The sequence below is a fragment of the Streptomyces sp. KMM 9044 genome (genome assembly GCF_024701375.2).
Classification (GTDB): Bacteria; Actinomycetota; Actinomycetes; order Streptomycetales; family Streptomycetaceae; genus Streptomyces.
Map to the genome: position 1 here is coordinate 5,856,782 of NZ_CP113910.1, position 114,097 is coordinate 5,970,878.

Annotated in this window: 103 protein-coding genes, 1 rRNA gene, 8 pseudogenes and 1 riboswitch (2 of these 113 cut by a window edge); of the genes and pseudogenes, 60 read left to right on the top strand and 52 right to left on the bottom strand. The window is 71.7% G+C overall.

Annotated features, from left to right (window positions below):
- From HUV60_RS26425 to HUV60_RS26455, 7 genes are all read left to right on the top strand, one after another.
- Positions 1–1,258, top strand: the 3' portion of a protein-coding gene (locus tag HUV60_RS26425; RefSeq protein WP_257849697.1) for a Gfo/Idh/MocA family protein. The gene continues 26 nt to the left of window position 1, outside the view; the window shows 1,258 of its 1,284 coding nt (coding positions 27–1,284); its start codon lies off the left edge, out of view; it ends in the stop codon at positions 1,256–1,258.
- On the top strand, positions 1,255–2,100 hold the full coding sequence (locus HUV60_RS26430) for a PmoA family protein (RefSeq protein WP_257849698.1): 846 nt from the start codon (positions 1,255–1,257) through the stop codon (positions 2,098–2,100). Before HUV60_RS26425 ends, HUV60_RS26430 begins: the two co-directional genes overlap by 4 nt.
- Entirely contained in the window at positions 2,097–3,668 is a 1,572-nt protein-coding gene (locus HUV60_RS26435; protein ID WP_257849699.1) for a glycoside hydrolase family 43 protein, read from the top strand. Before HUV60_RS26430 ends, HUV60_RS26435 begins: the two co-directional genes overlap by 4 nt.
- Positions 3,669–3,753: 85 nt before the next feature.
- Positions 3,754–5,118: an ABC transporter substrate-binding protein gene (locus HUV60_RS26440; RefSeq protein WP_257849700.1), complete on the top strand. Its 1,365-nt coding sequence runs from the start codon at positions 3,754–3,756 to the stop codon at positions 5,116–5,118.
- Positions 5,119–5,311: 193 nt separating this feature from the next.
- Positions 5,312–6,118, top strand: a complete 807-nt coding sequence (locus HUV60_RS26445; protein WP_257849701.1) for a rhamnogalacturonan acetylesterase — start codon at positions 5,312–5,314, stop codon at positions 6,116–6,118.
- Positions 6,119–6,150: 32 nt separating this feature from the next.
- On the top strand, positions 6,151–7,500 hold the full coding sequence (locus HUV60_RS26450; protein ID WP_257849702.1) for a pectate lyase family protein: 1,350 nt from the start codon (positions 6,151–6,153) through the stop codon (positions 7,498–7,500).
- A gap of 248 nt (positions 7,501–7,748) precedes the next feature.
- Positions 7,749–8,849, top strand: a complete 1,101-nt coding sequence (locus tag HUV60_RS26455; protein WP_257849704.1) for a dienelactone hydrolase family protein — start codon at positions 7,749–7,751, stop codon at positions 8,847–8,849.
- Positions 8,850–8,871: 22 nt separating this feature from the next.
- Here the strand turns inward: HUV60_RS26455 and HUV60_RS26460 are convergent.
- From HUV60_RS26460 to HUV60_RS26475, 4 genes and pseudogenes are all read right to left on the bottom strand, one after another.
- Positions 8,872–9,963, bottom strand: a pseudogene (locus HUV60_RS26460) (glycoside hydrolase family 43 protein); the annotation flags it as partial.
- A 208-nt stretch (positions 9,964–10,171) separates the two neighbouring features.
- The gene (locus tag HUV60_RS26465) at positions 10,172–11,002 is read right to left on the bottom strand and encodes a pectate lyase (RefSeq protein ID WP_257849705.1); all 831 of its coding nucleotides are present in this window, start codon (positions 11,000–11,002) and stop codon (positions 10,172–10,174) included.
- Between the two features lie 142 nt (positions 11,003–11,144).
- Positions 11,145–12,002: a hypothetical protein gene (locus tag HUV60_RS26470; RefSeq protein ID WP_257849706.1), complete on the bottom strand. Its 858-nt coding sequence runs from the start codon at positions 12,000–12,002 to the stop codon at positions 11,145–11,147.
- Positions 11,999–12,577: a SigE family RNA polymerase sigma factor gene (locus HUV60_RS26475; RefSeq protein WP_257849707.1), complete on the bottom strand. Its 579-nt coding sequence runs from the start codon at positions 12,575–12,577 to the stop codon at positions 11,999–12,001. The genes HUV60_RS26470 and HUV60_RS26475 overlap by 4 nt, the downstream gene beginning before the upstream one ends.
- Before the next feature lie 311 nt (positions 12,578–12,888).
- On the opposite strand from HUV60_RS26475, the gene HUV60_RS26480 reads away from it, so the two are divergent.
- Positions 12,889–14,340: an NCS2 family permease gene (locus HUV60_RS26480; RefSeq protein ID WP_257849708.1), complete on the top strand. Its 1,452-nt coding sequence runs from the start codon at positions 12,889–12,891 to the stop codon at positions 14,338–14,340.
- A 157-nt stretch (positions 14,341–14,497) separates the two neighbouring features.
- On the opposite strand, the pseudogene HUV60_RS26485 reads toward HUV60_RS26480, so the two are convergent.
- The 3 genes and pseudogenes from HUV60_RS26485 to HUV60_RS26495 all read right to left on the bottom strand — a co-directional run.
- Positions 14,498–14,770 (bottom strand): annotated as a pseudogene (locus HUV60_RS26485) (GNAT family N-acetyltransferase); the annotation flags it as partial.
- A gap of 293 nt (positions 14,771–15,063) precedes the next feature.
- Positions 15,064–15,283 (bottom strand): annotated as a pseudogene (locus HUV60_RS26490) (GNAT family N-acetyltransferase); the annotation flags it as partial.
- Between the two features lie 2 nt (positions 15,284–15,285).
- Positions 15,286–16,059 carry an IclR family transcriptional regulator gene (locus tag HUV60_RS26495; protein ID WP_257849709.1) on the bottom strand — a complete coding sequence of 258 codons (774 nt, stop codon included), beginning with the start codon at positions 16,057–16,059 and terminating at the stop codon, positions 15,286–15,288.
- 150 nt (positions 16,060–16,209) lie between these two features.
- On the opposite strand from HUV60_RS26495, the gene HUV60_RS26500 reads away from it, so the two are divergent.
- The 5 genes from HUV60_RS26500 to HUV60_RS26520 all read left to right on the top strand — a co-directional run bounded on the left by HUV60_RS26500 (position 16,210) and on the right by HUV60_RS26520 (position 21,196).
- Positions 16,210–17,739 carry an aldehyde dehydrogenase (NADP(+)) gene (locus HUV60_RS26500; RefSeq protein ID WP_257849710.1) on the top strand — a complete coding sequence of 510 codons (1,530 nt, stop codon included), beginning with the start codon at positions 16,210–16,212 and terminating at the stop codon, positions 17,737–17,739.
- 276 nt (positions 17,740–18,015) lie between these two features.
- Positions 18,016–18,624 (top strand): DUF1349 domain-containing protein, encoded by a 609-nt coding sequence (locus tag HUV60_RS26505; protein ID WP_257849711.1) that lies wholly within the window; start codon positions 18,016–18,018, stop codon positions 18,622–18,624.
- A gap of 63 nt (positions 18,625–18,687) precedes the next feature.
- Entirely contained in the window at positions 18,688–19,206 is a 519-nt protein-coding gene (locus tag HUV60_RS26510; protein WP_257849712.1) for a GNAT family N-acetyltransferase, read from the top strand.
- Between the two features lie 76 nt (positions 19,207–19,282).
- Entirely contained in the window at positions 19,283–19,993 is a 711-nt protein-coding gene (locus HUV60_RS26515) for a DsbA family oxidoreductase (RefSeq protein WP_257849713.1), read from the top strand.
- 150 nt (positions 19,994–20,143) lie between these two features.
- A complete protein-coding gene (locus HUV60_RS26520; protein ID WP_257850268.1) occupies positions 20,144–21,196 on the top strand; it encodes an aminotransferase class V-fold PLP-dependent enzyme in 1,053 nt (350 codons plus the stop codon).
- A 104-nt stretch (positions 21,197–21,300) separates the two neighbouring features.
- Here HUV60_RS26520 and thpD read toward each other — a convergent pair whose 3' ends face one another.
- The 5 genes from thpD to HUV60_RS26545 all read right to left on the bottom strand — a co-directional run bounded on the left by thpD (position 21,301) and on the right by HUV60_RS26545 (position 26,138).
- The gene (gene thpD, locus HUV60_RS26525; RefSeq protein WP_257849714.1) at positions 21,301–22,212 is read right to left on the bottom strand and encodes an ectoine hydroxylase; all 912 of its coding nucleotides are present in this window, start codon (positions 22,210–22,212) and stop codon (positions 21,301–21,303) included.
- Between the two features lie 6 nt (positions 22,213–22,218).
- Positions 22,219–22,617 (bottom strand): ectoine synthase, encoded by a 399-nt coding sequence (locus tag HUV60_RS26530; protein WP_257849715.1) that lies wholly within the window; start codon positions 22,615–22,617, stop codon positions 22,219–22,221.
- 156 nt (positions 22,618–22,773) lie between these two features.
- Entirely contained in the window at positions 22,774–24,045 is a 1,272-nt protein-coding gene (ectB, locus tag HUV60_RS26535) for a diaminobutyrate--2-oxoglutarate transaminase (protein WP_257849716.1), read from the bottom strand.
- A gap of 87 nt (positions 24,046–24,132) precedes the next feature.
- Positions 24,133–24,639, bottom strand: a complete 507-nt coding sequence (gene ectA / locus HUV60_RS26540; protein ID WP_257849717.1) for a diaminobutyrate acetyltransferase — start codon at positions 24,637–24,639, stop codon at positions 24,133–24,135.
- Between the two features lie 365 nt (positions 24,640–25,004).
- A complete protein-coding gene (locus tag HUV60_RS26545; RefSeq protein ID WP_257849718.1) occupies positions 25,005–26,138 on the bottom strand; it encodes a pyridoxal-phosphate-dependent aminotransferase family protein in 1,134 nt (377 codons plus the stop codon).
- A 237-nt stretch (positions 26,139–26,375) separates the two neighbouring features.
- On the opposite strand from HUV60_RS26545, the gene HUV60_RS26550 reads away from it, so the two are divergent.
- The 4 genes from HUV60_RS26550 to HUV60_RS26565 are packed head-to-tail and all read left to right on the top strand — an operon-like array spanning position 26,376 to position 30,032.
- Entirely contained in the window at positions 26,376–27,230 is an 855-nt protein-coding gene (locus tag HUV60_RS26550; RefSeq protein WP_257849719.1) for a transporter substrate-binding domain-containing protein, read from the top strand.
- A gap of 4 nt (positions 27,231–27,234) precedes the next feature.
- Positions 27,235–28,068 (top strand): amino acid ABC transporter permease, encoded by an 834-nt coding sequence (locus HUV60_RS26555; protein ID WP_257849720.1) that lies wholly within the window; start codon positions 27,235–27,237, stop codon positions 28,066–28,068.
- Positions 28,065–28,913 (top strand): amino acid ABC transporter ATP-binding protein, encoded by an 849-nt coding sequence (locus tag HUV60_RS26560; protein ID WP_257849721.1) that lies wholly within the window; start codon positions 28,065–28,067, stop codon positions 28,911–28,913. The genes HUV60_RS26555 and HUV60_RS26560 overlap by 4 nt, the downstream gene beginning before the upstream one ends.
- A 21-nt stretch (positions 28,914–28,934) precedes the next feature.
- Positions 28,935–30,032, top strand: a complete 1,098-nt coding sequence (locus HUV60_RS26565; RefSeq protein WP_257849722.1) for an amidohydrolase family protein — start codon at positions 28,935–28,937, stop codon at positions 30,030–30,032.
- 521 nt (positions 30,033–30,553) lie between these two features.
- Here HUV60_RS26565 and cobC read toward each other — a convergent pair.
- The 15 genes from cobC to HUV60_RS26640 form a co-directional block, all read right to left on the bottom strand.
- On the bottom strand, positions 30,554–31,654 hold the full coding sequence (gene cobC, locus HUV60_RS26570; protein WP_443047424.1) for an Rv2231c family pyridoxal phosphate-dependent protein CobC: 1,101 nt from the start codon (positions 31,652–31,654) through the stop codon (positions 30,554–30,556).
- Positions 31,620–32,531: a sirohydrochlorin chelatase gene (locus tag HUV60_RS26575; protein ID WP_257849723.1), complete on the bottom strand. Its 912-nt coding sequence runs from the start codon at positions 32,529–32,531 to the stop codon at positions 31,620–31,622. The genes cobC and HUV60_RS26575 overlap by 35 nt, the downstream gene beginning before the upstream one ends.
- A complete protein-coding gene (locus HUV60_RS26580; protein ID WP_257849724.1) occupies positions 32,528–33,118 on the bottom strand; it encodes a precorrin-8X methylmutase in 591 nt (196 codons plus the stop codon). The genes HUV60_RS26575 and HUV60_RS26580 overlap by 4 nt, the downstream gene beginning before the upstream one ends.
- The gene (gene cobJ / locus HUV60_RS26585; RefSeq protein ID WP_257849725.1) at positions 33,115–34,839 is read right to left on the bottom strand and encodes a precorrin-3B C(17)-methyltransferase; all 1,725 of its coding nucleotides are present in this window, start codon (positions 34,837–34,839) and stop codon (positions 33,115–33,117) included. The genes HUV60_RS26580 and cobJ overlap by 4 nt, the downstream gene beginning before the upstream one ends.
- The gene (gene cbiE, locus HUV60_RS26590; protein ID WP_257849726.1) at positions 34,836–36,107 is read right to left on the bottom strand and encodes a precorrin-6y C5,15-methyltransferase (decarboxylating) subunit CbiE; all 1,272 of its coding nucleotides are present in this window, start codon (positions 36,105–36,107) and stop codon (positions 34,836–34,838) included. Before cbiE ends, cobJ begins: the two co-directional genes overlap by 4 nt.
- Entirely contained in the window at positions 36,104–36,922 is an 819-nt protein-coding gene (gene cobM, locus HUV60_RS26595) for a precorrin-4 C(11)-methyltransferase (RefSeq protein ID WP_257849727.1), read from the bottom strand. The genes cbiE and cobM overlap by 4 nt, the downstream gene beginning before the upstream one ends.
- A 56-nt stretch (positions 36,923–36,978) precedes the next feature.
- On the bottom strand, positions 36,979–37,746 hold the full coding sequence (gene cobI, locus HUV60_RS26600) for a precorrin-2 C(20)-methyltransferase (protein ID WP_443047425.1): 768 nt from the start codon (positions 37,744–37,746) through the stop codon (positions 36,979–36,981).
- A complete protein-coding gene (locus HUV60_RS26605) occupies positions 37,731–39,185 on the bottom strand; it encodes a cobyrinate a,c-diamide synthase (protein WP_257849729.1) in 1,455 nt (484 codons plus the stop codon). The genes cobI and HUV60_RS26605 overlap by 16 nt, the downstream gene beginning before the upstream one ends.
- Complete coding sequence (gene cobO / locus HUV60_RS26610) at positions 39,185–39,784, bottom strand: cob(I)yrinic acid a,c-diamide adenosyltransferase (RefSeq protein WP_257849730.1); 600 nt, start codon at positions 39,782–39,784, stop codon at positions 39,185–39,187. Before cobO ends, HUV60_RS26605 begins: the two co-directional genes overlap by 1 nt.
- A complete protein-coding gene (locus tag HUV60_RS26615; protein ID WP_257849731.1) occupies positions 39,784–41,805 on the bottom strand; it encodes a putative cobaltochelatase in 2,022 nt (673 codons plus the stop codon). The genes cobO and HUV60_RS26615 overlap by 1 nt, the downstream gene beginning before the upstream one ends.
- Positions 41,802–45,458: a cobaltochelatase subunit CobN gene (cobN, locus tag HUV60_RS26620; RefSeq protein WP_257849732.1), complete on the bottom strand. Its 3,657-nt coding sequence runs from the start codon at positions 45,456–45,458 to the stop codon at positions 41,802–41,804. Before cobN ends, HUV60_RS26615 begins: the two co-directional genes overlap by 4 nt.
- Positions 45,455–46,990 carry a cobyric acid synthase gene (locus HUV60_RS26625; RefSeq protein WP_257849733.1) on the bottom strand — a complete coding sequence of 512 codons (1,536 nt, stop codon included), beginning with the start codon at positions 46,988–46,990 and terminating at the stop codon, positions 45,455–45,457. The genes cobN and HUV60_RS26625 overlap by 4 nt, the downstream gene beginning before the upstream one ends.
- Positions 46,987–47,967: a cobalamin biosynthesis protein gene (locus HUV60_RS26630; protein WP_257849734.1), complete on the bottom strand. Its 981-nt coding sequence runs from the start codon at positions 47,965–47,967 to the stop codon at positions 46,987–46,989. The genes HUV60_RS26625 and HUV60_RS26630 overlap by 4 nt, the downstream gene beginning before the upstream one ends.
- A gap of 122 nt (positions 47,968–48,089) precedes the next feature.
- Positions 48,090–48,232, bottom strand: a riboswitch (cobalamin riboswitch).
- A 142-nt stretch (positions 48,233–48,374) separates the two neighbouring features.
- Complete coding sequence (locus HUV60_RS26635; RefSeq protein WP_257849735.1) at positions 48,375–48,596, bottom strand: hypothetical protein; 222 nt, start codon at positions 48,594–48,596, stop codon at positions 48,375–48,377.
- A gap of 34 nt (positions 48,597–48,630) precedes the next feature.
- Positions 48,631–49,872: an inorganic phosphate transporter gene (locus HUV60_RS26640; RefSeq protein WP_257849736.1), complete on the bottom strand. Its 1,242-nt coding sequence runs from the start codon at positions 49,870–49,872 to the stop codon at positions 48,631–48,633.
- A 219-nt stretch (positions 49,873–50,091) separates the two neighbouring features.
- Between HUV60_RS26640 and HUV60_RS26645 the strand changes: the two genes are divergently transcribed.
- The 3 genes from HUV60_RS26645 (at position 50,092) to HUV60_RS26655 (ending at position 54,231) form a co-directional block, all read left to right on the top strand.
- Positions 50,092–50,793 (top strand): class II aldolase/adducin family protein, encoded by a 702-nt coding sequence (locus tag HUV60_RS26645; RefSeq protein WP_257849737.1) that lies wholly within the window; start codon positions 50,092–50,094, stop codon positions 50,791–50,793.
- A 587-nt stretch (positions 50,794–51,380) separates the two neighbouring features.
- Entirely contained in the window at positions 51,381–52,523 is a 1,143-nt protein-coding gene (locus HUV60_RS26650) for an alpha/beta hydrolase (protein WP_257849738.1), read from the top strand.
- Between the two features lie 298 nt (positions 52,524–52,821).
- Complete coding sequence (locus tag HUV60_RS26655; protein ID WP_257849739.1) at positions 52,822–54,231, top strand: hypothetical protein; 1,410 nt, start codon at positions 52,822–52,824, stop codon at positions 54,229–54,231.
- Positions 54,232–54,331: 100 nt separating this feature from the next.
- Here HUV60_RS26655 and HUV60_RS26660 read toward each other — a convergent pair whose 3' ends face one another.
- Positions 54,332–54,745 carry a VOC family protein gene (locus HUV60_RS26660; RefSeq protein ID WP_257849740.1) on the bottom strand — a complete coding sequence of 138 codons (414 nt, stop codon included), beginning with the start codon at positions 54,743–54,745 and terminating at the stop codon, positions 54,332–54,334.
- 250 nt (positions 54,746–54,995) lie between these two features.
- Between HUV60_RS26660 and HUV60_RS26665 the strand changes: the two genes are divergently transcribed.
- The 3 genes from HUV60_RS26665 (at position 54,996) to HUV60_RS26675 (ending at position 58,137) form a co-directional block, all read left to right on the top strand.
- On the top strand, positions 54,996–56,594 hold the full coding sequence (locus HUV60_RS26665) for an ABC-F family ATP-binding cassette domain-containing protein (protein ID WP_257849741.1): 1,599 nt from the start codon (positions 54,996–54,998) through the stop codon (positions 56,592–56,594).
- 371 nt (positions 56,595–56,965) lie between these two features.
- A complete protein-coding gene (locus HUV60_RS26670) occupies positions 56,966–57,187 on the top strand; it encodes a helix-turn-helix domain-containing protein (RefSeq protein WP_018567695.1) in 222 nt (73 codons plus the stop codon).
- Positions 57,188–57,333: 146 nt separating this feature from the next.
- A complete protein-coding gene (locus HUV60_RS26675; protein ID WP_257849742.1) occupies positions 57,334–58,137 on the top strand; it encodes an enoyl-CoA hydratase/isomerase family protein in 804 nt (267 codons plus the stop codon).
- Positions 58,138–58,162: 25 nt separating this feature from the next.
- On the opposite strand, the gene HUV60_RS26680 is transcribed toward HUV60_RS26675, so the two are convergent.
- A complete protein-coding gene (locus tag HUV60_RS26680; protein ID WP_257849743.1) occupies positions 58,163–58,966 on the bottom strand; it encodes a nucleopolyhedrovirus P10 family protein in 804 nt (267 codons plus the stop codon).
- Positions 58,967–59,055: 89 nt separating this feature from the next.
- Between HUV60_RS26680 and HUV60_RS26685 the strand changes: the two genes are divergently transcribed.
- From HUV60_RS26685 to HUV60_RS26740, 12 genes and pseudogenes are all read left to right on the top strand, one after another.
- Positions 59,056–59,550: an Asp23/Gls24 family envelope stress response protein gene (locus tag HUV60_RS26685; protein ID WP_257850270.1), complete on the top strand. Its 495-nt coding sequence runs from the start codon at positions 59,056–59,058 to the stop codon at positions 59,548–59,550.
- 79 nt (positions 59,551–59,629) lie between these two features.
- Positions 59,630–59,815 (top strand): hypothetical protein, encoded by a 186-nt coding sequence (locus HUV60_RS26690; protein WP_257849744.1) that lies wholly within the window; start codon positions 59,630–59,632, stop codon positions 59,813–59,815.
- The gene (locus tag HUV60_RS26695) at positions 59,812–60,207 is read left to right on the top strand and encodes a hypothetical protein (protein ID WP_257849745.1); all 396 of its coding nucleotides are present in this window, start codon (positions 59,812–59,814) and stop codon (positions 60,205–60,207) included. The genes HUV60_RS26690 and HUV60_RS26695 overlap by 4 nt, the downstream gene beginning before the upstream one ends.
- Entirely contained in the window at positions 60,204–60,842 is a 639-nt protein-coding gene (locus HUV60_RS26700; protein ID WP_257849746.1) for a DUF6286 domain-containing protein, read from the top strand. Before HUV60_RS26695 ends, HUV60_RS26700 begins: the two co-directional genes overlap by 4 nt.
- Positions 60,839–61,417, top strand: coding sequence for an alkaline shock response membrane anchor protein AmaP (amaP, locus tag HUV60_RS26705; protein ID WP_257849747.1), 579 nt, complete (start codon positions 60,839–60,841; stop codon positions 61,415–61,417). Before HUV60_RS26700 ends, amaP begins: the two co-directional genes overlap by 4 nt.
- A 262-nt stretch (positions 61,418–61,679) precedes the next feature.
- Complete coding sequence (locus HUV60_RS26710; RefSeq protein WP_062190722.1) at positions 61,680–62,600, top strand: ribokinase; 921 nt, start codon at positions 61,680–61,682, stop codon at positions 62,598–62,600.
- A complete protein-coding gene (locus HUV60_RS26715; protein WP_257849748.1) occupies positions 62,597–63,601 on the top strand; it encodes an ABC transporter permease in 1,005 nt (334 codons plus the stop codon). Before HUV60_RS26710 ends, HUV60_RS26715 begins: the two co-directional genes overlap by 4 nt.
- Before the next feature lie 129 nt (positions 63,602–63,730).
- A complete protein-coding gene (locus HUV60_RS26720; protein ID WP_257849749.1) occupies positions 63,731–64,750 on the top strand; it encodes a sugar ABC transporter substrate-binding protein in 1,020 nt (339 codons plus the stop codon).
- Complete coding sequence (locus HUV60_RS26725) at positions 64,747–66,267, top strand: sugar ABC transporter ATP-binding protein (RefSeq protein ID WP_257849751.1); 1,521 nt, start codon at positions 64,747–64,749, stop codon at positions 66,265–66,267. Before HUV60_RS26720 ends, HUV60_RS26725 begins: the two co-directional genes overlap by 4 nt.
- A gap of 30 nt (positions 66,268–66,297) precedes the next feature.
- A pseudogene (gene rbsD / locus HUV60_RS26730) lies at positions 66,298–66,756 on the top strand (D-ribose pyranase).
- Between the two features lie 80 nt (positions 66,757–66,836).
- Complete coding sequence (gene deoC / locus HUV60_RS26735) at positions 66,837–67,553, top strand: deoxyribose-phosphate aldolase (RefSeq protein WP_257849752.1); 717 nt, start codon at positions 66,837–66,839, stop codon at positions 67,551–67,553.
- 69 nt (positions 67,554–67,622) lie between these two features.
- Positions 67,623–68,384, top strand: coding sequence for a GntR family transcriptional regulator (locus tag HUV60_RS26740; protein WP_257849753.1), 762 nt, complete (start codon positions 67,623–67,625; stop codon positions 68,382–68,384).
- Between the two features lie 64 nt (positions 68,385–68,448).
- On the opposite strand, the gene HUV60_RS26745 is transcribed toward HUV60_RS26740, so the two are convergent.
- The 4 genes and pseudogenes from HUV60_RS26745 to HUV60_RS26760 form a co-directional block, all read right to left on the bottom strand.
- Positions 68,449–69,204 carry an SDR family oxidoreductase gene (locus HUV60_RS26745; protein WP_257849754.1) on the bottom strand — a complete coding sequence of 252 codons (756 nt, stop codon included), beginning with the start codon at positions 69,202–69,204 and terminating at the stop codon, positions 68,449–68,451.
- A gap of 5 nt (positions 69,205–69,209) precedes the next feature.
- Positions 69,210–70,991: a glycoside hydrolase family 15 protein gene (locus tag HUV60_RS26750; RefSeq protein WP_257849755.1), complete on the bottom strand. Its 1,782-nt coding sequence runs from the start codon at positions 70,989–70,991 to the stop codon at positions 69,210–69,212.
- Positions 70,992–71,052: 61 nt separating this feature from the next.
- Positions 71,053–71,862, bottom strand: a complete 810-nt coding sequence (locus HUV60_RS26755) for an SURF1 family cytochrome oxidase biogenesis protein (protein ID WP_257849756.1) — start codon at positions 71,860–71,862, stop codon at positions 71,053–71,055.
- Between the two features lie 65 nt (positions 71,863–71,927).
- Positions 71,928–72,296: pseudogene (locus tag HUV60_RS26760) on the bottom strand (dihydrofolate reductase family protein); the annotation flags it as partial.
- Positions 72,297–72,779: 483 nt separating this feature from the next.
- Between HUV60_RS26760 and HUV60_RS26765 the strand changes: the two are divergent.
- Complete coding sequence (locus tag HUV60_RS26765) at positions 72,780–73,028, top strand: hypothetical protein (protein WP_257849757.1); 249 nt, start codon at positions 72,780–72,782, stop codon at positions 73,026–73,028.
- Between the two features lie 41 nt (positions 73,029–73,069).
- On the opposite strand, the gene HUV60_RS26770 is transcribed toward HUV60_RS26765, so the two are convergent.
- Together HUV60_RS26770 and HUV60_RS26775 are read right to left on the bottom strand one after the other, a co-directional pair.
- On the bottom strand, positions 73,070–73,384 hold the full coding sequence (locus tag HUV60_RS26770; RefSeq protein ID WP_257849758.1) for a hypothetical protein: 315 nt from the start codon (positions 73,382–73,384) through the stop codon (positions 73,070–73,072).
- An 82-nt stretch (positions 73,385–73,466) separates the two neighbouring features.
- Positions 73,467–74,453 (bottom strand): DEDDh family exonuclease, encoded by a 987-nt coding sequence (locus tag HUV60_RS26775; RefSeq protein WP_257849759.1) that lies wholly within the window; start codon positions 74,451–74,453, stop codon positions 73,467–73,469.
- Positions 74,454–74,669: 216 nt separating this feature from the next.
- Between HUV60_RS26775 and HUV60_RS26780 the strand changes: the two genes are divergently transcribed.
- A complete protein-coding gene (locus HUV60_RS26780; RefSeq protein WP_257850271.1) occupies positions 74,670–75,341 on the top strand; it encodes a VIT1/CCC1 transporter family protein in 672 nt (223 codons plus the stop codon).
- A 223-nt stretch (positions 75,342–75,564) separates the two neighbouring features.
- Here HUV60_RS26780 and HUV60_RS26785 read toward each other — a convergent pair whose 3' ends face one another.
- The 3 genes from HUV60_RS26785 to HUV60_RS26795 form a co-directional block, all read right to left on the bottom strand.
- Positions 75,565–76,572 carry a CopD family protein gene (locus HUV60_RS26785; RefSeq protein WP_257849760.1) on the bottom strand — a complete coding sequence of 336 codons (1,008 nt, stop codon included), beginning with the start codon at positions 76,570–76,572 and terminating at the stop codon, positions 75,565–75,567.
- 102 nt (positions 76,573–76,674) lie between these two features.
- The gene (locus tag HUV60_RS26790) at positions 76,675–78,141 is read right to left on the bottom strand and encodes a CoA transferase (RefSeq protein WP_257849761.1); all 1,467 of its coding nucleotides are present in this window, start codon (positions 78,139–78,141) and stop codon (positions 76,675–76,677) included.
- Between the two features lie 145 nt (positions 78,142–78,286).
- The gene (locus tag HUV60_RS26795; protein WP_257849762.1) at positions 78,287–79,849 is read right to left on the bottom strand and encodes a S8 family peptidase; all 1,563 of its coding nucleotides are present in this window, start codon (positions 79,847–79,849) and stop codon (positions 78,287–78,289) included.
- Between the two features lie 266 nt (positions 79,850–80,115).
- Between HUV60_RS26795 and HUV60_RS26800 the strand changes: the two genes are divergently transcribed.
- The 3 genes from HUV60_RS26800 to moaA all read left to right on the top strand — a co-directional run bounded on the left by HUV60_RS26800 (position 80,116) and on the right by moaA (position 83,299).
- Positions 80,116–80,472, top strand: a complete 357-nt coding sequence (locus HUV60_RS26800) for a DUF485 domain-containing protein (protein WP_257849763.1) — start codon at positions 80,116–80,118, stop codon at positions 80,470–80,472.
- Positions 80,469–82,097 carry a solute symporter family protein gene (locus HUV60_RS26805; RefSeq protein ID WP_257849764.1) on the top strand — a complete coding sequence of 543 codons (1,629 nt, stop codon included), beginning with the start codon at positions 80,469–80,471 and terminating at the stop codon, positions 82,095–82,097. The genes HUV60_RS26800 and HUV60_RS26805 overlap by 4 nt, the downstream gene beginning before the upstream one ends.
- 212 nt (positions 82,098–82,309) lie before the next feature.
- Positions 82,310–83,299, top strand: coding sequence for a GTP 3',8-cyclase MoaA (moaA, locus tag HUV60_RS26810; protein WP_257849765.1), 990 nt, complete (start codon positions 82,310–82,312; stop codon positions 83,297–83,299).
- Between the two features lie 48 nt (positions 83,300–83,347).
- Here the strand turns inward: moaA and HUV60_RS26815 are convergent, their stop codons facing one another.
- Both HUV60_RS26815 and HUV60_RS26820 read right to left on the bottom strand, forming a co-directional pair.
- Positions 83,348–83,572 (bottom strand): hypothetical protein, encoded by a 225-nt coding sequence (locus tag HUV60_RS26815; protein WP_257850272.1) that lies wholly within the window; start codon positions 83,570–83,572, stop codon positions 83,348–83,350.
- Positions 83,573–83,842: 270 nt separating this feature from the next.
- Entirely contained in the window at positions 83,843–84,268 is a 426-nt protein-coding gene (locus HUV60_RS26820) for a DUF3099 domain-containing protein (RefSeq protein WP_257849766.1), read from the bottom strand.
- A gap of 278 nt (positions 84,269–84,546) precedes the next feature.
- Here HUV60_RS26820 and HUV60_RS26825 point away from each other — a divergent pair, with 278 nt between their 5' ends.
- Positions 84,547–84,825 carry a GlsB/YeaQ/YmgE family stress response membrane protein gene (locus HUV60_RS26825; RefSeq protein ID WP_257849767.1) on the top strand — a complete coding sequence of 93 codons (279 nt, stop codon included), beginning with the start codon at positions 84,547–84,549 and terminating at the stop codon, positions 84,823–84,825.
- Positions 84,826–84,917: 92 nt separating this feature from the next.
- Here HUV60_RS26825 and tyrS read toward each other — a convergent pair whose 3' ends face one another.
- The 4 genes from tyrS to HUV60_RS26845 form a co-directional block, all read right to left on the bottom strand.
- Positions 84,918–86,186 carry a tyrosine--tRNA ligase gene (gene tyrS / locus HUV60_RS26830; RefSeq protein ID WP_257849769.1) on the bottom strand — a complete coding sequence of 423 codons (1,269 nt, stop codon included), beginning with the start codon at positions 86,184–86,186 and terminating at the stop codon, positions 84,918–84,920.
- A gap of 49 nt (positions 86,187–86,235) precedes the next feature.
- Positions 86,236–87,639: a metallopeptidase TldD-related protein gene (locus HUV60_RS26835; protein WP_257849770.1), complete on the bottom strand. Its 1,404-nt coding sequence runs from the start codon at positions 87,637–87,639 to the stop codon at positions 86,236–86,238.
- An 82-nt stretch (positions 87,640–87,721) separates the two neighbouring features.
- A complete protein-coding gene (locus tag HUV60_RS26840) occupies positions 87,722–89,245 on the bottom strand; it encodes a TldD/PmbA family protein (protein ID WP_257849771.1) in 1,524 nt (507 codons plus the stop codon).
- A 161-nt stretch (positions 89,246–89,406) separates the two neighbouring features.
- The gene (locus HUV60_RS26845; protein ID WP_257849772.1) at positions 89,407–89,607 is read right to left on the bottom strand and encodes a DUF397 domain-containing protein; all 201 of its coding nucleotides are present in this window, start codon (positions 89,605–89,607) and stop codon (positions 89,407–89,409) included.
- Between the two features lie 391 nt (positions 89,608–89,998).
- On the opposite strand from HUV60_RS26845, the gene HUV60_RS26855 reads away from it, so the two are divergent.
- The 5 genes from HUV60_RS26855 (at position 89,999) to HUV60_RS26875 (ending at position 92,811) form a co-directional block, all read left to right on the top strand.
- A complete protein-coding gene (locus HUV60_RS26855) occupies positions 89,999–90,184 on the top strand; it encodes a hypothetical protein (RefSeq protein WP_257849773.1) in 186 nt (61 codons plus the stop codon).
- A gap of 5 nt (positions 90,185–90,189) precedes the next feature.
- On the top strand, positions 90,190–90,585 hold the full coding sequence (locus HUV60_RS26860) for a PIN domain-containing protein (protein ID WP_257850273.1): 396 nt from the start codon (positions 90,190–90,192) through the stop codon (positions 90,583–90,585).
- Between the two features lie 148 nt (positions 90,586–90,733).
- A complete protein-coding gene (gene fabG, locus HUV60_RS26865; RefSeq protein ID WP_257849774.1) occupies positions 90,734–91,438 on the top strand; it encodes a 3-oxoacyl-[acyl-carrier-protein] reductase in 705 nt (234 codons plus the stop codon).
- Between the two features lie 5 nt (positions 91,439–91,443).
- A complete protein-coding gene (gene fabI / locus HUV60_RS26870) occupies positions 91,444–92,211 on the top strand; it encodes an enoyl-ACP reductase FabI (protein WP_257849775.1) in 768 nt (255 codons plus the stop codon).
- Positions 92,212–92,391: 180 nt separating this feature from the next.
- Entirely contained in the window at positions 92,392–92,811 is a 420-nt protein-coding gene (locus HUV60_RS26875) for a hypothetical protein (protein WP_257849776.1), read from the top strand.
- On the opposite strand, the gene HUV60_RS26880 is transcribed toward HUV60_RS26875, so the two are convergent.
- Entirely contained in the window at positions 92,789–93,481 is a 693-nt protein-coding gene (locus tag HUV60_RS26880; RefSeq protein ID WP_257849777.1) for a FadR/GntR family transcriptional regulator, read from the bottom strand. The two genes, HUV60_RS26875 and HUV60_RS26880, sit on opposite strands and share 23 nt — an antisense overlap.
- Positions 93,482–93,551: 70 nt before the next feature.
- Here HUV60_RS26880 and HUV60_RS26885 point away from each other — a divergent pair.
- From HUV60_RS26885 to HUV60_RS26895, 3 genes and pseudogenes are all read left to right on the top strand, one after another.
- Positions 93,552–94,949: pseudogene (locus HUV60_RS26885) on the top strand (CynX/NimT family MFS transporter); the annotation flags it as partial.
- 103 nt (positions 94,950–95,052) lie between these two features.
- Positions 95,053–95,169, top strand: a complete 117-nt coding sequence (locus tag HUV60_RS26890; RefSeq protein ID WP_257850274.1) for an SGM_5486 family transporter-associated protein — start codon at positions 95,053–95,055, stop codon at positions 95,167–95,169.
- Positions 95,170–95,613: 444 nt separating this feature from the next.
- Entirely contained in the window at positions 95,614–96,132 is a 519-nt protein-coding gene (locus tag HUV60_RS26895; RefSeq protein WP_257849778.1) for a SixA phosphatase family protein, read from the top strand.
- 100 nt (positions 96,133–96,232) lie between these two features.
- Here HUV60_RS26895 and serB read toward each other — a convergent pair whose 3' ends face one another.
- Positions 96,233–97,441: a phosphoserine phosphatase SerB gene (gene serB / locus HUV60_RS26900; RefSeq protein WP_257849779.1), complete on the bottom strand. Its 1,209-nt coding sequence runs from the start codon at positions 97,439–97,441 to the stop codon at positions 96,233–96,235.
- A gap of 311 nt (positions 97,442–97,752) precedes the next feature.
- Positions 97,753–99,513, bottom strand: a complete 1,761-nt coding sequence (locus HUV60_RS26905) for a streptophobe family protein (RefSeq protein WP_257849780.1) — start codon at positions 99,511–99,513, stop codon at positions 97,753–97,755.
- Positions 99,514–99,819: 306 nt separating this feature from the next.
- Between HUV60_RS26905 and HUV60_RS26910 the strand changes: the two genes are divergently transcribed.
- Positions 99,820–102,330, top strand: a complete 2,511-nt coding sequence (locus HUV60_RS26910) for an ABC transporter ATP-binding protein/permease (RefSeq protein WP_257850275.1) — start codon at positions 99,820–99,822, stop codon at positions 102,328–102,330.
- Positions 102,331–102,436: 106 nt separating this feature from the next.
- Here the strand turns inward: HUV60_RS26910 and HUV60_RS26915 are convergent, their stop codons facing one another.
- Positions 102,437–103,180 carry a transglycosylase SLT domain-containing protein gene (locus HUV60_RS26915; RefSeq protein WP_257849781.1) on the bottom strand — a complete coding sequence of 248 codons (744 nt, stop codon included), beginning with the start codon at positions 103,178–103,180 and terminating at the stop codon, positions 102,437–102,439.
- A 461-nt stretch (positions 103,181–103,641) separates the two neighbouring features.
- Here HUV60_RS26915 and HUV60_RS26920 point away from each other — a divergent pair, with 461 nt between their 5' ends.
- The 3 genes from HUV60_RS26920 to HUV60_RS26930 all read left to right on the top strand — a co-directional run bounded on the left by HUV60_RS26920 (position 103,642) and on the right by HUV60_RS26930 (position 105,876).
- Entirely contained in the window at positions 103,642–104,829 is a 1,188-nt protein-coding gene (locus HUV60_RS26920) for a GAF domain-containing sensor histidine kinase (protein WP_257849782.1), read from the top strand.
- Complete coding sequence (locus HUV60_RS26925) at positions 104,822–105,463, top strand: response regulator (protein ID WP_257849783.1); 642 nt, start codon at positions 104,822–104,824, stop codon at positions 105,461–105,463. Before HUV60_RS26920 ends, HUV60_RS26925 begins: the two co-directional genes overlap by 8 nt.
- A 167-nt stretch (positions 105,464–105,630) precedes the next feature.
- Positions 105,631–105,876, top strand: a complete 246-nt coding sequence (locus tag HUV60_RS26930; protein WP_269441238.1) for a chaplin — start codon at positions 105,631–105,633, stop codon at positions 105,874–105,876.
- Positions 105,877–105,975: 99 nt separating this feature from the next.
- Here HUV60_RS26930 and HUV60_RS26935 read toward each other — a convergent pair whose 3' ends face one another.
- Positions 105,976–106,764 (bottom strand): hypothetical protein, encoded by a 789-nt coding sequence (locus HUV60_RS26935; RefSeq protein ID WP_257849784.1) that lies wholly within the window; start codon positions 106,762–106,764, stop codon positions 105,976–105,978.
- A 151-nt stretch (positions 106,765–106,915) separates the two neighbouring features.
- Between HUV60_RS26935 and HUV60_RS26940 the strand changes: the two genes are divergently transcribed.
- The 3 genes from HUV60_RS26940 to HUV60_RS26950 all read left to right on the top strand — a co-directional run bounded on the left by HUV60_RS26940 (position 106,916) and on the right by HUV60_RS26950 (position 109,452).
- Entirely contained in the window at positions 106,916–107,713 is a 798-nt protein-coding gene (locus HUV60_RS26940) for an ABC transporter ATP-binding protein (RefSeq protein ID WP_257849785.1), read from the top strand.
- Positions 107,714–107,900: 187 nt separating this feature from the next.
- On the top strand, positions 107,901–108,332 hold the full coding sequence (locus HUV60_RS26945) for an NfeD family protein (RefSeq protein WP_257849786.1): 432 nt from the start codon (positions 107,901–107,903) through the stop codon (positions 108,330–108,332).
- A 169-nt stretch (positions 108,333–108,501) separates the two neighbouring features.
- Positions 108,502–109,452 carry an SPFH domain-containing protein gene (locus HUV60_RS26950; RefSeq protein ID WP_257849787.1) on the top strand — a complete coding sequence of 317 codons (951 nt, stop codon included), beginning with the start codon at positions 108,502–108,504 and terminating at the stop codon, positions 109,450–109,452.
- Between the two features lie 118 nt (positions 109,453–109,570).
- On the opposite strand, the gene HUV60_RS26955 is transcribed toward HUV60_RS26950, so the two are convergent.
- The 3 genes from HUV60_RS26955 to HUV60_RS26965 form a co-directional block, all read right to left on the bottom strand.
- Entirely contained in the window at positions 109,571–110,077 is a 507-nt protein-coding gene (locus tag HUV60_RS26955; RefSeq protein WP_257849788.1) for an HNH endonuclease, read from the bottom strand.
- A gap of 196 nt (positions 110,078–110,273) precedes the next feature.
- Entirely contained in the window at positions 110,274–110,813 is a 540-nt protein-coding gene (locus HUV60_RS26960; RefSeq protein ID WP_257849789.1) for a YbhB/YbcL family Raf kinase inhibitor-like protein, read from the bottom strand.
- A 44-nt stretch (positions 110,814–110,857) separates the two neighbouring features.
- Positions 110,858–111,640: a sporulation protein gene (locus HUV60_RS26965; protein ID WP_257849790.1), complete on the bottom strand. Its 783-nt coding sequence runs from the start codon at positions 111,638–111,640 to the stop codon at positions 110,858–110,860.
- 159 nt (positions 111,641–111,799) lie between these two features.
- Between HUV60_RS26965 and HUV60_RS26970 the strand changes: the two are divergent.
- The 4 genes and pseudogenes from HUV60_RS26970 to HUV60_RS26985 all read left to right on the top strand — a co-directional run.
- Positions 111,800–112,056 (top strand): annotated as a pseudogene (locus HUV60_RS26970) (DNA-3-methyladenine glycosylase); the annotation flags it as partial.
- 13 nt (positions 112,057–112,069) lie between these two features.
- Positions 112,070–112,681, top strand: a complete 612-nt coding sequence (locus HUV60_RS26975; RefSeq protein WP_257849791.1) for a DNA-3-methyladenine glycosylase — start codon at positions 112,070–112,072, stop codon at positions 112,679–112,681.
- Between the two features lie 348 nt (positions 112,682–113,029).
- Positions 113,030–113,310, top strand: a pseudogene (locus HUV60_RS26980) (DNA-3-methyladenine glycosylase); the annotation flags it as partial.
- Between the two features lie 528 nt (positions 113,311–113,838).
- Positions 113,839–114,097 (top strand): 16S ribosomal RNA (locus tag HUV60_RS26985); it runs 1,269 nt beyond the window's last position.

The window sequence follows — 114,097 nt, forward strand, 5'->3', positions numbered from 1 at the left end:
CGCCACGCCCCGGACCGATCCGCTGCCCGTCGTGCTCGCCGGCGCCCGCGGCCACGGCCGCTGGCACCTGGCGAACATCCGCAGGCTCCAGGAGGACGGGCTCGTCCGGCTGGCCGGCGTCTGTGAACTCGCCCCGCTCACCGAGGACGAGCTCGAGGGAGGCGGGTACGGGGACGAACCACCCGAGCAGTCCGCCGACTTCGGCGCCCTGCTGGAGTCCACCGGGGCCCGGATCGCAGTCGTCTGCACCCCGATCCACACCCACACCGACCTCGCCCTCACCGCGGCCGAACGGGGCGTGCACCTCCTGCTGGAGAAGCCGCCGGCGCCGTCCTACGCCGAGTACCGGCGGATGGCCGACGGGGTCGCCGCCGCGGGGACCGCCTGCCAGATCGGCTTCCAGTCGCTGGGATCGCATGCCGTGCCCGCCATCCGGGCACTGGTCACCGACGGTGCCATCGGCCGGCCGACCGGGATCGGCGGCGCCGGGGCCTGGGTGCGCCCGGAGGACTACTTCCGGCGGGCACCCTGGGCGGGCCGGCGCCGGCTGCACGGCGTCGACGTGATCGACGGGGCACTGACCAACCCCCTCGCCCACGCCGTCGCCACCGCCCTGGCGCTGGCCGGCAGCACCCGCGCCGAGGACGTCACCGGCATCGAGACCGAACTGCTGCACGCCAACGACATCGAGTCCGACGACACCTCCTGCGTCCGTGTCACCACCGCACAGGGCCGGCCGGTCACCGTCGCCGCGACCCTGTGCGCCGAGCGGGCCGACGAGCCGTACGTCCTCGTGCACGGCACCAGCGGCCGGATCACCTTCTGGTACAAGCAGGACCGCGTCCTGGTCCAGCGTGCGGGCCACGGTCCCGAGGAACTCCACTTCGGCCGGACCGACCTGCTGGAGAACCTCGTCGACCACCTCGTCACCGGCGCCCCGCTGCTCGTCACACCGGACGGGACGGGCGCCTTCATGAAGGTCGTCGAGGCGATCCGGAGCGCCCCCGACCCCGCCCCGCTGCCCGACGGCGCCTGGCACCACGTCCCCGGCGAGAACCGCCGTGTCGTCCCCGGCATCAACGGCCTCGTCGCGGCCGCCGCCGACACCCTGTCCCTCTACTCCGAACTTGGCGCCTCCTGGGCCCTGCCCGCACAGCAGGACGCGCCCGAGCCCGTACGACAGCCCGAAGAACTGTCCGCACCGCAGTTCGGACACCAGTCCGCACCGCATCCGCCGAAAGAGGTGAGTACCCGATGACCAGCGACGACTTCGCAATCCTGCGCGTCGCGGGCCGGCCGGTCGGCCGGTACGCCACCCGGCCCGAGCTGCCCCTTGGGCTCTCCCCGCGCCCGTATCTGCACCCCGTCACCACCCTGGCCGGCACGACGGTCACCGAACTGTCGCCCGCGGACCACACCCACCACCTCGGCGTCGGTGTCGCCGTTCCCGATGTCGAGGGGCACAACTTCTGGGGCGGGCGCACCTACGTCCGTGACCGGGGCCCGACCGAGCTGGACAACCACGGTTCCCAGCGGCATTTTGGCTTCCAGCTCCGGGACCCCGACGGCTTCGTGGAGGAACTGCGCTGGATCGCCGCCCCCGGCGAACTGCTGCGGGAGCGCCGCACCGTCGCCGCCACCGAACTCACCGACACCGCCTGGGCGCTGGACTTCACCTTCTCCCTCACCAACGTCACCAAGGCCCCGCTCTCCGTCGGCAGCCCGGCCACCAACGGCCGCCCCGGCGCCGCCTACGGAGGCTTCTTCTGGCGGGCCCGCAAGGAGAAGGCGGAGCCCGACGTCTTCACCGCCCTTGCCGAGGGAGAGGAAACGGTGCATGGCCGCCCGGCCGACTGGCTGGCTCTGGCCGGCGCCGACTGGACGCTGGTGTTCGCCGGAGCCACCGGGACCACCCGCCGCGACCCCTGGTTCGTGCGCACCGCCGAGTACCCCGGCGTCGGCTCCTCGCTCGCCCACGACGCACGGCTGCCCATCCTGCCGGGGGAGACGGTGGTCCGCCGCGTCGTCACCGTGGTCGCCGACGGCCGCCTCGGCAGGGACGCCGCCGCCGCCCTGGTCCGCAAGGCGGTGAACCCGTGAGCGCCCCGCCGGCGGACCTCACCTATCGCAACCCGGTGCTCGACGCCGACTGGTCCGACCCGGACGTGATCCGCGTCGGCGACGACTTCTACCTGACCGCCTCCAGCTTCGGCCGAGCTCCCGGGCTGCCGCTGCTGCACTCCCGCGACCTGGTCAACTGGACACTCGTCGGCCACGCGCTGCAACATCTCGAACCCGAGGGCGAGTTCGCGGTGCCCCGGCACGACCGCGGGGTCTGGGCGCCCTCCCTGCGCCACCACGACGACCGCTTCTGGATCTTCTGGGGCGACCCCGACCAGGGCATCTTCCAGGTCAACGCCCCCGAGATCCGGGGCCCTTGGAGCCGTCCGCACCTGGTGAAGGCGGGCAAGGGCCTGATCGACCCGTGCCCGCTGTGGGACGAGGAGACCGGGGAGGCGTACCTCGTGCACGCCTGGGCGATGTCCCGTTCCGGCATCAAGAACCGTCTCACCGGCCACCGCATGCACCCCCAGGGCACCGAACTCCTCGACGAGGGCAAGGTGATCGTCGACGCCGACCGCATCCCCGGCTGGTTCACCCTGGAGGGGCCCAAGCTCTACCGGCACGACGGCTGGTTCTGGATCCTGGCTCCCGCCGGGGGAGTGGAGACCGGCTGGCAGGGTGCCTTCCGGTCCCGCGACTTCTTCGGCCCGTACGAGGAGAAGGTCGTCCTGGAACAGCGGGACACCGACGTCAACGGGCCCCACCAGGGCGGCTGGGTGCGCACTCCGTCGGGTGAGGACTGGTTCCTGCACTTCCAGCAGCGTGGGGCGTACGGCAGGGTCGTGCACCTCCAGCCGATGCGCTGGGAGCGGGCCGCGGAGCCCTCCGGTGCGGGCGAAGGCGGGAGTGGGAGCGGTGGCGGAGGGGGCTGGCCGGTGATCGGGGACGACGGCGCCCCCGTCGCCGGGCACTGCCGCCCGGACCTGCCCGCCCAGCCGGCCGCCGCGCCCGCCACCGACGACGATTTCCCCGGTGGCCGGCACGGCCGTCAGTGGCAGTGGACGGCCAACCCCCGGGACGGCTGGGCCACCCAGCACTCCGCCGACGGCCTGCGGCTCACCTGCGTCCGCACGGCCGACGCGCACGACCTGCGCAAACTGCCGAACGTCCTCACCCAACGACTGCCCGGCACCCCGTGCACCGTCGAGGTGGAACTGCGGCTCGACAGCGAGGAGCCCGGAGCACGGGCGGGCCTCGCCGTCCTCGGGGACGCCTATGCCTGGATCGGACTCCAGCGCGGCGCGGACGGCACGGCACACCTCGTGCACCGGTTCGCCGAGACGGTCGCCGAGCGCGAACGCGACGCAGGCCACCCCCGGCTCGCTCCCGGGGGCCGGGCCCGGCTGCGGATCGAGGCCGGTCCCCAAGCCCGCTGCCGCTTCTCGTACGACACCGGGGACGGCTTCCGTCCCTCCGGGCAGGTCTTCGCCGCCGCCCCGTGGCGCTGGGTCGGCGCCCTGCTCGGCCTGACCGCCCTCGCCCCGACGGGCCAGGGGCACGCCGGGACGGCAACCTTCACGCGGTTCAGGATCAGCCCCGCGTAACCACCGGCCTCCGTACCTCCCCCCACATGCGGTCCAGCAAGTCCAGAAAGTCCCGTTGGAACCAGAAGCAGAAGAGAGCCGACCAATGAAGATCAGCAATCGCAGAAGCAGCAGCACCGGCAGGCGCCGGACATCGGCCGCCGTCGCCCTGGGCGCCGTGCTCGCGCTGACCGTCACCGCCTGCGGCGACGACGGCAGCGGCACGGGCGGCGACCAGGGCGCCGAGGGCAGTGGCACGGGAAAGATCACCTTCTGGGACAACAACGGCGGTATCCGCACCGACATCTGGAAGGAGATCATCGCCGACTTCGAGAAGACCAACGCGGACATCGAGGTCGAGTACGTCGGGATCGCGTCCACCGAATACCAGTCCAAGGTCGACACCGCCATCCAGGGCGGCGGCCTGCCGGACGTCGGCGGTGTCGGCGCGGCGATGCTCGCGGGCTTCGCCGCCCAGCAGGCGCTCGCCCCGCTGGACGACCGGCTGGGGGAGTCGTCCCTCGACGGAAAGCTCAACAAGGACATGGTCGAGTCGCTGCGGGCCGCCGGCGGCGGTGACGACAAGCTGTACTCGATCCCGACCTCCGCGAACAACGGAGTCCTCTACTACCGCACCGACCTGTTCGAGGCGGCGGGTCTCGAGGAGCCGTCCACCTGGGACCGTTTCTTCGAGGCCGCGGACAAGCTCAGCAACAAGGGCGAGAACGAGTTCGGCTACACCATCCGCGGTGGCGCCGGCTCCATCGCCCAGGCCCTGGACGCGATGTACGGACAGTCCGGCATCACCACGTTCTGGGACTCCACCGGTGAGAGGACCACGGTCAACGACCCGAAGAACGTCGAGGCCCTGGAGAAGTACGTGGGTCTGTTCAAGGAGGTCACTCCCGCCGCCGACCTGAACAACGACTTCACCAAGATGGTCGCGCAGTGGGACTCGGGCACCATCGGAATGCTCAACCACAACCTCGGCTCCTACCAGGACCACGTGAAGGCGCTCGGCGCCGACAAGTTCCGGGGCATCCCGCAGCCGACCGGACCCGACGGGGCCCGCGTCCAGGTCTCCAACCCGGTCGACGGGCTCGGCGTGTTCCAGAGCTCCAAGAACAAGGACGCCGCCTGGAAGTTCATCGAGTACGTCACCTCGGCCGAGGCCAACTCGAAGTTCAACGAGTCCGCGGGACAGGTGCCGGCCCACCTCGACGCCGCCAAGGACGACTGGATCCAGAAGGCGGAGCCGACGAAGCTGGCCGCGGACGCGCTGAGCGACGGGTCGACGACGATCGTCCAGCTGCCGTACTACCTGCCCGACTGGAACACCATCTCCAAGGCCGACAACGAGCCCAGCTTCCAGAAGGTGCTGCTCGGGGACATGAGCGCCAAGGACTTCCTCGACAACCTGGCCGATCAGCTGAACGAGGCGCAGGCCGAGTGGCAGGAGCGGATGGCCTGAGCGGCGTTCGACAGCAGACAGCACCACCGGATCCGGTGCCCGGTACCCGGTAATACCGCGAGGGCGGCCCGTTCCTTCCGGGCCACGGGCCGCCCTCGCGACCAGCCGCGCCCGCCCGGTGCGGCCACGCACACAGGTACAGTCCCGCGCCCCCCCGGCGCGCTTCCGGACCCTTGCTGAAAGGCACAGGCTTGTGTCGCTCACTCGCAGACAGGTTTCCGCCGCCGGTCTCGGCCTTCCCCTCGCCCTCGTCGCGACCGGCACCGCCCGGGCCGCCCCCGGGCACCCCCGCCCCCGCACCCTGTACATCGCCGGGGACTCCACCGCGGCCCAGAAACACGCCGACGCCGCCCCCGAGGCCGGATGGGGCATGGCGCTCCCCTTCCTGCTCCGCCCCGGCCTCGACGTCGTCAACCACGCTGTGAACGGGCGGAGTTCGAAGAGCTTCGTCGACGAGGGACGGCTGGACGCGATTCTCGCCGCCGTCCGGCCCGGCGACTTCCTGCTGATCCAGTTCGCGCACAACGACGAGAAGGCCACCGACCCGGCCCGCCACACCGAGCCCTGGACGACGTACCAGGACTACCTGCGGCTGTACGTCGACGGGGCCAGGGTCCGCGGGGCGCGGCCCGTGCTGGCCACCGCCGTGGAACGCCGGAGGTTCGACGCGGACGGTGCCGCCGTGCCGAGCCACGGCGACTACCCGGCGGCGATGCGGGCGCTGGCCGGCGAGGAGCGGGTCGCGCTCCTCGACATCCAGGCCCTGTCGCTGGCGCTGTGGCAGGAGCTCGGTGTCGAGGAGACCAAGAAGTACTTCAACTGGACCGCGACCGAGCAGGACAACACGCACTTCAACCCGCCCGGCGCGATCGCCGTGGCGCGACTGGTCGCCCGGGAACTGCTGCGCACCCGGGTGCTCGGGCCGCGGGACGTGCGCCGGCTGAACGACGTGATCCCCGAATCGTGGATCACCTGGCCGGACGCCGGCGCCACCACCTGACCGATCGAACGAGAAAAAGGGAGAGCCACACCATGAACAGACCGATATGGCATGCCCATGCCAATATGAAGGCCGCCACGCTGGCCGGCTCTACTGCCCTCGTACTGGCCCTGACCGGTACCGGTGCCCAGGCCCACGGCACTCACCACGCCGACCACCCGGGCAAGCACCGCGATCCCGCCCGGCAGACCCTCGGCGCGAACGACGGCTGGGCGTCCCACGGCCCCGGCACCACCGGAGGCGCCGACGCCGGGCCCGAGCACGTCTACACCGTCAGTGACTGGGCCGGATTCAGGGCGGCCCTGGCAGACGGAGGCAGCGCACCGAAGATCATCAAGGTGCGGGGGACCATCGACGCGGTCTCCGAGGGCTGCGACTCGCTCGCCGCCCCCGGCTACGACTTCGACGCCTACCTGGAGAAGTACGCGCCCGAGACCTGGGGCCTGGAACAGGACCTGAGCGACGAGAGCGACGACAGCCCCGAGGGCCTGCGCAGGACCTCGGCCGCGAACCAGAGCATTGAGATCAAGGCGAACGTCCCCGCCAACACCACGATCATCGGCATCGGGAGAAACGCCGGGTTCAAGGGCGCCAGCCTGCAGATCAAGGACGTCGACAACGTCATCGTCCGCAACCTCACCCTCGAGAGCCCCCTCGACTGCTTCCCGCAGTGGGACCCGACCGACGGCGACCGGGGCAACTGGAACTCCGAGTACGACACCGCCGTCGTGTACAACTCCACCCACGTCTGGCTGGACCACAACACCTTCACCGACGGCGAGCACCCCGACAGCGCCGCGCCCACCCACTTCGGGATGCTGTACCAGCAGCACGACGGCGAGCTGGACATCGTCCGCGGCGCCAACTACGTCACCGCCTCCTGGAACGTCTTCACCGAGCACGACAAGACGATCCTGATCGGCAACAGCGACAGTGAGTCCACGGCCGTCGGCGACCGGGGCAAGCTGAAGGCGACCTTCCACCACAACCTGTTCTCGAAGCTGGTCGAGCGGGCGCCGCGCGTCCGCTTCGGGCAGGTCGACGTGTACAACAACCACTTCGTGGCGGAACGGGGCTTCTCCTACAGCTTCGGCATCGGCAAGGAGTCCCAGCTCGTCGCCGAGCACAACGCGTTCACCCTGGCGAAGGGTGTCACTCCGGGGAAGATCCTCAAGCGGTGGAACGACTCGCCGCTCACCGCCGAGAACAACCTCGTCAACGGCAGGCGGGTCGACCTGATCGCCGTGCACAACGCGGAGATCCCCGAGGAGACCCTCCGGTCCGGTGCCGGCTGGACACCCGCCCTGCGCGCCGACGTCGACCGGGCACGGGCTGTTCCGGCGCTGGTCAGGCACGGTGCGGGAGCGGGCCGTCTGCGCTGACCTCCCCTGCCTCGCGCACCCCTGAGCCGGGGCGGGCGCGTACTGCCCCCACTGTGGCGCGCGCCCGCCCCGGTCCGTCCCGCCCGCCCCGTCCGCCGCCCCGGTCCACTCGGTCCGCCCGTTCCGTACCGAAGGAGTGTCCGCATGTCCTTGCCCCACGGCAGCCCGCCGCCGTTCTCCCCGCGCACGTCCGTGCCCGTCCCCCGGCGGGGTCTCCTGGGCGACTGGCACCCCCGGCCGGCCGCGAGGTGACCTCCACCTTCGCCCTCGTCCCTGTTCCGGGCCCGCCCGGCCTCCACCAGGCGCTCAAGGACGACCTGACGTTCCCCCTCGCCTGGGGCGCCTCACCCGTCCGGGACTTCGACGCGTGGCGGCGGGCGGCCCGGGACAAGGTCGAGGACCTGCTCGTCGTCGACGACCAGGCGGACACCCCGTACGCACCCGAGTTCACCGCGGGCCCCGCCGGGGGTGAGCAGGAGGACGGTTGCACACGCGAGATGGTGACCCTCTCCCTCACCCGCTACGACAGGGTCCGCGGCGCGCTGCTCACCCCGAGCGGCACCGGGCCCTTCCCCGCCGTGCTGCTCCTGCACGACCACGGCTCCCGCTTCGACATCGGCAAGGAGAAGTGCGTCCGTCCCTGGTACGACGACACCGGCACCCGTCTCGCCTCCGCCGAGCAGTGGGCCGCGCGGCACTTCGGCGGACGCTTCGTCGGCGACGAACTCGCCCGGCGTGGCTACGTCGTGCTCTGTCTGGACGCCCTCGGCTGGGGCGAGCGGGGGCCGTTGACCTATGGGCGGCAGCAGGAACTGGCGAGCAACCTCTTCCACCTCGGCTCCTCGCTCGCCGGACTCCACGCTCGAGAGGACCAGCGCGCCGCCGCCTTCCTGGCCGGCCTCGAGAGGGTGGACACCCGCCGGGTGGCCGCTCTGGGTTTCTCCATGGGCGGCTACCGGGCCTGGCAGACGGCCGCGCTCAGCGACCACGTCGCGGCCGCGGCGAGCGTGTGCTGGATGACCGGGCTGAAGGACATGATGGTGCCCGGCAACAACACGCTGCGCGGGCAGTCGGCGTTCCACATGCTCCACCCCGGCCTCGCCCGGCACCTGGACATCCCCGACGTGGCGAGCATCGCCGCACCCCGGCCGATGCTGTTCTTCCACGGTGGGCTCGACCCGCTGTTCCCCGCCGACGGCGTGCGGACCGCATACGGCCGACTGCGTACCGTATGGCGCTCACAGGCCGCCGGCCACCGACTGCACCTGAAGACGTGGCCGGACCGCGGCCACGTCTTCGACGGCGCGATGCAGGACGAGGTCCACTCCTGGCTGGCCTCCGTCCTGTGACGGCGGCCGGCCCGGACCCCTACGGGTACGCGGCCAGCAGCCGGTCGTACTCCGCCCGTGTCACCGGAATCACCGTGCCGTGCCGGGGACTGGTGGGCAGCCGGTAGGCGGTGGACGGGATCCAGCGGCCCGAGGCGAGGTCGGTCGTCTCGAAGGGGAGGTAGCCCCGGCCGCCGTACTCGTCGATGAACAGGTACCACTTCTCCTCGGTGTTGGACTTGAACACTGTCGGCCCCTCGCCCCGGCTCATCGCCCCGCTGCCGATGCAGTCGGCGACGAAGACGTACGACGGCGAGGTCAGGTCCGCCGACTTCTCGCCGGTGATGAACTTCGAGCACGGGGAGCCGGAGGACGGATCGCGCTCGTCCTTGGTGTACCGGTAGTAGGTGCCCCGGTGCCCGACCACCGTGGAGTCGATCACCGAGTAGCCGGGGTCGTTCCAGATCTTCGGCTCGCTGAAGGTGCGGAAGTCCCGCGTGGTCGCATACAGCATCCTGTTGTACGTCGACCCCGTGTGGCCGGGGTCGTCGGCCGCGTACAGCTTCGACGCCCAGAAGACGACGTACGCGTTCCGTGAAGCGTCCCAGTAGGCCTCGGGCGCCCAGGTGTTGCCGGCGCTGCCGGGGGAGACCCGCACCAGACGCTGGTTGGTCCAGTTCACCAGGTCCGTCGACTCCCACACCATGATCGACTTACTGCCGTGCCGCTGGACCTCGTCCCAGCTGCCGCTGCTGCCTTGGTACATCCGCAGGTCGGTGGCGATCAGGTAGAACCTGCCGCCGTCGGGGGAGCGGATCACGAACGGATCGCGCAGCCCCTTCTCGCCGATCGTGGAAGTCAGCACCGGTCGTCCGCCGTTCAGCTCACGCCAGCTCAGCGCGTTGTTGCCGCGGCTGAGGGCGTAGCGGATCTGCTCGCCGTCGGCGGTTCCCTCACCGGTGAAGTAGGCGAAGAGGTATCCGGCGTAGGAGGCCTTGGGCACGGGTGGGGATCCGGATTCCGCGGCGCCGGGCCCGGCGGTGAGGAGGGAGACCAGCAGGGCGAGCAGGAGTGCCGGGAGGGCGGCGACGGACAGGGGGCGGGGCAGGAGCGTGCGGGCGAGCCGGGGACGCATGGCCCCTCCTGTGGGAGTGTGGGGGGTTCTGTTGGAGTCGGCCCTCGGAGTGTCACCGGCTGGTGGGACCCCGTCAACCGGCGTGGACGGGATGGCGGGGTCGAAAGGTTTCGCCGGTTTACGCCGGTTTACGCCGGCGTCCCGCGGGCAATGCGGGACGCCCCGGCGGGAGTCCACCCGCCGGGGCCCGGTCATGTGCTCGGCAGGGTCACTTGTAGGTGATGTCCGAGTCCGAGAACTTGCAGTACTTCCCGTCGGCGCCGGAGCCGAGGTCCTTCGGCTCCTTGCCCGTGTGGTTGCCCTGGTAGCGGGTGCAGGTCTTCATCTTCTTCTCGCTGTCCCCGTGGATGCGGATCTGCGACAGCGTGGCGGTGTCCCCGTAGTTGGTGTTGATGCCGACGACCGACTTGCCGGGGGCCGTCAGGTCGATGTCCTTCAGCACGATCGTGCGCTTGTACTGCGTCTTGCAGTTGCCGCAGGAGCGCACCAGCTTGCCGAAGTCCTCGACCTGGAAGCCGCTCACCGTCAGCGTCCCGGCGCCGTTGAACTGCAGCACCTTGTCGTCGGCCTTCCTCGCGCCGCCGCCGAGCACCTTGTACTGCGCCGAGGACGACTTGCCCTTGAAGCTGGCGGCGTCCTCACCGACGTCCAGCCACCACACGTTCTGCAGTGTGCAACTGCCCTTGCAGTGCACGCCGTCGGCGGCCGGGGTGCCGATGATGACGTTCTTGAGCGTGGCACCGTCGGCCAGCTCGAAGACCGGGTCCTGGCCCTCGTCCTGGCTGTCGCCGCCCAGGTCGCCGGTGCCGTAGTACTTCTTCATGCCGCCGTCGAGCACCCCGGAGACCGGGATGGTCTTCGACGCCGGCTCGCTGCCGGTGTCCGAGGGCCACGAGGAGGCGGCGCTCGCGGTGGACAGCATCGCCGAGGTGAAGATCGCCGCACCGGTGACGCCGAGCGCGGAGACTCCGGCGATCACCGCCCGCCTCCTGCCGGTCCGGCGGCGGTGGGAGACGGGCTGTTCGGCTCGTGCAGTCATGCTTGTTCCTTGCGTGAAGAGAATCGTTTCGCCTCTTGGTTGCCGCAAGGCGGGGAAGGGTTGCCGCGAGCGAGGACATTTTTCCCGGCTTCTCCTCGGCCGTCGTCGCCCCGCGGGCGGACGACGGGACCTTCACCGCACGTCAGTCGTCCCGGGCCGCGAAGCCGCCGCCCACCAGAAGCTGTTCGGAGCCGGCGGCAGCCGTCGCGGTGTACGTGTCCGCCTTGGCGTCCCGGCCGCCGCGTGCGTGGTCGTACTGCCCCGCGAAGACCCACTCGCCCGGCGCGACCGTACGGTCCTTCCTGAGGGTCCAGGTGTAGACGACGAAGCCGTCCCGTTCGTCGGTCGTCAGGCTGAAGTCCTTCTCGGGCAGGGAACGCCAGGCACCCGTGGAGGAGACCCCGCCGGTCTGTGCGATCCGCAGTTCCACGGTGAGCGCGGTCAGCCGCTCGGCGATCTTCAGGGTGATGTTGCTCTGGGCCCAGAACTCGTTGCTGTGCCGGTCCACCGAGCCGTCCGACCACAACGGCCCGTCCTCGACGTCCTCGGGCTGCCGGACGGCCCCCGGCGCCTTCGTCGTGGGCGTCCCCGCCCCCGGCGTTCGGGCCGGCGGCGAACCCGGTCCGCCGGTCTCCTTCGAGGTGTCCGTCGACGGCTCCGCCGGAGGCAGGGGCGCCCGGCTCGTCGCGTCCGGTGACGGTGCGGGCTCCGGTGTCGGCGAGACCGCCATCTGCCGCTGCGAAGGAGGTTCCTCGTCCGTCACCACGGAAGCGACCGCGAAGCCGCCCACCGCGAGCACTCCGGCCACCGAAGCCGTCGTGCCCGCCACCCGGACCCATCCGAGCACCGGCGGACGCGTGGCCCGGCGGCCGGGCCGGGCCGGGCGGGCCATGACGCGTTCGACCCGGGCCAGGACGCGTTCCCGGTCGGGCTCGTGCTCCCCGGCCGCCTCGTGCAGCCGGGCGCGCAGCTCGTCGTGCACGTCCCGCCGCATCGTCATCGGTCCCTTCCCGTGTCCTCGCCGGTGGGCTTCCCCGGGCGCCCCGCCGCGGCATGCACCCGCCGTGGCACCTCCGCCGTGCCCAGCAGCCGCTGCAGTTCGGCCATCCCCTTCGAGGTCTGGCTCTTCACCGTACCCACCGAGACGCCCAGGGCGAGCGCGGTGTCCTTCTCCGACAGGTCGAAGGCGTGCCGCAGCACCACACACGCACGCTTGCGGAACGGCAGCCGGCGCAACGCCTCCCGCACATCCACCACCCCCGCGACATCCGGGTTCTCGGCCCGCTCCTCGCGCTGCGACCAGAACAGGGCGACCCGGCGCCGCTCGCGCACCGCGCTGCGTATACGGGTGCGGGCCAGATTGGCGACCACGCCCCGCGCGTACGCCACCGGGTGGTCGGCGGCGCGCACCCGGTCCCAGCGGTGCCACAACGCCAGCAGGGCGTCCGCCGCCAGGTCGTCGGCGGTGTCCGCCTCGCCCGTCAGCAGGACGGCCAGCCGGGACAGTTCGGCGTAGTGACGTTCGAAGAAGGCGTGGAACTCCACGGAGGCGGCGTCGTCGACGAGTGTGCCCACGGGCGACCTCCCCCGCTGCGGTTTCGGGGGCCCGTGAGCCCCGGAAGGTGACGGCGTGTGTCATGGAGATGACATGCGGACATCCGGAGTGGACCGGGCGCGAGATCCGGAGCGTAGCAGTGATCATCGAGGGGTTCGTCCGGAAGGCCGGACGTCGAACAGCCGGTCGTCGCCCGAAGCTGTAACACGAAGCACACCCGAACGCGGTTCGGCACGGGCACAATCCAGCCAGCATCCGCACACGGATCACTCAGGCACCGGCCGTCACCAGTGAGGGCCGGCAACCACTCAGGCATTCAGGAGCGTTCGCCATGTCCAACTCGCAACAGATGGCCGACAAGCCGGACTCCCGGCCCCCCGCGGGGAACACCGCCGACCGGTTCTTCAGGATATCGGCGCGCGGCTCCACCGTCGGCCGGGAGATACGCGGCGGCTTCGCCACGTTCTTCACCATGGCCTACATCCTCGTCCTCAACCCGCTGATCCTCGGCAGCGCGAAGGACAAGTTCGGTGAACAGCTCGACCCCGTCCAGCTCACCACCGCCACCGCCCTGGTGGCCGCCGTCATGACGATCGTCATGGGCGTCGGCGGAAACCTTCCTCTCGCGCTCGCCGCCGGGCTCGGGCTCAACGCCGTCGTCGCCTTCCAGGTCGCCCCGCTGATGAGCTGGGACGACGCGATGGGCCTGATCGTCCTGGAGGGTCTGCTCATCTGCGTGCTGGTGGTGACGGGCCTGCGTGAGGCCGTCATGCACGCCGTCCCCCAGGCGCTGAAGCAGGCGATCGGCGTCGGCATCGGCCTGTTCGTGGCCTTCATCGGCTTCGTCGACGCCGGGTTCGTCACCCGTGTCCCGGACGCCGCGAACACCACCGTGCCCGTTCAACTCGGCGGCACCGGCACCCTCGCGGGCTGGCCGGTGCTCGTCTTCTGCGCGGGCGTGCTCCTGACCGTCGCGCTGCTGGCCCGCAAGGTGCGCGGCGCCATCCTGATCAGCATCGTGGTCATGACCCTGGTGGCCCTCGTCATCAACGCCCTCGCCGACGTCCGCACCTGGGGACTGACCACGCCCGAGTGGCCCGACTCGGTGGTCTCCGCCCCCGACTTCGGCCTCATCGGCGACTTCAGCCTGTTCGGCGCCTTCGGGCAGGCCGGCGTCATCACCATCGTCCTGCTGGTGTTCACCCTGGTGCTGTCCGACTTCTTCGACACCATGGGCACGGTCGTCGGCATCAGCACCGAGGCCGGGCTGCTGGACGAGCAGGGGAAGGTGCCCCACCTCGGCCGGGTGCTGCTCATCGACGGTGCCGCGGCCGTCGCCGGCGGCGCCGCCTCCGCCTCCTCGGCGACCTCCTACGTCGAGTCGGCCGCGGGTGTCGGCGAGGGCGCCCGCACCGGGTTCGCCAACCTGGTCACCGGCGGGCTGTTCGCCCTGGCGCTGTTCCTCGCCCCGGTGCTGACCATCGTCCCGCTCCAGGCGGCGGCCCCCGCCCTGGTCGCCGTCGGCTTCCTGATGATGACCCAGGTCAGACACATCCCGTGGGACCGGTACGACATCGCCGTCCCGGCCTTCCTCACCATCGCCGTCATGCCGTTCACCTACTCGATCACCAACGGCATCGGAGCCGGCTTCGTCGCCTACGTGCTGATCCAGTCGGTGCTGGGCAGGGCGAAGGAGATCCACTGGCTGCTGTGGGGGACCTCGGCACTGTTCCTGGTGTACTTCGCGATCGACCCGGTCGAGCAGATCCTGGGCGTGGGATAGGACGCCGGGCAGGACCGGTTTCCGCAGAAGGCGACGGGCCGCCCCCGGGGGGGGGAAGGGGGCGGCCCGTCACCGGTACAGACGGCTGCTCGGCCGGAAAGGTTCAGCGCCTTGACGAATTCGTCGCACGAAACGACCGGGCGCCGGGGAAAGCCGTTCAGCCGGCCGGCATGACGGCGAGGACGAGTTCGCCGGTCCCGGCGCCCCGGGCCGGCGCATACCCCGTCTCCCGTGCGACGCCCCGGAAACCGCGCTTCCCCAGGACCCGCAGCGACCCCGCGTTGCCGGCGGCCACGCGTGCGTGCAGCGGACGCCCGGTCACCTCGGCCAGCAGAGCGCGCAGGGCGGCGGTGGCGATGCCCCTGCCCCAGTACGCGCGGTCGACCCCGTACGTCACCCCGCGCCCGCCCGCCGTTTTGTACACCGCTGCGACTCTGCTGCGCAATTACCCGGCGTGATGACGCCGTGCCGATACGGCCTTCAGAGCGCGTCGCAGATGCAGGCAGGCCGGGCGCGGCCGAGCCCTGAAAGCACGGCACGTGATCGCTCGCCGAATGGAGCAGCAGAGTCCAGGTCGACTCTGTTGCTCCATTGTGGAGAGTGACGCCGGCCTGTCGACGGGGCGCAGGGAACGGGCCTCGCGGGGGAGGCGGTCCGGCGCCCCGGCCGGCCCCTCTCGGACGCGGTGCGTGACCATCCCTCGAATTGAGCAGCAGAGTCCGCTGCGCGGCCCACCACGTCACCGTCGTACAGCACCGTGCGCACGACGACGTCCGGCGCGGTGCGGATACGCGCCCAGTGGGCCTCGAAGGGCCTCCCGGTCGGCCGGGTCCTCGGCGGTGAAGGCCGCCATCCACAGCGCCTTCGGGTCGTTCGACTGCCGGAGGAAGACCGGCAGATCACTGTCGTGCACCGCGCGCAGCGCGACCTGCGGGCCGGCCACGGTCAGAGCCTCCGGGTGGCCAGCGCCAGCCGGTCGCGCGCGTCGAACAACGCGTCCCTGACCAGCTGCTCGTGCGCGGGCGTGAGCCGGGCGACCGGGACCGAACAGCTGATCGCGTCCCGCGCGGGGGTACGGTACGGGATCGCCGCACCGAAGCAGCGCAGTCCCAGTGTGTTCTCCTCGCGGTCCACCGCAATGCCCTGCTCCCGTACCTGGTGCAGCTCCTCGATGAGCTTCTCCCGGTCGGTGATCGTGTGCTCGGTGAGGGCGGGCAGTGTCTGAGGGAGCATCTTGCGCACCTGCTCGTCCGCGTACGTGCTCAGCAGCGCCTTGCCGAGCGACGTCGAGTGTGCGGGCAGCCGGCGGCCGACCCGGGTGAACGGGCGCAGATAGTGCTGCGACTGCCGGGTGGCCAGGTACACCACGTTGGTGCCGTCGAGCCGGGCGAGGTGGATCGTCTCCGTGGTGTCGTCCGACAGCCGGTCCAGCGTGGGCCGGGCCGCCGCCACGACCTCGTCCCCGTCGATGTACGACGTGCCCACGAGAAGCGCCCGCACGCCGATGCCGTACCGCGTGCCCGTCGAGTCCGTCTCCACCCAGCCGAGGTCGACAAGGGTGCGCAACAGCATGTAGAGACTCGACTTGGGATAACCGACGGCTTCCTGGACCACCGCCAGGGAATGCATGCCGGGGCGCCCGGCGAAGTACTCGAGCAGTTCAACGGTCCGCACCGCGGATTTGACCTGCGCGCCGCCGCCCGTCTCGCCAGCCGACATGCCCTTGACCCTTCGTTCGACGAGAAGCTGAAGTTATAGTCTCCAACAGCCCATTCATCATCAGAGATAGCGTTCAGTATATCGAACACTCCTGGTGGACGACGTACATACTGCGGCATTGCAAGCGGCAGTCAAGCGGAAGGACTCGCGGTGGCAGCAGCACCAGTCTGGAGTGTCGACCCCCGAACCGGGAAGCAGCGGGAACAGGTTGCGGTGGAGGCCACGGCGCAGGAGGTGGACGCCACCGTCCGGGCCGCGCACGAGGCGCGGGGCGCACTGGCCGACCGCACCGTCCGCTCGGCCTTCCTGCGCTCGGCCGCCGGCGAACTCGAGGCGGCCAAGGACACGCTCGTCGAGGTCGCCGACGCCGAGACGGCTCTCGGCCCGGTCCGCCTCACCGGCGAACTCGCCCGCACCTGCTACCAGCTGCGGGCCTTCGCCGACATCGTCGACGAGGGCGCCTTCCTCGACGTCGTCATCAACCACCCCGACGACACCGCGACCCCGCCCGTCCCGGACCTGCGCCGCTACAAGGTCCCGCTGGGCGTCGTCGGCGTCTACTCGGCCTCCAACTTCCCCTTCGCCTTCTCCGTCCCCGGCGGCGACACCGCGAGCGCCCTCGCGGCCGGCTGCCCCGTGGTCGTCAAGGCCCACCCCGACCACCCCGGTCTGTCCGAGCTGGTCGCCAAGGTGCTGCGCCGGGCGGCAGTCCTGCACGGCATCCCCGAGGGCGTGCTCGGCCTGGTGCACGGCTTCGAGGCCGGCGTCGAGCTGGTCCGGCACCCGCTGGTCTCGGCGGCCGGCTTCACCGGCTCGGTACGCGGCGGCCGGGCCCTCTTCGACGCGGCGGCTGCCCGCCCGGCCCCCATTCCGTTCCACGGCGAGCTGGGCTCCCTGAACCCGGTCCTCGTCACGGAGGCCGCTGCCGCCGAGCGCGCCGAGGCGATCGGCGCCGGGCTCGCCGGGTCGATGACGCTCGGCGTCGGCCAGTTCTGCGTGAAGCCGGGACTGGTCCTCGCCCCGGCGGGCGCGGCCGGCGACCGCCTGGTCAAGTCCCTGACCGACGCCGTCAGCGACACCGACGCCGGTGTCCTGCTCGACCACCGCATGCGCGACAACTTCGTCGCCGGGGTCGCCGAGCGGGCCCAGCTGGCCGACGTGGAGTCCCCGGTGACGCCGGGCGCGGGCGGCGAGCACACCGTCAGCGCCGGCTTCCTCACCGTCCCGGCGAGCAGGCTCGCCACGGAGGGCGAGCACGACCTGCTCCTGGAGGAGTGCTTCGGCCCGGTCACCGTCCTGGTCCGCTACGAGGACGACGCCGAGGTCCGCTCCGTCCTCTCCCGTCTCCCCGGCAACCTCACCGCCACCGTCCACCTCTCCGAGGAGGAGGGCGCGGGCCGAGGGCGGGGCGCGGAGATCCTCGGCGAGCTGACCCCGCTCGCCGGCCGGGTGCTCGTCAACGCCTGGCCGACCGGTGTCGCGGTCGCCCCGGCCCAGCACCACGGTGGCCCCTACCCGGCGACGACCTCCACCTCCACCTCGGTCGGCGGCACCGCCATCGAGCGCTGGCTGCGTCCCGTCGCCTACCAGAACAGCCCCGAGGCACTCCTGCCGCCGGAACTGCGTGACGACAACCCGCGGGGGCTGCCGCGCCGGTTCAACGGCCGCCTGGAGCGCTGACGCGCACGGCAGGCAGCTCAGGGGCCCGTCCGGCGGATCGCGCCGGGCGGGCCCCTCGTGGTCTGTCCGGCGGATCATGCCGTGGACGCGGAGTCCGGCCCGCACCTCCCCGGCCTCTTCGAGCAGGGGACCCCCGTCGAGGCGACCCTCTCCTCCGCCTCGCAGCCGCACGCGCCGGACCCCGCTCCCACCCCGGCCGGAAAGACGCGGCCGGTTGCCTCCGGCCTGATCCGACGGACAGACCCCGGCGCGCGGTGAACCTGCGAGACTCCCCCCATGGACGTAAAGCTTCCCCAACTGCCGTTCTCCCTGCGCACCTACGGTCCCGACGGGCACTGGTCCCACGAGGACGGCGTCCTCACCGGCTGGGCCGGACCACGCCAGGACCGCTTCGTACCGCCCACCGGGGAGGCCCTGGACCCCGCCGCCGACGCGCCCCGGCTGCTGGGCGCCCCCGAGGGCGACTTCCAGCTGATCGCCCGCGTCACCGTCGGCTTCGCCGCCGCGTTCGACGCCGGGGTCCTCTACGTCCACACCGGTGAGCGCAACTGGGCCAAACTGTGCCTGGAGTACTCCCCGGACGTGCCCACCATCTGCGCGGTCGTCACCCGCGGCCACTCCGACGACGCCAACTCCTTCACGGTGGAAGGAAGTTCCGCCTGGCTGCGGGTCAGCCGCACCGGCCGTGCCTTCGCCTTCCACGCCTCCCGCGACGGCAAGCGCTGGACCTTCGTCCGCCTCTTCACCCTCGACGCGGAGAAGGAGACGGGAGCCGCCCTGGTCGGCTTCATGACCCAGTCCCCGATGGGTGAGGGCTGCGTGGTCACCTACGACCACATCGAGTTCCGTCCGGCCTGGCCGCAGGACCTGCGCGACGGCAGCTGACGGCCGGGCACCCGCGGCGGGCGGGCGGGGAACCGTCACCCGCCCGCGCGCGTCCTGAGCCGCATGACCACACCTCACCGGACCGCGGACTTCCTGGTGATCAGGACCGCCCTGGCGGCCGAGGCCGTGGACGTCGCCGCGCTGCACCTGCGGGCCCGCTCCACGTACTACCCGGACGGCGTCCCCGACGACGGCACCGACTGGCCGGCCGTCTGGCGGGAGGCGATCGCGCGCTCCGACGGGCGGGTGCTGTGCGCGGTACGGGACGGGCACCTGGCCGGCCTCGCCTCCTTCCGTACCCCGCCGAACGCTCCCGCCGGCACGGTCAAGCTGTTCCAGTTCCACGTGGACCCCGGCCACTGGCGCACCGGGACCGGCACGGCCCTGCACGCCGCCTGCGCCCAGGAGTGGCGGGCGAGCGGCCTGCACACCGCCGTACTCGACGTGCACATCGACAACCGCCGGGCCCAGAGCTTCTACGACCGCCTGGGCTGGACCCCCGGCCCGGCGCATCCGGCCGCCCCCGACGACCACCACCTGTACCTGCGCTGCGCCGTGCCCGGGAACCACCCCGGGGAATGAACCGCAGTGGTTGAATGTTCACGCAGTCAGCGGAGGGAGTCCCCGCGCCCGTACGACGTAGGAGAGTGCCGAAACCATGCGTGTCGAGATCTGGTCGGACATCGCCTGCCCCTGGTGCTATGTGGGGAAGGCCCGCTTCGAGAAGGCGCTCGGTGCCTTCCCGCACCGCGACGACGTCGAGGTGGTGCACCGCTCCTTCGAGCTGGACCCGGGCCGGGCCAAGGGCGACATCCAGCCCGTGCTCTCGATGCTCACCGGGAAGTACGGCATGAGCCAGGCGCAGGCCGAGGCCGGCGAGGACAACCTGGGTGCCCAGGCCGCCGCTGAAGGGCTGCCGTACCGGACCCGGGGCCGTGACCACGGCGGCACCTTCGACATGCACCGCCTGCTCCACTTCGCCCGCGAGAAGGGCCGTCAGGCGGAGCTTCTCGACCTGCTCTACACGGCGAACTTCGCCGAGGAGCGGTCCGTGTTCGGCGACGACGACCGTCTCCTCGAACTCGCCACCGCCGCCGGCCTCGACACCGATGCCGCCCGCGCGGTCCTCGCCGACCCGAAGGCGTACGCCGCCGAGGTGCGCGAGGACCAGCGGGAGGCCACGGAACTCGGCGCGCGGGGCGTGCCCTTCTTCGTCCTCGACCGCACGTACGGCGTCTCCGGAGCCCAGCCCGCCGAGGTGTTCGCCCGGGCGCTGTCCCAGGCCTGGAGCGAGCGGGCACCGCTGAAGACCGTCGAGGGCGACGCGGAGGCCTGCGGTCCCGACGGCTGCGCGGTGCCGCGGACCTGAACCGGCCGCGCCCGCACCGTCGACCCGCGCCCACCGCTCCCCTGTCTTCGTTCGTCCTCGCAGGTCAGGGCGTGTCTATAAGGGTTCCTTGGCGGTTTCGCGCAGAACAAGCCGATGGACGGGGGGAGCATGGCACCGCAGAGTGGTTCCATGGAGACCTTCGAGCAGCTCGTCCGTGCCGAGTTCACCCCGAACAACACCTTCCTGAACACCGCCGCCAACGCTCTCCTGCCCGCCCGCACCGTGACCGCTCTCGAGGACGCAGTGCGGCTGAGGGCCGCGGGCGGCCCGCTGGATCCGCTGTACGACGACGTCGAGGCGAGCCGGGCCGCGTACGCCCGGCTGGCCGGTGTCCCTGTCGAGCGGGTGGCGGCCGGGGCCACGGTCGCCCTGTACACCGGGCTGATCGCGGCCTCACTGCCGCCGGGTGCCGAGGTGACCACCGTCGAGAACGACTTCGCGTCGGTGCTCAACCCGTTCCACGCCCGCGGCGACCTCAAGGTGCGGGCCGTGCCGCTGGAGCGGATCGCCGGTTCCGTCGGCCCGGAGACCGCCCTCGTCGCCACCAGCGCTGTGCAGTCCGCTGACGGCAGGATCGCCGATCTGCCCGCGCTGCGCGAGGCGGCCCGGGAGCACGGGGCGCGCACCTACGTCGACTTCTCCCAGGCGGTCGGCTGGCTGCCGGTCGACGCCGGTGCCTTCGACTACTCCGTCGCCATCGTCTACAAGTGGCTGCTGGGCCCGCACGGCGGAGCCTTCCTGACCGTACCGGAGGACTTCGGCGACCTGGTCCCCGTACAGGCGGCCTGGGCCGCGGCGGAGAAGCCCTGGGACAGTGCCTACGGGCCCGTCGCGGAACTCGCCCACTCCGCCCGCCGGTTCGACACGAGCCCCGCCCTCTTCACCTACGCGGGACTGCGTGCCTCCCTCGAACTCGTCGAGGAGATCGGGGTGGACGCCGTCCACGCCCACGACGTCGCCCTCGCCGACCGCTTCCGTGCGGGGCTCGTCGCGCGGGGCCACGAGCCCGTGCCCTCACCCGGTTCGGCCATCGTGTCCGTGCCGGGACTGGGCCGTCTCCAGCCGGAGTTGAGCAGGGCGGGTCTGGCCCTGTCCAACCGGGCCGGCCATCTGCGGGCGTCCTTCCACCTCTACAACACCCCGGCGGACGTGGACCGGCTGCTGGAGGCGCTGCCCGGCTGAGCCGTCCGCGTCCACGGACACGGCAGCGGGCCGGTGCCTCCCGTCCCACACGAGGAGGCCCGGCCCGCGGTCATGGTCTCGCCGGCGCGTTCACGCCGATGTGCTCACCTCACCGGAGTGAAGTCCCGGGCCCCGATGTAGTCGGGCCGCCGGACCGGCGCCGCGAACGGCTCCACGGCCGTGTTGTCGACGCTGTTGAACACGATGAACACGTTGCTGCGCGGAAACGGCGTGATGTTGTCCCCGGAACCGTGCATGCAGTTGCAGTCGAACCAGGTCGCCGAGCCGGCCTTGCCGGTGAACAGCTTGATGCCGTGCTCGGACGCCAGCGAGGTCAGCCCCTCGTCGGAGGGCGTGCCCGCGTCCTGCATCTGCAGCGACTTCTTGTAGTTGTCCTTCGGCGTGGCCCCCGCACACCCGAGGAACGTCTTGTGCGACCCTGGCATGATCATGAGACCGCCGTTGGTGTCGAAGTTCTCGGTGAGCGCGATCGACACGGACACCGTCCGCATCCGCGGCAGACCGTCCTCGGCGTGCCAGGTCTCGAAGTCCGAGTGCCAGTAGAAGCCACTGGCCCCGAAGCCCGGCTTGACGTTGATCCGCGACTGGTGGACGTAGACATCGGAGCCGAGGATCTGCCGGGCCCGGCCGACGACGCGTTCGTCGCGCACGAGCCGCGCGAACACCTCGCTGAGCCGGTGGACCTCGAAGACCGACCGGATCTCCTTGGACTGCGGTTCGACGATCGACCGGTCGTCGGCCCGGATCGCCGGGTCGGAGACCAGCCGGTTCAGTTCGTCCCGGTAGACGGTGACCTCGTCGTCGGTGATCAGCTGATCGACGGTGAGGAAGCCGTCACGCTCGAACGATCCGAGGCCGGCCGGAGCGATCGGGCCGGGGGCGTCGGGAGCGCCCCAGACGACCGGGTCCTGCCGGGGGGTGAGCACCTCGGCGTTGCCTCGGGTGGGATAGAGGTCGGGCACGTGCGTCTGGGTGCTGGTGGTCGCGGTGGTCATGGAACCTCACACCTCCTCGGTGAGCAGCGGGTATACGCCGTTCTCGTCGTGGTCCTCCCGTCCGGTGACGGGCGGGTTGAAGACGCAGAGGCAGCGGAAGTCCTTCTTCACCCGCAGCGTGTGCTTCTCGTGCCCGTCGAGGAGGTACATCGTCCCGGGCGTGATCGTGTGCGTCAGCCCGGAGTCGTGGTCGGTGAGTTCTGCCTCACCTTCCACACAGACGACGGCCTCGATGTGGTTCGCGTACCACATCGACGTCTCCGTACCGGTGTACAGGATGGTCTCGTGCAGGGAGAAGCCCACGTTCTCCTTGGCGAGGACGATGCGCTTGCTCTCCCAGGTACCGGACGCGGACTTCACGTGCCGGTCGGTACCTTCGATCTCCTTGAAGGAACGGACAATCACGGTGTTGCGATGCCTCCTCGGTGGTGGTGGTGCTGGTACTGCCTGCGGGCCGTCCGGGTCCCGGGCCGATGCCCGGGACCCGGACGGTTCAGCAGACGGATCGGGTGGTCACTTTGGTTCGGGTGGCCCGGATCGGCCGGATCATTCCGGACGGGGTCAGGCGGTCTCGCGGACGGCGCGGGCCAACGTGGTCAGCCCCTCGTCCAGCTCCTCCGGAGTGATGGTCAGGGCCGGAAGCAGCTTGACGACCTCACTCTCCGGGCCGGACGTCTCGATCAGCAGCCCGAGTTCGAAGGCGCGCGCGGCGATGCGCCCGGCCCGTGCCTTGTCGTGGAACTCCATGCCCCACACGAGCCCGCGACCGCGGTACTCCTTCACGTCGGCGGGGTTCTCCTCGGCGATGGCGGCCATCGCCTGCTCGACCTGCTCGCCGCGGGCACGGGTCTGCTTCTCCATCGCCGACCCGTCGGCCCAGTAGGCCTCCAGGGTGGCGGTCGCCGTGACGAAGGCCGGGTTGTTGCCGCGGAAGGTGCCGTTGTGCTCGCCCGGCTCCCAGACGTCCAGCTCGGGCTTGAACAGGCACAGCGACATCGGCAGTCCGTAACCGCTGATCGACTTGGACACCGTGACGATGTCGGGCGTGATGCCGGCCTCCTCGAAGGAGAAGAAGGCACCGGTACGGCCGCAGCCCATCTGGATGTCGTCGACGATCAGCAGCATGTCCTGGCGCTCGCACAGCTCGGCCAGGGCGCGCAGCCACTCGGGCCGGGCGACGTTGATGCCGCCCTCGCCCTGCACCGTCTCGACGATCACGGCGGCGGGCTTGTTGAGACCGGACCCCTGGTCCTCCAGGAGCCGCTCGAACCACAGGAAGTCGGGGATCTGGCCGTCGAAGTAGTTGTCGAACGGCATCGGTGTGCCGTGCACCAGCGGAATGCCCGCACCGGCGCGCTTGAAGGCGTTGCCGGTCACGGCGAGCGAGCCCAGCGACATGCCGTGGAAGGCGTTGGTGAACGAGACGATCGCCTCGCGGCCCTTCACCTTCCGGGCCAGCTTCAGCGCCGACTCCACGGCGTTGGTGCCGGTCGGGCCCGGGAACATGACCTTGTACGGCAGGTCGCGCGGGCGCAGGATCCAGTTCTGGAAGGACTCCAGGAACACGCGTTTGGCGGTGGTCGACATGTCGAGCCCGTGCGTGATGCCGTCCCGCTCCAGGTAGTCGATCAGTGCCCGTTTCAGTACGGGGTTGTTGTGGCCGTAGTTGAGTGATCCGGCTCCGGCGAAGAAGTCGAGGTACTCGTGGCCGTCCTCGTCGTACATGCGGCTGCCGTGCGCGCGGTCGAACACGGTGGGCCAGCCGCGGCAGTAGCTGCGCACCTCGGACTCAAGGGTCTCGAAGACGCTCAGATCGGGCTGGGTGATGGTCACGACGAATCGCTCCTCGGTGGCGTGGGAGGTCAGAGGGAGTCGGGGGCGGCGGAGTGGCGCACGGGCCCGTGCGCGTGGGGCCGGTGGTCAGGGAGAGAGGGGACCGATGCGGTACAGGACCTCGGGGTCGTGCGGTCCGTCGGGGAACCGCTCCGCCTCGAAGAGCACCTCGCGCTCCAGCCGGGCCCCGTGGCGCTCGGCGAACGCGGTGAACAGGCGCTCGGAAGCGGTGTTCCCCGGTGTGATGGTGGTCTCCACAGTGGTCACTCCGTGTTCCGCGGTGGTCCGTGCGACCAGGCCGTCGAGCAGAGCGGCGGCCAGGCCACGGCCGCGGTGCGTCTCGTCCACCGCGACCTGCCAGACAAGCAGGGTGCGCGGGCTGTCCGGCCGTACGTAGCCGGTGACGAAGCCGATCGGCTCCCCGCCGGCGTCACGCGCGACGGCGGATGTGGCGGCGAAGTCGCGGCACCACAGGAGATAGCTGTACGACGAGTTCAGGTCGAGGGTTTTCGAGTCCCTTGCTATCCGCCACAGCGCGGCTCCGTCCGCCAGGGCGGGGCGGTCGATTTGCGGGTCTGCTTGTGCGGCAGTCATGTGAATTGAACTTACCCAGGTAAATGTGAAATTGCATCGGCTGCCGGGGTTACCTGAGCGACTCGTCTATGTTATCGCGCGAGAGTGAAGCCGCAAGCGGGAGCCTGGCCGTATGTACCATTATGGATGGGATTAAAGCCGCAAAACGGGCGCCTTGTGGGATCGATCACAAGTGTGTAACTCCCGTGGGGGCGGCCGGGGTGAGTCACTCCCGCCCTCACGGACCGATGTGTTTAGGTTTCAAAAAAGCGGGCAGAAGAAGATGGGAAGCTGCCCTGGAAGGTAATATTGAAATAAGCGGAGAAATGAAGGGAGAAGAATACCCCTGAAGGCTTTCCGGTAATCCCATGGAATTCATGCTCCGGTTACTCGCTCGCCGGCCGCCCGGGCTCCGGTCGGTGCCAGCCGTTGTCGGCGGCCCGCAGGGCCCCGGCCACGTCCACCGTCAGGCCCCGCTTCGCCAGCGCCGTGCCCAGCGCCGTCAGGCTCGCCCGGACCGCGCCCCGGGTCGCGTCGGGGCCGTAGTGGTTGACGCGGATCATCTCCTTGGCCAGCACTCCGCCCCCCGCCGCCAGTGGCAGCGCCGGATCCACGGCCAGGGCGCGGGCCACCAGTTCGGCGGCCACCGGACCCGACGGGACCCGCAGGGTCGTGGCGACCGGGGCCGCCTGGGCCGCGTCGTGGACGTACGGCTCCAGGCCGCCGCCCAGTGCGAGCGCCCCTGCCCGGGTAGCCGCCGCGGCCGCCGCGTGCCGAGCCGTCACCGCATCCAGGCCCACGGCCTCGATGCGCTCCACGCACGCCTCCAACGCCAGCATCTCCAGCTGCGCCGGCGCGTGCGGCAACGCCCTGCGGCCCCCGTCGACCCAGCGCTGCTTCCAGTCCAGCAGGGACAGGTACGAGTGGCGCGGCGCCCGCGGGTTCGCCGCCATCCGGGCCCACGCCCGCCCGCTCACCGACACCGCCGACACGCCGGCCGGGCCGCCCATCGCCTTCTGCGCCCCGATCACGCACAGGTCCACGCCCCACGCGTCCGGGAGCACCGGCTCCGCCCCGATCGACGCCACCGCGTCCAGGTAGAACAGCGCCCCGTGTGCCCGCACGGCCTCGCCGATCTCCGCGACCGGGTTGGTGTTGCCGGTCGCCGCCTCCGCGTGCACCAGGGAGACGAAGTCGATCTCCGGGTGCGCGGCGAAGGCCTCACGGATCCGCCCGGCCGTCACCGCCGTGTGGAACGGCACCGCCAGATCGATCACCGTGGCGCCGCAGTCCCGCAGCCAGTCGCCGAAGGTCTGCCCGTACGGGCCCGTGACGACGTTCAGCGCGGTCGTGCCGGGTCCGGCGGCCGCTCGGATCGCGCCCTCCAGTGGCAGCAGTGCCTCGCCCTGCATGATCACGACGTCCCGCGTGGTCTTCAGCAGTCGTGCCACGCCGTCCTCGATCGAGGCGAAGTGCGCGGCGCTCAGCGGGGCCAGGCCGAGGAAGGGGTGGGTGCTCACGGTGTTGCTCTCCAGATCACGGCTCTACGGGGCCGACGGGGCCGACGGGGCCGACGGGGTGGGCGGGCTCGACGGAACCGAGCGTATCCGGCTCTCGGGGCGCCCGGTCCGGTATCCGGGGCTCGGTCCGACGCCCGGTTCTTAGGTCGGACGACACCGAAGCCATCGGTTTGGTTTGAGGAACCCAAACTTCTCCTTATAATCGGAACCTCATCTGTTCCCTACCAGGAGGCCTCAGTGAAGACGCTCCTCGGCCGCAGGACCCGCGTTCTGGCCGCCACCACCGCGACGGCCGGGCTGGTGCTCCTGACCGCCTGCACCTCCACCGACGACGGGGATGGCGGCGCCTCCAGGACCGTGGCCGGCGGCGTCGAACTCGCCAGGGCGGGGCAGCTCACCACCTGCACCCACCTCCCGTACCCGCCCTTCCAGTCGGAGATCGACGGCAAGGTGCAGGGCTTCGACGTGGCGCTGGTCGACCTGGTCGCCGAGGACCTGGAAGTGAAACAGGAGATCCTCGACACTCCGTTCGAGAACTTCAAGACCGGCGCCTTCCTCAACTCCGGTGAGTGCGACCTGGCCGCGGCCGGTATGACCATCACCGAGGAGCGCAAGAAGAACGTCGACTTCTCGGACCCGTACTTCAACGCCACCCAGGCCGTCCTCGTCGACAAGTCGGCCGGCGTCACCTCGCTCGCCGACGTGAAGTCGAAGAACGTCGAGCTCGGCGCCCAGGCGCAGACCACCGGCGAGGACTACGTCAAGGGGGAAGGCTTCGACCCGGTCTCCTTCGAGTCCTCCGACGCCGTCCTCAACGGCCTGCGCGCCGGCCAGGTCAAGGCCGTCGTCATCGACTTCCCGGTGGTCCAGGGCTGGCTCAAGGACAAGGCCACCGCCGACGCCTACGAGGTCGTCGACAACCTCGACACCGGCGAGCAGTACGGCTTCACGGTGAAGAAGGGCAACGCCGCCCTGCAGGAGGCCATCAACAAGGCGCTCTCGGACGCCAAGGAGGACGGCACGTACAAGAAGTTGTACGAGCAGTGGATCGGTCCGTACGACGAGTCCGCCGCCTCGCCGGCCGCCTCCTGATCCGGTGGCCGACACGAAGGTGCCTTCGGAGCTGAGGAAGAAGGGCCTCACCCGGAGCCAGAAGCGCCGGCTGTCGCGCGGAGCCCAGTACGTCCTCTTCGTCGCCGCCGTGATCCTCTTCGCGGCCTCGGCGGACTGGGGCAGGCTGCAGAACCAGTTCGCCCAGGCCGACATCGCCGAGCGGATGTTCCCGGAGATCATCACCCTGGCGCTGAAGAACACCGTGCTCTACACGGTGACCGGCTTTGCCGTCGGGCTGGCACTCGGCATGGTCATCGCGCTGATGCGGCTGTCGTCGGTCGGCCCGTACCGCTGGCTGGCGGGCGTCTACATCGAGATCTTCCGCGGCCTGCCCGCCCTGCTGATCTTCATCTTCATCGGCGTGGCCGTGCCGCTCGCCTTCCCCGGCACCGAGATCATCGGCGGCACCTACGGCAAGGTCGCCCTCGCGCTCGGTCTGGTGGCCGCCGCCTACATGGCCGAGACGATCCGCGCGGGCATCCAGGCGGTGCCCAAGGGGCAGATGGAGGCGGCCCGTTCACTGGGCTTCTCGCCCGCGCGGGCCATGGTCTCGATCATCATCCCGCAGGCGTTCCGGATCATCCTGCCGCCGCTCACCAACGAACTCGTCCTGCTCTTCAAGGACTCCTCGCTGGTGCTGTTCCTCGGCGTCACCCTGGAGGAGCGCGAACTGTCCAAGTACGGCCGCGACCTGGCCAGCCAGACCGCCAACTCCACCCCGATCCTGGTCGCCGGCCTGTGCTACCTGCTGATCACCATCCCGCTCGGCTTCGTCGTACGCCGTATGGAGGCCAAGGCCCAGGAGGCCGTCAAATGAGCCGACCGGACAAGCAGCCGGACAAGCGGCCCGGCGAACAGCCGGAGAGTCGGCCCGGGGATCCGGAGATCCTGGTCAGCGGGCTGCACAAGTCGTTCGGCAGCAACGAGGTGCTGCGCGGCATCGACCTGGAGATCCGCCGGGGCGAGGTCGTCTGCGTGATCGGGCCGTCCGGCTCGGGCAAGTCGACCCTGCTCCGGTGCGTGAACCTGCTCGAGGAGCCCACCAGGGGCCAGGTGTACGTCGGCGGTACGGAACTCACCGACCCGGACGTCGACATCGACGCCGCCCGCCGCCGGATCGGCATGGTCTTCCAGCAGTTCAACCTGTTCCCGCACCTCACCGTCACCGAGAACCTCACCCTGCCGCAGCGCCGGGTGCTGAGGCGGGGCAAGGCGGAGGCCGCCCGGACCGCCGCTGCGAACCTGGAACGGGTCGGCCTCGACGAGAAGGCGGACGCCTACCCGTCCTCCCTCTCCGGCGGCCAGCAGCAGCGCGTCGCCATCGCCCGCGCGCTGGCGATGGGGCCCGAGGTGATGCTGTTCGACGAGCCGACCTCGGCGCTCGACCCCGAGCTGGTCGGCGACGTCCTGGCGGTGATGCGGATGCTCGCCGACGAGGGCATGACGATGATGGTCGTCACCCACGAGATGACCTTCGCCCGCGAGGTCGCCGACCGGGTCGTCTTCATGGACGGCGGGGTGATCCTCGAGGACGGCGCCCCCGAGCACGTCATCGGCGCCCCACGGCACGAACGCACCCGCCACTTCCTCTCCCGGCTCCTCGACCCGGCCATGGCGGACGTGGAGGAGGAGGCCTCCGACCGGACCGGCAAGTCCCCGTAGCGGATCACTACAGTGCTGGGCATGAGCGAACGCGCGCTGCTGCACGTGAAGGGGCGGGTCCTCGTCGGACCGGACGAGGACCAGGTCCGCGACGAGCTGTGGGTGGTCGACGGCCGGATCTCGTACGACCGCCCCGCCGGTGCCCGCGACGTGACGGCCGTCGAGGGCTGGGTGCTGCCCGGGCTGGTCGACGCCCACTGCCATGTGGGCCTCGACCGGCACGGCGCGGTGCCCGAGGACGTCGCCGAGAAGCAGGCACTCACCGACCGCGACGCCGGGGCCCTGCTGTTGCGGGACGCGGGATCACCCTCCGAAACCCGCTGGATCGACGACCGGGACGACCTTCCGGAGATCGTCCGGGCCGGCCGGCACATCGCCCGCACCCGCCGCTACATCCGGGGCTACGCCTGGGAGGTCGAACCCGAGGACCTCGTCGCGTACGTCGCCCGGGAGGCCCGGCGCGGCGACGGCTGGGTGAAGCTCGTCGGCGACTGGATCGACCGCGACCTCGGCGACCTGTCGGCCTGCTGGCCGCGCGGCGCCGTCGAGGCGGCGATCGCCGAGGCGCACCGGCTGGGTGCCCGGGTCACCGCGCACTGCTTCGCCGAGGACTCCCTGCGGGACCTGGTCGAGGCCGGCATCGACTGCGTCGAGCACGCGACGGGCCTGACCGACGCCACCATTCCGCTGTTCGCGGAGCGGGGCGTGGCGATCGTCCCGACCCTCGTCAACATCGCCACCTTCCCGGGCCTCGCCGACGGCGGCGAGGCCCGGTTCCCGCGCTGGTCGGCCCATATGCGCCGGCTCCACGAGCGCCGCTACGACACCGTGCGCTCGGCCTACGACGCCGGCATTCCCGTCTTCGTCGGTACGGACGCGGGCGGCGCCCTCCCGCACGGCCTCGCGGCGGCCGAGGTCGCCGAACTCGTCGCTGCGGGTATCCCGCCCGTCGACGCCCTCGCGGCCGGCACCTGGGCGGCGCGCGCCTGGCTCGGACGCCCCGCACTGGACGAGGGGGCCCCGGCCGACCTCGTCGTCTACGCCTCCGACCCACGCGCGGACGTACGGGTGCTGGCGGACCCGCGCAGGGTGGTGCTGAACGGGCGTGTGGTCGCGTAGGGCGGCGCAGCTCGGCGGACAGGGCCCGGAGGTCACGGCCCGGCGGCCGAAAACCCGCCCCGTACGGGCGGCTGCCCGTCATCCCCGCGCGGCACGGGCGACGGGAACAACGGGGACCAACGGGGACCACGGGGACCAACGGGGACCAACGGGGACCACGGGGACCACGGGGACCACGGGGACCACGGGGACCACGGGGACCACGGGGACCACGGGGACCACGGGACCAACGGGGACCACGGGGACCACGGGGACCACGGGGACCACGGGAACAACGGGACCAACGGGGACCACGGGGACCACGGGGACCAACGGGGACCACGGGGACCACGGGAACAACGGGCCTCCTGCCGTCCCGCGGGGGCGCCGGGTCTGAAGAGTCCCCGCCGCCACGCCCCCGGTGCCTCCGGCACCGGGCACTCGGCCGTCGGCACGGGACCGGCGGGGCGTGGTGTCGCCCGCCGGCGATGACCGGAACGAGCGGGGGACCAGGTCTTTGCCGGTACGCGGCCCGGCTCGGGTCAGATCGTGTCCAGGGCCCGGTCCAGAGCCTTGAGGAACGCGTCCGTCGTCGCGCGGTCGCGTGCCGCGACGCGCAGCCAGCGGTCGTCGAGGCCCGGGAACGTGTCCCCGCGTCGTACCGCGAAGCCGAGGGCGCGCAGGCGCTCCCGTACGGCCGCCGCGTGCGGGAGCCGGAGGAGGACGAAGGGGCCTTCGGCGCCTTCCACGACCCGCACCCCGCGGCCGGTGAACTCCCCGAGCCCGGTGAGGAGACGGGAGCGGTCCACGGCGATGCGGCGGGCCGTCTCGGCCGCCTCCGCCAAGGCCCTGGGCCCGACGCACGCCTGCGCCGCGGCCAGCGCGGGCGTGGACACCGGCCACAGGGGCTGCGCCCGCGTCAGCCGCTCGACCGTCTCCGGCCCGGCCAGCACGTACCCGACGCGCAGGCCCGCCAGGCCCCACGTCTTGGTGAGGCTGCGCAGCACCACCAGCCCCGGCACGTCCGTCCGGCCGGCCAGCGCCTCCCGCTCACCCGGCACCGCGTCCAGGAACGCCTCGTCCACGACCAGGGTCCGCCCGGGCCGGGCGAGCCGGGCGACGGCGGCGGCCGGGTGCAGGACGGACGTCGGGTTCGTCGGGTTGCCGATCACCACCAGGTCCGCGGCCTCGGGAACCGCGTCGGGGTCCAGCCGGAAACCGTCCTCCTCCCGCAGCAGTACCCGGTCGACCGTGTGCCCCGCATCCCGCAGTGCCGCCTCCGGCTCCGTGAACTGCGGATGCACCACCACCGGCCGGCGCACCTCCAGCGCCCGCGCCAGCAGCACGAAGGCCTCCGCCGCCCCCGCCGTCAGCAGCACCCGCTCCGCCGGCAACCCGTGCCGCGCCGCCACCGCGGCCCGCGCCGCCCGCCCGTCCGGGTAGGCGGCGAGGCCGGCCAGTGAGCCGGCGATGTGTTCGCGCAGCCACGCCGGGGGAGTGCCCGAGCGGACGTTCACGGCGAGGTCGACCAACGAGGCGCCGTCGTCGCGGACCTCGGCGTCCCCGTGATGCCGCAGGTCGTGCGCCCCGGCCTTGGGGGCGGCGGAGTCAGTGCGCATGGGAGTGCGTGTGGCCGTGGTCATGGCCGTGATGGTGGCGGCCGTCGTCGTCCGGGTGGAAGTGGGGCTGCTGCGGCATTCCCACCCTGTCCTCGAAGCCCGGCAGCGCGATCCGGTACACGCAGCTGTCGCAGTTCATCCGCAGATCGCCCTTCACCGCCTCCGCGTACCGCTCCATCACCAGGTCCAGCAGTTCCGGCTCGGGACCGATGACGTCCGCCGACCGCACCCTCGTCCCCGGGTGCGCCGCCGCCCAGTCCTCCGTCTGCCGCCGTACCCGGTCCGGCAGGACACCGGTGAACAGGAAGTACGGCAGGACCACGATCCGCCGGGCGCCGAGCCGCACGCACCGGTCCAGCCCGGCCGGCACGTCCGGCGCGGCCAGCGACACGAACGCCGTCTCCACGGCCCCGTACCCGCGCCCCTCCCACAGCAGCCGCGCCGCCTTGAACACCTCGGCGTTGGCGTCCGGGTCCGTCGACCCGCGCCCCACCAGCAGGACGGTCACCTCGGCGGGGTCCCAGGAGGGATCCACGGCCTGGGCCAGCCGCCGCTCCAGCACGCTCAGCAGGGCCGGGTGCGGGCCCAGCGGACGGCCGTACGTGTAGGAGAGGCCGGGGTGGCGTTCCTTCTCGCGGGCGAGTGCTGCCGGAATGTCGCCCTTGGCGTGTCCGGCGGACACCAGCATCAGCGGGACCGCCGTGAACCGTCGTACACCCCGCTCCACCAGCTCGGCGACGGCCTCGCCCAGCGGCGGCGGGGACAGCTCGATGAAGCCGCCGGCGACGGGCAGTCCAGGATTTCGGCGCCCCAGCTCCCGTACGAAGTCCCGGAACGCCTGCGCTCCGGCATCGTCCCGGGTGCCGTGGCCGGCGATGAGCAGCGCGGGCGGGGTGGTCACAGGTCGTTCTCCTCAGGCGAAGTGGGGTGGTACAAAAGGGCGTTGAGCGCGGCGGCGGCGACTGCCGAACCGCCCTTCTCGGACACGTTGCTCACGGCGGGCAGCCCGCTTTCGCGCAATGCGGCCTTGGACTCGGCCGCTCCGACGAAACCGACGGGCAGCCCGATGACGAGTGCGGGCGAGGCGTCCAGGGTCAGCAGTTCCTCGAGGGCGGTCGGCGCACAGCCGATCACCCACAGGGCACCGGGCCCCACCTCGTCGTACGCCAGACGCACCGCGTGCGCGGAACGCGTCAGACCGGGCCCGGACCCGGCGTCCCCGAGCCGGCACACGGCTTCGCGGCGGGTGATCCCCGCCGCGACCATCTCCACGTCCGCGACGACCGGTGCCCCGGCGTGCAGCGCGGCATGGGCCGTCGCCAACTCGGCCTCGTCCATGACGAGATCGGACGCGTAGTCCAGGTCGGCCGCCGAGTGGATGACCCGCTCGACGACCGCCCGGGTCAGCGGCGGGAAGTGCGAGGTGTCCAGGCGCGACCGCAGCCGTCGGAAGGACTCCCGCTCGATGGGGTGGACGACACGGCTCACCGGGACTCCTCCTGGCCCACGGCGGAGCCGCTCGTCGATGCCGTCTGCCAGCGGTAGCCGCGCGGGGTGACCATCCGGCCCGCGATCTCGCGGGTCGCCGTGTTGCCCACGGTCACCACCGTCATCATGTCGACGGTCGCCGGGTCCAGCGCGGCCAGCGTCGTCAGCCGGCTCGACTCGTCCGGCCGCGAGGCGTTCCGCACGACACCGACCGGGGTGGCCGGCCGCCGGTGCTCCGCGAGGACCGCGAGGGCCTTGGGCAGCTGCCAGTCACGGCCCCGGCTGCGCGGGTTGTAGAACGTCACGACGAGGTCCGCCTCGGCCGAGGCCCGCACCCGCCGTTCGATGACCTCCCACGGCGTGTGCAGATCGGACAGGCTGATCGACACATGGTCGTGGCCCAGCGGCGCGCCGAGGATCGCCCCGGCCGCCAGCGCCGCCGTCACACCGGGCACGCCGACCACGTCGATGTCGTCGGACGCCTCGGCGAGCGCCGGTGAGGCCATGGCGTACACGCCCGCGTCCCCGCTGCCGATCAGCGCGACCGCCTGCCCCCGGCGGGCCTGTTCGACGGCCGTGCGCGCCCGCTCCTCCTCCGCGCCGAGCCCCGACTCCAGGATCCGGGTACCGGGCCGCAGCAGATCGCGGATCTGGTCGACGTACTGGTCGAGGCCCACCAGCACGGACGCGCCCCGCAGTTCCGCCTTCGCGCGCGGGGTGAGCAGGTCCCGGGCGCCCGGCCCGAGTCCGACCACCGCGAGCCGTCCGCGCCCCGGCCGCCGCACGACGGCACAGGTCGCCCTCGCGGGCCGCCCGTCCTCGCGCCCCGACTTGCGCTTGGGTACCAGGAGTTCACCCCCGCCCGCCAGCGCGGCGGCCTCCGCCACCGACGGGGTGCCGACGGCGGCGAGTGGCGCGTCGGAGGGGTTCGGCACGTCGACGCGCGCCAACTCCTCGGCGGCGTACGTCACCAGCGGCACCCCGAGCAGCCGGGCCGTCTCCACGATGCCGGGCTCCCCGGCCTTCGCGTCCACGGTGGCCAGGCGGGCGAGCGACGCGGCCGACAGCCCGGCGTCGCGCAGCGCGCCCCCGACCAGTGCGAGCACCTCGTCGGCCGGCACGCCCTTGGAGGCACCGACCCCGACGACGAGGGTCGGCGGCCGGAGGACGGCCTCCTTGGCGCGGGGCTCGACCAGGCGGTCCGTGAGCCGGACCGTGTACGCTCCCTCACCGGCGAGGGGCAGCGGCGGCAGGGGCCAGGTCACGTCGGCGTGCAGCGCCACCGCCTCGCCGTCCAGCAGGGCGCGCGATACGGCGGCCACGTCGCCCTCCACCGGCAGACCCAGGGTGTCCAGGCCGGCCAGGCCCACGGCATCGGTCGCCGTGGTCACCACCGGCTCGGCACCCAGCACCTCGGCGACCTCGCGCGCGAGGTCGTTCGCCCCGCCGCCGTGCCCGCCCACCAGCGACACCGCGAACCGGCCCGCCTCGTCGACGCACACCACACCCGGATCGCCGGCCTTGTCCTCCAGCAGCGGTGCCACCAGCCGCACCACGGCGCCCGTGGCCAGGAAGCACACGATCCGCTCGCACTGCGCGAACGCCGTCCGCACGGCGTCCCCGACGGGACCCCCGTACACGCGCGTACGGTCCGGCCACGCGGCGGCCAGCCGGTCCCGCGCGGCGGCTCCCGCCGCGGTGGCGGAAATGAGGCCGATCACTGTGCGACTCCTTCTCTGTCGATGCCGTCGAAACCGTCGCCGGTCGCCGCCGGAGGCCGGACGCCCCACAGCAGGAAGACGGGATTGGCCGCCGCCAGCCGGGTCACGTCCCCGGGCAGCGGAGCGAGACGCGACGACTGCAGCAGCACCCCGTCGCAGGTGAACCCGGAGCCGGTCAGCGCCTCCCGCACGGCCGGCACCCGGTCCAGCGCGGCCAGGGCGACGACGACCGTGCGCCGTGCCCGCCGCGCGCACGCGGTGACGACGACGGGCAGGTCCCGCCCGCCCCCGCCGACGAACACCGCGTCGGGGTCGTCGAGATCGGACAGCACGGTCGGCGCCGCCCCGTGCACCACGCGTACGTCCACCCCGTGCGCGAGGGCGTTGGCACGGATCCGCCCCGCCCCGTCCGCGGTCTTCTCCACCGCGGTGACGGCGGCGCCCAGCCGGGCGCACTCCACGGCAACGGACCCCGAGCCCGCGCCGATGTCCCACACCGACTCGCCGGGGCGCGGCCCGAGCCGGGCCAGCGCCAGCGCCCGCACCTCGAACTTGGTGATCATCGAGTCGCGGTGGGCGAACGCGGTCTCCTCCAGCGCCCAGCCGCCGGACCGGCCGGCGACCCCGCCCGCGACGGTCCGCGCCGGGCCGAGGGCCCGCGGCTCGTCCAGGCACAGCACGACACTCACCGCGTTCCCCCAGGCCCGCGCGGCCGCCCGGGCGGGTGTGACCCGCTCGATCCGCTCACGCTCCGGATCGCCCAGCGAGGAGGCGACGACCAGCACGCGGCCCGGCGAGTGCCGGGCCAGCGCGGCCCCCAGCTCCGCCGGTCCGGCGCCCGGCCCGGTCAGCACGGCGACCTTCGGATGCGCGCGGCACAGATTGACGGCCGTACGCGGTTCCCTGCCGTGCGCGCTGACCACGACCGCGTCGTCCCAGGGCAGCCCGATCCGCGCGAAGGCGGCGGCCACGGAGGAGACACCCGGCCGCACGTCCAGCAGTGCCGGCCCGAACCGCTCGGCCAGCGCCCGCACGATCCCCAGGAACCCGGGGTCCCCGGACGCCAGCACGACGACCCGACGCTCCTCGGCGACGTACTTCTCCACGGTCTCCAGCGCCGGCGCCAACGGCCCGAGGACGACCCGCTCGGCCCCCTCGGGCAGCCGTACGGCGTCCAGATGCCGCCGCCCGCCCACGACCAGCTCCGCTCCGGCGAGGACGGCCCCCTCCACCGGCACCCCGGTCCCGGCGCCCACGACGGTGATCACGTGTGTACGCCCTTGCTGCGCAACGCCCTGCGGGCCTCAGGGTCGGCCTTGCGGTAACCGTGGAAGTGCCCCGGGTGATACAGGTGCGAGCGGGTGCCGCTCGCGTCGAGCGCCGGCCCGACCAGGAACAGGGTGTGCTTCCAGAGCTTGTGCTCCTTGACCGTCTCCTCCAGCGTGCCGATCGTGCACGTCACGACCAGTTCCTCCGGCCAGGTCGCCTGATACGCGACGACGACCGGCGTAGCGGTCGGATAGCCGCCCTCCAGCAGCTCCCGCACCAGCTGACCGCTGCGTGCCGCCGAGAGGAAGACCGCCATGGTGGTGCCGTGCCGCGCGAACTCACGGACCTCCTCACCGGGCGGCATCGGCGTCTTGCCGCCGCCCAGCCGGGTCAGTACCACGGACTGCGCCACCTCGGGAATGGTCAGCTCCCGCTGCGCGAGCGCCGCGACGGCGGAGAAGGACGACACACCGGGCACGATCTCGGTGGCGATGCCCAGCTCGGCACACCGGTCGAGCTGCTCCTGCGTGCCGCCCCAGAGCGCGGGGTCACCGGAGTGGATCCTGGCCACCCTCAGCCCCCGGGCGAGGGCCCGCTCGTACACGGCCACGACGTCCTCCAGGGACATCGTCGCCGAGTCCAGGATCTCGGCACCCTCCCGCGCGTGGTCGAGGACCTCCGCCTGGACCAGGCTGGCGGCCCAGATCACGACATCGGCCTCGGCGATCACGCGCGCCGCACGCAACGTCAGCAGATCGGCGGCACCGGGGCCGGCACCGACGAAGGTCACCTTGCCGGTGGGGGCATCGGTCATGGGGAAACGATCCTCTCCTGCGGTTTCTGCGGGTCTTGCGGGTCCTGGGGCCGCGCTCACAACTTGCCGCCCCGCCCGCCGTCCCGCCGGGGCGGCGCGATGAGCGTCGACAGATAGGGCAGGGGCGAGCCGTCCAGCTCGGCGGCCGGCCGGACGAACTCCTCCGGCAGCCCGAGCGCCGCCCCCCACACGGCGTCCCCGATCCGCCCGCTCTCCCGCAGCGCCTCGGCCACCTCGCCCGCCCGCCGCCCGAACTTGTAGGCGACGACCGTGCCGGGCCCGGCCAGCGCGTCCTTGAGCACGGCGGACCCGGCGGTCACCGGCACCAGCGTCAGCGGCTCGGTCCCCTCGGTGAGCACCGCACCGGAACGCGCCGCCAGGTCCTGCATCGCGGTGATCCCCGGCACGGTCTCGACGACCGTCCCCGGCACCGACTCCGCGACGGTCTGGGCGAGATACGTGAACGTCGAGTACACGTTGGGATCACCGATGGTCGCGAACGCGACGTGACCGCTCTCCCGCAGCAGCCCGGCCACCCGCTCACCGGCCGCGTCCCATGCGGCCTCGCGCCGCGCCCGGTCGGTTCGCTCGTTCAGCGCGAACACCACCCGGACGACCTTCTCCCGGGGTACGTAGTGCAGCACGGTGGCCTCGGCCCGCCCCCGCTCCCCGCCGTCCTTTCCACCGGGCGCCGCCATCACGGGCACGACGACGACGTCGGCCGCGCGCAGGGCGTTCACCCCCTTCACGGTCACCAGTTCCGGATCGCCGGGGCCGACCCCGACCCCGATCAGCCTGTTCCTGCCGCTCATGACGTCCGGCACCTCTCGACGAACCGACGGGCCACACCGGGCTCGGACGCCCAGTGCGTGTGCAGATAGCTCGCGTGCACACCGCGCTGTACGAAGCCTTCGACGCGCGGTGCCGGTGCCCGCACACCCCACGCGGGATTGCCTCCCGCACCGGGCTCGACGGCGGTGCGGTGGAACTCGTGCCCCCGCACCCGCGCCCCGGCCCCGGCCAGCACGCTGTCGGACACCGCCACGGCGTCCCGGTAGCCCAGGGTGAGCCGCCCGGTCATCCGCGCGGAGGCGCCCAGCGTCCCGCACATGGGCAGCCCGTCCAACTCCCGGCACAGGTACAGCAGTCCCGCACACTCGGCGGCGACCGGCGCACCACTCTCCGCGAAAGCGCCGACGGCCTTCCTGAGCTGTTCGTTGGCGGACAGCTCGGAGGCGTACACCTCGGGAAACCCGCCGCCGATCACCAGCCCGCGGGTCCCGTCGGGCAGTCCCTCGTCCCGCAACGGATCGAAGACGACGACGTCGGCCCCGGCGGCGGCGAGCAACTCGGCCTGCTCGGCATAGGAAAACGTGAACGCGGCCCCACCGGCCACGGCGACCACCGGCAGCCCGCCCGGGGGCACCTCCCTGCTCGGAGAGCTCGGGGGAGCTTGAGGACGAGGCCGTTCAGGCCGGAAGCGGAGGTCCGGGGCCGGGGAGGGAAGGGGCGGCGGGAGCGGGGAAACCAGAGCCGTACCCGCATCCCACCCCGCACACGACAACGCCCCGGCCCCCCGGGCCAGCGAGACCAAGGCCTCCAGATCACACCCCCCAGCCACCTGCGCAGCCATCGCGCCGACCGCGTCGACCGCCCCCGCCCGCCGCTCGGCGACCGGCACCAGCCCCAGATGCCGGGACGGCGTCTCGGCCCGGGCGGCCCGCCGCAGAACACCCAGCACGGGCACGCCGACGGAGTCGAGCGCCTCCCGCAGCAACGCCTCGTGCCGGTCCGAGGCGACCTTGTTGAGGATCACGCCCCCGATCCGTACCTCCGGATCCCAGGAGACGAACCCGTGCACCAGCGCCGCCACCGACCGCGACTGCGCCGACGCGTCCACCACCAGCACCACCGGCGCCCGCAGCAGCTTCGCCACCTGGGCCGTGGAGGCCAGCTCCCCTTCGCCCGCGGCCCCGTCGTACAGCCCCATCACACCCTCGACGACCGCGATGTCACACCCGCGCGCCCCGTGCAGGAACAACGGCCCGATCAGCTCGGACCCGCACAGATACGCGTCCAGGTTGCGCCCCACGCGCCCGGTGGCGAGCGCGTGATACCCGGGGTCGATGTAGTCCGGCCCGACCTTGTGCGGGGACACGGCAAGCCCCCGCGCGGTGAGCGCGGCCATCAGCCCCGTGGCGACGGTGGTCTTGCCACTGCCCGAGGAGGGTGCGGCGACGACCAGCCGAGGCACCGACGACATCACCACTCGATGCCCCTCTGCCCCTTCTGCCCCGCGTCCATCGGATGCTTGACCTTGGACATGTCGGTGACCAGGTCGGCGAGTTCCACGAGCTGCTCCGGCGCGTTCCGCCCGGTGATCACGACATGCTGGGTCCCGGGCCGACCACGCAGCACCTCGACGACCTCGTCGGTGTCGACCCACCCCCAGTGCATCGGGTACGCGAACTCATCGAGAACGTACAGTTTGTACGTCTCGGCGGCCAGGTCCCGCTTGACCTGCTCCCAGCCCTCCCGGGCCTTCTCCTCGTTGTCCATCTGGGCGTCCCGCTGCACCCAGGACCAGCCCTCGCCCATCTTGTGCCACCCGACGCTGCCGCCCTCGCCGGAGGCACCGAGCACCCGCAGCGCGTTCTCCTCACCGACCTTCCACTTCGCCGACTTGACGAACTGGAACACCCCGATCGGCCAGCCCTGGTTCCAGGCCCGCAGCGCCAGCCCGAAGGCGGCCGTCGACTTGCCCTTCCCGATGCCCGTGTGTACGACGACCAGCGGACGATTGCGCCGCTGCCGGGTCGTCAGCCCGTCGTCCGGTACGACACTCGGCTGTCCCTTCGGCACTACGCGGCCCTCCTCGCGCCGGTGGCCCCCTGCACGTCCCTGACCAGCCCGGCGATCGAGTCCGCCCGCAGCTCGTCCAGCGTCACCGCCGCTCCCCCCAGCTCACCCGCGAGCTGCCCGGCGAGTCCCAGCCGCACCGGCCCCGACTCGCAGTCCACGACCACGCAGGCCGTCCCCTCGGCGGCGAACAGCCGTGCCGCCCGCCCGGCGAGGGCGACCGGCTCGGGGCCGCCGGTGGCCCGTCCGTCCGTCACCACGACCACCAGCGCCCGCCGCGCGGGGTCGCGCAACCGCTCCACACGCAGCACGTCGTGCGCCTTGAGCAGCCCGGCCGCCAGCGGCGTACGCCCGCCGGTCGGCAGCGACTCCAGCCGGACCGCCGCCGCGTCCACGGAGGAGGTCGGCGGCAGTACGACCTCGGCCGCCGACCCGCGGAAGGTCACCAGCCCCACCTTGTCCCGCCGCTGGTAGGCGTCGAGCAGCAGCGACAGCACGGCACCCTTGACGGCACTCATCCGCTGCCGCGCAGCCATCGATCCGGAGGCGTCCACGACGAACAGCACGAGATTGGACTCGTGGCCCTCCCGCACCGCCTGCCTGAGATCGTCCCGCCGGACCACCAGCCCCGGGCCGCTGCGCCCCCGCGCCCGCTGATGCGGCGCGGCGGCCTGCACGGTGGCCGCCAGGTGCAGCCCGGTCAGCGCACCCCGGGGCCGCCGGGCCCCTGTGGTCCGCCCGTGCTCGGCCCGCGCCCGCGAGCGCCGCCCGGCGACACCCTCGCCGAGCCCGGGCACGCTCAGCACCTTCGTACGGAAGGGCTCGGCGGCACGCGCCGGAGTCCGCTCGCCCGCTCCGCCACCGGAACCCGGCTGCGGCTCGCTGCCCTCCCCGGCCTCGGGCCGGGCGACGGTGTCACCGTCGCTCTGCGGGCCGTCGTCGGGCTGGGGCTGCCCGCCGGGGCCACCGCCGGGCCCCGGGCCGGGATCGTCGTCGCCCTCGTCCCCACCGGGGCCGCCGAACTCCTCCAGCGTCTCGTCGAGCTTGTCCTCGTCGAGACCGGGCGCGTCGAAGGGCGAACGGCGCCTGCGGTGCGGCAGTGCCAGCAACGCGGCCTGCCGTACGTCCTCGGCGAGCACGTCGGTCCGCCCGGCCCAGGCCGCCAGCGCGGTCGCCGTGCGCGCCATCACGATGTCGGCCCGCATGCCGTCCACCTCGAACGCGGCACAGGTCGCCGCGATCTGCCGCAGCGCCCCGTCGCCGAGCCGCACCGACGGCAGCAGTTCCCGCGCCGCCACGATCCGCGCCCGTACGGCGGCCTCCTCGCCGGCCCAGCGGGCGGCGAAGCCGGCCGGGTCGTCGTCGTACGCCAGCCGCCGCCTGACGACCTCCACCCGCTGGTCGGGCTCGCGCGAGGCCGTGACCTCGACGGTCAGCCCGAACCGGTCGAGGAGCTGGGGCCGCAGCTCGCCCTCCTCGGGATTCATGGTCCCGACGAGCAGGAAACGGGCCGCGTGGCGCACGGAGACGCCTTCGCGCTCGACGTACGAGGCGCCCATCGCGGCGGCGTCGAGCAGGAGGTCGACGAGGTGATCGTGCAGGAGATTGACCTCGTCGACGTAGAGGATCCCGCGATGCGCGTCGGCGAGCAGGCCCGGTTCGAAGGCTTTGACGCCCTCGGAGAGCGCCCGCTCGATGTCGAGTGCGCCCACCAGCCGGTCCTCGGAGGCGCCGACGGGCAGTTCGACCATCCGAGCCGGCCTCTCGGCCCCGGGCCCCGGCTCGTGCGGCCCGTCCGGGCACGCGGGGTCGGGGGAGCGGGGGGCACAGGAGAAACGGCACCCGGAGACGACGTCCACCGCCGGCAGGAGCGCCGAAAGGGCACGCACGGCCGTGGACTTGGCGGTGCCTTTCTCACCACGGACCAGTACGCCACCGACCTGCGACGACACCGCGTTGAGCAGCAGTGCGAGCCGTAGGTCGTCCTGGCCGACAACGGCCGTGAACGGGAACGGGGTGGTCACTTGTCGTCACCCTCCAAGTCGCCTTCGAGCTCCAGATAGGTGGCACGCAGCCGCTCGAGTGTGTCCGCGTCCGGCTCCGCCCACAGACCGCGGTCGGCGGCCTCCAGCAAGCGTTCGGTAATGCCCCTCAGGGCCCAGGGATTGGACTTGCGCATGAAGTCCTGGTTCTCGGTGTCGAAGACGTACTCCGCGCTGAGCTTCTCGTACATCCAGTCGTCCACGACCCCGGCCGTGGCGTCGTACCCGAAGAGGTAGTCCACGGTGGCCGCCATCTCGAAGGCGCCCTTGTAGCCGTGCCGGCGCATGGCCGCCATCCAGCGCGGGTTGACCACCCGGGCCCGGAAGACCCGGTGCGTCTCCTCGCCCAGCGTCCGGGTCCTCACCTGGTCCGGGGTCGCCGAGTCGCCGACGTACGCCTCCGGGCTCGTGCCCGTCAGGTGCCGCACCATGGCGACCATGCCGCCGTGGTACTGGAAGTAGTCGTCCGCGTCGACGAGATCGTGCTCGCGCGTGTCGACGTTCTTCGCCGCCACCGCGATCCGCCGGAACGCCGTCTCCATGTCGCCGCGCGCCGCCCGCCCGTCGAGCCCGCGCCCGTAGGCGTAACCGCCCCAGACCGCGTACACCTCGGCGAGGTCCGCGTCGGAGCGCCAGTTGCGGGCGTCGATCAGCGGCAGCAGGCCGGCACCGTACGCGCCCGGCTTGGAGCCGAAGATGCGGGCGGTGGCCCGCCGCCGGTCGCCGTGTTCGGCGGTGTCCGCGTCGGCGTGCGCCTTCACGAAGTTCGACTCCGCGGGCTCGTCCAGTCCGGCCACCGCCCGTACCGCGTCGTCGATCAGCCCCACCACGTGCGGGAAGGCGTCCCGGAAGAACCCGGAGATGCGGACCGTGACGTCGATGCGCGGCCGGCCCAGCTCCTCCGAAGGGACCACCTCGAAGCCGGTCACCCGGCGCGACGCGTCGTCCCACACCGGGCGGCAGCCCAGCAGCGCCAGGATCTCGGCGATGTCGTCGCCCTGGGTGCGCATCGCTGACGTGCCCCACACCGTCAGACCGACCGACTTCGGGTACTCGCCCGTGTCCTGCAGATACCGCTGGACCAGTGAGTCCGCCAGCGACTGCCCCACCTCCCAGCTCAGCCGGGACGGAATGGCCTTGGGGTCGACGGAGTAGAAGTTCCGGCCGGTCGGGAGCACGTTGACCAGCCCGCGCGTCGGTGAACCGGACGGGCCCGCCGGGACGTATCCGCCGTCCAGCGCGCGCAGGATGTGCCCGATCTCGTCCGTCGTCCGGGCGAGCCGGGGCACGACCTCGGTGCAGGCGAACTCCACCACGGCCACCGCGCCCGGGAGTTCGGCGCCCAGCACCTCACGCACCAGCGGCGCGCTCTCCTCGACCGCCCAGCAGCGCTCCTCCATGCCCTCCGCGATCCGCCGGCACAACTGCTCCAGCAGGTCGACCGCGTCGGCGGCCGAGCGGGCCGGGCCGTCCACCAGTTCCGTCAGTTCCACCGGTGCCTTCACCGGGGCGCCGGGCTCGGCCAGCAACTCCTTCTCCACCAGCCCGAAGTGCTCGGCGAGCGAGGCCCGCAGGCCCGGCAGCGCGTTCGCCCGACCGCCCCACACCTGCGAGGCACGCAGCACCGCGAGCACCAGGTTGACGCGCGGCTCGCCGACCGGGCCGCCGCCGAGGATGTGCAGACCGTCTCTGATCTGCACGTCCTTGATCTCGCACAGGTAACCGTCGATGTGCATGACGAACGAGTCGAAGTCGTCGTCGTCCGGCTGGTCGTCCACATGCAGGTCGTGATGCAGCTCGGCGGCTTTGACCAGGGTCCAGATCTGCGCCCGTACCGCCGGGGCCTTCTCCGGGTCCAGGTCGGAGACGAGCGCGTACTCGTCGAGGAGCTGCTCCAGTTTCGCCAGGTCGCCGTAGGTGTCGGCACGCGCCATCGGCGGGACGAGGTGATCGACCACCGTCGCGTGCCCGCGACGCTTGGCCTGGGTGCCCTCACCGGGGTCGTTGACGATGAACGGGTAGATCAGCGGGAGGTCGCCGAGAACCGCGTCCGGAGCGCAGCCCGCGCTCAGCCCGAGGCCCTTGCCGGGCAGCCACTCCATCGTGCCGTGCTTGCCCATGTGCACGATCGCGTCGGCGCCGAAACTGTTCTCCAGCCAGCGGTAGGCGGCCAGGTAGTGGTGCGACGGCGGTATGTCGGGGTCGTGGTAGATCGCGATGGGGTTCTCGCCGAAGCCGCGCGGCGGCTGGATCACCACCACGACGTTCCCGAACCGGAGGGAGGCCAGCACGATGTCGTCGCCGTCGACGTACAGCGAGCCGGGCGGCTCTCCCCACGTCTCGGTCATCGCGTCCCGCAGCGCCGGGTCCAGCGTCCGGAACCACGCCCGGTAGTCCGCCAGCGGCACCCGCGCGGGCGCGGCCGCCAGCTGGTCCTCCGTCAGCCACTCGACGTCGTGGCCGCCCGCCGCGATGAGCCGGTGGATCAGCTCGTCGCCGCCGGAGGGGTAGTCGGTGAGCGTGTACCCGGCGTCCCGCAGCGCGTCCAGCACCCGCACCGCCGAGGCGGGGGTGTCCAGGCCGACCGCGTTGCCGACGCGCGAGTGCTTGGTCGGATACGCGGTGAAGACCAGCGCGAGCTTCTTCTCGGCGTTCGCCTTGTGCTTCAGTGCCGCGTGCCGCACGGCGATCCCGGCGACCCGCGAGGCCCGCTCGGGGTCGGCGACGTAGACCGGGACGTCGTCAGGGCCCTGCTCCTTGAAGGAGAAGGGGACCGTGACCAGGCGGCCGTCGAACTCCGGGATGGCGACCTGCATCGCCGCATCCATGGGGGAGAGGGCGGCGTCCGAGGCCTCCCAGGCGGCCCGTGACGAGGTCAGGCACAGCCCTTGCAGCACCGGCACGTTCAGGTCGGCGAGGGCACCGATGTCCCAGGCCTCCTCGTCGCCGCCCGCCGACGCCTGCGAGGCGTGCGTGCCGCCGGACGCGAGCACCGTGGCGACCAGTGTGTCCGCGCGCCCGAGGATCCCGTACAGCCCGGGGTCGGCGCCGCGCAGCGAACCGCAGTACACCGGCAGGGCGTTGGCGCCGCGCGCCTCGATCGCGTCGCACAGGGTTTCCACGAAGGCGGTGTTGCCGCTCAGTTCATGGGCCCGGTAGAAGAGCACACCGACGGTCGGGCGGCCCTCCCGTACGGCGCGGGTGCCGTGGACGCCGTACTCCGGCATCCTCCGCGGCTGTTCGAACCCCTCGCCGGTGAGCAGCACGGTGTCCGACAGGAACCGGGCCAGCTCGGTCAGGTTGTCCGGGCCGCCCTCCACGAGGTACTCCAGCGCCTCCGCCACGACACCGGCGGGCACCGACGACTCGGCCATCAGCTCCGCGTCCGGCACGGCCTCCCCGCCGAGCAGCACTGTCGGGATCCCGGAGGCCCTGAGCGCCGCGAGCCCGTCCTCCCATGCGCGCTTGCCGCCCAGCAGCCGTACGACGACGAGGTCCGCGCCGTCCAGCAGCGCGGGCAGCCCGGCCGTCACGTCCACGCGGGTCGGGTTGCCGATCCGGTAGGACGCGCCGGTGACGGCGCGGGCCGCCAGCAGATCGGTATCGGCGGTAGACAACAACAACACTGTGCTCATGCGGGCGCTCCCGGTGGAATGAAAGGCAGTCCTTGCGGCGCGCCGGACTCGATGAGCCGCCACAGCGCGTCCGTGTCCGCGTGCTGTTCGATCAGGTCGCCGAGCCGGTCGAGCTGCTCCTCGCGCAGCGCGGCGAACGAGGTGCCGGGGGCGGGTACGAAACGGCGCCCCGCGGCGGCGGCCACCTCGTGCAGGAAGGCCCGGCGGAACCCGTCCGACTCCAGCGAGCCGTGCCAGTGCGTGCCCCAGGCCGCTTCGACCCGGCAGCCGTCCAGGCTGTGTCCCCGGTCGTCGGAGATGAACACCTCACCTCCCCGTACGTCGGCGACCCCGTGGTGGATCTCGTAGCCCTCGACGGGCTCCCCGAGGGCCTGTCCGACGGGCCGCGCGAGTGTCTTCTCCCGCGCGAACCGGACCCGTACGGGCAGGATGCCGAGCCCGTCGACCCGGCCGGCGCGGCTTTCCACGTCGTCCTCGATGCGCTCGCCGAGGATCTGGAAGCCGCCGCAGATCCCGAGTACGGGCCGCCCCTCGGCCGCCCGCCGCCCCAGCGCGTGGGCGAGCCCGCGCTCCCGCAGCCACTGAAGCGCCCGTACGGTGCCGCGTGTCCCCGGCACCACCACGAGGTCGGCGTCGGCCAGTTCCTCGGGCCGGTCCACGAAGCGGACCACGACGCCCGGTTCGGCGGCCAGCGCGTCCACGTCCGTGAAGTTGGACATCAGCGGCACCGCGCACACGGCGACCCGCAGCACGTCCTCGCCGACCGGCGCGGCGACCGCGGACTCCCGCACGGCGCCCCGCAGGGACACCGCCAGTCCGTCCTCCTCGTCGATACCGAGCCCGTGGCGGAAGGGCAGCACGCCGTACGTGTGCCGCCCGGTGAGACCGTGCAGCATGTCCAGGCCCGGCTCGAGGAGCGACACATCGCCCCGGAACTTGTTCACCAGGAACCCGGCGACCAGTTCCTGGTCCTCGGGGGACAGCAGCGCGACGGTGCCGAAGAAGGAGGCGAAGACGCCGCCGCGGTCGATGTCGCCGACGACGAGGACGGGGAGCCCGGCGTTCCTGGCGATCCCCATGTTGACGATGTCGGTGCGCCGCAGGTTGATCTCGGCCGGGCTGCCGGCCCCTTCGCAGATCACCGCGTCATACGTGCCCCGCAACTGTGCGAGACAGTCCAGCACCGTGCCCAGGAGTTGCTGTTGCCGCCCGCCGTGGTAGCCGCGCGCGCTCAGCTCTCCGACCGCCCGGCCCAGCAGGACGACCTGGCTGCTCCGTTCCCCGCCGGGCTTGAGCAGCACCGGGTTCATCAGCGCGTGCGGCTCCACCCGGCAGGCCTGGGCCTGCATGGCCTGCGCCCGGCCGATCTCGGCGCCCTCCCGCGTCACGAACGAGTTCAGCGACATGTTCTGCGCCTTGAACGGCGCGACCTTGACGCCCTGCCGCACCAGCCACCGGCAGATCCCGGCGGTCACCACACTCTTGCCGGCGTCCGACGTCGTACCGGCGACCAGCAGGCCCCCACCGCTCATGACGTACGTCCCTTCCCGCGGCGCGCCGACCGCATCGCCGCTCGCACCGCGGGCCGCGCGACGGCGCCGGCACCGAGCGCCAGCCAGCCGACGCGGCGCGAGAGCCGTACCGCGCGGTCGATGTCCTCAACGGCCACGGCACGGCCGCCGCCGTTGAGGACGGGCCGGTGCTCGACCCGCCCGGCGTAGGACAGCGTCCCTCCGAGCCGCACGCCGAGCGCGCCCGCGAAGGACGCCTCCACGGGCCCGGCGTTGGGACTCGGATGCGTGGCGGCATCCGCGCGCCAGGCCCGCACCGCGCCCCGCGGGTCCGGCCCGGCGGCCGAGGCGAGGACGGCGGTCAGCCGCGCCCCGGGCCACCCGGCGACGTCGTCGAGGCGCGCGGAGGCCCAGCCGTAGCGCAGGTGGCGGGGGGACTTGTGGCCGACCATGGCGTCCAGGGTGTTGACGGCCCGGAACCCGAGCAGCCCCGGCACACCGGCGAAGGCCCCCCACACCAGGGCGCCCACCACGGCGTCGGAGGTGTTCTCGGCGACGGACTCCACGACCGCGCGGGCGATCCCGTCGGCGTCCAGTGCCTGCGGGTCCCGCCCGCACAGGTGCGGCAGCCGCGCCCGTGCCGCGGCGATGCCCTCGGCGGTCCCGGACTCCAGGGCGCGCCCGATGGCTCGGGCCTCCCGGGCCAGCGACGTCCCTCCGACGACGGCCCAGGTGGCCGCGCCGGTCAGGGCGACGGAGGCGGCGGGGGAGGACCGCACACAGCGGGCGGCCAGGCTCCCCAGAGCGACGGCCCCGCCGACGCAGATGGCGGTGTGCAGCGCGCCCCGGCCCCGGTCGTCCCGCCACAGCATGTGTTCCACGGCAGCCGCGGCCCGCCCGAAAGCGGCGACCGGATGCCCTCGGCGGGGATCGCCGAGGAGCAGGTCGCCGAGGAGGCCGGCAGCGGCGCCGTACGCGAACGCGCGATCGGCACCCATGGGTTCAGCCGGTGAGGGATCCGGTGGGGGCGGTCGCCCCGGGCGGGGGCGGGGCGTCGTTGGTCGACCTCGACAGGCAGCCGGGCATGACGATATGTCCTCACTCAGGGTGTCCACGCCCTGGTTCGACGAGACCGGCGGCGAGAGTTCCTGGCTCCCGGGGTGGTTCACCCCGGTGACAGTGGCGGGACCGCGCCGGAATCGCACCGGCTTCCTCTCCTGCCGCCCGTAGTGGCTTCGGCAGTCCACCATGGTCCGGAAGAACCGTCAACTTGCCGTTGACCTGCGAGGCTGAAGTGTGCTGAGGCCCACAGAGGGGTTCGGGAGGGTGAACCCCGAAGGCGGCACGGGCACGGTGAACGGGCGGTACGGAGGCAACGCGCCCCGCACCGCCCGTCGCGCGGCCGTCAGGCCATGATCAGGTGGATCCCGTACGCCACCGCCGCCGCGCACGCCGCGAAGCAGGCGTAGGCACCGGTGACCGCGAGGGCCGCGGACCCGCCCTGGGCGGCGGCCCGTTCACGGCGGGACAGGCCGGTGATGCCCAAGGTGAACAGGGCCACCAGCGCCACGGTGACCACGAGGCTGACGCCGAAGACGGAACCGAGGGCGGCCCAGTCGATCTTCATGGTGCTCTTCTTCCTTCGCGTCCTGCTGTGGGGGTCAGACCGTGGTCTTGGCCGGAGGGGCCGTCGGGTCGGCGGGGGCCGGGACGGTGGCCGAGAGTTCGTCGCTCACGTGGCCCGCCGGCGGGATGGCCACCGCGGCCATGGCCGCGGTCACGACGCCGCTCTGTTCCTCGTCGGTCTCGTTCACGTTGGTGTGGTCGATGACCTCGCGCCGGGAGATCTTCCAGATCGCCGCGCTGGAGCCGACCAGGAAGACGGCGACGAGGGCGGTGCCCCAGCCGCCGAAGCCGCAGACCCACTCCGCGATCGCCGCGACCAGGGCCGCCGCAGGCAGCGTCAGGCCCCAGGCGACGAACATCCGGGTGGCCGTCGACCAGCGGACCACGCCGCCCTTGCGGCCCAGGCCCGCACCCATCACCGAACCCGAGACCGAGTGCGTGGTGGACAGGGAGAAACCGAGGTGGGAGGAGGCCAGGATGACCGTCGCGGCGCTGGTCTGGGCGGCGAAGCCCTGCTGCGGCTGGAGGTCGGTCAGGCCCTTGCCCATGGTGCGGATGATGCGCCAGCCGCCGAGGTAGGTGCCGAGCGCGATGGCGATGCCCGCGGAGAGGATGACCCACATCGGCGGGTCGGAGTCCGGGGCGAGGGTGCCGCCGGTGACCAGGGCCAGGGTGATGATGCCCATCGTCTTCTGGGCGTCGTTGGTGCCGTGGGCCAGGGAGACCAGGCCGGCGGAGGCGATCTGTCCGGCCCGGTACCCCTTCTCGGAGGCCTTGCTGTCGGCCGATTTGCGGCCCATGCGGTAGGTCAGCCGGGTCGCGAACATCGCGGCCAGGCCGGCGACCAGCGGCGCGGCGATCGCGGGGATCAGTACCTTGGTGACCAGGACGTCGCCGTGCACGGCGCCGAAGCCCGCCGAGGCGACGGTGGCGCCGATCAGGCCGCCCATCAGGGCGTGCGAGGAACTGGACGGCAGACCGACCAGCCAGGTCAGGAGGTTCCAGAGGATCGCGCCGACCAGTGCGGCGAAGATGACCTCGGGACGGATGCCGGCCTCGTCGACGAGGCCCTTGGAGATCGTGTTGGCGACCTCCACGGAGAGGAAGGCGCCCACCAGGTTGAGCACGGCGGACATGGCCACCGCAACCTTGGGCTTGAGAGCACCGGTCGAAATGGTCGTCGCCATCGCGTTCGCGGTGTCGTGGAAACCGTTCGTGAAATCAAACGCGAGTGCGGTTACTACCACAATCGCGAGGATCAGCGAGAAGCTTTCCATTTACCCAGGCAATCGTTCGAAGTCATTGGCGCGTTGAACGTAAGTAACCTGAATGAACGGAAGATGAACTGGGATGGGCGTCGGAGTGACCGTGGTGAAGCCGGATGCTCCACGGTCGGCCGGAAGCGGCTGCGGACGGTCGGCCGGAAGCGGGTGGGCACGGCCGGGAGCCGAAGGCACGCCGTTGAAGAGATTTCGGTCACCCGGCAGGATCACGGCATGGCTGAGCAACAGGTCGACCGGCGGGACACGAAGAAGCGGTGGGAGCGGCCGGCGAGCGACGAGGAGGCCCGCGCCTGGACCGCCCTCGTCGGGGCGGCCCGCCGAACCGCCGCGGACGGGCTCGTCGTCGGGACCTCCGGCAACGTCTCGCTGCGGGTGGGGGAGACCGTGCTGGTCACCCCCTCGGGCGTGCCCTACGACCGGCTGACGCCGGACGACGTGACCGGCGTCGACCTCACCGGCCGGCAAATCCTCGGCACCCTGGCCCCGACCAGCGAGCTGCCCATGCATCTCGCGGTGTACCGCACGACCGGCGCCCGCGCGGTGGTGCACACCCACGCCGTGCACGCGACGGCCGTCTCCACACTTGTCGACGAACTCCCGCTGATCCACTACATGGCCGCCGCGCTCGGCGGACCCGCACGGGTGGCCCCGTACGCGACCTACGGCACCGACGAGCTGGCCGAGAACATGCTGCGCGCCCTCGAGGACCGCGCCGGCTGCCTCCTCCAGAACCACGGCACCGTCACCTACGGCACGACCCTCGACCAGGCCTACGACCGCACCGCCCAGCTGGAGTGGATGTGCAGACTCTGGCTGACCGCCTCGTCCGTCCCCGGCCGCTCCCCGAACCTCCTGTCGGCCGAGCGGCTCGCAGAGGTCACGAACCGCCTGCAGAGCTACGGCCGGCCCGGCTGACCGGCTGTGGCGGGCGGCGGGGCGGAGCAGGGCCCGGAACGGCCGGCCGCACCGGCGGCGTCTCCCACGGTGGGCGTCCACTGGCCGGGGGCCGGCCGGGTGACCGATTCCCGGGCCGGCCGGCCGACGGAGGCCCTCCCGGGCCGTCCAGGCGCTCACGGGCAGCGCGGCCGAGCGGCCGGTGGGGGCGGCACACTCCGGGAGCGGTTGACCGCCGCCGCCGGTGGGGTCCCCCGGCGGGCGGTCCACAGCGTGGCCGGATGGCCGGCCGGCCCGGTCGGCTTCCGGGACTGACGGCGGGGACCACGTGCCGGCCGGATCGTCCACGGGCTCATGTGTTCACGGGCAGCGCGGCCGGACCGACCGATGCCGGAGGGCGCCGCCGGCGTCGCCCGGAGCGGCCGGCCGACGCCGGTGGCGGCCCGGGTAACGTCCATCGACCGTGTGACCGGGCCCTCGGCGGCTCGGCTGCCCGGCGCCCGGGCACCCCGGTTGCCGCCCGTCCCGGCGACTCGGCGTACCCGGGGGCCCGGTCCCGTGCACCCGCCGGGGTGGCCGGGCGGCAGGTCCGCCGGGACACTGGGTGGGTGCGTACTGTCAGAGCGACGGCCGCTGCCGTCACCGCCGTGATAGGGGCCTCCGTCGCCGCGGTGGCGGTCGGCAGGCTTGCCAGCGACGCCGCCCTCAAGGCGCCGCCGGGCAGACCCCTGCCCGCCGAACCCCGGCTCACCGTCCACGGCGTCGCCGCCGGACAGGTCATCCTCACCCGGCACCTCGCCGCGCTGCGGCCCGGTCGCTACGGCCTCGCCGGTGACGGCGCGCACACGGTCGTCGGTCCCGTCCTGGACGACGTTCCGTCCTCCGCCGACACCGTCGTACGCCGGGTCGAACGCGTCGTACGGGGCGGTCTTGAGCCCGGCGACCGGGTCTGGTTCACCCCGAACCTCTACGTCGGCGATCCGGGGACCGCCCTGGGCCTGGACCACACCGACGTCGACGTCCCCGGCGAACTCGGCCCTCTCCCCGCCTGGTTCGTGCCGGGCGTCCGGGACACCTGGGTGCTGGCGGTGCACGGACTCGGCACCACCCGGGAACACACCATGAACCTCATGGAGTTCCTGCACCGGTACCACTTCCCGGTGCTCGCCCTCGCCTACCGGGGCGACCGGGGCGCGCCGCGCTCGCCCGACGGCCTCAGCCACCTCGGCGAGACCGAGTGGCGAGACCTCGACGCGGCGATCAGCTACGCGGTGGACGCCGGCGCCCGGCAGGTCGTTCTGCTCGGCTGGTCCACCGGCGCGACCATGGCCCTGCGCGCCGCCGCCCGCTCCGGACTGCGCGACCATGTCGCCGGGCTGGTCCTGGACTCCCCGGTGCTCAGCTGGGAATCGACACTCCGGGCCCTCGCCACCGCCCGCCGTACGCCCGGCGCGCTGCTGCCGCTGGCGGTCCGCGCCGCCCAGGGCCGCACCGGCCGCCACGGCGACCACCACCACGGTGGCCACCGCCCCGGCACCCCAGGGCCGGAGCGCGTCGGCATCCCCACCCTGATCGTCCACGGACCCGGCGACACGGTGGCCCCCTGGCTGCCCTCCCGCCGCCTGGCCGCCGCCCAGCCCAACACGGTCACCCTGCACACGGTCGACGACGCTTCGCACGGCGCGATGTGGAACGCCGACCCGCACACCTACGAAGAGGTGCTGCGCCGCTTCCTCACCCCTTTCATGTGACCGCCGCGCACCGCACCGGCCATCCCGGAGGCGGCCCGCGGGACCGGCCGTCACGGCCTTCCCGCGGGCCGCCGCCCGGATTCCGCTCCGTGACGTGTCCCCGGCATGTCCCGGCCTGTTTCCTTCCTCGGACCGCCGGTGCTCCCCGGTGCGTTGGCCTTCCCCTTCGCCGCGTGTGACATTCCGTTTGGGTTTTCGGACCGTCAACCGCGAGACTGCACCCGTGACGTCCCGTATCCCGCGCGACTCCAGGCTTCGACTTGTCCGCCCGCGACCCCTGGCCGCTGCCCCCAGGGCAATGAACCAGCAGCGCTCGCGCCGCCCCGCGCCGCGCCCGCCGGAAGGCACACCGGCCCCTGCGGAGCTGGCCCGAATGGCGCGCTCCCGTCTGGCCGGTGCGGCCCGCGTCGCCCGCTGGGCCGACGCGGCCCTGGGCCCCGGCCGGGGCAGTGCCACCGCCGCCGGCCAGGCGATCCTCTCCGACACGACCGCCGAATGGGCGGCCGACGACCTGGGCCTGACTTCGGTTCAGGTCCGCGCCGACTGGGACACGGCCCGGCTCGCCGGCCTGGTCGAGGTACACGGCGACATCGCGCGCCCCGGCTGGCGGCTGCGCGCCTGGAACCGCGACGACAGCGCCGTGCTGCGCGGCTGGGTCGCTCTGTTCGACGCCTGGTCGCTCGCCCACCCGGAGCCCGAGGGCCATGAGCCCACCGCCGTGGGTGAGGTCGTCTCGGCCATGCCGCAGGTGCTCTCCTTCCTCCAGCTGTCGGCCGGCCCGGTTCCCGTCCCGCAGCTTCTCGACCTCCTGCAGCAGCGGGTCACCGAACTGCGCACGGAACGCTGCGAGGTCGACTACGGGCCCCGCTCCCCCGACCCCGCCCACCCCGAGCCCCAGCTCAGAGCGGCGGCGGCGCCCACCTCCGCCCCCACCGGGCCGGGTGCCGACGAGGCCCCGCTCGCCCCGCTCGCCCCGCTCGCCCCGCTCGCCCCGCTCGCCCCGCTCCTCGACTGGGCCCTGCGCGCCCTCGCCGCCGTGGGCGCTCTCACCTACGGAGAGGGACAGGCCACCCTCACCCCGCTCGGCAGCTGGGCGGTCTGGGTCAAGCTGGAGCAGATCTGTGTCGCCGCCCAGAGCCCCGCCGGGAACATCGAGCAGGGCGCCGAGGACATGCTCCGCGGCTGCGCCCAACTACGCCCCAACGCCGCCCGCGCCGAGTACCGCGCCTGGCTCGCCGCCCGCCCGGTGGGCAGCGCCGTCACCGAACTGCTCGACGCCGCCCGCGGTGAGGACGCCCTGCTGCGCGGCCTCGCCTTCGAGGCGCTGCGGGTCGTCGGCGCCCCCGCCGAACCCGAGGTCCGCACCGTCCACGACGAGCCGACCCTGCGGCCCTACGCCCTGCTGTGGCTCGCCGAGCACGAGGGCGCCGACCCCGAGGACGCCCACGGGGTCCTCACCCGGTCGGAGGCCACCTGGCTGTGGGTGGACACCGCCGCCGCGGTCGCCGACCACGGGGAGGCTCCGCTGCTGGTACGGCATCTGGAGTCCGCGGTCCAGCCCACGGTCCCCGCGCTGCTGAACGAGGTGCGTGCCGTCGGACACCCGCGCACCGTCCAGGTCCTGGTCGCCCTGGCCGCCGCACACCCCGATCCGGCCCTGGCCAAAGCCGTCCGCCGGGCCGCCTTCCAGGTGCACACCGGAAGCTGATCCGGCCCCCCCGCACGACCCGCAGGACCGCCCGCCCGCGCGGTCCTGCGGGCCGCCCCGACGCCTCCCACCCCTCAGCGCGGCCCTTCCCGCTCCTCGCTCACGCCCCCGTCTCGGGGGCGTACGTGCCGAAGCTCCAGATGTTGCCCTCGACATCGCGGGCCATGTAGTCCCGCGAGCCGTAGTCCTGGTCCGTCGGGGGCATCAGGATCTCCGCGCCCTGCTCCACCGCCCGCCGGTGATGCGCGTCCACGTCGTCCACGACGACGTGGACCCCGGCCGGGCCCGAGCCCTCCATCGCCTTGTCGAACGCGCTGCCGGTGCCCTTGGACCCCAGCATCACCGCGCCGTTGCCCTGCACCAGCTCGGCGTGGGCCACTCCGCCGCCCCCGTCCTCGTACACCGACAGTTCGGTGAACCCGAAGGCCTCGGTGAGCTGCCGGATCGCCGCCTTGGCGTCCGCGTACAGCAGGGTCGGAAAGACGCGCGGACGACCGCCGCCCGTGCCTGCCATGGTCATCACCCCTCGTGTTCCACAACCGGACAATCACCGGAAGATCGCCGGAAATTCGACCTGTCACCCAGTCTGGCACCCCCACCGACAACGCCCCCGGCCCGGAGGACCGCCCGCACCGCACATCCGCGGGCCGGAAAAGAGGTTGCGCGGCCCCGTTAGAATGGCTCCCATGGCCATTCTCCTCGCGCATTAGACGGCGGGAACGCCCTCAGCCGCCCACCGCCACCCAACGCCCTGGAGCCTGTCCGTGATCTCCGCCTCCGGCATCGAGCTGCGCGCCGGTGCCCGTGTCCTCATCGAGAGCGCCACCTTCCGTATCGCCAAGGGCGACCGCATCGGCCTGGTCGGCCGCAACGGCGCCGGCAAGACCACCCTCACCAAGGTCCTCGCCGGCCAGGGCGTCCCCGCCGCCGGCAACGTCACCCGCTCCGGTGAGGTCGGCTACCTCCCCCAGGACCCCCGCACCGGCGACCTCGACGTGCTCGCTCGCGACCGCGTCCTGTCCGCCCGCGGCCTGGACACCCTGATCCGCAAGATGCGCGAGAACGAGCAGCGGATCGCCAACGGCCAGGGCAGCACCCGCGACAAGGCACTGAGGCAGTACGAGCGCCAGGAGACCGAGTTCCTCACCAAGGGCGGGTACGCCGCCGAGGCCGAGGCCGCCACCATCGCCGCCGCGCTGAACCTGCCCGACCGGGTGCTCGGCCAGCCGCTGCACACGCTCTCCGGCGGTCAGCGCCGCCGTATCGAGCTGGCCCGCATCCTGTTCTCCGACGCGGACACACTGCTGCTCGACGAGCCGACCAACCACCTCGACGCCGACTCGATCGTCTGGCTGCGCGACTACCTCAAGACCTACCGTGGCGGCTTCGTCGTGATCTCCCACGACGTGGACCTGGTCGAGACGGTCGTCAACAAGGTGTTCTACCTGGACGCCAACCGCTCCACGATCGACATCTACAACATGGGCTGGAAGCTCTACCAGCAACAGCGCGAGGCCGACGAGAAGCGCCGCAGGCGCGAGCGGCAGAACGCCGAGAAGAAGGCCGCCGCCCTCAACGCCCAGGCCGACAAGATGCGAGCCAAGGCCACCAAGACCGTCGCCGCGCAGAACATGGCCCGCCGCGCGGAGCGCCTGCTGTCCGGCCTCGAAGGCGTCCGCCAGGCCGACAAGGTCGCCAAGCTGCGCTTCCCCGACCCGTCCCCCTGCGGCAGGACCCCGCTGACCGCCGAGGGCCTGTCGAAGTCGTACGGCTCGCTCGAGATCTTCACCGATGTCGACCTGGCCATCGACAAGGGCTCCCGCGTCGTCATCCTCGGTCTCAACGGCGCAGGCAAGACCACCCTGCTGCGCCTCCTGGGCGGAGTGGAACAGCCCGACACCGGCACGGTCGTACCCGGCCACGGGCTCAAGCTCGGCTACTACGCGCAGGAGCACGAGACCCTCGACCGGGACCGCACGGTGCTGGAGAACATGCGCTCCGCCGCGCCCGACATGGATCTCGTCGAGGTCCGCAAGGTGCTCGGCTCGTTCCTGTTCTCCGGTGACGACGTCGACAAGCCCGCCGGTGTCCTCTCCGGCGGCGAGAAGACCCGCCTGGCGCTCGCGACCCTCGTGGTCTCCTCGGCGAACGTGCTCCTCCTCGACGAGCCCACCAACAACCTCGACCCGGCCAGCCGTGAGGAGATCCTCGGCGCGCTGCGCACCTACAAGGGCGCCGTCGTCCTGGTCACACACGACGAGGGCGCCGTCGAGGCGCTCCAGCCGGAGCGGATCATCCTGCTGCCGGACGGCATCGAGGACCTGTGGGGTGCCGACTACGCGGACCTCGTCGCCCTCGCCTGAGCGGCCCCGTGCCGCGGGGCCTCCGGCGCGGACCGGTCGCCGGCGTGATCCACCGCGTATGGATCATTCGGCCCATCGGTGATCCATCATTCGTGTGAGATCTCCTCGTACCCAGGTGTGTCCTGCACCGGCGTCGCGGCCGAGCTCCTGATCGTCCGGGGCTCGGCCGCGTCACCGCTCTGACCTGGCACTTCACGGCGGAACCCGTCCGGTGGTGTGGGCGACACATCGTGGAATGTGTCATTCCGTATGTGGGGATGCGCTCCTGTCGTCACAACCTTGTCGCACGGACCTTGCCGAATGGGTGGCCATCGGGCCCCGGAGGGGTGATCATGAGGGGACCAGAGCGCACTTCCCATGAGGAGGCACGGGTGGCCGAGACTCTGAAGAAGGGCAGCCGGGTGACCGGCGCCGCGCGCGACAAGCTCGCGGCAGACCTGAAGAAGAAGTACGACGCCGGTGCGAGCATCCGGGCGTTGGCCGAGGAGACTGGCCGCTCGTATGGCTTTGTGCACCGCATGCTCAGTGAGTCGGGCGTCACGCTCCGAGGGCGTGGCGGGGCGACCCGGGGCAAGAAGGCCGCTTCGGCCTGACTCCCGGGCGCCCCGATCCGAGGTGGCCACCCGGTCGGCCGACCGGCCGGGCGGGTGGTTACTGTGCAGTCACTCAGTTGTGCCGCAGGGCGGGCCCGGTCCCGCCGTGCGGTACGGAGGACGACCGCACCCATCGGAGGCGCTCCATGGCTTCGCCCGCCCAGGATCTTGGTCCCGTGCTCGACAAGGACGGCGTACGGCTCACCGTCGACGATGCGATCGCCACGGTGACGCTGACCAACCCGGCCAAGCGCAACGCGCAGAGCCCCGCTCTGTGGCGCGCGCTGACCGAGGCGGGCCGGCTGTTGCCGGGATCCGTGCGTGTCGTGGTGCTCCGTGGCGAGGGCAAGTCCTTCTCCGCCGGGCTCGACCGGCAGATGCTCACCCTCGAGGGCATAGAGGGTGATCCGTCGTTCGTCGAGATGGCGCGCGGCAGCGAGGCCGACCTCGACGCGACCATCGCCGCGTACCAGGAGGCGTTCACCTGGTGGCGGCGCAGCGACATCGTGTCCGTCGCGGCCGTGCAGGGACATGCCATCGGGGCCGGTTTCCAGCTGGCCCTCGCCTGCGATCTGCGGATCGTCGCCGACGACGTCCAGTTCGCCATGCGCGAGACCAGCCTGGGACTCGTCCCGGACCTGACCGGCACGCATCCACTGGTCGGGCTCGTCGGGTACGCCCGCGCGCTGGAGATCTGCGTGACCGGGCGGTTCGTCACGGCCGAGGAGGCCGTGCACACCGGACTCGCCAACATCGCCGTGCCCGGCGGCGAACTGGACGCAGCGGTACGGGACCTCACGGCGGCGCTGCTCGCCGCGCCCCGGGACGCCGTGATCGAGACGAAGGCGCTGCTGAGCGGGGCCGTGGCGCGTACGTACGAGGAGCAGCGAGTCGCCGAGCGCGCGGCCCAGGGCCGCCGGCTGAGGGACCTGACCGGTCTCGGCGAATGAGCAGCCCGTGACGCTCCGGCCGGCGTCAGTCGACCGCCGTGACCAGGACCGCCACTGTCGGGCGATCCGGCAGGGCGGCCGACACCGCCGAGCGGACCGCGTGGGCCACGTCCAGTGCCCGGTGGTCCGCCCCGACGGCGAGGTCCACGCGCGCGTGCCGGCCGGCCAGGGAGACGGTGGCGGGCGCCTGCGGTGACGATGTCAGGTGCACCGCGCGGCCGAGCACACCCGTCAGCCGGGAGACCCCCGGTGAGGCGAGTGCGGCAGCGGCGACCCGGCCCTCGTCGGACCCACCGGACGCCGGGAGACCGGAAGGGGCACCGGCTCCGCCCCCGGACGGAGCACCGGTCGGTCCGGTGGCCGGTTCGTCGGCTTCCGCCCCGCCCTCCGCCGCGGGGCCCGCCTCCGGGCCCGTCGCCGTCCCGGCCTCCGCGTCCAGCAGTTCGGTCACCCGCAGGTCGACCTCCGTCACCACCAGCCCGATCCGCTCCGCCGCGGCCCGCGACAACGCGGCCCGCAGCCGGTCCGCGGTCGCCGGCAGCGGCTCCACCGCCGTGGCCGCGAACCGGGCCGTCACACGCAGCGGGCCCGGCGGCAGGGCACTGGGCGGAGGCGGCACCACCGGCTCACCGGCATCCTTCGGGGCGGCGAGCGCGATCCGCAGACCGTCCAGGCGCACGTCCGGCTCGGCCCGCGCCACCGCGCGCCGCAGAACCTCCCCGGCGGCCCTCTCGGAGATCCACGCGCCGTCCCGCGGTCCGCCCAGCGGCAGAAGCCTGCCCAGCCCCAATTGCTGCCGCACTGCCCGAGTCCATCCGTCCGCCGTCATTCCCCCAGCCTGCCGTATCCATGGCGCGCCGCGCCGCATTGGCGCATACGGTGGTTCCCGTGGACGACGATCGGAAGGGACGTACGGCGATGAGCGACACCACGGACGGCGGCTCCACACGGGCCGCCGACCTCGAGAAGACCGGACCGGACACCTCCGCGGGCAGAGGGCCGGGAGCCCGGCGCGGCGGAGGCGACGCGGCCGGCCGCGGCCGCACCACGATCGCCGACGGTGTCGTGGAGAAGATCGCGGGCCTCGCCGCGCGGGACGTGTTCGGCGTGCACGCCATGGGCAGCGGTCTGTCCCGGACCTTCGGAGCCGTGCGCGACCGGGTGCCGGGCGGATCGAAATCGGTGACCCGCGGAGTGAAGGTCGAGGTCGGCGAGGTGCAGACCGCGCTCGACCTGGAGATCATCGTCGACTATGGCGTCTCCATCGTCGATGTCGCCAAAGCCGTACGGGAGAACGTCATCGCGGCGGTCGAGCGGATGACGGGCCTCGAGGTGGTCGAGGTCAACATCGCGGTGAGCGACGTGAAGCTGCCGGACGAGGAGGACGAGGAGTCGGAAAGCCGCCTCCAGTGAGGAACCGCGCGGTGAACGGGTGTCCCCGGCCGCGAGGACGGCGGACCGCTGGGGAGTTCGAGGAGCTGAGGAGCGCACCATGAGCATGGCCGTGGCCGGCATGATCGCCGGCATGGCACTGGGCTTCGCCGGATACTTCGGCGGATTCGGTGCCTTCCTGCTGGTGGCGGCCCTGGGCGCCATCGGTTTCGTCGTCGGGCGGTTCCTCGAGGGGGACCTGGAGTTCGGCGACTTCTTCCGTACCCGTGACAATCGGCGGCGATGACACCCGTGGGAGCGGTACGCACGGGGGAGGCCGAAGCCGGGGGTGCCCCGGCCGTCGTGGAGCCGCGTGAGCGCGGTGCGACCAGGATCGCCGACCGGGTGGTCGCGAAGATCGCCTCCCAGGCGGCCCGCGAGGCGGTCGGACCGCTGCCCCCGGACGCCGAGCCGCCGTACTCCACGGTCGTCGTTCACCACGACGACACCGCGCGGGTCCGCGTCCATGTCGAACTCGGCTACCCCGGTGACATCGGCGGCCGGTGCGGAGAGGTGCGCCGGCAGGTGGTCGCGCGGGTGTCCACACTGGCGGGCATGCAGGTGCCGGAGGTCGTCGTCCAGGTGGAGCGGCTGCACATGGCGGCGGCCCTCGACACGGCCCAGGGGAGGACCCGATGAGCGGACCCGGTCCTGCCGAGGAGGCCACGGGCACCGTCCTGGAGAAGCCACCGCCGCCCGAGCCGGACGACTCCGCGGGCACCGGTCCCCGGCGCTTCTGGTCGGCCCGCAGAATTCCCGCCGGCCTGCTCGCGCTGCTGCTCCTGGTGATCGTCGCCGCGTTCCTGTACGACATCGCCGCGGTGCGCGCCGACCGGCCCGTGACGAGCTGGCGCCGGGAACTCGCCGGCCAGCTGGCCGGGCGGCCCCTGGACGACTTCTGGGTACTGCTGGGCGCCGGAATCGCCGCCCTCCTGGGGCTCTGGCTGCTCCTGCTGGCCCTCACCCCCGGGCTGAGGTTCCTGCTCCCGATGCGCCGCACCCACCCCGACGTCCGCGCCGGCCTCGACCGGGACGCGGCGGTGACGGTACTGCGGGACCGGGCCGTCGATGTCGCCGGGGTGCGGTCGGTACGAGTGCGGGTGACCCGTAAGCGGGCCGACGTCCGCGCAGTGTCGCATTTCCGTGAACTGGACGAGGTGCGGGCCGACCTGCGTGCGGTGCTCGCCGACGCGGTCAGGGGCATGGCGCTGTCCCGGCCGCCGGTGCTGGCGGTACGGGTACGGCGTCCCGGCCGGAAGGAGGGAGGGCGGTGACCAGAGTCGTCAACCGTGTCCTGCTCGGGATCGTGGGACTGCTCCTCGTGGCCCTCGGCGGGTCCGTACTGGCCGTCGGACTGGGAGCACCGGCGCCGTCCTGGTGGCTGCACGACGGACGGCACGACGTGCTGCTGGACGAGGCCGAGCGGACCCGGTGGCGGGACGCGGGCTGGTGGTGGCCGGTCGTGATCGCCGCCCTCGTGGTCCTCCTCCTGCTCCTGCTGTGGTGGCTGGTCGCGGTGGTGCGCCGACGACGGCTCGCCGAGGTGTTCGTCGCCACCGGCGACGGCGACGAAGCGGTGCTGCGCGGCCGGGCGCTGGAGACCGTACTGGCCCATGAGGCGGGCCGGCTGGACGGGGTCGGACAGGCCCACGTACGGCTGACCCGCCGCCGCGGTCTCCCGCGGACCCGTGTCCGCCTGCTCCTGGAACCCCATGCCGACCCCGGCACCGTGCTGGACGGGTTCACCACCGGAGCCCTGACCCACGCCCGCGAGTCGACGGGCCTTGGCACCCTCCCGGCCGAGGTCCGCCTCCGGTCCGTCAAACACCGCCCGGAACGGGTCAGCTGAGCGCTCCGGCGGATTCCGTGGTGCCTCGTGCGGGTGAGGGATGCCCGGGTACGCCGCGTGCACCCGGTCGGAGTGCCGCAGGCGGGGTGGGCCGGTCGATGGCGTTCGCCGGACCTCACTGACGTCCGCCGCAGCCCACGGACGGCTTCACCCTCCCCCGATGTTGGCTCAAAAGTCACTTTTCCTTAGTCGTTGACTATGGACATCACTATGCATACGCTCCTTCATGTTCAGGGTTGTCCCTATGCAATGAGGTGGGTGCATGGTCAAGGTTGCGGTTGTCGGAAGCTATGGGGCCGGGCTGACCATGCGGTTGCCCAGGTCGCCCGCCGCAGGCGAGACCGTCTCGGGTGGGGTGTTTTCCCCCGGCCCCGGGGGAAAAGGAAGCAACCAGGCCATCGGTGCCGCCCGACTCGGCGCAGAGGTCTCCCTGGTGACCGCCGTCGGCGATGACGACTTCGGGCGGGCCGCTCGCGCACTGTGGCGGGAGGAAGGTGTCGCGGCGGACCGTGTCCTGACGGCCGAAGCCCCGACGATGGTCGGATTCATCCTGGTCGAGCCATCCGGGGAGAACCGCATCAGCATCGCCCCCGGTGCCCTGGACGAACTGGACGCGGCCGCCGTGGAGTCCTTCCGCGCCGAGATCGCCGCCGCCGACATCCTCGTGGTCTCCATGGAGATCCCCGAGGCGGCCGTGGCCGCGGCACTGCGCGCGGGCCGCGACGCGGGAACCCCGACTCTGCTCAACCCGGCACCCGCCCGCCGGCTGCCCGACGACCTCTGGCCGCTGATCGACGTGATCACCCCCAACCAGACCGAGGCTCCCGTGCTCCTCGGACTCCAGGAGGGGCACGGGCAGGACGACGAGGAACTGGCGCGCCGTCTGTGCGCGCTCACCGGCGGTGCCGCGGTCCTGACCCGGGGAGACCAGGGAGCACTCGTCGTACAGGCGGGCGTCACGACACGGATTCCGCCGCACCCGGCCAGGACCGTCGTCGACACCACCGGCGCGGGCGACTCCTTCACCGCCGCACTCGCCGTCACCCTCGCCGAGGGGCGCTCCCTCACCGAGGCGGCGCGCCTCGCCGGGGTCGCCGGCGCCCATGCCGTGACCATCGCCGGGGTCGTTCCCGCACTGCCGACCCGAGACCAGCTGAATGCCCTGATTGGAACCGACCGATGACCACGACCACCGCGTCCGCGCAGCGGGAGTTCGCACTTCCCCTGCGCAGAATGCTGCACGCCCGTGAAGCCGGTGTCTTCGCCGCCCTCGTCCTGCTCTTCGTGCTGGGCAGCGTCCTCTCGCCGAGCTTCGCCCAGTCCGACAACCTGCTCTCGGTGGGTCAACAGGTCTCCCAGATGGGCATCATGGCCATCGGCGTGACCTTCGTGATCCTCAACGGAGAGATCGACCTGTCCGTCGGTTCCACCTACGCCCTGTCGGCGATCTCGACCGGCATCCTGATCTCGGACGGGTGGAGCTGGGTCTGGGCGGCACTCGTCGGTCTCGCTGTCGGCGCGGTGGCGGGACTGCTCAACGGCCTGGCGGTGGTCGTGCTCGGCGTGCCGTCGTTCATCGTCACCCTCGGCACGCTCAGCGTGTTCCGCGGTGTCGCGCTGCTCATCTCCGACGGCGCCCCGATCTCCCTCAGCTCCTCGCAGACGGGTGTCGCGGACTTCAACCTGCTGGGCCAGGGACTCCTGTTCGGCGTCATCCCGATGCAGTTCGTGTTCTTCGCCGTCATCGCCGTGGCCGGCGCGGTGCTGCTGTCCCGTTCCCGCTTCGGCTTCAACACCTACGCCGTCGGCGGAAACCAGGAGGCCGCCCGGCTCGTCGGCGTCAACGTCAAGCGGGTGAAGCTGACCGCGTTCGTCCTCTCCGGATTCACCGCCGCACTCGCGGGAGTCCTCGGCCTGTCCTTCCTGTCCTACGTCCAGGGCGTCACCGGGCAGGGCATGGAACTCACCGTGATCTCCGCGGTCATCATCGGCGGCGCGGCGTTGTTCGGCGGCTCCGGCACCATCTGGGGCACCGTCATCGGTGTCGCCTTCATCGGCCTGCTGCAGAACATCCTCAACGTCAAGGGGATCTCCTCCTTCTGGCAGACCGTCGTGACCGGACTGGTCATCGTCGCCGCAGTCGCCGCCGACACCTGGCAACGCCGGCGCAAGTCCCGCGCCTGACCGCCGCCTTCCTGTTCCGTCCAGACGCTCCCGACCGCACACACCCGACCGGCCGCACGGCCGTGGCCGCCACGGAGCGCCCCGGCGGATCGCCGTCCCCACCGACACCCTGCGACAAAGGAGTCTCCCGTGTCCTCTCGTCCCACCCTCAGAAGCCTCGTCGCCGTTGCCACCGCCACCACCGTTCTCGGCCTCACCGCCTGCGGCGCCGTCACCTCCACCGGCAGCGCGGCTTCCGACGGTGAGTTCAAGCTCGCCGCCCACGTTCAGCAGCGGATCGACGACGGCAAGCCGCTGCGGATCAAGCTCAGTTACCACGACCCGTCCCTGGCCTTCGCCACGCCCATCGGCGCGGGCATGAAGAAGGCGGGCGGGGAATTCGGTGTCGAGGCGAGCCTGATCGGGCCCACCGGCGGCGACGCGGCCAAGCAGGTCTCCGAGATCCAGACACTGCTGCAGCAGAAGGCCGTCGACGGCCTCGCCGTCTCCTCCGCGTCCAGCGATGCGCTCAAGCCCGTCATAGCCCAGGCCCACAAGGCCGGTGTCCCCGTCGTCTCCTTCAACACCGACAACCCGGACTCGGAACAGATGGGCTTCGTCGGCCAGGACCTCAAGGGTTCGGGCAAGGCACAGGCCGAGCGGCTCCGTGAGGACCTCGGCGCGGACGCCAAGGGCAAGGTCGTCGTCTTCTCGGTGGACACCGGGGCCGGCTGGTCCCACGACCGGTTCAGCGGATTCAAGCAGGGTCTGTCCGGGAGCGGCCTGGACGTCGTCGGCCCGGTCAACGTCGGAAACGAGCCCAGTGCCGCGTACAACACCGTCGAGTCCACGATGTCCGGACAGTCCGGCGTCGTCGCCATCGCGGGCCTCGACTGCTGTTCCACGACCGCCGCCGCCAAGTGGGTGGCGGGTGCGAAGAAGAAGGACACCATCACGGTCGGCGGTTTCGACCTGCTGCCGCAGACCGCTGAGTACCTCCGAAGCGGCGTGGTCGACTTCACGATCAGCCAGAACCCGGTCGAGCAGGGCTACCAGGCCGTCAAGGTGCTCCACGACTTCCTGGACGAGGGTACGGAGATCACCGGTGTGAACACCGGGGCCCAGTTCATCACCCGGGACAACCTCGGCGAAGCGACGGTGGAGAAGTGACCGCCGTGCCCGAGGCCCCCACGGCCGTCGAGGTACGCGGACTGTCCCGCAGCTTCGGCCCGGTGCGCGCCCTGTCCGACGTCTCCTTCGACGTCCCCGCCGGCGAGGTGACGGCGCTGCTCGGCGAGAACGGCGCGGGGAAGTCCACCCTGCTCAAGATCCTTGCCGGTCTCCAGCCGCCCAGCGGGGGCACCGTCACTGTCTTCGGAGAGCGGGTGACCTCCTTCGACCCCAGCACCATGCTCGACCGGCACGGCGTCGCGATCGTCCCCCAGGAGCTCTCGCTGCTTCCCGACCGCAGCGTCGCGGAGAACGTTCTGAGTGGTATGGAACCGGGACACCGGTGGTTCCCCTCCCGCAGCCGGATGACGGACCGCACCGCCGAGGTTCTGGCCCGCTTGGACCTGGCCGTGGACCCCGCCACACCCGTCGGGTCGCTGGACCTGGCAACCCAGCAGCTCGTCGTCGTGGCCCGGTCCGTCGCCCGGGGCTGCCGGGTCCTGATCCTGGACGAGCCGACCGCGATGCTCACTCCGGCCGAGGCCGAGCGACTGTTCACCCTGATGGCCGGCCTCAAGGAGGACGGCACCACCCTGTTGTACGTCTCCCACCGGATGCCGGAGGTCTTCCGGCTGGCCGATCGCATCGAAGTGCTGCGCGACGGTTCCCACGTCGCCTCCTGGCGGAACTCCGAGACAACTCCCGAACAGGCGGTCGCCGCCATGGTCGGCCGCCGCCTCGGCCACTTCGAGCGGCGCCCCGACCACCACCCCGACCCCGCCGTCACGCCCGCCCTGCGCGTGGACGGGCTGACCGGCCGCCGACACCGGGACGTGTCCCTGGAGATACGGCCCGGGGAGATCCTCGGTGTGGCCGGCCTGCCGGACTCCGGGCGGGTGGAGCTGCTGCACAACATCTTCGGCGGCGACCGCGGCACCGGTGGCTCGGTGGAACTCCTGGGCGAGCCCTACCAGCGACGCAACCCGATCGCCAGCGTCGGCCGCCGTCTGGCGTTCGTCCCCGGGGAGCGCCGCGCCCAGGGCCTGCTGACGACCATGAGCGTCGGTGACAACGTCGGCGCGCTGACCACGGAGCGGCTGAGCAGGTTCGGACTGCTCCACCGTCGGGCCCTCAACCGGCAGGCCACCGAACAGGCGCAGCGCATGCGGGTCAAGACCGCCACCATGGATCAGTCCATCACCAGCCTGTCCGGCGGCAACCAGCAGAAGGTGGTCCTCGGCCGCTGGCTGGCGATCGACCCGGCCGTGCTGATCCTCGACGAACCCACCCGCGGGGTGGACGTCGGAGCGAAGGCGGAGATCTACGAGCAGCTCTTCGCGCTCGCGGAGAAGGGCCTCGCGATTCTCTGCTCCTCCTCGGACCTGCCCGAACTGCTCACCCTGACCGACCGGATCGTGGTGATGAGCGAGGGCCGCGTCGCCGGCATCGTGCCGTCGGCCGAGGCGACCGAGGAATCGGTCATGACCCTGGCGACCGGAGCGGCGCCGGCCGCCTGACTCCCGTCCTCCTCACCCTGGAAAGGAACCATGAAACGACACGGCATCCTCAACGCCGAACTGAGCGGGGCCCTGGCCACCCTCGGCCACACCGACCTGCTGCTGGTCGTCGACGCGGGCTTCCCCGTCCCCCGGGACGCCCACCGCATCGACCTGGCGGTCGCGGAGAACCTTCCGGACCTGCGGACCGTGCTCGGACTGATCGCCGACGAGCTGGTCGTCGAGGGGGGTGGTGCGGGCCGAGGACGTCCCCACCCGCCACCCCCGGCTCGACGCATGGCTGCGCGAGAGGTTCTCCGGCGCCGAGTTCACCACCCGTCCGCACACCGAGGTCCTCGGCGAACTGGCGCGTCGGGCCAAGGTCGTCGTCCGCACCGGCGCTTTCGAACCCTGGGGCAACATCGGCCTGTTCTGTGGCGTCGACGCCCCCCCCGCTGGTTCGACAAGGAGGACGTGGAGGCCCCTCCGGAGTACGCCTCCAGGCTCTGATCCCCGGGATCCGACGTCGTGGGCGCAGGACCGTTCCACAGCCCACCCCCACCCCCACCCCCACCCCCAGGAGAGAATCCGTGCCCGAGACAGTGACGACCCCCTCCGCCGAGCTGACGCTCAGTCCGGCCGAGCTGGCCCCCTACATCCAGCACACCCGTATCGAGTCCGATGCCACCCGCGACGACATGGTGGCCCACGCGCAGGAGACCGTCACCTACGGCTTCAACGCCGCGATGGTCCCTGCCTCCTGGCTCCCCGTCGTGGTCGCCGAACTGCGCGGCACCGGCATCGGCGTCGCCTCCGCCCTGGACTTCCCCACGGTGGGCGTCATGACCAGCGCGGGCAAGGCGGCCGAAGCGGCCGAGATAGCCCGGCTCGGCGCCACCCAGCTCGACATCGGCGTGCAGGTCGGCTGGCTCAGGAGCGGCAAGTACGATGAGTTCCGGGAGGACATCGAGGGCGTGGTCCGTGCTTTCGGCGGCCCCGTCAAGGTCATGCTGGAACTGCCGTTGCTCAGCGCGGAGGAGAAGGAGGCCGCCGTCGAACTGGCCATGGAGGCCGGCGCGGCCTACCTCAAGAACGCCAGCAGCGGGCAGATCGAGACGGCAGGCCCGGAAAGCGTCCGCTACCTTGTCGACCGGGCCCGTGACGGCGTCCGGGTGAAGGCGTCGGGTTCCATCAAGTCCTACCGTCAGTCCCTGGAACTTCTGCGTGCCGGAGCCTCGTTGCTCGGTACGAGTGCCGGGAAGGCGATCGTCACCGGCACCGGCGACGGTTCCACCGTCAGCTACTGACCAGCCGCCGTGCCCCGGCCTCCCCGGCCGGGGCACGGCGTATCCACCGTGTAGAGGAGACCTGTGACCGTGACGGCCGACGAAGGGGGTCTTCCGGGCATCCGGCGCAACGTCCCCACCGCGATCCATGTGCAGATCTCGGAACACATCCGACTGCGCATCGCGAGCGGTCGGTGGCCGGCGCACTACCGGCTCAAGAGCGAGCCAGAACTGGCCCAGGAGTTCGGGGTCAGCCGCGGCACGGTGCACCGTGCCCTGACGACCCTCATCGAGGAGGGGCTGCTGAGGCAGGTCCGCGGACGCGGCACGTTCGTGACGTCCACCGTCATCGAACCGTCGATCGCACAGAAGCTGAGCACCCTCTCGGAGGACTTCGCCAGCCAGGGTGTCGTCGCCACCACCGAAGTGCGGGAGTGCTCCCTCATCACGCCGCCGCGGCCCGTCGCCGCCCTGCTCGACCTGGCCTCCCCCGACGCCCAGGTGCTGCGTCTGGTGCGGGTGCGTGCCATCCCCGAGGGGCCGGTCGCGCTCCTGTTCAACTTCGTGCGGGCCGACCTCGCGCCCGGCATCGAGCGGGCGGACTTCACGTCCTCGAGCCTCTTCGGTGAACTGGAGGGCACGTTCGGTCTGCGGATCGCCACCGCCCGTCGCACGTTCAGCGCGGAGGCGGCCACCGAGGAGACCGCTCGTGCCCTGGCCGTGGAACAGGGCAGTCCGGTGCAGTACCTCCAGCAGGTCACCTATCTGGACGACGGGCGGCCCGTGGAGTATTCCGATGTGTGGATCCACAGCGGTCGGCTGCGCGTGACCTCGCTCCTGCTGCGCCGCTGAGCCGCGCGTTCCACGTGTCCTCACTTTCCTCGGAACGGTCCTGGCCGAAACCGCGCGGTCCTGGCTAGAACCCGTGCCGCACCCCGCCGTCCACCGGGACCATGACGCCCGTGACGTAGGAGGCTGCCGGGGAGAGGAGGAAGGCTGCGGTGCGGCCGAATTCCGCCGGGGTGCCGTAGCGGCGCAGCGGGATGCGGGACCGGGCCGCCTGGCGGGTGGCCTCCGGGTCGGCGGAGAGGGAGTCGAGCTCACGGACGCGGTCCGTGTCGATGCGCCCCGGAAGCACGCCCACGACACGGATGCCGCGCGGGCCCAGTTCGTCCGCGAGGGACTTGGCGAAGCCGGCCAGCCCCGGGCGCAGCCCGTTGGAGATGGTCAGGCCGGCCAGCGGCTCGTGCACCGAGCCGGACAGCACGAAGCCGATGACACCGCCCTCGCCCAGCTCCGCCGCGGCGGCCCGGGCCAGCCGCACCGCGCCCAGGAACACCGACTCGAACGCCGACCTCCACTGTTCGTCGGTGGTGTCGGCGACGAACCCGGGCGGAGGGCCGCCCACGCTGACGAGGATGCCGTCGAAACGGTGGAAGCGTTCACGCGCGGTGCCGATCAGCCGGGCCGCCGCCTCGGGGTCGGCGTTGTCGACCGCCACGCCGACCGCGTCCGGTCCCAGACCGGCGGCCGTCTCGGCGACGCTCTCCTCCTCCCGTCCCGTGACGACCACCTTCGCGCCGTCGGCGACCAGCTCGCGCGCGGTGGCGTTACCCAGCCCGCGGGTCGCTCCGGTGACGACGTACACCCGGTCCTTCAGCCCAAGATCCATGGCGTCTATTCTGCCTCCCGGCCACCGAACAGCGTGAGAGCGGTGTTCACCAGGCCGATGTGACTGAACGCCTGCGGGAAGTTGCCCAGCAGCCTCCCGCCCGCCGGGTCGTACTCCTCCGCCAGCAGCCCCACGTCGTTGGCCAGCCCCATCAGCCGTTCGAACAGCTCGCGCGCCTCCTCGGTCCGGTCCGTCATGTGCAGGGCGTCCGCGAGCCAGAACGAGCACACCAGGAAGGTGCCCTCCACGCCGGGCAGGCCGTCGACTCCGGTGTCGTCCGCGGTGTAGCGGCGGACGAACCCGTCCGGTCCCAGCTCCGCGCGGATCGCGTCGATGGTGCCGACCACCCGCGGGTCGTCGGGCGGCAGAAAGCCCGTACGCGGGATCAGCAGCAGAGAGGCGTCGAGTTCCCGCGAGCCGTAGTACTGCGTGAAGGTGTTCCGCGCCGGGTCGTACCCCTTCTCGCACACCTCACGGTGCACCTCGTCGCGCAGCTCGCGCCAGCCGTCGATGTCGCCCTCGAGTTCGGGATCCTCCTCCATGGCGCGCACGGAACGGTCGGCGGCCACCCACACCATCACCTTGGAGTGCACGAAGTGCCGCCGGCCGCCGCGTACCTCCCACAGCCCCTCGTCGGGCAGCCGCCACTGCGAGCGCAGGAAGTCCAGCAGTACCGCCTGCAGCGCCCACACGTCCGGCTTCGGGGACAGACCCGACCGCCGGGCCAGCGCCAGCGTGTCCACGACCTCCCCGTACACGTCCAGTTGGAGCTGGCCGACGGCGTCGTTGCCGATCCGGACCGGGGTGGAGCCGCCGAAGCCGGAGAGCCACGGCAGTTCGTACTCGGGCAGCCGCCGCTCGCCCGCCACCCCGTACATGATCTGGAGGTCTCCCGGATCGCCGGCCACCGCGCGCAGCAGCCAGTTGCGCCAGGCCTCCGCCTCCTCCTGGTACCCGGCCGCCAGCAGCGCGCTCAGGGTCATCGTGGAGTCGCGCAGCCAGCAGTAGCGGTAGTCCCAGTTGCGTACTCCGCCCAACTCCTCCGGCAGGGAGGTGGTGGGTGCGGCGACGATCCCGCCGGTGGGCGAGTAGGTGAGGGCCTTGAGCGTGATCAGGGACCGTACGACCTCGTCCCGGTGCGGGCCGTCGTACCGGCAGTGGGACGTCCACGCGCGCCAGTCCTCGATGCTGTGCCGCAGTGAGGCGTACGGGTCGACCAGCGGCGGGCGCGGTTCGTGGGAGGGGTGCCAGGTGAGGACGAACGCGACCTGCTCGCCCGGCGCGACCGTGAACTCGGCGTACGTGGTGCGGTCCTCGCCCCAGCTGCGTACCTCGGGCTCCATGCGCAGCCACACCGAGTCCGGCCCGGCGACCGCCACCCGGTGGCCGTCCGTCCTGCGTATCCAGGGCACCACCGAGCCGTAGTCGAAGCGCAGCCGGAGTGTGCTGCGGACGGTCACCTCACCACGTACACCCTCCACGATGCGCACCAGGTCGGGGGCGCGGTCGCGCTGCGGCATCAGGTCCGTGACGCGCACCATGCCCTCGTCGGTCTCCCACTCGGTGTCCAGGACGAGGGTGTCCTGGCGGTAGGTGCGGCGGGTGCAGCGCTCGGCGCCGACGGGAGCGATGCGCCAGTGACCGTTGTTCTCGTCACCGAGCAGCCGGGCGAAGCAGGCGCCGGAGTCGAAGCGGGGCAGGCAGAGCCAGTCGACGGAGCCGTCCGCGCCCACCAGGGCAGCGGTCTGTTCGTCGCCGATGAGCGCGTAGTCCTCGATAGCGTGCACGAGGTGCGGATGCCCGGCCGCCGGGTGCGGCAATCAGGGGTGGAGCCGGGTGAGTGACGGGCTACACCGCCGCGGGTTCCGTGTCCTCGGCGTCCGCCGCGGCGCCTGCCTCCTGGTCCGCCTTCTCCGCCCGCTCGCGCGCCTCGCGGCGGACCAGGACCACCCAGCCGACGGGGACGCCCGCGGCGAACAGCCACCACTGCCAGGCGTACGCCAGGTGCGGGCCGATCGCGTCGTGCTCGGGGGAGGGGACCGGCTCCGGGGTGTCACCGCTCGGCCCGGGATCGGTCAGGTCCACGTAGCCGCCGAGGACCTCCTCGCCGAGCCGGTCGGCCTCCAGTTCGCTGTTGATCAGCATGATCTGCCGGTCCGGCAGGCCCTCGAGGTTCTTGATGCCGCTGTCCTCGGTCGTCTGGTCCTGCATCAGCCGCCCGGTGATGGTGAGCTCGCCCCCGGGCGGTGCGGGAACCTTCGGGAACGCGGTCTGGCTCGGACCGTCCGCGGGGATCCAGCCCCGGTTGACCAGCAGGACCTTGCCGTCGTCGAGGACGAAGGGGGTCAGGACGTGGTAGCCGACCTCCTCGTCCGCGTTGGTGCGGCGACGCACGACGACCTCGTCGGCGGTGTCGAAGCTGCCCTTCGCCGTCACACTGCGGTACAGGTCGGCGTCGCCGACCTTCGCTCCGGGCGCCGTCAGGGACCCGGCGGGCACCGGCTTCGCGGCCAGGGAGCCGGCGATCACCTGGTTCAGGGCCACCCGGCGCTCGTGACGGTGCAACTGCCAGAAGCCCAGCTCGACCATCGTCGGGATCAGCACGAGTACCAGGAGAGTGAGGATCACCCACTGGCGGGACAACAGGAAGCGATACACCCCACGACCGTACAGCCAGGGCTGTGGGGTGCATTCAGGCGGGTACGTCCTCACATCCGGTCGACGATCCCCGCCCTGCCCTCCGCCGGCTCGGCTCGCAACCGCTCGATCTCCTCCGCCGGGCCGCCGGAGGCCAGGCGGGCATGGCCCCGCACCGCCGACAGCGTGGTCGAGAACACCACCTTCGGGAGCGGCTTCCAGAGCGCGGCCCACTCGAGCATGGAGGCGTCGGGCGATGGGTCCTGGTTGGCGGTCTCCCAGTACAGCATCGTCTCGTACAGCCGTCGTCCCAACAGGTGGACGCCGACCTGTCGAATCTCGTCGGTCCAGAAGCGAAAGGCCTCCTCGTCGGGCGCCGTCCAGTCGAAGCCGTCGTCCGGACCGAGGATGTAGCCGTCAAGTGAGACGCTCGTCGAATAGGTCACGCTGCGCATCAGAAGTCCTCCTCGGCGACGGGTTCGACAGCACGACCGCCGGAGACCGCAGGGCTCGTCGCGGCTCGCGGGATCACCTGGGCCGAGTCACCCCACGGGATCATTTCGTTGAGAAAACCTCACTCACCCGGTGACCCTCAGGCGGATGCCTCTGCTCCGGCCGAGGACGTCGGAATGACGCCGGCCGCGATGTACGACGAGGTGACGGGAAAAGCATGGCAACACGTCGAGTAGGTCGGTCGCAGTAATCGAGGTCCCGCCTCGCATGATTCATGGACCGTAGGCCGCTGTGGGGAGTGCGTGGCAAAAGAAGAGTGGCTTGAGAGACGGTTGTCCGAAGCTCCGGTCCGCACTGAGACCCGGACGGACGGGATCCTTGAACCGATGGACTTGAAATGACGGCTGCGTCGGCCAGGTGTCGTACCTGGCCGACGTGGCGCTGCCGGCTTGCGAGCGCCTTCCTGGCGGCTGACCATGCTGCTTATGACACGTTGCGAAGTGTGCGGGAACGACTACGCGCTGGCGTTCACCGTGGAGACCCAGGACGGTGCTCGTCACGTCTTCGATTCGTTCGCCTGCGCGATTCACCGCATGGCCCCGATCTGCGAGCACTGCCGGGTGCAGATCATCGGTCAGGGCGTTGACGCCGACGGACACTGGTACTGCGGCGCCCACTGCGCCCGCGCCGAGGGCAGGGCGGGCATTGTCGACAAGGTTGGATCACCGGCGTAGAAAACGGCTCCTTCCCCGCGGAAGAGGCCCCGCTTCTCGTTTCAGACGGTGTGGAACACCGGCTCGACCCGCGCGGGGTCGAACCTGCCTTCCCGGCTCTCGGCCGGGCGAATGAGAGCCGCTCGGAGCACCTTCCGAACGACGATCCGCTGACGTTCGGTCGGCAGGTTCTCCCAACCGTTCGCCGGCAGCTCTTCCGTGATGGAACGGGTGCCGGCCGGGACCGCATGGTCCGCCTTGTCCACCAGCAGCTCGTTCTTGCGGGCGTTGAGGTCGTGGAGAGCCGTGACGTACGTGCCGGTCTTCACTCTCTTGGCCTTCCAGAGGGCTTGGAGATCCGCAACCTCCTCTTCCACGCCCTTCGGCTCATCCTCATGCGCCCAGGCCCCGCGGGGCCGGTCCGCCCGCGGTCCCGCGGGCCGCTTCGCGCGTACGGGGTCAGCTCTCCGAAGCGGGTTCGACGTCGCCCAGCAGCTGCCCGAAAGCCGCCTCGTCCACGACCGGGGTGCCGTACTGCCGGGCCTTGACCACCTTGGACGTGCCCGAGTCCGGATCGTTGGTGACCAGGAGGCTGGTCAGCCGGGAGATGCTGGTGGCGACGTGCAGCCCGGCCTCGGTCGCCCGGTCCTCCAGCAGGTCCCGCTCCACGGAGGTGTCGCCCGAGAAGGCGACCCGCATGCCCTGCTTGAGCGGCCTGTCCGGTGCGTACCGGCCCGGGTTGGGGTACGGGCACACGGGCCTTTTACGGGACGGGCGCCAGCCGGCGGGCCGGTAACCGCCGCCGTGGCCCGTCTGCTGCCCGAGGCGGGGCCGGTCCGTCCACTCCGTCAGCGGCAGGCACTCGAGCAGGGGCAGCCGCACACCGCGCGCCGCCGCGGTCCGCAGGCTGGGCCGGAACACCTCCGCCAGTACCCGCGCGTCGTCCAGCGCGTGGTGCGCGCGCCGCTGCACCACACCGAAGTGCGCGGCGAGCGACTCCAGTTTGTGGTTGGGCAGTGGCAGTGCGAGCTCCTTGGAGAGGGCGATCGTGCACAGCCGCTGCTTCACCGGCGCCTGCACGCGGGCGCGCGCGTACTCGCGGGCGATCATCTGCCAGTCGAAGACGGCGTTGTGCGCGACGAGCACCCGGCCCTCCAGCCGGGTGGCGAACTCCCCGGCGATGTCGGCGAACAGGGGCGCCCCTTCGAGTGACTCGCTCGTCAGGCCGTGGATCCACACCGGGCCGGGGTCCCGCTCCGGATCGACCACCGTGTACCAGTGGTCCTCGACCTCACCGCGCGCGTCCAGCTGGTAGACACCCGCCGAGATGATGCGGTCGTCCCGGGCGAGCCCCGTGGTCTCCACGTCGACGACCGCGTACCCCTGCGGATACGCGGCCGGCCACGCGCCGGGGGAGGACGCTTCGGTCGTGAGGTCTTCGAGCATGGTTCACGAGGATACGGGCCGCCGCCGACAGCCCTGTCCGTCAGGTGCCTGGCGGACAGGGCGGCCCACGCGCCGGCGCGTACGGGAGTTCGGGTGGCGTCGTGGGCGCGCCCCGGATGCGATGCTTCCGATGTGACAGAACCGGCGGAACCGACGCACGGCGAAGGAGCCGAGGAGGCGCTCCACGAGGCGCAGGGGGAAGCACACGGCGTCTCCATGGCCGTACGGCGCAACTGGCTGCGAGCGGCGGTTCTCGGAGCCAACGACGGCATCGTCTCCACCGCGGGCCTCGTCGTCGGCGTGGCCGGGGCGACCGATGACCGTGCGGCTCTGCTGACCGCCGGACTGGCCGGCCTGATCTCCGGTTCCACGTCGATGGCGGCGGGTGAATACGTCGCCGTCTCCTCCCAGCGTGCTTCGGAGAAGGCCGCCCTCGCGAACGAACGACAGGAACTGAAGGAACGGCCCGAGGCCGAACTGGAGGAACTGACCCACCTGCTCCAGGAACGCGGCCTGTCACGGGAAGTGGCACAGGAGGCGGCCGTCCAGCTGACGGAACGAGACGCCCTGCGGGCGCACGCGGACATGGAGCACGGCATCGACCCCGACACGCTCGTCAACGCCAGGCACGCAGCCGGCGCGAGCTTCCTGGCGTTCACCCTGGGAGCGCTGCTGCCGCTGTTGGCCATGGTGCTGCCGCCGGCCGGCCTTCGGCTCCCGGTCACGGTCGTCTCCACGCTGGCCGCCCTCGTGCTCACGGGCTGGAGCAGCGCCCGCCTGGGCGGAGCGCCGCCGGGGCGCATGATCCTGCGCAATACGGCCGGCGGCGCCCTTGCCATGGGCCTGACCTACCTGGCAGGGAGCCTGCTGGGGGCCACAGGGGTGTAGGGCCTGCCCGGTGGATCATGCCGGAGACGCGGGGCCTGCGCGCCCTTTTCCCCAAGCTCTTCGAGCAGCGACGCCCCCAGCGGCGTTGCCGTCGGTCGCCTCCGACCCGATCCGCCGGACAGGCCCCGGCCGTGCCCCTCGGCGCGGCACGGGTGCCGGCGCCCGGACGGGCCTGCTCGGTGTCCGTGCCCGGAGCCGGTGGGGCGCCCCGGCGGTCCGCCCCTCACCAGCGGATCGGCACCGGCAGCGCCGTCAGGAGGCCGGACACCGCCACCACCAGGGCCAGGACGTACGCCTCCGCCCGCGCGGGAGTACGGGCGCTCGACGGATCGGCCGCGCGGGCCAGCCGGATCCGGGCCCACAGGGCCAGGGCCGCGACCCCGGCCATCAGGACCACCTTGGCGAGCAGTACACGCCCGTACGCCGTGTCCGTCAACTGCTCCAGGATCGTCTCCGGTGGCATCCGGCGCAGCGAACTGCACACCCCGGTCGCCGTGACGGCGACGAGCAGAACGGCCGCCACGCGTGCGTACAGCCCCAGCAGTACCCCGCCCGCCGGCGAGCCCCGCCACGCGTGCATCGTGCGCAGCGCGTACAGCAGGCCGCCCGCCCAGAGCGAGGCGCAGACCAGATGGATCAGTGTCAGCCCGGAGCCGATCAGCGGGGTGTACTCGGTCCCGGGGTGTGCGCGCAGGGCCTCGGCGACGACGACCGCGGCCAGCGGCCAGACCTGCGTGCCCGGGCGGCCGGAGGCGGCGCACAGGGCCGCGACGAGGAACGCGTTGACCTCCAGGAGGGCGAGCCTGCCCTCCCGCGAGCCGTACAGGCCGCCCACGTCGATGGCGGCGGGACTGTCGGGCACCAGGTTCCCGGTGGCCACGACGGAGGCGAGCCCGAGGGCGGCCACGAACCCGACGGAGTTCGCGACGGTGGACCAGCCGCGCGGCACGGCCGGGGGAGCACCGGGCACGGACCGCAGCAGCCGTTTCACGAACAGCTCGCCGACGGGTACGGCCAGCGCCGCGAACAGCGCCGTCCGCAGCAGGGCTAGGCCGCCGGTGCCGGGCGCGGCGGCCTCACCGGTGCCGTGCAGGGCCGGGGACGGGCCGAGGATCGGTATCAGCGCGGCCAGGGCCACCAGCACGATGACGGCGGCGGCCGGGCCGGTGCCGGAACGCCGCGCACCCCTGTGCGCACCGGTCGCCCCGGACCTGGGATTGGTCAGAGTCACCCCAGGATCTTCACAAGGGCTCACAGAACGGGCAAGCGCGGACGGAGGATGCGGGGGTGTATTTCACGTAAAGGCCTTATCCGGCGTCCAGTTGACTGTCCGTCATGCCCATCGAGCCGCGTCGGTACCCCACGGCCGGGGCGGACGGGTCCAGTCGCGGGGGCCGTCGGCGAACGACACCGGGGAGCGGGCGTACCGCAGCCTTCCCAGGGCACTGTCCGTCTCCGTGAGCCGGCCGTCGGCGGATCCGCCCGCAGCCGGGTCGGGGACGGAGACACCTTCCGCGGCCGGTTCGCCGTCCGGCGCACGGGTGGGCGCGGCCCCCTCCAGCAGCCAGACCGCCGTCCGCGCCAGTGCCAGTCGTACGAGCCGGCTGCCGCCCTCGTCCTCCTGCTCGGTCAGCGCCCGCAGCACCGCCGCCGCCAGCAGATACCCGGTGCCGTGGTCGAGGGCCTGCGCCGGGAGCGCCCCCGGCCGCCCGGCCGAACCCTCGCTCACCGCGATCCCCGTGGCCGCCTGCACCAGGCTGTCGAAGCCGCGCCGACCGCCCCACGGCCCGTACGCACCCCACGCCGACAGTTCGGCCACGACCACGCCGCGCCGGCGCTCGGCCAGCGCCTCGGGGCTCAGTCCCCGGCGCTCCAGGGACCCCGGCCGGTACCCGGTGACCACCACGTCCGCCGCCGCGAGCAGTTCCTCGAACGTGTCCCGGCAGGCCGCCAGATCCAGCAGGGCCGAGCGCTTCCCGAACCCCGTGTCGGTGTGCTGGTCGGGGATCTCGGGCAGCCCCGGCGGGTCCAGACGCAGCACGTCCGCGCCGAGCAGGGCGAGCGTGCGGGTGGCGACAGGGCCCGCGACGACCCGGGTCAGGTCCAGCACCCGCAGCCCCGCCGCGGGCAGCAGCGGATCGCGGTCCACGGGGGTGAGCACCCGCGCGGGCGCGGAATCCAGCCGCCCGCGCTCCACCAGAGGCCGCCGCCCCACGGCCGCCGCCTGCTCGTGCGCCGCCCACCCGGCGGGCGTGCGCAGGGCGACGGCGAGGCCCCCGGCGGCGTACACGGTCTCCTCGACCTCCGCGGCCGACCGCGCGGCGAGCGCCGCGGCCACCGCCTCCGGCTCGTCGGAGGTACCCAGCGCGGCGAGCAGCCGGATCCGGTGGTGCGGGTAGTTGGCGTGCGTGCGTACCCATCCGTCGGCCGTCCGCCAGAACCGCGACAGCGGAGCGAAGTTCACCGGAGCCCGCCCGTCGACCAGCAGGTGCCGCTCACTGACGAAGGCCGCCGCCACCGCTCCGTCGTCCACCCGCACAGCGGGCGTCCCGGGGAGTGCAAAACCACCGGGACGACGGGATCCCGCCCGCCGCGCACCCAGTTCGGCCGCGGCCAGCGCGCACGCGCCCACGCAGGCGCGCGCCAACTCCCGTACCGGCAGGCGCGCGGGAAGCACCTCGGGCCGCTCGACGGTCGTCACGCGTGTGAGCAGGCCCGGGTCTCCGCCCACCGAGGACCAGGCGGCCGCGAGGCCGGGGCCGGGGAGGGAACCGGGGGAGGGACGGTCGGTGTCGGTCATGGGTGCACTATGCGGTACCGACAGGGTGGGGGCCGGGCGTATGCAGGCCCGGCCCCCACCCGCACAGGTACGACAGGATGGCTAAAGCGTCACCGCGTCACCGCGTCACCGCGTCACCGCGTCACCGCGTCACCGCGTCACCGCGTCACCGCGTCACCGCGCGCAGCGCGTCGACGATGCCGGCGCCGTAGAAGCCGTTGACCCGGCTGCCGCCCTCGCACGTCGCGTCCTGCTCGCCGTCGCCGTCCTGGTCGTACGACTCCGGGCAGCCCGGATTGTTCGCCTGCGCCTTCAGCAGAGCCCGGAGCATGGCCGGGGTCGCCCACGGGTGCTTGGACTTCAGCAGCGCTGCGACACCGGCGGCGTGCGGCGCGGCCATCGACGTGCCCTGCAGGAAGGCGTACCCGCCGTTCGGCATGGTGGACAGGACGCGGCCGTTCTTCGACGGGGTGTCGGGCGTCTGGTAGCGCCCGTCGCCGCCCGGCGCGGCCACGTCGACGACACCCCTGCCGTACGTGGAGTAGTACGACTTGAGGTTCTGCACGCCCGTCGCGCTGACCGTGACCACGCCGGGGAGCTGGGTCGGCAGGTCGAGGCACTCGGACGGGTCGATGGTGCGCTCGACCGGGGTGGTGTCGTTGGGGCTGGAGGCGTCGTCGATCGCGTCCGAGGCCAGGTCGTGGTTGGAGTTGCCGGCCGACGCGACGTGCAGGGTGCCCTTGCGCTGGGCGTACTTCTGGGCCCGGTCGACCGCGTCGACGATCGCCCGCTGGTCCGGGTCGTCCACGCAGTTGTAGAGCCACGGGTCGACGTAGTAGCTGTTGTTCGTGATCTCCACGCCGTGGTCGGCGGCGAACACGAAGGCGCAGACGACGTTCTCCGGGTAGAACAGCCCGTTGTCCGGGTCGCTCACCTTGATGGACGCGACCTTGACGCCGGGCGCGACACCGGCGACGCCGACGCCGTTGCGAGCCGCGGCGATCTCACCGGCCACGTGGGTGCCGTGGTAGTCCTCGTCCGTGTACGGGCGCCAGGCGCCCTCGCTGGTGTCCGCCTTGCCGCCGACGCAGTTGGCCGACTGGGCGGCGGAGAAGTTCGGCTCGAGGTCGGGGTGGGAGTCGTCCACGCCGGTGTCGATCACGGCGACGGTCACCTTGCGGCTGCCCGGGTCGATCTGTGCGGCCTTGTCGGCGCCGATCGCGCGCAGGTCCCACTGGTCGGCCTCGAGCGGCTCGCTGCCGGGGGTCCGCGCGGAGACGGCCCGCGTCCTGGCGGCCTCCCCGGCCGTCACGTAGTCCGCCGCGTCCTCGTCCGTCGTTCCCGCGGGGACCAGCGGTGCGGTGCGGGTCGCACCGGCCGACTGCACCCCGCGCACGGTGCGCATCTCCTGGGCGAAGGCCGGGTTCGCCGAGTGGACGACGATCACACCGATCCGGTCGTACGTGACCACGACGGTCCCGCCCGCCGCGGCGACCGCCTTCTCCACCGACGCGATCGTGTGACGGTCCGTCCTGGTGTTGACGACGTACGCCAGACCGGGGGCGTCCGTCTCCCGCTCCGTCGCCTGCCCGTCCGCTCGTTCGGTCGCGGCCGATGCCGCCTGTGGAGCCGCCGAGGCCGCCGTCGGCAGGAAGCCGAGGGAGACGGTCAGGGACAGCGCGACGGGCCCGGCGAGGGCGAGCCGGCGTCTGGAACGCAGATGAGCCATGGGATCTCCACATCATCCGGAAACGAAACCGGCCCGAGGCACAGGTGGCGCTCGGGCAGGTACATGACGGGTGGTGCAGTGTGAAGCTATCCCGCGCCGTCGTCGACCAGCAACGTTTTGTCGGTCATGTCTTCGGAAAACGTCCACGCAAAAGAAGCACGGAGGGTTGAACCGGTCCTCGCGTGGCGCCGTGACGTTGTGCAGGGAGCGCGAGGACACTCGCCCCCGTCCGACCCGCACCCGCACCCGCACCGCGAGGAGACTCCGTGGCCGCCGAAGCACCGCCCCCCTCAGCAGAGCAACACAAACTCCCCACGCCCGAGGAGTTCACCGAGGTGCAGGAGAGCGCTGAGTTCGGTGAACTGCGCCGCTCCTACCGCTCCTTCGCCTTCCCCCTGACCGTCGGCTTCATCGTCTGGTACCTGCTGTACGTGCTGCTCTCGAACTACGCGGGCGGCTTCATGGGCACCAGGCTGTTCGGCAACGTCAACGTCGCCTTCGTCTTCGGCGTCCTGCAGTTCGTCACCACGTTCCTCATCGCGTGGTGGTACTCCCGGCACGCCGCCACCCATCTCGACCCCAAGGCCGAGGCCATCAAGACGCGTATGGAGGGCGGCGCATGAGCCCCTCGATCACCACCGTCCAGCTCGCCGCGAACGAGGCGAGCGAGCACCGCCCGCTCATCGTCACCCTGTTCGCACTGTTCGTCCTCGCGACCCTCGGCATCACCGTGTGGGCGGGCCGCCAGACCAAGAGCGCCGCCGACTTCTACGCGGGCGGACGCCAGTTCAGCGCCTTCCAGAACGGGCTCGCGGTCTCCGGCGACTACATGTCGGCCGCGTCCTTCCTCGGCATCGCGGGCGCCATCGCCCTCTTCGGCTACGACGGCTTCCTCTACTCCATCGGGTTCCTGGTCGCCTGGCTGGTCGCCCTGCTCCTGGTCGCCGAGCCCCTGCGGAACTCCGGCCGCTACACCATGGGCGACGTCCTCGCCTACCGTATGCGCCAGCGCCCGGTGCGCACCGCCGCGGGCACCTCCACCATCGTCGTCTCGATCTTCTACCTGCTGGCCCAGATGGCGGGCGCCGGCGTACTCGTCTCGCTGCTCCTCGGCATCACCTCCGACGCGGGCAAGATCCTCATCGTCGCCCTCGTCGGTCTCCTGATGATCGTGTACGTCTCCATCGGCGGCATGAAGGGCACCACCTGGGTGCAGATGGTCAAGGCCGTGCTGCTCATCGGCGGCACCCTCCTGATCACCTTCCTGGTGCTGCTGAAGTTCAACTTCAACATCTCCGACCTGCTGGGCAGCGCCGCCGAGAACAGCGGCAAGGGCGACGCCTTCCTCGAGCCCGGCCTCCAGTACGGCGCGGACGGCACCACCAAGCTGGACTTCCTCTCGCTCGGCATCGCCCTGGTCCTCGGCACCGCCGGCCTGCCGCACATCCTGATCCGCTTCTACACGGTGCCCACCGCCAAGGCCGCCCGTAAGTCCGTGAACTGGGCCATCGGCATCATCGGCGGCTTCTACCTGATGACCATCGCCCTCGGCTTCGGCGCCGCCGCGCTGATCTCCCAGGACGAGATCATCGCCTCCAACCCGTCCGGCAACACGGCCGCCCCGCTGCTCGCCCTGCACCTGGGCGGTGTCGACTCGGCCTGGGGCGCGATCCTGCTCGCCACCATCTCGGCGGTCGCCTTCGCCACGATCCTCGCCGTGGTCGCCGGCCTCACCCTCGCCTCGTCGTCCTCCTTCGCGCACGACATCTACGCCAACGTCATCCGCAGGGGTGAGGCCACCGGCGCGGAAGAGGTCCGTGCGGCTCGCTGGGCGACCGTCCTCATCGGCGTCGTCTCCATCGGTCTGGGTGCCCTCGCCCGCGACCTGAACGTGGCCGGCCTGGTCGCACTGGCCTTCGCGGTCGCCGCCTCCGCCAACCTGCCGACGATCCTCTACAGCCTGTTCTGGAAGCGGTTCACCACCCAGGGCGCCCTGTGGTCGATCTACGGCGGCCTCATCGTCGCCGTCGGCCTGGTGCTGTTCTCACCCGTCGTCTCGGGCGCCCCGACCGCGATGTTCCCCGACGTCGACTTCGCGTGGTTCCCGCTGAAGAACCCGGGCATCATCTCCATCCCGTTCGGCTTCCTGATGGGCTGGCTCGGCACCGTCCTGTCGAAGGAGGAGCCCGACGCCAAGAAGTTCGCGGAGCTGGAGGTCCGGTCACTGACCGGCACCGGCGCCCACTGACCGGCCCGATCGAGCCAACCGAGCCAACCGACCCGACCGGGCCGGCCGGCACCCCTCCGGCCGTGTCGCAGGGACCCTTGGAGGTCCCTGCGGCACGGCCGTCGCGCCTCTCGACGCGTTCTGTCGTACAGGGGGTACTGCGGCTTGTCGGTGGCGTCACGTAGGCTCGCGGGTACGGAGCATGAGTGATCCGAGTGGAGGGAGGGGCCCACGTGCTCATCGACACGTACGGCCGGGTGGCCACCGACCTGAGGGTGTCACTGACCGACCGGTGCAATCTGCGGTGCACCTACTGCATGCCCGAGGAGGGCCTGCAGTGGCTTGCCAAGCCCGACCTGCTGACGGACGACGAGATCGTCCGCCTCGTCGACATCGCCGTCGCCTCCCTCGGTGTCGAGGAGATCCGCTTCACCGGCGGTGAGCCCCTGCTCCGCCCCGGCCTGGTCGGCATCGTCGAGCGCGTCGCGGCCCTGGAGTCCCGTCCCCCGATGTCCCTCACCACCAACGGCATCGGTCTCGGCCGCACGGCTGCGGCCCTGAAGCAGGCCGGCCTGGACCGGGTCAACGTCTCGCTGGACACGCTCCGCCCGGACGTCTTCAAGACCCTCACCCGCCGCGGCCGTCACCAGGACGTCCTCGACGGTCTGTACGCGGCCCGCGAGGCCGGCCTGACCCCGGTGAAGGTCAACTCGGTCCTGATGCCGGGGCTCAACGACGACGAGGCCCCCGACCTGCTCGCCTGGGCCGTGGAACACGACTACGAGCTGCGCTTCATCGAGCAGATGCCCCTGGACGCCCAGCACGGATGGAAGCGCGACGGCATGGTCACCGCCGGCGACATCCTCACCTCCCTGCGGACCCGCTTCGAGCTGACCCCCGAGGGTGACGGGGCCCGGGGTTCGGCTCCGGCCGAGCGTTGGCTGGTCGACGGCGGCCCGCACCGCGTCGGCGTCATCGCCTCCGTCACCCGGCCGTTCTGCGCGGCCTGCGACCGCACCCGTCTCACCGCCGACGGACAGGTACGCACGTGCCTGTTCGCCTCGGAGGAGACGGACCTGCGTGCCGCCCTGCGCTCCGACGCCCCCGACGAGGAGATCGCCCGGATCTGGAAGCTGGCCATGTGGGGCAAGAAGGCAGGAGCCGGCCTCGACGACCCGGCCTTCGTCCAGCCGGACCGCCCGATGTCGGCGATCGGCGGCTGAGGGAACCGTCCGGGAGGCTTTGCGGAGCAGCCCTTTCCGAAGCGGCCGCTACACCCCTTCGGGCGTCTCCCACTCCTCGAAGCGCACGACGTCCTTCAGGAATCCGCGCACACCGAGGAACTGCGACAACTGTTCCCGGTGCTCCTCGCACGCGAGCCAGGTCTTGCGACGCTCCGGCGTGTGCAGCTTCGGGTTGTTCCAGGCGAGCACCCACACGGCGGCGGCACGGCAGCCCTTCGCGGAACAGATCGGCGTCTCGGGGTCAGGGTCCATCACACCACCGACCCTAACCTGATCAGCGCAGTGCGACGTCCCACGGGAAAAGCCGGATGGGGGAGAAGGAGCGCGAAAAAAAGGGGTGGAAAAGAGAAGGGAAAAGGCGACGCCGGGCAGCCACGGGGGGAGCTGCCCGGCGTCGGTCTGTCGCTCCGACGGGGGATGCGGAGCGCGTACGAAGTATGTCACGGGTCACCTCGCCCCCGGCACCGGAACAACATGATTGATCTGAGCTTTTCCTGAGATTGGCGGGTTAACGTCTTCCGCTTACGGCCGGTCATGGTCATGGCCCGAAGGCCAGGACGGCTCGGGCCGCTCCGTTCGTACGCCGGGGGCGGGCTCGGGCGCCACATCTTCCGTCCCGGATTCCGCCGCACCGCCATTCGTCCGTGATGATGTGATCATCGGCCGCGCCTGTGGCGTCAGGTGGGCAGACGGCAGCGACGGCGAGTTTTCGCGCCCGGCGTTGGCGATCACCACCGCGACGTACGGCAGCAGCGTACCGAGAACCAGCGCCACGACCGCGACGTGCCGTTCCACGTTCCAGAGCGTGGCGGCGAGAATGACCGAGATCGTACGAACGACCATCGAGATCACGTACCGGCGCTGCCGCCCGCGCACATCCTCCTGGAGCCCCGCCCTGGCGCCGGTGATCCGGAACACCTGGGCGCCGCCGCCATGCTGCTTCCGCATCGCATTCCACCATCCGCCCGAATCGGGCTCTCCCCGCCTCCGGCCGTCCCGCGACCGGCCGGAATCCCGGGCCCGTACGCCACTACGGTACGCCGCGTTCCCGCCGCCCACGAAACCGGGGCGCCCCCGGTTCCGTGGCCCTTGCGCGCCCCGGCCCGTACTCCGGTATGCCTGTTTGGCCTGTGCCGCCGCGCGTACGGCCCGGCCGACATGCGGCGTAGCGGATCCGGGTCGACACTGGCCGTAATGTCCGTGTCAAGGCCTATCAGGAGGAAGCCATGGGCTGGTTGTGGGCGATCATCGTGGGGTTCGTGCTCGGTCTGATCGCGAAGGCGATCATCCCGGGGAAACAGCACAGCCCGCTGTGGCTGACCACCATCTGCGGCATCCTCGGTGCCATCGCGGGCAACGCCATCGCGCGGGGCTTCGGTATCGAGGAAACGCCGGGCATCGACTGGGGCCGGCACATCTTCCAGTTGGTGGCGGCGGTCGTCATCGTGTTCGTCGTCGACATGCTGTACATGCAGATGCGGGGCAAGCGCGCGCAGCGGACCTGACCGGCGCACGTCGGTCACGCGGGCGCGCCGCGCACGTCTCCGGTACGGCACACCGGACGTTCACGCGACGCGCCCGTGCGGCGGGTGCGGGCTCAGGCGGTCGTGACCTCGACCGCCGCCAGGTTCCTCTTGCCCCGGCGCAGCACCAGCCAGCGGCCGTGCAGCAGGTCCTCCTCCGCGGGGACGGTGTCCTCGGCGGTGACCTTGACGTTGTTCACGTAGGCACCGCCCTCCTTCACCGTGCGCCGTGCGGCCGACTTGCTGGGCACCAGGCCGACCTCCGCGAACAGGTCGACGGCCGGGCCGAGCCCGGCGACCCGGACGTGCGGCACCTCCGAGAGGGCCGCCGCCAGCGTCCGCTCGTCCAGCTCCGCCAGCTCGCCCTGGCCGAACAGCGCCTTCGACGCGGCGATCACGGCGGCCGTCTGGCCGGCGCCGTGCACCAGTGTTGTCAGCTCCTCTGCCAGGGCGCGCTGTGCGGCGCGCGCCTGTGGACGCTCCGCCGTCTGGGCCTCCAGCGCCTCCAGCTCCTCGCGGGACCTGAAGGACAGAATGCGCAGGTACGTCGAGATGTCCCGGTCGTCGACGTTCAGCCAGAACTGGTAGAACGCGTACGGCGTGGTCATCTCCGGGTCGAGCCAGACGGCCCCGCCCTCGGTCTTGCCGAACTTGGTGCCGTCCGCCTTCGTCATCAGCGGCGTCGCCAGCGCGTGCGCCTCGGCGTGCGGCTCCAGGCGGTGGATCAGGTCGAGCCCGGCCGTGAGGTTGCCCCACTGGTCGCTGCCGCCCTGCTGGAGCGTGCAGCCGTAGCGCCGGTACAGCTGGAGGAAGTCCATGCCCTGCAGGAGCTGGTAGCTGAACTCCGTGTAACTGATGCCCTCGGAGGACTCCAGCCGCCGCGCGACGGAGTCCTTCGTCAGCATCCTGTTGACGCGGAAGTGCTTGCCGATGTCCCGCAGGAACTCGATCGCGGACAGGTTCTGCGTCCAGTCGAGGTTGTTGACCATGACCGCCGCGTTCTCGCCCTCGAAGGACAGGAACGGCTCGATCTGGCCACGCAGCCGGTCCACCCAGCCGGACACCGTCTCCGGGTCGTTCAGCGTGCGCTCCGCCGTCGGACGGGGGTCGCCGATCAGGCCCGTGGCGCCGCCGACCAGCGCCAACGGCCGGTGCCCGGCCTGCTGGAGCCGACGCACCGTGAGCACCTGCACCAGATGTCCGACGTGCAGTGACGGCGCGGTCGGGTCGAAGCCGCAATAGAACGTGACAGGACCGTCCGCGAGCGCCTTGCGCAAGGCGTCCTCGTCGGTGGACAGGGCGAACAGCCCGCGCCACTTCAGCTCGTCGACGATGTCCGTCACGGTTCTCGCGTCTCCTCGGTGCTGCTTCGGTTTCCGAACGCCTACGAGGCTATACGCCCTGGCTGACGGAACTCATATTGAATTCGGGGACCCGCAGCGCGGGCATCGCGGCCCTGGTGAACCAGTCGCCCCACTCCCTGGGCAGCGTCTTCTCCGTACGCCCCGCCTCCGTGACCCGGCCCAGCAGGTCCACCGGCGACTCGTTGAACCGGAAGTTGTTGACCTCGCCGACGACCTCGCCGTTCTCGACGAGGTAGACACCGTCCCGGGTCAGCCCGGTGAGCAGCAGGGTCGCCGGGTCCACCTCGCGGATGTACCACAGACAGGTCAGCAGCAGGCAGGGCCCACGGTGCTCCGTGGCCGCGACCATCTCCTCCAGGGAGCGCTCGCCGCCGCCGTCCAGGATCAGGTTGTCGATCGCCGGCGCCACCGGCAGCCCGCTGAGGCCCGCGCTGTGCCTGCTGGTGGTCAGCCGGTGCAGCACACCGTCGCGTACCCAGTCGGTGGCGCTCAGCGGCAGCCCGTTGTCGAACACGGACTGGTCGCCCCCGGAGGAGTGCGCGATCACGAACGGGGCCGACTCCAGCCCCGGCTCGGTGGGGTCGCTGCGCAGGCTCAGCGGCAGCCCGGTCAGCCGCTCGCCGACCCGGGTGCCGCCGCCCGGCTTGGAGAACACCGTGCGGCCCTCGGTCGCGTCCCGGCCGGAGGCCGACCACAGCTGGTAGATCAGCAGGTCCGCGACGGCGGTCGGCGGCAGCAGCGTCTCGTACCGGCCGGCGGGCAGCTCGAGCCGCCGCTCGGCCCAGCCCAGCCGCATGGCCAGCTCGGCGTCGAGCGCCGCCGGGTCGACGTCCTTGAAGTCCCGCGTGGAGCGGCCCGCCCACGCCGAGCGGGTACGGTCCGGCGACTTGGCGTTGAGCTCCAGCGTTCCGCCCGGCTGGTCGTGCCGCAGCCGCAGTCCCGTGGATGTGCCGAGATAGCTGGACACCAGCTCGTGGCTGGCGAAGCCGTACAACTCCCGCCCGCCCGCACGCGCGCGTGCGAACGCCTCCCCGAGCGCCGGCGCGAAGTCGGTGAACACGGCGGACGACGTCTCCGTGGGCGCCTCGGCGAACCCGGGGGACTCGGCCACGCCCGTGACCAGCGGCTGGGCGTCCTCGGCGGGGCCGGCACCCCGCGCGGCGGCCTCGGCGGCCCGCACCAGGGGCTCCAGTTCGTCGACCGTCACCGCGGACCGGGACACCACGCCGGACGCGGTGCCCTCCCGGCCGTCCACGGTGGCCATGACGGTGAGCGTGCGCCCGCGCGTGACACCGTTCGTGGTGAGCGAGTTGCCCGCCCAGCGCAGATGGGCGCTCGACTGCTCGTCGGCGATCACGACACAGCCGTCGGCCCGGGACAGCGCGAGAGCGCGCTCGACGATCTCGTACGGCTTGCTGGTGCGCGCGCTCATCGACCCGCCTCCTGCGTGGTGTTCAGGCTGTGCTGTCCCGGGGGGCGTCCCCCGGACCCCCGGCCGAGTGCGACACTGCCCCTCATCGACCCGCCTCCTGCGTGGTGTTCAGAATGTTCACGCCCTTGAAGAGGGCGGACGGGCAGCCGTGCGAGACCGCCGCGATCTGCCCCGGCTGGGCCTTGCCACAGTTGAAGGCGCCGCCGAGGACATAGGTCTGCGGGCCGCCGACCGCCGCCATGGAGCCCCAGAAGTCGGTGGTCGTGGCCTGGTAGGCGACGTCCCGCAGCTGTCCCGCCAGCCGACCGTTCTCGATCCGGTGGAAACGCTGCCCGGTGAACTGGAAGTTGTAGCGCTGCATGTCGATGCTCCACGACCGGTCACCGACGACGTAGACACCCCGCTCCACGCCCTCGACCAGATCCTCGGTCGACATTCCGGCCGGATCCGGCCGCAGTGACACGTTGGCCATGCGCTGCACCGGCACATGCCCGGAGGAGTCCGCGAACGCGCACCCGTTGGACCGTTCGAACCCGGTCAGCCTCGCGATCCGCCGGTCCAGCTGGTAGCCGACCAGCGTCCCGTCCCTCACCAGGTCCCAGGACTGCGCCTCGACGCCCTCGTCGTCGTACCCGACGGTCGCCAGTCCGTGCTCGGCGGTGCGGTCGCCCGTGACGTTCATCAGCTCGGAGCCGTAGCGCAGCGTGCCGAGCCGGTCGAAGGTGGCGAAGGAGGTGCCGGCGTAGGCGGCCTCGTAGCCGAGGGCCCGGTCCAGCTCGGTGGCGTGCCCGATGGACTCGTGGATGGTCAGCCACAGGTTGGACGGGTCCACGACCAGGTCGTACAGGCCCGGCTCGACGCTCGGCGCGCGCATCTTCTCGGCCAGCAGCCCGGGAATCCGCTCCAGCTCGTCGTCCCAGTCCCAGCCGGTGCCCGTCAGGTACTCCCAGCCACGCCCCACGGGCGGCGCGAGGGTGCGCATGGAGTCGAACTCACCGCTCGACTCGTCCACGGACACCGCCGTGAACACGGGGTGGAGCCGCACCCGCTGCTGCGTGGTGACAGTCCCCGCGGTGTCGGCGTAGAACTTGTTCTCGTGCACGGTGAGCAGTGAGGCGTCCACGTGGTCCACCCCGCGCGCCGCCAGCAGCCGCGCGCTCCACTCGGCCAGCAGCCCGGCCTTCTCCGCGTCGGGTACCTCGAAGGGGTCGAGGTCGTACGACGACACCCAGGTCCGTTCGGCGTGCACCGGCTCGTCCGCGAGCTCGACCCGCTCCTTCGACCCCGCCGCCCTGATCACCCGGGCGGACAGTTTCGCCATCGCCACGGCCTGCGAGGCGACCTTGGCGGCTGCGTCCGGGGTGAGATCCACGCCGGACGCGAAACCCCACGTCCCGCCGTGCACCACGCGCACCGCGTACCCCAGGTCGGTGGTGTCCGACGACCCGGCCGGCTTGGCGTCCCGCAGCCGCCAGGACGCGTCACGCACCCGCTCCAGCCGGAAATCCGCGTGTTCCGCACCGAGCGACCGCGCCCGCGCGAGCGCGGCGTCGGCGAGAGGGCGCAGGGGGAGCGTCAGAAAGGACTGATCGACTTCATGGGGCACAGCTGGGAGATCCCTTCGGGCGCTTGCCTGTGGTGACCGTCGGAGGCAGTGAACCATGTCCCGCTCCCCTGGCTCCTCCGGAAAGGCTGGTGGCGCAGATCAGCGGGCGGGTACGGGAACAACTCCCGTACCCGCCCGCTGATACCACGTACGACGCGAACTCAGCCGTCCGGAGACGCGTCGGCCGCGAGCGCCGCGAACGCCGCCCAGGCGGTCGGTGCGACGACGAGTGGACGGACGCGCTTGTCCTTGGAGCCACGGATGCGGACGGCCTCGGGGCACACGGCGACCTCGACGCAGTTGTCACCCTCGCCCCCGCTGTAGCTGCTCTTGAACCAGCGCAGCTGATCAGTGGTGCTCATCGTGCTCCTCGCATCTGTTCCAGCAGGCTCACGGCAGCCCGGCCTCCGCCACCGTCGCCCTTGTCGTGGCCGAACGCGCCGCCAACGCGGTCCTCCCCGGGCGCGACTTCGGGCTGCGGCTCACCTGCGACCGGACCGCGGGACTCGTCCGTGTCGAGATGGCCGACGCCCATCCGGCGCACCCGGAGCTCCCCGAACCGGCGGGCCGGCCCGCCGCGGACACCGAAGGCGGAATGCAGGTACCTTCACAGGTTATGCACCCATAACCCGGCTGCCGTGAGAGGAGTGCGGTGCGGGCACCATCTCCGTCCGGGAGTTCTCGTACAACCCCAGCGCGGTCTTCGCCCGGGTCGAGAAGGGCGAGGCGATCGAGGGCACCCGGCACGGCAACGTGACCGCGGTCCTGTCCCCGGCCGGCGGCCCCATGGAGCGGTACGCGCACCTGGTGGCGCAGGGGAGGGTCAAGCTGAAGCCGGTCACCACCGCCGACCGGCATGACATGCCGCACCCCGAGGTGGCGGAGGACGCCGGCCCTCGGGCGCTGCTGCTGGCCGAGTGCGAAGAGGACGACCGTTGACCTACGTGGACACCTCGGCGCTGGTCACACGGATGACCCGGCGCAACCACGGGGGAGCGTTGGACGCCTCCCCTCAGCAGCGGGTCACGGAGCCGCTCGCCACGAGCACGCCCTGCTTCACGGAGACCGTACGAACCCTGGACCTCATGGAGCACTTTCCCAAGGCCATGGAGGCCATGGAGGCCATGGACGCCCGGATCACCGAGGTCCTCCTCGCCCGCGAGGTGCGCGACGGAGCCGCCTTGCTGGTCGGACGCCTGAGGGTGCTGGACGCGGTCCACGCGGCCGGCGCGCTCTCGCCGCGGGACGGCCCGACCGCCCTGGTGACCTACGACCGCGGGATGCTCGAGACCGCTCGCGCCGAAGGACCGTCCGCTCACGCACCCGGTACGGCGGACTGAGAACCGGGCGTTTCTGTAGGGATCCGACAGTGGGGCCCATCGGCCACTGTCGGTGCCCCAATGTCCTTCGATGCGCTCCGACCGATAGGTTTTCGGGGAAGGCGCCTGTGCCGCAGGGGCTCCAGACCGCTATCGAAAGGGTGATCCGTTGAGCCGCTCGGTTCTCGTCACCGGAGGCAACCGGGGCATCGGCCTCGCCATCGCCCGCGCGTTCGCCGATGCCGGTGACAAGGTCGCGATCACGTACCGCTCGGGGGAGCCGCCCAAGGGCTTCCTCGCCGTCAAGTGCGACATCACCGACTCCGAGCAGGTGGAGCAGGCCTACAAGGAGATCGAGGCCCAGCACGGCCCGGTCGAGGTGCTCGTCGCCAATGCCGGCATCACCAAGGACCAGCTCCTGATGCGCATGTCCGAGGAGGACTTCACCTCGGTCGTCGACACCAACCTCACCGGCACCTTCCGAATCGTCAAGCGCGCCAACCGCGCCATGCTGCGTGCCCGTAAGGGCCGGGTCGTCCTGATCTCCTCGGTGGTGGGCCTGGCCGGCCAGGCGGGGCAGGCGAACTACGCCGCGTCCAAGGCCGGCCTGGTCGGCTTCGCGCGCTCCCTCGCCCGTGAGCTGGGCTCGCGCAACATCACGTTCAACGTCGTCGCGCCGGGCTTCGTCGACACCGACATGACCAAGGTGCTCACCGACGAGCAGCGGGCGGGCATCGTGTCGCAGGTGCCGCTCGGCCGGTACGCGCAGCCCGAGGAGATCGCCGCCGCGGTGCGGTTCCTCGCCTCGGACGAGGCCTCGTACATCACTGGAGCCGTCATTCCCGTTGACGGCGGACTGGGAATGGGTCACTGAACGACATGAGCGGAATTCTCGAGGGCAAGCGCGTCCTGATCACCGGCGTGCTGATGGAATCCTCCATCGCCTTCCACACGGCCCGGCTGGCCCAGGAACAGGGCGCCGAGATCATCCTGACCGCGTTCCCGCGGCCCACGCTGACCGAGCGCATCGCCAGGAAGCTCCCCAAGCCCACCAAGGTCATCGAGCTCGACGTGACCAACGAGGAGCACCTGGGCCGTCTCGCGGACGTCGTGGGCGAGGAGCTCGGCGGCCTCGACGGCGTCGTGCACTCCATCGGCTTCGCGCCGCAGGACGCGCTGGGCGGCAACTTCCTCAACACGCCGTTCGAGTCGGTCGCCACGGCCATGCACGTCTCGGCGTTCTCCCTGAAGTCGCTGACCATGGCCTGCCTCCCGTTGATGCAGAACGGCGGCTCGGTCGTCGGTCTCACCTTCGACGCGCAGTACGCCTGGCCGCAGTACGACTGGATGGGCCCGGCCAAGGCCGCCCTGGAGGCGACCAGCCGCTACATGGCGCGTGACCTGGGCAAGCAGAACATCCGCTGCAACCTGATCTCGGCGGGCCCGATCGGCTCCATGGCCGCCAAGTCCATCCCGGGCTTCGGCGAGCTGGCCTCGGTGTGGGACCACCGGGCCCCGCTGGAGTGGGACCTGAAGGACCCGGAGCCGGCCGGCCGCGGGGTCGTCGCCCTGCTGAGCGACTGGTTCCCGAAGACCACGGGCGAGATCGTCCACGTGGACGGCGGGCTGCACGCCGTCGGCGCGTAGCACCCGGGAGCGGCCCCCTCAGAGGTCGCCGAGGGCCCGTACCCGTGAGGGGTGAGGGCCCTCGGCCGTGTCACCCGGCCGGCTCAGCACAGCGGGCGGGATCCGGCGGAAACAGGGCATTGTGAAGTACGCGTCCGCCGCGTGATCCCCCCTCCCCAGCACGGCCGAGGAGGCCCCCTTGTGCGCTTCTACCGCCTGGCCTCGATGACCGTCGCCGTCGCCGCGGGCGTCGGACTCGTGCCGATCCTGTCGTGCGACGCGATGCCGTACGACGCGATGCCGTACGACGCGATGCCGCACGCGCACGTGCACCCTGCCGACGTGGGGTCGGGCGACGCCGGGTCGAAGGACGCGGCGGCCGACGATCCGTTCGGTGCCGCCTGCCGCATCGGGGTCGACGGGTCCTGGGTGACCGCGTACTGCCACAACCCCTATCCGGACACCGACCACGTACGCCTGCACATCGAGTGCCTCCGCTGGTGGGACCTCGACAGCGACAGCCCCCCGGTGGCCGCCGGACCCGCACAGACCGTACGGCTCGCCGGACGCTGCTGGGACGAGGTCGGGACGGCGTGGATCAGCCACCGGAAGGCGGGCTGACGCGCCCCGGACGGCACACGAACGGGTAGGCGGCGGCCTCCTCGGCCGCCGTCGCCGCGTCACCCGCGCGGATCGCCTCCAGCAGCCGCGCGTGGTCCATGTGCGTCTCGGGGGTCAGCTCCTGGCCCACGTCGTCGCGCAGCCGGTCCCGCAGCACCTCGCTCAGGTCCGCGTACAGGGCGATCAGCACATCGTTGTGGGACGCGGCCACGACGGCGAGGTGGAAGGTGGAGTCCGCCGCCACGAACGGTTCCGCCGCACCCGACGCCCAGGCCTCCTCGCGGCGCAGCAGCAGCGTGTCGAGCTGCCTGAGGTCCTTCCCGGTGCGCCGCCGGGCGGCCAGCCGCGCCGCGGACGCCTCCAGGGTGGAGCGCAGTTCCGCGATGTGCCCGGGGTCGGCGTCGGCGAAGCGGCGGTGCATCACACCGGCCAGCTCGCTCGTGGCGACGACATACGTGCCCGAGCCCTGGCGGATGGCCAGCAGCCCGTTGTGCGCCAGCGCGCGGACGGCCTCGCGGACCGTGTTACGGGCCACCCCCAGCTGCTCGACCAGCTCAGGCTCGGTCGGAATACGGGAGCCGACCGGCCACTCGCCCGAGGAGATCTGGGCGCGCAGAGCGGCGATGACCTGCTCGGACAGTGCGGAACGACGGAGATGGCTCAGGGGCATGACACACCTTCGCACGATGGAGACCTCGGGCGCCGTCTCGGACATGGACAACCAATCATCCCATGATTCTATGACAGGCCTCATGGTTGGTGAGGAACTCCGGACGGTCACGTCCACGACGGCGTGCACGGCGTCTCCGGCGCCCGACGGCACGGAGCCCGACGACAGGGAGGCGGGTGGGACCGGACGGTCCGGCACGCGCGTGTGGACGATGCGGCTGCTCGTCGCCGGCATCGTGGTGGCGGCGCTGAACCTCCGCCCCGCCATCACCAGCCTCGGGGCACTGCTCGAGGAGACCCGTACCGGGCTCGGCATGAGCGGCACCATGGCCGGGCTGCTCACTTCCGTGCCCCCGCTGTGCTTCGCCGTCCTCGGTGTCACCGCCCCGCGGCTGGCCCGACGCTTCGGGCCGGGTGCGGTGGTGTGCGCCGGTATGGCCGCCATCGGTACCGGTCTGCTGATCCGTCCGTTCACGGGGAGCACGGCGGGTTTCCTGGCGGCGAGCGCCCTCGCGCTCATGGGCATCGCCGTCAGCAACGTCCTGATGCCGGTCGTCGTCAAGCAGTGGTTCCCGGACCGGGTCGGCTCCATGACCGGCCTGTACTCCATGGCTCTCGCCCTCGGCACGGCCCTGGCCGCCGCGGTGACCGTGCCGGCGACCGAGGCGCTGGGCGGGAGCTGGGAGTCGGGACTCGCCCTGTGGGCCGTGCTCGCCACGGCCGCCGTACTGCCCTGGCTCCCGTTCGTGGGTGAGCGGGGCCGGGCGCCTGCGGAGCGGACGCCCGCGCGGGAGCGGCGTGGGACGGGACGGCACACGCGGGGAGGGGGTGGACCGGGGCGGCAGGTGTCCGGACAGCACCCGTCACGGGAGCAGGAGCCCGCACCCGAGCTGCGGATCACCCGCAGCCGGACCGCCCGGGCGCTCGCCGTCTTCTTCGGACTCCAGGCGACCGCCGCCTACATCACCATGGGCTGGATGGCGCAGATCTTCCGGGACGCGGGCGTCACCGCGAGCACCGCCGGGCTGCTCCTCGCGCTCACCATGGTGATGGGAGTGCCGCTCGCCTTCGTCATCCCGCGCGTTGCCACACGGCTGCCCCGGCAGGGCCCGATCGTGGTCGTGCTCGGCACGAGCGGCCTGATCGGATACGCCGGGCTGTACTTCGCGCCCGCCGCCGACGCCCTGGCCTGGGCGCTGCTGCTGGGCATTGCCCACTGCGCCTTCCCGCTCGCGCTCACCATGGTCGGGATGCGGGCCAGGTCCGGCGCGGGAGTGGCCAAGCTGTCGGCCTTCGCACAGAGCGCCGGCTATCTGATCTCCGTCCCGGGTCCTCTCCTGGTGGGCGTCCTCTACCAGTACAGCGGCGGCTGGGGACTCCCCCTCGCACGCATGTCCGCCCTGCTGATCCCGCAGATGATCTCCGGCGTGCTGGCAGGCCGCGCCCGCACGGTGGAGGACGAGGCGGCCCCCCGCCGAGCCCGCGGCCTTCCGCTTCTCCGCGCCCTCGCACCCGCCCACCCCGACTCACCCCGGCGCACATCGAACCGTCGGCGGGTGCGAGACTTGCCCCATGCCCGTCCTCGACCCGAACCCCCAGAACGGCCGGAAGAAGATGCTGCTAGTCTTCGGCGCGTTCTTCGCCATCTTCATCGTCATCGGCGTGATCGCGAGCATCCTGGCGCCGTGACACCCCGCCGTCCCGGCCGGGGGTTCGTGGGGGTGCCGGCACTCCCATCCCCTAGGGGGCCGGGCTCAGGGGCAAGTGGGTGGGTCGCCGGATGGGTCGACGGCCCGGAAGTACATACCTTCGAGATGTGGCCGCGAGACGCGGACACGGATCCCTCGGAGAGTGGAGGCCCCATGTCGACGCGCACGCACACCCGGCCCCACCCGGTCTCCCGGGGCGGCGTCGACACCCGGCTGCCGTGGTGGGCCCTCGCCCTGCCCACGCTCGCCTTCGTCGCGCTGCTCACCCTGATCCTGACCGCCGCCGACGCGCACGCGACGGCCGCCGAGCCCGGGATCACCCACCTCATCGAGCGGGCACAGCAGCCCGTATCCCGCTGAGCACCCCGGAAGCGGCCTTCAACTCCCTGCGCCCCATGGCCTGTTTCATGCGAAGCTGGGTCACATGAGCGTCGCAGAACCCCGCAGGATCGTCCTATTCCGGCATGCGAAGGCCGACTGGCCACCGGTGACCGACCACGAGCGCCCGCTCGCCGAGCGCGGCAGGATGGACGCCGCAGTCGCCGGGCGCAAGCTCGTCGACTCCGCCATCGCCTTCGATCTGGCCCTGTGCTCCACCGCGACCCGGACCCGGGAGACGTGGAAACTCGCGGTTCACGAGTTCCCGCAGCGACCGAAGACCGTGTACGAGGAGCGGATCTACGAGGCCTCACCCGGTGAGCTGATCGCCCTGCTGAACGAAACCCCGGACGACGCGCAGAACGTGCTCCTCGTCGGCCACAACCCCGGCATCCAGGGAGTGGCCGAGATCCTCGCCGGATCGGCCGAGGGGGACGCGGGCGAGCGGATGAGCCGTCGCGGCTATCCGGCCGCCGCGTTCGCCGTGCTCTCCTTCACCGGTTCCTGGAAGTCCCTGGAGCCGGGCACCACCACCCTGCTCGACTACTGGGCTCCCAGCGAGTGACCCCCGCGGCATGACGACGGGACCCGGCACCGAGGGCGTGGACCGGATGCCGGGCCCCCTTCCGCAAGGACACCGGACAGGCCCTGACCCTTCGCGCGGCTCAGTCCAGGTCGAGGACGTCCGCCGCCTCGACCTCTTCGCGCGTGATGCCCAGCAGGTACAGGACGGTGTCCAGGAAGGGGAAGTTCACCGCGGTGTGGGCGGCCTGACGTACCACCGGCTTGGCGTTGAAGGCGACCCCGAGCCCCGCCGCATTGAGCATGTCCAAATCGTTCGCGCCGTCGCCGATCGCCACGGTCTGCGACAGCGGAACCCCCGCTGCGGCGGCGAACCGGCGTAGCAGCCGCGCCTTGCCCGCCCGGTCCACGATCTCGCCCGTGACCCTGCCGGTCAGCTTCCCGTCGGCGATCTCCAGGGTGTTGGCATGGGCGAAGTCCAGCGCCAGCCGCTCCTTCAGATCGTCCGTGACCTGGGTGAACCCCCCGGAGACCACCCCCACCTGGTAGCCGAGTCGCTTCAGCGTGCGGACCAGGGTGCGGGCGCCCGGCGTCAGCCGTACCTCGCTGCGCACCTTGTCCACCACGGAGGCGTCCAGCCCCGCCAGCAACTGCACGCGTGCGTGCAGCGACTGTTCGAAGTCCAGTTCACCACGCATCGCCGCCTCGGTCACCTCGGCGACCCTGTCCTGGCACCCGGCGTGGGCGGCGAAGAGCTCGATCACCTCGTCCTGGATGAGCGTGGAGTCCACATCCATGACGACCAGACGCTGAGCCCGCCGGTGCAGTCCGGCCGCGACGACGGCGACATCCACCCCGAGCTTCGCCGCGTCGGTCACCAGGGCGGTGCGCAGCGGCTCCGTCTCCACCCCGGACACCGCGAACTCCACCGCGGTCACCGGGTACTTGGCGAGTCGGAAGACACGGTCGATATTGGCGCCGGACCGGGTGATCCGCGTGGCGATCGCCGCCGCCGTCTCGGCGGTGAGGGGGTGGCCCAGCACGGTGACCAGGGAACGGCCGAGCCCGCGCGGGCGGTTGTCCCCGATGCCGGAGATGATCTCCGCCTGGAGCTTCATGGACTCCGCCCAACTGTGGACGGTCGCCCGCAGACTGCCCTCCATGCCCTGCGTCGGCTCGGTCACGAGCGCGCACAGCACGATCCGGCCACGCGTGACGACCTGCTCGATGTCGACCACATCGACGGAGTAGGCGGCGAGAGTGTCGAAGAGACCGGCTGTGATGCCCGGCCTGTCCTTGCCGAAGATCTTGACAAGAAGCGTGGGAACGTCCGAGGTCTGCGATGCGCTCATGGTGTTCCCACCGTATCCGGCACGCAGTGCCCCGCGCGCCCGAGGTCCGTCTGGCGGACAGCGAACTCTCGGCGTCGCCCAGGTGTCCCGGACCTTGCGCGCCCGGGTGCCGCCTCCCTCGCGGTCCTTCCCGCCGGCCTCACCGCCCGCCACCGGGCCTGCGCGGTGCCGGGGGAGGAGGCGGCCCCTCGTCCGGCCACAACGGCGACCGCCTCCCGGCCGACGGCCCAGAGCCGTGCCCGGAACCCCGCCGGCCGCCTCGGGCCGGCCGCCTCGGGGCCGGCCACGTGGAGGCGGCTCGACGGGACGGATCAGGGGGGCGCGCCGGAGACGTCGTCGTCCGGCCCGCCCGGGAACCCGCCGTTCCGGGGAGGCTCGTCCGCCGTCCGGCCGGGCGGCCGTATGTCACCCGGTGCCGGTGCCGGTGCCGGTGCCGGTGGCGGGCCGGGCCGCTGCCGCCCTTCCCCGGCCGGACGCGCGTCCTGCGGCTCCCGCAACTCCTCCGGCACGGCCAGATACGGATTGGTGCCCGGATTCGGTGGCCGGTACGGCACCCCCGGCACATACGGCCCGGCTCCCGCCCCGGACCACGGCCCGCTCTCCGCACGGCCGACAGCCCCGGCGCCCCACACGGCCTCCGTCCTCCCCGCACCCACCGCGACTCCCGTGCTTCCCGCGCCCTTCCCGGTCCGAACCCCCTCCCGAGCCGAGGCCGCCGCCCGCGCCAGTGGCGCCGCCCGCCGTCCCACCGCTCCGCTCACCCATGCCAGCAGCGCCCCCGAGGCACCCGCGCCCGCACCCCAGGCGGCCCCCAGGAGCAGTGCCATGCCGAGGTTCCCGTGCAGTTCGACGCCCGCGCCGAACGCCTCGAAGCCGAGCACGGACAGCGAGGCGCCCGCCGACACCTCCGTCAGCCGGACGAGCAGCATCAGGGCCAACGCCGTCGCGCACCCCAGCCGCAGCGCACACCGCCCGGCGAACGCCGCCGGGCCCCCTTCCCGTACGGCGCCCGCACCGGCCGCCACCTCCGGCGGCGTCCGCACCGCGGCCAGCACGCCGGCCAGCAGCATCATCACCGCGGCCGCCACCCCCAGCAGCCACACCCGCCCGTCGAGCTCGGCCAGCCGGGCCAGCGTGACCGGCCGGTCAGAACCCGTGCGCAGCAGGTCGTCCACGGGATACGGCAGAACACCGGGCAGCGCACCCGTCCCGCGCCCGTCCCAAGGCACGAACAGTCCGATCGGGACGCCGAGCCACACCCCGTTCGGCGCGCCCAGCAGCGCGGCTCCCGCGATCCGCCGGGGATGGTCGTCGCCGATCGCCGCGTACCCCGACGCAGCGAGCCCCGCGGCCACCGCCACCAGCCCCACCACGACCAGGGCGGACGCGGGGGGCCGTACGACACGGTGCACGGCGTCCCAGCCGCGTGGCAGCGGAGTGCGCCGGGACGCCAGCAGCGCGACGGCCAGGACGCCGGCCGCCCAGCCCAGACCGCCGAGCAGTGTCGGCACCGTGTCGACGGTGAACCCGACCGCCGCCTGCGCCTCGACGAGGTCGCCGATCCGGTCCGGCAGCAGACCCTCGGCGTCCCCGAGGTCACCCAGCCCCGGAATCTCCAGCCCGCCACCGCCACCGCCACCGCCCGGCAGGTCGTCCAGACCCAGCGCGCCCCCGTCGAGCGTCACGACGTCGCGTCCCGCCCACACCAGTCCGCCCGACATCGCCACGAAGAACGCCACGACCGTGCCCGCGCGGGCGACGAGTTCGGCCGGTGGCACCACGGCGCCCGCCGCCCGCAGGGACCGTAGGAAGAAGTACGACAACAGCAGCGCACCGGCCAGACCCACTCCCAGCGGGGCGACCTCGACGGCCGTGCTCGCCTCCGCGCCCGACAACCCGAACGCCGACACGTGGCCGGACGGGGTGACCGAGCCGCCGGCCGCCAGCGCCACCACCGCCGCCGTCATCGGCCCCAGCGAACCCGCCGAGTCCGCGTCCAGCAGCCGCAGCCCCAGTGCCGCCGTCCCCGCCATCCCGATCAGCGCCCAGCTCACCGCGGCGATCGCGGACATCACGACGTCCACCCACGGCACACGCGTGTCACACTCTGCGGTACCGACGCCCGTGGCAGCGTTCACGGCAGCCCCCCGATCCGCTCCGCGGCGAGGTGGCCGCGCATGTCCCCCTCGCGTGGATTACCACTTTCCGGCCTGGTTTCAACCCCGTCAACGGCGGCGCCGAGAGCATCCGGGCGTCCGCTTCGCAAGGCCCGGCTTTCGGTCAGGGGGCCGAGCCTGAAATAGTTCCCCCCCGATGTTCGACATCCCTAGACTCCCTGCGATGGGGGAAATTCGGGGGACAACTCAGTGGGGCATGGAGTGCCGGAACTCGTACTGGAATCAAACGGACGGACCTGGACGCTCGATCCGTCCAGGTCGTACACCCTGGGACGTGATCCGCAGGGGGATGTCGTGGTGGACGAGGCCAGGGTGTCCTGGCGTCACGCCACGATCAGCTTCAACGGCCGCAACTGGGTCGTCGAGGACCGTGGCAGCACCAACGGCACGTTCGCGCAGGGCCAGCGGATCCACCATCTGGAGATCAGCTCCGACACGGAGCTGAACCTGGGCAACGCGACCGACGGGCCGCGCGTGACCCTGACCGGCGCCGCGGCCCCGGCCGCCTCGACGCAGGCACAGCCGCAGCAGCAGCCGTACGCCGCGCAGGGGGTACAGGGGGCGGACCCGGGCTGGGTACAGCAGGGACAGCAGCAGGCGCGGGCCCAGGGCGGCTGGCAGCAGCCGCCGGTGCCGCACGTCCCGCAGCAGCAGGGCCCCGGTGGCGCGGCGGGGGCGCCGCCGGTGTACGGCGACCGCAGTCCGACCACGTTCCACCAGTTCTCACTCGGCCGCGTGATGCGGATCGGCCGTGCGCTGGAGAACGACCTGGTCGTCTCCGACCTGCAGGTCTCCCGCAACCACGCCGAGTTCCACTCGACGCCCGACGGCCGCATGGAGATCCGCGACCTGGGCTCGCACAACGGCACCTACGTCAACGGTATGCCGATCGCCAAGGGCGGCACGCAGCTGCTCGGACCGACCGACATCGTGGGTGTCGGCCACTCGACGTTCCGGATCGTCGGCGACCGGCTCGAGGAGTTCGTCGACACCGGTGAGGTCTCCTTCTCCGCCCGGCACCTGACCGTCACGGTCGACGGCGGCAAGCAGATCCTCAAGGACGTCTCCTTCGGTGTGCCCGAGAAGTCGCTGGTCGCGGTCATCGGCCCGTCCGGCTCCGGCAAGTCGACCCTGCTCAAGGCGCTCACCGGGTACCGGCCCGCCGACCGGGGCGAGGTTCTCTACGACAACCGGAACCTCTACAAGCAGTTCGCCGAGCTGCGCCAGCGCATCGGTCTGGTCCCGCAGGACGACATCCTGCACAAGGAGCTGACCGTCAAGAGGGCGCTCAAGTACGCGGCCAAGCTTCGCTTCCCGGCCGACACCACGGCCGCCGAGCGCGACGCCCGCATCGACGAGGTGCTGCGCGAGCTGAAGCTGGACATCCACAAGGACAAGAGGGTCACGTCTCTCTCCGGCGGCCAGCGCAAGCGCGTCTCGGTGGCGCTGGAGCTGCTCACCAAGCCGTCGCTGATCTTCCTGGACGAGCCGACCTCGGGCCTCGACCCGGGCATGGACCGCGATGTCATGCAGCTGCTGCGCGCACTCGCCGACGACGGGCGCACCGTCCTCGTCGTCACCCACTCCGTGGCGGAGCTGGCGATCTGCGACAAGCTCCTGGTGATGGCGCCCGGTGGCTCCGTCGCCTACTTCGGTCCGCCCGAGGAGGCACTGAACTTCTTCGGTTACGACACCTGGGCCGACGTCTTCTCCGCCTTCGAGAACTACCGCGACTACGACTGGGCGGGCCGCTGGAAGGGCTCGCAGCACTACCAGATGTACGCCGCGGACATCGACGCGGTCGCGCCGCAGTCCGTACAGGTCCCGGCGATGCAGGCCATGCGGCCGCCGAAGCCACAGGGCTGGATGTCGCAGTTCGTCACACTGGTACGCCGCTACGTCTCGGTGATTGTCTCCGACAAGGGCTTCCTCGCCCTGACGGTGATCCTTCCGGCCGTGCTCGGCGCGGTCAGCCTCCTCATCGACCCCGACAGGGGGCTGCTGCCGAACGAGCCCAACGCGGCCGGCCGGATCATTCCGAACGGCACGGCGACCACGGTCCTGCTGATCCTCGCGGTCGGTGCCTGCTTCGCCGGCGCCGCGAACTCCGTACGTGAGCTGATCAAGGAACGGGTCATCTACGAGCGGGAGCGCGCGACCGGCCTGTCCCGCTCGGCCTATCTGATGTCCAAGGTGTTCGTGCTCGGCATGGTCACCGTGCTGCAGGGCCTGATGGTCGGCGTCATCGGGTTCTCCAGCAGGGAGCTTCCCGAGGAGGGGCTGGTCCTCGGCGGCTTCACGCTGCTCGAGCTGTCCATCCCGATCATGGCGCTGGGCTTCACCTCGATGATGTTCGGCCTGATCATCTCCGCGCTGGTGAAGACCGCCGAGAAGACCATGCCGCTGCTGGTGATGTTCGCGATCATCCAGGTCGTGTTCACCGGCTGCCTGTTCGCGCTGCACGGCGCGGTCGGCGTCAACCAGTTCTCGTTCCTGATGCCGTCGCGCTGGGCGGTCGCCGCCGCCGGTGCCACGCTGGACTTCAACAGGATCAGCCCGCCGGAGACGCCGGGCGACACCGATCCGCTGTGGGAGCACACGGCCGGGGCCTGGTTCATGGACATGGGCGCGCTCATCGCCCTCGGTGTGATCTGCGGCTTCTTCGTGGCCCGCTTCCTGCGCCGCCACGAGCCCGAGGTCATGCGCAAGTGAAGCCCTGGGCATGCGCATGTGAGGTACGTACGCCGAAGGGCGGCACCCCGGTCACGGGGCGCCGCCCTTCGGCGTACGTGTTCGCGGGAAGAGGTCCGCGCCGACCTCAGTACGCGCTGTTGACGTTGTCCATGGAGCCGTACCGGTCCGCCGCGTAGTTGCAGGCGGCGGTGATGTTCGCGACCGGGTCGTAGATGTTCTTCGACGTGCCCGGGACGTGGTACGCCGAGAACGTCGGCGGGATCACCTGCAGCAGCCCCTTGGAGGGGATGCCGTTCTGGGCGTTGATGTCCCAGAGGTTGATGGCCTTCGGGTTGCCCGAGGACTCCCGAATGATGTTGCGGTGGATGCCCTCGTACGAACCCGGGATACCACGCTTCTTCATGATGTCCAGGGACTCGCGGATCCAGCCGTCGAGGTTGTCGGAGTAGCGCTTCTGGGCGGGCTTGCCGCTGTCACCCCGCGGGCCGTCCCACTGACGGTCGCCGGAGCGGCCTGCCCGGTCGCTCTCGCGCTCCCGCTCGGCCTTCTTCTTCGCGGAGGCCGCCTCGGCCTTCTTCTCGGCCGCCGCGTCGGCGGCGGCCTTCTTCTTCGCGGCGATCAGCTCGCTCTTCACACCGGCACCGGCCAGCTGGTCGGTGACGGTGCCCTTGACGTCCTTGATCGGCTCGGTGCTGTAGGCGATCCGTGCGGTGGGGACCGCCTCGCTCGCGGTGGTCGTCGACGCGTCGCTCGGCGTGGCCGAGAATCCGATGGCCGCGGCGCCGACGGCGGTGACACCGGCGGCGACGACCTTGTGATGGCGGTTCAGAGCACGGGCGTGCCCACGGATGAGGAAGTTCTTCGACATGGGTGGGGGACCTCTTCGAATAGCGCGGAGGTCGCTCAACGTCCGGTGGGGCCAGTGGTCGTTCCGGCACGAACGCGGTGGGGGGAGAACCCACGGCGCTGAGCGACGGGAGCCATTCTTAGCGGCCGCAAAATGGCGAGGCAAAGGTGTGACGTACGAAGTCGGGTAGTGGATCAGGGGTGCGCATGCCGGGCGAATCGGACTATACGCCCGGATTGTGTGTCGGTTATGTATCTCCTATGCGTGTTCGTACGTGATGTGCATCCTGTGTCTGGCCTCATACCCGACGTCCCCTCCCCTTACGGAATGTTGCTGGAGCAAGTCGCTCTGTGAGGGGTTTCGGCCGGCGGTCCGGCCGGCGGCGGCTCCCGGTACGCCGGGGGGTCCTACGACCTCCGGTCCAGGTCGTCGCCGTCGCCGGACGGATCCGTGGCGCCGGAGCCCGCCGGTACCGTGAGGACATGAGCCACGGTCCCCCGTCAGGTCTCGCCGCGGTGAGCACCGCGCTGCTGGCCATGAGCAGGCACCTCGAGGTGCGCGACGTCCTCAAGACGATCGTCGCCTCGGCCCGCGAACTGCTCGACGCGCAGTACGCCGCACTCGGCGTCCCCGACGACCACGGCGGCTTCGCCCAGTTCGTGGTCGACGGCGTCAGCGACGCGCAGTGGAAGGCCATCGGTCCCCTCCCGCGCCAGCACGGCATTCTCGCCGCGATGCTGCGCGAGGACCGGCCCCAGCGCCTCGCCGACGTGCGCAGGGACTCCCGCTTCGAGGGCTGGCCCAGTGCCCACCCCGATCTGGTCGACTTCCTGGGCCTGCCCATCCGTGACGGCGACGAGGTCATCGGAGCCCTCTTCCTCGCCAACAAGCTGAGGCCTGTCAAGGGACATCCCGCGCAGGCCCCGGGCGGTCCCGGTCCCGCGCAGACGGGCACCTGCGGATTCACCCAGGACGACGAGGACGTACTCGGCATCCTGGCCCAGCACGCCGCGATCGCCCTCACCAACGCCCGGCTCTACGAGCGCAGCCGCGAACTGACCATCGCGGAGGAACGCTCCCGCCTTGCCCACGAGCTCCACGACGCCGTCAGCCAGAAACTGTTCTCCCTGCGGCTCACCGCCCAGGCGGCCGTCCGCCTGGTGGACCGCGACCCGTCCCGGGCCAAGGGCGAACTCCATCAGGTCGCCTCCCTGGCGGCCGAGGCCGCCGAAGAGCTGCGCGCCGCGGTCGTCGAGCTGCGCCCCGCGGCCCTCGACGAGGACGGTCTCGTCGCCACCCTCCGCACCCAGGTCCAGGTCCTCGACCGCGCCCACAGCGCGCACGTGACCTTCACCGGCCACGGCGCGCGCGCCCTGCCGGCCACGCAGGAGGAAGCGGTGCTGCGCGTCGCCCAGGAGGCGCTGCACAACGCGCTGCGGCACGCGGAGGCCGGCCGTGTGGACGTCATCCTGGAGCGCCGGAGCAGCGGCGCCGTCCTGCGGGTCACCGACGACGGCAAGGGCTTCGACCCGGGGATCATCCGCCGCGCGGGACGCCACCTCGGCCTGGTCTCGATGCGCGACCGGGCGAGCGGGGCCGGCGGCAGCCTGACCGTGGAATCGGCGCCAGGCAGGGGCACCACGATCGAGATGGAGGTTCCCGGTGGCTGACGCGATCAGGGTGCTGCTGGTCGACGACCACCAGGTGGTCCGCCGGGGCCTGCGCACCTTCCTGGAGGTGCAGGACGACATCGAGGTCGTCGGGGAGGCCGCGGACGGCGCCGAAGGAGTCGCCCTCGCCGACGAGCTGCGGCCCGACGTGATCCTGATGGACGTCAAGATGCCGGGCATGGACGGAGTGGACGCCCTGCGCCGGCTCCGTGAACTGGACCACCCCGCGCGCGTGTTGATCGTCACCAGCTTCACCGAGCAGCGCACCGTGGTCCCGGCCCTGCGCGCGGGCGCCGCCGGATACGTGTACAAGGACATCGACCCCGACGCGCTCGCCGGCGCCATCCGTTCCGTCCACGCCGGGCACGTCCTCCTCCAGGCCGAGGTCGCCGGTGCCCTGCTGGCCCGGGAGGAGAGTCACTCGGGCCAGGGCCGCGCCGGGTCGCTCACGGAGCGGGAGTGCGAGGTGCTCGGCCTCATAGCGGACGGCCGCTCCAACCGGGAGATTGCCCGCGCCCTGGTGCTGTCCGAGAAGACCGTGAAGACGCACGTCTCCAACATCCTGATGAAACTCGACCTGTCGGACCGCACCCAGGCCGCCCTGTGGGCCGTACGCCACGGGTTGAGCACGTGATGTGCGACGCGCCGTGACGTTCGGGGCCGGGCGGATGGTTCCCCTCCGGTCTGAGATTCATACTGTCGTGGGAATGCCTCCCGGATGGCGCATCCTTCTCCGGCCCCCGCCGTTGTTCCGTACGTACTGCGGCGCCTGCCGCGGTGACCGCGAGGAGGGCTCGGAAAGTGAAGAACCTGAAGAAGATGGCGGCCGTGACGATGATGGCCGGCGGACTGCTCGCCGCCGGTACGGGCGTGGCCTCCGCCACCGACGGCGCGCACGCCGGCGGCAAGGCCGTGGGCTCCCCGGGCGTCGTCTCGGGCAATGTCATCCAGGTCCCGGTCGACGTCCCGGTCAACGTCTCCGGCAACAGCGTCAACGTGATCGGTCTGCTGAACCCCGCCTTCGGCAACACGGCGGTCAACGGCTGACGCCTGTCACCGACCCGGTGACGACCCCGGCCTCCCGGCCCCGCCCGGGAGGCCGGTCGGCGTTGTCGGCGCGGCCGGGACCACCGGGTCGACCAGCGCTCACCGCACGCCCCGCTCCCGTTCCTCCACCACGGAGTTGTAGGCCGCGACCTGCGCCCGCCGGGCCGTCCGCTCCACCGGCCGCAACGCCTCCCCGCGCACCGCCATCTCCGACGCGCTCACCGCGGCCCCGTGCCCGTTCGTACGGGCCAGTGTGACCAGCTCCCCGACCCGCTGCGCCAGCTCCAGCACTCGCACCGCCCGCGGCGGGTATCCCGGCGCCAGTACCTGACGCCCTGCCTCCGCCCGCGCCCGGTAGGCGTCGATCGCCGCCTCGGCCACCGGCCCCGACCCGGTCAGGTCCAGCCGCGTCAGGACCTCGGTCGCCTCCCGCAGCGCCTCCGCCAGCTCCCGCTCCGCCTCGCCGAGCGAGGGCACATCGGCGGCCGGCGCCTCCCGCACCGGCAGACAGTGCCAGACGACCTCCACATGCACATCACCCTCGGGTCCGGCCTCCCGCACCCGGGGCACCAGCCCGAAGGCGGCCCCGTGACCCACCACCGCCTCCCCCGCCTCCAGCGCCCGCGCGTTGAACTCCGGCGGCCCGCTCAGCCCCAGCGGATGCCCCGGCGCGGGCAGCGCGATCCGCAGCCCGGTCGCCCCGAGCGCCCGCAGCCGCCCCAGCGCCAGCGTGAGGCCCACCGGCGCGGACTCGCCCGGCACCCCCTCCACCCGGTGCACCGCGTCGTCGCCGACGACGGCGAGCACGGCGTCGTCCGGTGAGACAAGACCGGCAACAAGGGCATTTCCCCATGCGGTGAGACGTCCTGAACGTGGTTCCGAGAGCATGCCCCCACCCTAAGGACCGGACCGAGGGGATGTCCGGGCCGACCGGTGGCGTAGATTTCATGAAGGGCTGCGCCCACGGGCGCAGCGGACCGACCACAGGTGCACGACACAGCCGGGACCCGGCCACACTGCAAGGGGAGACAACGCGCTCATGAGCGATGTTCTGGAGCTTCAGGACGTATCCGTGGTCCGCGAGGGCCGGGCTCTGGTGGACCAGGTCTCCTGGTCGGTCAAGGAGGGCGAGCGCTGGGTCATTCTCGGTCCCAACGGCGCGGGCAAGACCACCCTCCTCAACATCGCCTCCAGCTACCTGTTCCCCACCGCGGGCACCGCCACCGTCCTCGGCGAGACCCTCGGCGCCCCCGGCACCGACGTCTTCGAACTGCGCCCGCGCATCGGCATCGCCGGGAACGGCATGGCGGACAAGCTCCCCAAGAGCCAGACGGTCCTGCAGACCGTACTGACCGCCGCCTACGGCATGACCGCCGGCTGGCAGGAGGAGTACGAGGAGATCGACGAGCAGCGCGCCCGCGCCTTCCTCGACCGTCTTGGCATGTCCGAGTTCGTGGACCGCAGGTTCGGCACCCTCTCCGAGGGCGAGCGCAAGCGCACCCTCATCGCCCGCGCGTTGATGACCGACCCCGAGCTGTTGCTCCTCGACGAGCCCGCCGCCGGCCTCGACCTCGGCGGCCGCGAGGACCTCGTACGCCGCCTCGGCCGCCTCGCCCGCGACCCGATCGCCCCCTCCATGGTCATGGTCACGCACCACGTCGAGGAGATCGCACCCGGCTTCACCCACGTGCTGATGACCCGTCAGGGCAAGGTCCTCGCCGCCGGACCACTGGAACTCGAGCTCACCTCCCGCAACCTCTCCCTCTGCTTCGGCCTCCCGCTGGTCGTGGAGCAGGTCGGCGACCGCTGGACCGCACAGGGCCTCCCGATGGCCTGACGGCCGGGGTTCGGCACCTGCGGCCCGAACCCGCCCTGCTCCGGGGGAAATCGGCGGAGAACCAGGGAGCCGGTCCCGGGGCCCCGGGACGCGCCGCGATACGTCCGCCTCAAGAACCGGGCCGAGAAAGCCTGTTCGCACCCCGGGCGCTCTGTCGGTGACCGGGGCGCGGTCCTATCATGACCATGTGGACATCGACGCATGGCTCTGGTGGCTGATCGGCGCGGCAGTACTCGGTATCGCGCTGGTGATCACCGCGATGCCCGAACTCGGCATGCTCGCGGTGGGCGCCGTCGCCGCCGCGCTGGTCTCCGGAATTCTCGGTGGCGGCGCCGTGGCCCAGGCAGTGGTCTTCGCCGTCGTCTCGACCGCCCTCATCGCCGTCGTACGGCCCATCGCGAAGCGACAACGCGCAGACCGCTCCCAACACGCCACCGGCGTGGACGCCCTGAAGGGCAGACAGGCCGTCGTGCTGGAGCGGGTCGACGGCTCCGGCGGCCGGATCAAACTGGCCGGTGAGGTGTGGTCGGCACGCGCCCTCGACTCCGGCCATGCCTATGAAGTCGGCCAGGAGGTGGACGTCGTGGAGATCGAGGGAGCCACGGCGATCGTCATGTGACCGTGCGACCTGCGCGAACGACCTCGTACGACGTGTTCCCACAGGACCACAACTGGACCGAACAGCGAGCGAGTTGTACTACGGTCTGGCAGACTCGACCAGCAAGATCTTCAACAGCCGTAAGATCTTCCGAAGGCGCCGAGGCGAAGAAGGGTACGGGGAACCGACGATGGAACCGGTCATCATCGTTCTGATCATCCTGGTGGTGCTGGTTTTCATCGCCCTGATCAAGACGATCCAAGTCATTCCGCAGGCGAGCGCCGCCATCGTCGAGCGCTTCGGCCGCTACACACGCACACTCAACGCGGGCCTCAACATCGTCGTCCCGTTCATCGACACCATCCGCAACCGGATCGACCTGCGCGAACAGGTCGTCCCGTTCCCGCCCCAGCCGGTGATCACCCAGGACAACCTGGTCGTCAACATCGACACCGTCATCTACTACCAGGTGACCGACGCGCGTGCCGCGACCTACGAGGTCGCCAGCTACATCCAGGCGATCGAGCAGCTCACCGTCACCACCCTGCGCAACATCATCGGTGGCATGGACCTCGAGCGCACCCTGACCTCCCGCGAAGAGATCAACGCGGCCCTGCGCGGCGTCCTCGACGAAGCCACCGGCAAGTGGGGCATCCGGGTCAACCGCGTCGAGCTCAAGGCGATCGAGCCGCCCACCTCCATCCAGGACTCGATGGAGAAGCAGATGCGCGCCGACCGCGACAAGCGCGCCGCGATCCTCCAGGCCGAAGGCGTCCGGCAGTCCGAGATCCTGCGCGCCGAGGGCGAGAAGCAGTCCCAGATCCTGCGCGCCGAGGGGGAGGCCAAGGCAGCGGCCCTCAGGGCCGAGGGCGAGGCCCAGGCCGTCCGCACGGTCTTCGAGGCGATCCACGCAGGCGACCCCGACCAGAAGCTGCTCTCCTACCAGTACCTCCAGATGCTCCCGAAGATCGCCGAGGGCGACGCCAACAAGCTGTGGATCGTCCCCAGCGAGATCGGGGACGCGCTCAAGGGCCTGTCCGGCGCCATGGGCAACTTCGGCGGCCTCGGCGGCGGTCAGGGCGGCGGCAACAGCAACTCGGGCGCCGCCACGGAGCGCCGGGAGAAGCCCTCCATCGACTGACCGGGGGACCGGCAGAATGGGAACGGCAAACGGGCGGGGCCCGCTTCCCTCGGGAAGCGGGCCCCGCCCGTACACGTACGAGAAGCGGGTTTTAGGCCGCGGGCCCCAGGCGGCCGGCTCAGGCCGCGGGCTGAGCCGGCCACTCCGGCAGCGCGTCGAAGTCCTCCCGCCCCAGCGCCAGCAGCATCGCGTCCGCCGGCGTCGGCTCGAAGGGCTGCCGCAGCAGCGGCATCCCCGCCTGCTCCGGCGTCCGGTTCGCCTTGCGGTGGTTGTCCTCCGCGCACGAGGCCACCGTGTTCAGCCAGGTGTCCTGACCACCCTGCGACCGCGGCACCACGTGGTCCACGGTGGTGGCCCGCCGCCCGCAGTACGCGCACCGGTTCCGGTCGCGCACCAGGACGCCCCGCCTCGACCACGGCGCCCGTCTTCGGAACGGCACCCTGACGTATTGGCAGAGCCTGATCACCCGCGGCGCCGGTATGTCGACCGCGGCTCCACGCATCCGCAGTTCGGGGTGGGCCTGCTCGACGACCGCCTTGTCCTGAAGCACCAGAACGACAGCTCGGTTCAGCGTCACCGTCGACAACGGCTCGAAGCTCGCGTTCAGTACCAGCGTGTCCCGCATGCCAGCCCACCTCCCGTGCGCACCGGCCCACCCTTCGGCGGACTGGGATCAACTCTGGCCGGGCACGCCGAGATGGACAACGCAATATCTGCTGCTTCAACGGGAGGTGTTCCCCGCCCCCGGCAACAAAAATGCTCGCCCCTGATCAATTCCAAGACCAGGGGCGGGCAAACGTCCCGTGAACGCCGGGATCGGGTCAGGGGCCGGCGGGCACCTCGTACTCACCGATCAGCTGGGCCCGCGCGAGCGCGTGGAACCGCAGGTTGAATCCCACGACCGCGGGCGACGCGTCCGAGTCCGGGCCGAGCTTCTCCTGATCCACCGCGTACACCGTGAACACATACCGGTGCGGTCCGTCCCCGGGCGGTGGCGCCGCCCCGCCGAAGTCCTTGGTGCCGTAGTCGTTGCGCGCCTGGATCGCGCCCTCGGGCAGCCCCTCGAACCCGCCGCTGCCCGCACCGGTCGGCAGTTCGGTCACCGAGACAGGGATGTCGAAAACCACCCAGTGCCAGAATCCGCTCCCCGTCGGGGCGTCCGGGTCGTAGCAGGTCACCGCGAAGCTCTTGGTCTCCGACGGGAAGCCCTCCCAGCGCAACTGCGGCGAGGTGTCGCCGCCTGCCTGCACCTGGGCGTCCTGGAGCGTCGCGCCCTCCTTGACCTCCTTGCTCGTCACCGTGAACGACGGTACGGGCGGGTGGAAGTCATGGGGGAGCGGACGCCTCTCGCGGTCGGTCACCTCGGTACCTCCTGCTGATCGCTTACCTTCAGTGGGAACCGAGCCTAGAACCAATTGCGCTTGCTGCCGACCTCGGACAGCCACTGGTTGAGGTAGGCGGTCCAGTCGGTGCCCTGATAGTCGTTCAGCCCCACCAGGAAGGACCGGAAGGTGTCGCTGCCCTCACTGAACAGACCGGGCTTCTTGTCCATCTCCAGCACGACGTCCATCGCCTGCTCGTCGGCCACGAAGGTCAGCTCGACCTGGTGCAGCCCGCGGTACTGCTGCGGCGGGAAGAACTCGATCTCCTGGTAGAACGGCAGCCGCTGACGCGTCCCCCGGACCTGGCCGCGCTCCATGTCCGCGCTCTTGAACCGGAAGCCCAGCTGGATGAACGCGTCCAGGATCGCCTTCTGCGCCGGCAGCGGGTGCACATTGATCGGGTCCAGGTCGCCGGAGTCCACGGCCCGGGCGATCGCCAGCTCCGTGGTCACACCGATGTTCATCCCGCGCAGCGACTGCCCGTCGATCATCGTGATCGGGGTCTCCCAGGGGATCTCCAGCCCGAACGGCACCGCGTGCACCGCACCCGCCTCGAGCTCGAAGGCGCCACCGAGAGATGACTTGGTGAACTCGATGTTCTGCTGGTACTCCTCGTCGCCGCTCTCGACCTCGACCTTGGCCTGCAGTCCGACCGACAGCCCTTCGATCTGCTGGTTCACGGACCCGCCCTGGATCCGCACCTCACCCTGGACGACCCCACCGGGAACGACGTTGACCTCGTGCAGCACCGTCTCGACCGAAGCTCCGCCGGCTCCCAGGCTCGCGAGCAGCTTCTTGAACGCCATGTCTCTCCCCTTGTCGTTCTCTATCGCGTCGTTGCCCCATGTGGACCTTCGATCCCTAACAACGCGATCCGGCCCTGGCCGGTTCCGTGTCCGTAACCTTCGCAAGCTCGGAGCCCTGTGACCACCCCGTGGCGGCAGCCCGGAGTACTCTCGGACGCCATGATCGCGACCTCCGACCGTATGCCCCCGCACAGGCAGTTCTTCGACCGCCCCGTCCTCGAGGTCGCCCCGACCTCCTCGGCCGGCTCGTCGCGCGTACCACCCCGGACGGTCCGATCACCCTCCGGCTGACGGAGGCCGAGGCCTACGACGGCCCCGACGATCAGGGCTCCCACGCCTATCGGGGCCGCACCATCCGCAACGGGACGATGTTCGTCCCGCCCGGCCACGCGTACTTCTACTTCACCTATGGGATGTCAAGTCGATCGCATGAACGATGTCAATCTCGCTCACCCCGCTGAGGAAGTCGCCCCCAAGCTGCTCGGTGCCGTCCTCACCCACGAGACCCCCGAGGGCACCGTGAGCATCACCATCACGGAGACCGAGGCGTACTCCGGTGCGGACGACCCCGCCTCCCACGCCTACCGAGGCAGGACACCCCGAAACGCCGTCATGTTCGGACCCGCAGGACACCTGTACGTCTACCGGTCTCACGGTCTCCACTGGTGCGCCAACATCGTCACCGGGGCAGACGGCACTGCTTCCGCTGTCCTCATCCGGGCAGGCAGGGTCATCGAAGGGGAAGACCTGGCACACAAGCGGCGAGGGAACAAGGTCGAGAGCCCACGTCTCGCGCGGGGCCCCGGGAACTTCTGCCAAGCGCTCGGCATCACAACAGAGCACAACGGCACAGCCCTGCTGACAGGTGCCTCGGTCACGCTGTCCCAGGGCGAGCCAGTACCGGACGCACTCGTCCGGGTCGGTCCTCGGGTAGGCGTGAGCAGAGCCCACGACTGGCAGCACCGCTTCCACCTCGCCGGTGACCCAACGGTCTCGGCGTACCGACTGAGCCCGAGAGCCAAGCCGTCCACCGAAGCCTGAGCCGCTGCGCGTCTCGCCGGTGAGCCGGCGCGGAGTCGGGCCCGAAGACGCGTGATGGCTCGTGAGCGTGACGCGTCACGCGTTCCTGCTGTTGCATGAAGACACATCGCCCAGGGGTTCCGGAAGACGATCCGGCAGTGGTCCGACTTGGTCCCTCGGACTTCCCGGCCTCCCGGCAGCAGCTCGACGAGTTCGCAGACCCGCATGACGGCCGTCCGCGCGTAGTCGATCCGGCCGGGGGCTTCGTCGTCCAACTCCTCCCGCAGGCAATCGACGTCCCCCAGATCTCCCCGCACCCGCTTCGCTGCCAGGTCTGCCAGCACGGTCCGGATTTTTGCCGGGCCGGTACGCCTCTCGGCCCGCCATGACAAGGAACCGGCCAAAGGGCCGGCCCGCCTGGCAACGGCCCAGGGCGTGGACCGTTCCCTGGACGGTACGGACGCCTGTGCCCCAAGCGGCGCTCCGCTGCGGATCCTCATCGGTGCTCCGGTGCCCTCCGACCAGGTACGCAACGACCCGCGCACCGGAGTCTCCGCCGACGGAGCCGTGCCCCCTGGCGCTTCCGGATCGTCGACGGCCCGATGCTGAGCCCGTACCGGGCCCATGTCCCGAAGCGCCGACGAAGTTGACTCGAGCTTGGAAGGTGCGTAATGTGGCCCAAGCCGCTGAACCGGGTACGGCGTTCGCCTGCAGCCGGAAGCGGCCAACCCACTACTCACGATCACCCTCAGCAGGGTCGATTTCGGCATGTTCGCATACCCGAATTTCGAACCGGTGAAGCCCGATTATGAATCGAGCGAGGGAATCGGCTAGCGTAGTGAATGTCGAAAGGCTGACGGGTGAAAGTCCAAAACCCGATGGCATTCCAGCCGACTGGGAAACAGACGCGAAAGATCTGGTAGAGTCGGGGACGCAGGACCGAAGGGAAGCGCCCGGAGGAAAGCCCGAGAGGGTGAGTACGAAGGAAGCGTCCGTTCCTTGAGAACTCAACAGCGTGCCAAAAATCAACGCCAGATATGTTGATACCCCGTCCTCGGCCGTTCGGCCGGGACGAGGTTCCTTTGAAGAAAACACAGCGAGGACGCTGTGAACGGTCGGGCCTGTTCCGCTCGACTGTTCCGCTCTCGTGATGTGTCCTTCCCGGTTACGGGAGAGCATTCACGGAGAGTTTGATCCTGGCTCAGGACGAACGCTGGCGGCGTGCTTAACACATGCAAGTCGAACGATGAACCACTTCGGTGGGGATTAGTGGCGAACGGGTGAGTAACACGTGGGCAATCTGCCCTTCACTCTGGGACAAGCCCTGGAAACGGGGTCTAATACCGGATAACACTTCCACTCGCATGGGTGGGGGTTAAAAGCTCCGGCGGTGAGGGATGAGCCCGCGGCCTATCAGCTTGTTGGTGAGGTAATGGC

Bases quoted from the DNA above. Each gene is read 5' to 3' on its own strand.
- HUV60_RS26805 (WP_257849764.1), top strand. From the start codon at position 80,469: ATGAGCCCCTCGATCACCACCGTCCAGCTCGCCGCGAACGAGGCGAGC.
- HUV60_RS26815 (WP_257850272.1), bottom strand. From the start codon at position 83,572: ATGGACCCTGACCCCGAGACGCCGATCTGTTCCGCGAAGGGCTGCCGT.
- HUV60_RS26565 (WP_257849722.1), top strand. From the start codon at position 28,935: ATGAGCGAACGCGCGCTGCTGCACGTGAAGGGGCGGGTCCTCGTCGGA.
- HUV60_RS26605 (WP_257849729.1), bottom strand. From the start codon at position 39,185: ATGTCGTCGGTGCCTCGGCTGGTCGTCGCCGCACCCTCCTCGGGCAGT.
- HUV60_RS26430 (WP_257849698.1), top strand. From the start codon at position 1,255: ATGACCAGCGACGACTTCGCAATCCTGCGCGTCGCGGGCCGGCCGGTC.
- HUV60_RS26495 (WP_257849709.1), bottom strand. From the start codon at position 16,059: ATGTCGGCTGGCGAGACGGGCGGCGGCGCGCAGGTCAAATCCGCGGTG.
- HUV60_RS26625 (WP_257849733.1), bottom strand. From the start codon at position 46,990: ATGAGCGGTGGGGGCCTGCTGGTCGCCGGTACGACGTCGGACGCCGGC.
- HUV60_RS26480 (WP_257849708.1), top strand. From the start codon at position 12,889: ATGTCCAACTCGCAACAGATGGCCGACAAGCCGGACTCCCGGCCCCCC.
- cobC (WP_443047424.1), bottom strand. From the start codon at position 31,654: ATGACCACGGCCACACGCACTCCCATGCGCACTGACTCCGCCGCCCCC.
- HUV60_RS26940 (WP_257849785.1), top strand. From the start codon at position 106,916: ATGAGCGATGTTCTGGAGCTTCAGGACGTATCCGTGGTCCGCGAGGGC.
- HUV60_RS26765 (WP_257849757.1), top strand. From the start codon at position 72,780: ATGACACGTTGCGAAGTGTGCGGGAACGACTACGCGCTGGCGTTCACC.
- HUV60_RS26470 (WP_257849706.1), bottom strand. From the start codon at position 12,002: ATGACGATGCGGCGGGACGTGCACGACGAGCTGCGCGCCCGGCTGCAC.
- HUV60_RS26790 (WP_257849761.1), bottom strand. From the start codon at position 78,141: ATGACCGACACCGACCGTCCCTCCCCCGGTTCCCTCCCCGGCCCCGGC.
- HUV60_RS26440 (WP_257849700.1), top strand. From the start codon at position 3,754: ATGAAGATCAGCAATCGCAGAAGCAGCAGCACCGGCAGGCGCCGGACA.
- HUV60_RS26465 (WP_257849705.1), bottom strand. From the start codon at position 11,002: ATGACTGCACGAGCCGAACAGCCCGTCTCCCACCGCCGCCGGACCGGC.
- HUV60_RS26845 (WP_257849772.1), bottom strand. From the start codon at position 89,607: ATGAGCACCACTGATCAGCTGCGCTGGTTCAAGAGCAGCTACAGCGGG.
- cobM (WP_257849727.1), bottom strand. From the start codon at position 36,922: ATGACCGATGCCCCCACCGGCAAGGTGACCTTCGTCGGTGCCGGCCCC.
- cobN (WP_257849732.1), bottom strand. From the start codon at position 45,458: ATGAGCACAGTGTTGTTGTTGTCTACCGCCGATACCGATCTGCTGGCG.
- HUV60_RS26635 (WP_257849735.1), bottom strand. From the start codon at position 48,596: ATGAAGATCGACTGGGCCGCCCTCGGTTCCGTCTTCGGCGTCAGCCTC.
- HUV60_RS26745 (WP_257849754.1), bottom strand. From the start codon at position 69,204: ATGGATCTTGGGCTGAAGGACCGGGTGTACGTCGTCACCGGAGCGACC.
- HUV60_RS26655 (WP_257849739.1), top strand. From the start codon at position 52,822: ATGAACCAGCAGCGCTCGCGCCGCCCCGCGCCGCGCCCGCCGGAAGGC.
- thpD (WP_257849714.1), bottom strand. From the start codon at position 22,212: ATGACCACCGCGACCACCAGCACCCAGACGCACGTGCCCGACCTCTAT.
- HUV60_RS26890 (WP_257850274.1), top strand. From the start codon at position 95,053: ATGCCCGTCCTCGACCCGAACCCCCAGAACGGCCGGAAGAAGATGCTG.
- HUV60_RS26685 (WP_257850270.1), top strand. From the start codon at position 59,056: ATGAGCGACACCACGGACGGCGGCTCCACACGGGCCGCCGACCTCGAG.
- HUV60_RS26450 (WP_257849702.1), top strand. From the start codon at position 6,151: ATGAACAGACCGATATGGCATGCCCATGCCAATATGAAGGCCGCCACG.
- HUV60_RS26915 (WP_257849781.1), bottom strand. From the start codon at position 103,180: ATGTCGAAGAACTTCCTCATCCGTGGGCACGCCCGTGCTCTGAACCGC.
- HUV60_RS26780 (WP_257850271.1), top strand. From the start codon at position 74,670: ATGGCCGTACGGCGCAACTGGCTGCGAGCGGCGGTTCTCGGAGCCAAC.
- HUV60_RS26820 (WP_257849766.1), bottom strand. From the start codon at position 84,268: ATGCGGAAGCAGCATGGCGGCGGCGCCCAGGTGTTCCGGATCACCGGC.
- HUV60_RS26660 (WP_257849740.1), bottom strand. From the start codon at position 54,745: ATGGCAGGCACGGGCGGCGGTCGTCCGCGCGTCTTTCCGACCCTGCTG.
- HUV60_RS26965 (WP_257849790.1), bottom strand. From the start codon at position 111,640: ATGGCGTTCAAGAAGCTGCTCGCGAGCCTGGGAGCCGGCGGAGCTTCG.
- HUV60_RS26880 (WP_257849777.1), bottom strand. From the start codon at position 93,481: ATGCCCCTGAGCCATCTCCGTCGTTCCGCACTGTCCGAGCAGGTCATC.
- HUV60_RS26630 (WP_257849734.1), bottom strand. From the start codon at position 47,967: ATGGGTGCCGATCGCGCGTTCGCGTACGGCGCCGCTGCCGGCCTCCTC.
- HUV60_RS26775 (WP_257849759.1), bottom strand. From the start codon at position 74,453: ATGCTCGAAGACCTCACGACCGAAGCGTCCTCCCCCGGCGCGTGGCCG.
- HUV60_RS26920 (WP_257849782.1), top strand. From the start codon at position 103,642: ATGAGCCACGGTCCCCCGTCAGGTCTCGCCGCGGTGAGCACCGCGCTG.
- HUV60_RS26975 (WP_257849791.1), top strand. From the start codon at position 112,070: ATGAACGATGTCAATCTCGCTCACCCCGCTGAGGAAGTCGCCCCCAAG.
- HUV60_RS26695 (WP_257849745.1), top strand. From the start codon at position 59,812: ATGACACCCGTGGGAGCGGTACGCACGGGGGAGGCCGAAGCCGGGGGT.
- HUV60_RS26680 (WP_257849743.1), bottom strand. From the start codon at position 58,966: ATGACGGCGGACGGATGGACTCGGGCAGTGCGGCAGCAATTGGGGCTG.
- HUV60_RS26950 (WP_257849787.1), top strand. From the start codon at position 108,502: ATGGAACCGGTCATCATCGTTCTGATCATCCTGGTGGTGCTGGTTTTC.
- ectA (WP_257849717.1), bottom strand. From the start codon at position 24,639: ATGACTGCCGCACAAGCAGACCCGCAAATCGACCGCCCCGCCCTGGCG.
- HUV60_RS26935 (WP_257849784.1), bottom strand. From the start codon at position 106,764: ATGCTCTCGGAACCACGTTCAGGACGTCTCACCGCATGGGGAAATGCC.
- HUV60_RS26955 (WP_257849788.1), bottom strand. From the start codon at position 110,077: ATGCGGGACACGCTGGTACTGAACGCGAGCTTCGAGCCGTTGTCGACG.
- HUV60_RS26675 (WP_257849742.1), top strand. From the start codon at position 57,334: ATGGCTTCGCCCGCCCAGGATCTTGGTCCCGTGCTCGACAAGGACGGC.
- HUV60_RS26905 (WP_257849780.1), bottom strand. From the start codon at position 99,513: ATGTCCGCGATCGCCGCGGTGAGCTGGGCGCTGATCGGGATGGCGGGG.
- fabI (WP_257849775.1), top strand. From the start codon at position 91,444: ATGAGCGGAATTCTCGAGGGCAAGCGCGTCCTGATCACCGGCGTGCTG.
- HUV60_RS26505 (WP_257849711.1), top strand. From the start codon at position 18,016: ATGGACGTAAAGCTTCCCCAACTGCCGTTCTCCCTGCGCACCTACGGT.
- serB (WP_257849779.1), bottom strand. From the start codon at position 97,441: ATGAGCGCATCGCAGACCTCGGACGTTCCCACGCTTCTTGTCAAGATC.
- HUV60_RS26645 (WP_257849737.1), top strand. From the start codon at position 50,092: ATGGCTGAGCAACAGGTCGACCGGCGGGACACGAAGAAGCGGTGGGAG.
- HUV60_RS26895 (WP_257849778.1), top strand. From the start codon at position 95,614: ATGAGCGTCGCAGAACCCCGCAGGATCGTCCTATTCCGGCATGCGAAG.
- HUV60_RS26715 (WP_257849748.1), top strand. From the start codon at position 62,597: ATGACCACGACCACCGCGTCCGCGCAGCGGGAGTTCGCACTTCCCCTG.
- HUV60_RS26560 (WP_257849721.1), top strand. From the start codon at position 28,065: ATGAGCCGACCGGACAAGCAGCCGGACAAGCGGCCCGGCGAACAGCCG.
- HUV60_RS26515 (WP_257849713.1), top strand. From the start codon at position 19,283: ATGCGTGTCGAGATCTGGTCGGACATCGCCTGCCCCTGGTGCTATGTG.
- HUV60_RS26690 (WP_257849744.1), top strand. From the start codon at position 59,630: ATGAGCATGGCCGTGGCCGGCATGATCGCCGGCATGGCACTGGGCTTC.
- HUV60_RS26835 (WP_257849770.1), bottom strand. From the start codon at position 87,639: ATGAGCGCGCGCACCAGCAAGCCGTACGAGATCGTCGAGCGCGCTCTC.
- HUV60_RS26640 (WP_257849736.1), bottom strand. From the start codon at position 49,872: ATGGAAAGCTTCTCGCTGATCCTCGCGATTGTGGTAGTAACCGCACTC.
- HUV60_RS26710 (WP_062190722.1), top strand. From the start codon at position 61,680: ATGGTCAAGGTTGCGGTTGTCGGAAGCTATGGGGCCGGGCTGACCATG.
- HUV60_RS26510 (WP_257849712.1), top strand. From the start codon at position 18,688: ATGACCACACCTCACCGGACCGCGGACTTCCTGGTGATCAGGACCGCC.
- HUV60_RS26795 (WP_257849762.1), bottom strand. From the start codon at position 79,849: ATGGCTCATCTGCGTTCCAGACGCCGGCTCGCCCTCGCCGGGCCCGTC.
- HUV60_RS26520 (WP_257850268.1), top strand. From the start codon at position 20,144: ATGGAGACCTTCGAGCAGCTCGTCCGTGCCGAGTTCACCCCGAACAAC.
- HUV60_RS26825 (WP_257849767.1), top strand. From the start codon at position 84,547: ATGGGCTGGTTGTGGGCGATCATCGTGGGGTTCGTGCTCGGTCTGATC.
- HUV60_RS26700 (WP_257849746.1), top strand. From the start codon at position 60,204: ATGAGCGGACCCGGTCCTGCCGAGGAGGCCACGGGCACCGTCCTGGAG.